Source organism: Sorangium sp. So ce281 (assembly GCF_051527395.1).
Classification (GTDB): domain Bacteria; phylum Myxococcota_A; class Polyangia; order Polyangiales; family Polyangiaceae; genus Sorangium; species Sorangium cellulosum_B.
The window spans coordinates 6342741-6458083 of the sequence record NZ_CP150322.1 but is presented as its reverse complement, the minus strand read 5'-3'; the positions used below and the strand labels follow the sequence as shown (position 1 = coordinate 6458083).

The window sequence follows — 115343 nt, the reverse complement described above, 5'->3', positions numbered from 1 at the left end:
GACGGACGCGACGGACGCGATTGAACGCCGGGACGACGAGCGCCGACCGTCGGCGCCGGGATCATAGTCAGTGTTGGCCAGTGTTGGCGCTTACTCGACAGTGGCGACGGAATTCTGTTGTGCCTTGAGCGCACCCCGGCAATCGCTGCCCTCTCCGTCGCCGCTCAGAGACAGAGACCGGAGTGGCCTGCCGCCGGCGCGAGGCGCTCCGATTTAAGATGATCTCCCATGTATGGTTTCGGTAAGATGGTAGCAGCGCGTTCACGTCCGATGCGCTGCTCGCGCGCGGCATCAGGCGCGATGCGATCGCTGGCGTGACCGTGCCGGGAAGGCGCCCGGCTCGCCGCATGGCGAGCGTTTGTTGGAGGCAAGGCGGGATGAATCAGCAAGCTCGGAGGGTGAAGCAATGAAATTGAACCCCGGACATCTGGCCGCAGCGTCGGTGGCAGTGACGATGGCGTGGGCCGGCCAGGCGGCCGCCCAGTCGGTGATGAGGCAGCCCTATCTGCAGTCGTTGACGCCCAGCTCGGTCTACGTGGTGTGGACGACCGACGTGGGCACGGACAGTCGCGTGCGCTACGGGACCGATCCGGCGAATCTGACGCAGACGGTGGATCTCGGCGCGCTCGCGACCCAGCACGAGGTGCTCATCGGCGGGCTCACGCCGAACACCCGCTACTACTACAGCGTCGGTACATCGAGCGCGGTGCTGGCGGGCGGCTCCTCCTCCTTCTACTTCGAGACGGCGCCGCCCGTGTCCACGCCGAAGAAGTTCCGGGCGTGGATCATCGGCGACACCGGCTACGGCGGCACGGCGCCCTGGGCGACGCGAGACGCGATGCTGAACGCCGTCGGCGCGTACCGCCCCAACCTGTTCCTGCACATGGGGGACATGGCGTACAACTTCGGCACCACGGAGGAGTTCACCAACGGTTTCTTCAATCAGTACGCGGCGATCCTTCGCAACACGGTCGTGTGGCCGACGTTCGGCAACCACGAGGGCCTGAGCTCCGACTCGGCGACGCAGACCGGTCCTTACTACACCGCCTACGTGCTCCCCGCCGCCGGGGAGGCCGGCGGGGTTCCCTCCGGCACGGAGGCTTACTACTCGTACGACTATGCGAACGTCCACTTCGTCGTCCTCGACGGCTATGGCTCCTCGCGTTACTCGACCGGCGCCATGTCGGCCTGGCTCGCCGCCGATCTCGCCGCGACGGAGCAGGACTGGATCGTCGCGTACATGCACTTTCCGATGTACACGAAGGGCACCCACGACTCGGACGAGGACTGGCTGACCATCGAGCACCGGGAGTTCCTCGCGCCCATCCTCGACGAGGGCGGGGTCGACCTGGTGCTCGCGGGCCACTCGCACAACTACGAGCGCTCGTTCCTCGTGGACGGCGCCTACGATACGCCGACCACGGCGGCCGGGCACATCGTTGACGGGCGCGACGGCAAGCCGCTCGGCGACGGCCCCTACGTGAAGCTCCCTGGCAAGGGGAGCCACGAAGGCGCGGTCCACGTCGTCGCCGGCCACGGCACGTACGTGGGCGGCTCCGGAGGCCACCCGCTCATGTACTTCAACGAAGCGCAGAGCGGCTCGTGCCTCCTCGACGTCGAGGACAACCGGCTCACGGTGTCCAACGTTCGTTACGACGGCGTGATCAGCGATCGCTTCGCGATCGTGAAGGGAACGGCCCTCGACGTCGCGGCGCCCGACGGCGGGGAGCGCCTGCCGCCGGGCGGCATCTTCCCGATCCGCTGGGCGACCGTGGGGAACATCCCCACGGTTCGGATCGAGTACACGACCGACGACGGCGCGACCTGGACCACGATCACGAGCAGCGCCGCCAACACGGGCCGCTACAACTGGGTGGTTCCCTCCATCGACACGACGACGGCCCTCGTGCGCATCTCCGACGCCGAGCACCCGCTGCTCTCCGACGAGAGCAACGCCGGCTTCACGATCCAGAGCCTCCCCCGCACGGCGGTCTACTTCGGTGATTACTGGGTTTACGACGACCTGGGCGTCGACCGGGGTACGGCCTGGCAAAACCTCACGTTCGACGACTCCTCGTGGAAGGGGGGCTGGGGGCAGCTCGGCTACGGCGACGGCGGGGAGGGCACGGCCCTCTACCGGGCCACGCCGTCGTATCCCACCGCCTACTTCCGGAAGATCATCCCGATCGACGGGCCGGTCGCGCAGGCGACCATGAAGCTCATCCACGACGACGGCGTCGTCGTCTGGCTCAACGGCACCCAGGTGGCATCGAAGCGCGTGACCGGCACGGCCTACGGTGACTATGCGTCCGCGGAGTCGCGCGACGACGAGCTCACCACGGTGACGCTCTCCCCGAGCTCTTTCGTGGTCGGAAGCAACATCCTCGCCGTGATGGTCAAGCAATCGGCCCCCAGTTCGACCGATCTGTCCTTCGACATGGAGCTGACGCTCACCTATGCGCCGCCTGGCAGCGGGAGCAGCAGCAGCTCGAGCTCGTCGAGCAGCTCGAGCTCGTCCAGCAGCACGAGCGGTTCGAGCACGAGCAGCAGCACGAGCGGTTCGAGCAGCTCGAGCAGCAGCACGAGCGTATCGAGCAGCACGAGCGCATCCAGCACGAGCACAGGCAGCGTCATGATGACCAGCGCGATGAGCGTGGGCAGCAGCGGGTCGGGCGGCGCCGGCGGCGCTGGCTCCGGAGGCACGCCCGTGTGCAGGACCGTGCAGCGCGGCACCTTCGGCACGGTCTGGGACGCGACGCTCTGGTCGGGCTCGCCGACCTACAAGGAAGGGTCGTACCCGTCGATCTACACGGGCGGAGCCGGCACCGGAGGCTTCCGTACTGCGCTCGTCTGGTTCGACCTCTCGTTCATCCCCGCGGGCGCGCCGGTCTATTCGGCCACCTTGACGATCAATCAGGTGTACAAGGAGCCGGCCTCCACCGTTCGTCTCCATGAGGCCCTCGCGCCCTGGGGCGAGACGACCGTGAGCTGGAACAGCTACAACCAGAGCTGGGAGCCGCTCAGCTTCGCGTCGATCCTCGCCGGCAACGGCGCCGGCGACCGGACCGCCGACCTCACCGACCTCGTGCAGGACTGGGTGAGCGGCGTCCTCCCGAATTACGGGTTCGTGATGGAAGAGGACGCGGCGGGGTCGACGCAGTGGCGGGCCAGCGAAGACACCACGGCGTCGCGCCGCCCGCGCCTCGAGGTCTGCTACGCGGAGTGACCGCGCACGGCAACGCCCCGGCGGGCATCGCCGGCCGACCTCGTCGCCCCCTGCGCGTCCCCGATCTCCGCTCCCTCCCTAGCTGGCGCTGAGCGCCGCGCTGGCCAGCTTGGTTGCGGGGCCCAGCCGCACTGTCTACGCTCGTCCGCCGAACAGCGAGCGACCCGCGAGCGCCGCGGCGGGCTGTCGAGGCCCGCCGCTTTCGCGCGGTGGCGCTGAAGGGAGGGGATCGTCCATGTGCGGCATTGCTGGATGGGTGGACTACGAGCGCGATCTGACGCTGGAGCGCGATGTCCTGCAGACGATGACGGCGACGATGAAGCTCCGCGGCCCGGACGACGAAGGGCTATGGCTCGCTCCGCGCGCGGCCCTCGGGCACCGCCGCCTCGCCATCATCGATCTCGACGGGGGCCGCCAGCCGATGATCGCCGACCAGGACGGCGCGCCGGTGGCCGTGCTCATCTACACGGGCGAGGTCTACAATTTCCGCGAGCTGCGGGGCGAGCTCGAGGCCCGGGGCCACCGCTTCAAGACGCGCAGCGACACCGAGGTCGTGCTCCATGCGTATCTCGAGTGGGGCGCGGGCTTCCCCCGGCGGCTCAATGGAATGTTCGCCTTCGCCCTCTGGGACGTCCGCGCAGAGGAGCTCCTGCTCGTCCGGGATCGGCTGGGCATCAAGCCGCTCTTCTACCAGCAGATCGGCTCGGCGGTGCTCTTCGGCTCGGAGCCCAAGGCGATCCTCGCGAACCCGCTCGCGCCGCCGGTCGTGGACGTGGGCGGCCTGCGCGAGCTCCTCGCCTTCGTCAAGACGCCCGGAGCCTCCGTGTTCCGCGACATGCGAGAGGTCCGCCCGGGCCATGTCGTGCACGTGCGGCGGGATGGGATCTCCGAGCGCCGCTACTGGGCGCTCGAGTCCAGGCCGCACGAGGACGACCTGCAGGCCACGATCCGCGCGGTCCGCGGGCTGCTCGAGGACACCGTGGCGCGACAGCTCATCTCCGATGTGCCCCTCTGCTCCCTCCTGTCCGGAGGGCTCGACTCGAGCGCAGTGACCGCCCTCGCGCAGCGGGCGCTCAGGGCGGAGGGCGCCGGCCCGGTGCGCTCCTTCTCCGTCGAGTTCGCGGGGCACGCCGAGCACTTCACGCCGGACGCGCTGCGGAGCACGCCGGACACGCCGTACGTCGCCGAGGTCGCGCGGCACGTCGGGTCGGACCACGCGGGCATCGTGCTCTCCGCGGCCCAGCTGGCCGACCCCGAGATCCGCGCCGCCGTGCTGCGCGCCCGGGATGTCCCGATCGCCTTCGGTGACCTGGATGCTTCGCTGTACCTCCTCTTCCGCGCCATCCGGGAGCGCTCCACGGTGGCGCTCTCCGGCGAGTCGGCCGACGAGATCTTCGGCGGATACCTCTGGTTCCACGATCCGGACACGGTGGCGGCAGAGACGTTCCCCTGGATCGCCATGCGCATGAAGATCCAGGGCGCGAGCGCCGCCGCTCAGCTGCTCTCCCCCGCGCTCCTCGCGCAGATCGACCTTCAAGGCCACGTCGCCGCGCGCTACCGGGAAGCCCTCGCCGAGGTCCCGCGCCTGCCGGGCGAGGAGGGCGCGGAGCGGCGCATGCGGGAGATAGGTTATTTGCACATGACGCGGTTCCTGCCGATCCTGCTCGACCGCAAGGATCGCATGAGCATGGCGACCGGCCTCGAGGTCCGGGTCCCGTTCTGCGACCACCGGCTCGTGGAGTACGTCTTCAACGCGCCGTGGTCGATGAAGACCTTCGATGGGCGCGAGAAGAGCCTGCTGCGCGCCGCGTCCGAGGATCTCCTGCCGCGCTCGGTGCTCGACCGTCGCAAGAGCCCGTATCCGGCGACGCAGGATCCAGCGTATGCCGAGCGGCTCCGAGGCCAGCTCGCGGGGCTCCTCGCCCGGAAGGACGCGCCGGTGCTGCCGCTCCTCGACATGGCTCGCGCCCGCGCCGTCGCCTCGGAGTCCGGAGGAGCGGTCGATGAGCTCGCCCGGTCGAGCATGCAACAGGTCCTCCTGCTCGACGACTGGCTGACCCGTTATCGGATCAGGCTCGCTCTCTGAGCCGCCGCGGCGGGCGCGACCGCGGCCGCGCCCGGCGGGCAGGCTCGCGCCGTCCGTGAAGGGATCGTCGGTGAAGTCCTTCGACGCTTATGGCTCCTCCACCGGCGACAGCTGGACGACCGCGACGCTCGGGGAAAAATCGCTCTCTGGCAATGTCGAGTTCGCGCTCACGTGCAAGGGCAAGAACTCCTCGTCGTCCGGGTACGATCTGAAGGTCGACTACATCGAGCTCGTGCCGGTGGGCGGCGGCGACGCTGGCGGGAGCTCGGGCGGCGGCACCACGACGGCGGGGAACGGCGGCGTCGTCAGCTCGACGATCATCGTGAAGGCGGGCGAGACGTTCGACGGCGGCGGCAAGCGGTACATCGCCGACAAGAACACGCTCGGGGAGGTAGTGCAGTCATTTGAACATGAAGGCGGGAAGAAAACCTGAATGATCTTCCCGCCTTCCCGCCTTCATGTGGACCCTCTCGGGGCAAATGACCGCACCACCCTCGGGGACGGCAGCCAGGCCGAGGACCAGAAGCCGGTGTTCAGACTCGAGGACGGCGCGAAGCTGAAGAACGTGGTCCTCGGCGCGCCGGCGGCCGACGGCATCCACACGTACGGCAACGTCACGCTCGAGAACATCGTCTGGGAGGACATCGGCGAGGACGCCCTGACGGTCAAGAAGTCCGGCACGGTGGTGCTGAACGGCGGCTCCGCGAGGAACGGCGACGACAAGGTGTTCCAGATCAACGCGGCCAGCACGTTCAAGGTGTCGAATTTCACGGCGCAGAACGCGGGCAAGTTCATCCGGCAGAACGGGGGGACGGACTTCAAGGTCGACGTCTTCATCGACCGGTGCGACATCATCGAAGATGAAGGAGTCCATCTTCAGGACGGACAGCAGCAGCAGCGTGACGATGACGAACACCCGCTACAGCGGCATCGGCAAGGCGCTCTTCATGGGCGTGAGCTCCTCGAAGATCACGACGTCCAACAACACGCAATACTGACCCGGCGGTTCTGCACATTTCCGCCAGAGCAGGAGCGTCCTCGCGGGCGCTCCTGGGCGCTCTTGCGCGGTGTCAAGGGTCAAGGGCCCTCCGCTCCGCCTCTACCTCTCTGGCGAGCTGGCGAGAGACCTGGAGCGATGTGTCGCGCCAGGTGCGCTCATGTCAACGTTCACATTTCTCAATCACTCACTGTTTCGGGAAATATACCGCTAAATTGCGGATCTTTGTCGCGAGGGGAGAAGCGACTGTCATCGCGATAGGAACGCCGGTGTGGCATCATGCGCCAATGCGTACCATCATGGATAGGCTCACACGTAGCGCTCGATACCTCGCCTTTGCGGCCATGCCGTTCGCCATCCTGAACTGCTCCAGCGACGATCCCGATGTGTCGGGGGACGGCGGGGGGAGCGCGGCGAGCACCGGCTCCCCGAGCGCCAGCAGCAGCAGCGCCAGTAGCAGCAGCGCCGACAGCTCGAGCTCGAGCGGAGGCGACCCTGCGACCACCACGACGTCGGGGGCAGGAGGCAGCGGAGAGGGTGGCGCGACGGGAGCAGGCGGAAGCGGAGAGGGCGGCTCGGGAGAGGGCGGCGCGCCCTCCGAGGAGTTCGCGCTCGCGAGCACCAATCACGAGGAAGGGGCGAAGTTCGCCGACAAGTACACCTGCCAGACCGCCGGCTTCCAGAACAGCGTCATGCCGGAGCTCCACTGGACCCCGGGGCCTGCGGGCACGAAGAGCTACGCCATCACCTTCATCGATGTCACCCTGGCGCACGCGACGCCGTCGCAGCCCAACGGCTATCACTGGGTTCTGTACAACATTCCTGCCACCACCACCTCGCTGCCCGAGGGGTTCAAGCAGGCGGACGCGACGCAGCTCGGCGCCAAGCAGAACTCGAATTACCTCGGGCCCTGCCCCAATTACGGCACCAGCACCGGCACGAAGACCGACACCTACGAGTTCACGATCTACGCGCTCGCCGAGGAATCGATCACGATCACGGGCACCGGCACGGCTGCAGTGAGGGACGCGGAGACCAAGCTCGAGGCGAAGCACCTCGAGAGCGCGAAGCTCACCGGCACGTCCAACGCGTTCTCGACTCGATGAAGCGGTAGCTGCTTTCTCGGTCCTGAAGCATCCTCTCGAATCTTTCGAGAAGATTCACTGGGAGGCGGGGAGTGAAATCCCATGATTTCCCTGTCTCCCCGCCTCCCTGTTCAAATTTTCTCTTCCCCCAAATGCCAACAAAATGAGGAGATTTGTCAGCTCTACGGCCTGACCCGGGGTCGCAGGTGCGATGTCTCGATGACCGTCGTCGGACGCGCAGCGCCTGCCGACTCGAGCCGCCCGTCAATCAGAGGCGGGCTCCCGGCGGCGGCCCTCCGGACGCTTCGGGGCCTGCTGCGGGGAAGACAGGCTCTCTGCCAGCTTGCCGCTCCCCTGTTCGATCAGCTTCTTCTCGTACCAGGGCCGCGTGGCCTGCGCGCGAGCGAGGTAGGCGAGCGCGATGACGCCGAGGAGCGGCAACGCGGCGTAGGCCACGGAGTGGGCCGTCACGTCGGGGCCTATCGCGCTGGCTGAGTTCCACGAGGGGACATGACGCGCCTTCACCGTCTCGCCCTCGCGGAGGCGCGCGAAGGCGCCGTGGGGCACCTCGTCGGAGAAGGCGGCGCCGTCCGCGCCCCGCATCGTGACCTCGAACCGGATGTGGTCGCCGTCCTCGCGCTCCTGGAGCTGCGTCACGCGGACGTCCACCGTCTCGCCCAGCCAGCGGCGCGCGTGGAAGGCCGCGAACGCCATGTTGAACACGAGCGACGCGACGGCCGCGGCGACGGCCCACCGCTGGTGGAGCGCCGCCCTGCGCGCGAACCGCTCGCCGAGCGGCTCGGACGAGAGGAGCATGCGCCCCCCGGACGGGGGCGCGAGCAGGTATCCCTGCGCCTGCCCGCGGTACCCTTGGGCCTGCGCCTCGGGATCGGGCGCGCGCCGGAGCTCGCCGATCGCGAAGACCCTCTCGCCTGGAATGAGCTCGGCCACGCGGACGCGCCGGGTGAGATCGACCCGGATCAGCCCGTCGAGCGCGTCGACGAGCTGCACGTCCTCGCCCGGCTCGACCCGGATGCGCGCGCCGGACGCGTGGCGGAGATAGAAGGGGTGGACACGGACCTTGCGGCCGGTCTCGGCCCACTGGTGGGTCCAGACCCCGGAGGTCTCGGACTCGGACCCCTCCTGCTCGACCTCGACGCGCACCGCCACGTCCGCGCCTTGCTCCCGCTCGACGATGCCCACGACGACGGCCTCGCCGGGCGCGAGCGCGGCGCCGGGCATGAACGAGGCCTCGGCCTGCGCGGCGGCGCGGCGCTGCCGGCGCGAGAGCCGGAGCGCGAGCGCCGCGAGGGCGAGCAAGCCGCCCGTCGCGACGCCGTCGACCAGGAGCGACGACAGCCCGGCGTCGAGGTGGTATCGGCTCGCGAGCAGCCAGATCCGGGGTTCCATGGCCCGCCATGAGAGCGCAAACCGGCGCACCCGTGCGAAAAACCCGGCGCGCGCCTACCTTCCGGAGGAACGATGCCTGCCACGCCGCCTCCCTTCCGCGTCCACGCGCCTGACACGGCGGGGCCGATCGTCGTCGAGGTCCCGCACGCGAGCCTCGCCGTGGACGAGCTCGCGGCGCGCTTCACGCGCGTGCCGGAGCGCGCCCTCGCGGCCGACGCGGACGTCGCGGCGGACGCGCTCTTCGGCGACGTCGCGCTCGAGGGGGCCGCGCTCGTCGTCGCGACGGTGAGCCGCTTCGTCATCGACCTCAACACGGCCCCGCGCGTGCCCACGCCGTACGAGGACAAGCTCCCCTACGGGCTGCGGGAGGTGCGGCGGCGCTCCGCGAGCGGCGAGCAGTGGCTCGAGAGCCCGCCACCCCGCGCGGAGGTCGAGCGCCGCGTCCGCGACGTGTTCGAGCCGTACCACGCGGCGATCACCGCGCGCCTCGCCGACGCGCGCGCGCGCCACGGCGTCGCGATCCTTGTCTCCGGGCACACGTACCCCGACGTCATGTTCCCGGGCGCGGCCGACGTCGTGCTCGGGACCCGGCGCGGCGAGAGCGCGGTGAGCTGGGCGCGCGACGCGGTCGCCGAGGTCGCGCGCGCGCACGGCCTCTCGCTCGCGCTCGACGATCCCTTCCCGGGCGGCCACGCGCTCGAGCGGCACGCGCGCCGCGACGAAGGGATCCACGCGCTCCAGATCGAGATCGCCCGCAGGCTCTACTGCGACGCGCGCACCCTCGCCCTCCGCCCGGACGACGTCGCGCGCCTTCGCGGCTTCACCCGCAGCGTCATCGCCGCGCTCACGAGTGCAGCCGCGCGATAACGCGGCACGCATACGGTACGGCCGCTGCGCGCACACGGTACGCGGCGCACGCGCGGTGAGGGTGCGGCGCACGCGCGGTGAGGGTGCGGCGCACGCGCGGTGACGGCGCGGCGACGGCGCGGCACACGAGCGCAACGAGCTCGGCAGGCGCGCGCCGTCGAGCCCGCGCCGATCGGCGAACGTCGCACAGGTGCGCGCTCGTCCCACCACCGGATCCGCTGTTCCACAGCACTCTCGTGGCGCATGCGGACGTTGACTCCGCGACGCGATGCACGGAGATTCCGCCCTCAACACCAGGCCAGGGATGGGGAGGCTCTCCATGCGCCCAGACGGTTTCTCGCTCTCGTGCTCCGCGCTCGCCAGCGTCGCTTTCATCGGTTTCCGCGGTACGGAGCACGTCTCGCAGCCGTACGAGTTCGAGCTCTTCTTCTCCGTCCCGACGAGCACCGATGTGCGCAAGGCAGTGGGCGAGCGGGCGACGGTGCGCGCGAGCCGCGGCGACGGGAAGGACCCGCTCGTCGTGCACGGCGTCATCGCGAGCGTTCGCCTCTTGCACCAGAACGCGGATCGGGCGCTGTACCAGGCGCTGCTCGTGCCGAAGCTCTGGTTCCTGCGCCACTTCTGGCGCAGCCACGTCTTCACGAACCAGCCCGTCAAGGAGTTCCTCTCGGCGACGCTCCAGAACGGCGGGCTCGCGGCGAGCGACTTCCGCTTCTCGATCAACGACGGCGACTACCCGGTCGAGGAGTTCGTCGCGCAGTACCGCGAGACGCACCTCGCGTTCTTTCACCGGTGGCTCGAGCGCGAGGGCCTCTATTACTTCTTCGAGCACCCGGAGGACGGGCCCGGCGAGGTGCTCGTCATCGTCGACGACCGCGGGCTGCACGACGACTTCCCGGGCGGCGGGGTCGTGCGCTACGTCCCGCTCTTCGGCGACGACGTGACCGCGCCGCCGGGCCTGCACCAGATCGAGCAGAACGTGCAGTGGCTGCCGAAGACGGTCACCATCGCCGACTACAACTACGCGAACCCGTCCGCGTCGGTGAAGGGCGAGAGCAGCATCACCGCGAACGGGGTGGGCGCGATCCGCGAGTACGGCTTCCGCGTCTTCGTGCAGAGCGACGCCGAGCGCCTCGCGCAGGTGCGCGCGCAGTCGATCGGCTGCCGCGAGGTGACCCTGCGCGGGAGCGGCGACGCGCTCGGGCCGCGGGCCGGGTACCGGTTCTCGCTGGACGATCAGCCCGCCGAAGTCGTCGACCAGTGGCTCGCGCTCGAGGTGCAGCACAGCGCGTCGATCGCCGGGATCACGCCCGAGATCGCGCGGCTGACGGGGCTCTCGGGCAAGGACATCTACGCGATCAAGCTGCTCGCGATCCCGGCCGACGTGCAGTTCCGCGCGCCGCAGGCGACGCCGTGGCCGCGCATCTACGGGTTCGAGAACGCGATCGTCTGCGGCCCCGCCGACAGCCAGTACGCGCAGATCGACGCCGACGGCCGCTACCTCGTGCGCTTCGAGTTCGACACGAGCGGCCTGCCCGACGCGCGCATCTCGACGCGGGTGCGCATGATGCAGCCGCACGGCGGGACGACCGAGGGCTTCCATTTCCCGCTGCGCAAGGGCACCGAGGTGATGATCGCCTTCCTCGGCGGCGACCCGGACCGGCCCTTCATCGCCGGCGTCGTGCCCAACGCGCACCGGCCGAGCGTCGTCGCGGAGCGCAACCTCAGCCAGAACATCATCCGGACCGGGAGCGGCAACCAGCTCGTGCTCGAGGACGAGCAGGGCAAGGAGTTCATCTTCCTCCACACGCCGAACAACCGCACCGGCATCTACATGGGGACGCCGAGCGGCAACCACGGCTCGGTCTACACGGGCGACGGCGACAAGCAGGTCGGCACGTTCCTGTCCCCCGAGAACGCCGACCCGGCCATCGCCGGCAGCAGCCTCGTCGACGTCACGTTCAGCTATCTCGAGACGACCTCGGGAGACGGCGGCTCATGGATCGGCGGCGACTCCTGGGAGAACGTCAGCGGCAACAAGTTCAGCATGGTGGTCTGCAACCTCTGGGCGGGCATCGGCGGGACGTACACGCTCCAGGTCACCGCCGCGGCGGAGGAGACCTACTACGCGACGCGCACGACCACGATCAAGACGGGCCGCGTGGACACCGTGGAAGCCGGCGGCATGAAGCAGACGATCACCGACGGGATGACGCTGACCATCACGAGCGGCGGGATGAAGCACGACGTCCACGGCAAGTTCGAGCAGACGATCGAGCCGGAGGGCTCGTCGACGGTGACCGGGCCGTGGATGCACAAGGTCACGGCCGAGAACTTCGACGACTACAAGAGCTGGAAGACGGAGGTCGCCACCACCTGGAAAGGCCACTTCGGCGGGGACGTCGACCTGAAGTCCGACACGAACTTCCTGATCAAGGCGCCCAACGCGAAGATCACGGCCACCAACCTGAAGTGGGAGGTGCTCGGGCTGACGTTCGACCTCACGCCGAGCAAGCACGAGCTCTACTTCTACAAGGGCGCGACCGGCGTCATCAAGACGGACCACGCCGCGCTCGCCCAGCAGGCCTACTTGCTCAAGCTCGAGACGTCGTTGATCAAGCTCGACTACTTCGCGTTCGACAAGAAGGCCGTCGGCGCGAAGATGGATCAGTTCGGCACCTACCTGAAGCAGCAGGCGATCGCGCTGACCCTCGCGGGGGTCATCGCGTGGAACAGCGCCTTCACGAAGATCTGAGCGCGGATGCGAGTCGTCAAACCCCTCAAGGTCCCGGCGCTCACGCGCGTCGTCGAGGTCGCGCGGCGCCTCAGGTTCCACGTGGGCGCCATGATGGCGTTCCCCCTCGACGCGCCGCGCGCGCTCGTCGATGAGATGTCGTTCTGGCAGGCTGCGACGGCGGCGCTCGGGAGCCTCCCGCTCGACGACGGCATCACGAAGGCGCGCGGCGAGCTGCTCGTCGCGGGCCGGTGCTACGCCCCGGAGGGCCGCCGCGTCGGCGCGTCGTTCGTCCGCGCGCGGCTCGGCTCCGTCGACAAGCGCCTGGCCGTGCTGGGCGATCGGTACTGGAGCGGCCACGGCTTCACGGAGCCGGAGCCGTTCTCGGAGATGCCCATCGACTGGGCGCGCGCGCTCGGCGGGCCGAAGGACGCGGCGAACCCCTACGGGAAGGGGATCGAGGAGATCGAGCGCGGCGGGCAGCGCGCCCGGCCGCTGCCGAACGTGGAGCACTACGGCGCGCTGATCCGCTCGCCCGGCGACCGGCCGGGCCCGGCGTCCTTCCTCGCGATGGACGTGACGTTCGCCCAGCGCCGCGCCCGCGCGGGGACGTACGGCGCGGACTACGCCGAGAAGTGGGCGCCCGGCCTGCCGCCCGACGTCGATCCCGCCTTCTTCAACGTCGCGCCGAGCGATCAATGGCTCGCCGAGCCGCTCCGCGGCGACGAGGCGTTCCTCGTGGAGAACATGCACCCGACGCGCCCGCGCATCGAGGGCGCGCTCCCCGGCCTCGCCGCGCGCGTGCTCGTCACCCGCCGCGACGCGAGCGGGGAGGCGTTCCAGGAGCTGCCCGTCCGCTGCGACACGGTGTGGCTCTTCCCCTCGGCCAACCTCGGCGTCGTGATCTTCCACGGCTCGATGCCCGTGGCCGACGACGACGCTGGGGAGATCGTCGATCTCGTCGTCGCCTGCGAGGAGATCGGCCGCCCCCGGCCGATCGAGCACTACCGCGAGGCGCTCGCCCGGCGGATCGACAAGGACCGGGGCTCGATCGCGTCCCTCAGCGACAGCGATCTCATGCCGCCGCGCGAGTCGGGCGTCGCCGCGAACGTCGCCGGCATCGAGATGGTGCAGTGGCTCAAGAGCGAGAACCTCGCCACGCAGAACCTGCGGCGCGGCGCGGAGCGGGAGCGCGAGCGCCGCCGCGAGGAGCTGCTCGCGGACGGCATCGACCCGGCCCGCTTCGGCCTCGACGCGCCGCTGCCGGAGGAGGAAGCGCCGCCGCCGGTCGACGATCTCGACGCGCTGGTGACGTACCTCGACGCGGCGTCGCGGAAGATGGAGGAGGAGAAGGCGCGGGCCGAGCGCCTGAAGAAGGAGGCCGAGGAGCGCATGAAGGCGCAGGCCGCCGAGATGGACGTGTCCGAGGAGGCGCTCCGGCGCGGCCAGACCGGGGAGGAGCCGCCGGGCGGCCCGCCGCGCTTCTCGGCCAAGGCGCAGCTCCAGCAGTACGCGGAGCTGGCCGAGGCGGCGCGCCTCGGCGGCGTGCCGAACCTCGAGCTGGAGGCGATGCTCGCGGATCCAGGCTTCCCCGAGCAGCTGCTCCGCCTCGAGCAGGCGGCGCGCGAGGGCTACCGCGGCTCGGCGCACCTGAGGTCCGCGGCCCTGCCGATGACCGCCGAGGCCTCGCAGATGGCGCGCGTCGTCATCGACGCGGCGCGCGAGGCGGGCGAGCCGCTCGACGAGCGCGACCTCACCGGCGCCGACTTCCGCGGGGTCGACCTGCGGGGGATGCGCTTCGCGCGCGCGTTCCTCGAGGGGGCCGACCTGCGCGGCTGCGACCTCTCGGGCGCCGTGCTCGAGGGCGCGGTGCTCGCGAAGGCCGACCTCTCTGGCGCGAACCTCACGGGCGCGCGGCTCCGGGGCGCGAACCTGGGCAAGGCGAACCTCGAGGGCGCGGTGTTCGACGACGCCGATCTGACCGAGGCCGTCCTGATGGGCGCGAGGCTCGCCGGGGCGAGCCTGAAGCGAGCGCGGCTCGAGCGCGCCGACGCCCTCCAGGTGAGCTGGGGTGGCGTGGATCTCTCGGGCGCGGATCTCTCGCTCTGCTCGTTCCTCCAGACGAGCTTCGCCGGGGCGAACCTCGCCGGGGCGAACCTCGAGCGGGCGATGCTCCTCGAGTGCTCGCTCGACGGCGCGGATTTCTCGGGCGCTCGGCTGCACAAGACGTCGCTGATGAGCTGTACCGGGGCGAAGGCGCGCTTCGCGGGGGCGCGCTTCTCCGAGGGGGTCGCCGTCCACAAGAGCGGCCTGCCGGAGGCCGACTTCCGCGACGCCGTGCTCGACAAGACCTGCTTCCGGACGACGGACCTGCGCGGCGCGCGGTTCGATCGAGCCCAGATGACGATGACCGATCTCTGCGAGGCGGACGCGACGGGCGCGACCTTCGACCGCGCCGTCATGAAGAACGCGCTCCTCATCCGGACGAACCTCGACCGCGCGTCGCTCCGCGGGTGCAACCTGACGGAGGCGATCCTCTCGAAATCGCGCGTGGCGGGGGCCGACTTCACGGGCGCGCAGCTCTGCCGGGCCGATTTCAGCCGCGCGCGCGGGGACAGCCGGACGACGTTCGCCGAGGCGAGCGTCGAGTTCACCCGGTTCGACCGGCAGGCGGCGCCGGCTCCTGGAGGCGCGACATGAACCGCGACGAGGTGCTCGACAAGGTCCGCCACGGGGACCCGATCCAGGCCGTGGACATCTCCGGGCTCGACCTGACGGGCGCGGATCTCTCGGGCGCGGTGTTCGACCGGGTCCGCATGCCGCGCGCGATGCGGGGCGCGCTCGTCAAGGAGTCGACGTTCTCCGAGTGCGATCTGTCGGGCGTGGACGCGGCGGGCGTGGACCTGCACCTGACGACGTTCTTCCGGAGCCGCCTCGACGGGGCGACGCTCTCGGGGGCGAGGCTCGTCGGCGCGAGCTTCATCGAGTCGACGTTCGAGGGCGCGGCGCTGTCGGGCGCGGAGGCGCCCGTCGCGACCTGGACGACGTGCTCGCTGGAGCGCGCCTCGTTCGAGGGGGCGAACCTCGACCGGGCGAACCTCGTCGAGGTCAAGGCCGGCGGCGCGAACTTCTCTCGCGCGAACCTCGAGAAGGCGACGCTGTACAAGCTCGACCTGCGCACCGCGCTGCTCGACGGCGCGAACCTGACGCTCACGACGCTGGTCGAGGCGGCGCTGGGCGCGCGGGCGTTCCAGGGAACAAAGCTGTTCCGCACGCAGTTCATGCGCGGCAGCGTCGCTGGCTCGAGCTTCGCGGGCTGCGACGCGACGCAGTGCAACTTCACCGGGGTCGACGTGTCCGACTGCGATTTCTCCGATGCGGTCCTGACGCAGGCGCTCTTCGGCGAGGCGAACGCGGCGAAGGCGCGGTTCTCGCGGGCGAAGCTGCAGAACGCGATCTTCGAGCGGGCCGCGCTCGCCGAGGCCGACTTCTCGGGGGCGGAGCTCGTCGAGGCGTACCTCGCCTTCGCGTCGTGCGCCGGCGCGCGCTTCGTCGGCGCGAAGCTCGCGTACGCGGACTTCTCGCACTGCGACCTCTCGGGCGCGGACTTCACGCAGGCAGCGATGTTCCGCACCAAGCTGCACCGCGCTCGCCAGGACGGGGCGAAGGTGCCGGCGGGCGCAGGCTGGCTCGGCGACGACGAGAAGCTCGCCGCGCTCGAGGACTGGAAGCCGCGCCGCGGCGGCGAGCGCGATGGGCAGCGCGCGTGACCGTGCCTGCTGCGCGCGCCGTGCGGAATCACGAAACCGTGCGCATGCACGAGACACGAGACACGAAACACGAAACACGAAACACGAAACACGAAACACGAGTCCGCGTCCGCGACCCGTGAGACCTGGGGCGAGGCCGCGTTCCACGAAAGCCATTGATTCCTGCCGCGAAATCGTTGAAACTAGCGTTGCGGCGCGCACGTCCTGACCGGGCGGATCCAGGCCGAGGAGACCCGAGATGCAGAGCATGGCGGCCCGCGAGCCCCTGACGGTGGCACACGACGACAGCACGCAGGACGACCTCCTGGCCGCGGTGGATCTGCCGGTGATCGAGCGCTCGCCCTCGCCGCGACGCGTGCCGTCGCTGGAGACGGGCGTCGTCCGGGGCACGGCGTCGGGGCTCGTGGTCGAGCTCGGCGGCGGGCCGGTCGCGGCGCGGCGCGCGAAGAGCTGCCTCGTCGCGCCGGACGCGGGGGATCGGGTGCTCTGCGCGGTGGACGGCGAGCAGATCTTCGTCCTCGCGGTGCTGGAGGGCGAGGCGGGCGCGACGACGCGGATCGTCGCCGAGGGCGATATGAAGGTGCAGGCGACGGGGCGGCTCGGGCTCGGCGCCGGCGACCAGATCGAGATCGCCGCGGCCAGGGAGGTGGGGCTGTTCGCGGGCAAGCTGCAGATCCGCGCGCAGGCGGCGGCGGCGGCGATCGAGGAGATCGGGCTCGTCGGCCGGTCGCTCGAGGCGCACCTCCAGAAGGCCGTCATCGTCGCCGAGCGCATGGAGGCGCGCGCGGACCGGCTCGTCCAGCGCGCGAAGCAGGCGTTCCGCTTCATCGAGGCGCTCGAACAGGTGCGCGCGGGCGTCTTCGATCTCCGCGCGGAGGGCCTCGCGGCGATGCGCGGGGAGAACACGATCGTCGCCGCGCGGACGCTCGCGAAGCTCGACGGCGAGCAGGTCAAGATCGGCTGAAGGGGCGCGCCGCGCGGGGCCGCGGGCGCCAGCAACGACGAGGGGTGAAGCGATGCTCGCGAAGACGACCGCAGGGGGGATGTGCCTGGCGTTCCCGGACGTGTGCCTGACCCCGACGCCGGCCCCGGTGCCGATCCCGTACCCGAACATCTCGCTCCATCCGATGAGCGTGCTCTTCGTGCCGAACGTGCTCGTCACGTGCGCGCCGGCGCACAACATGCTGACGGTCGCGCCGCTCACGATGGGGGACAACCCGGGCGTCGCGCTCGGCGTCGCGTCCGGGATGGTGATGGGCCCGTCGCGCAACGTGACCGCGGCCTTCACGGTGATCGTCGGCTGCGCGCCCATGACGCGCCTGACGAGCATCTCGATCCAGAACAGCACGAACGCGCCGGGCATGGCCATCGTACCGAGCGTCACCACCGTCCTCGTGCTCGCGCCGTGAGGGGCGCGAGCAAGGGGTCCGCCACGGGTTCAGGGACGGCGCCGGAGAAGAGCTCGCTGACCGAGGCGCTCGCGAAGCTCGACGCGGCGATGCGCAGGCCGACGGGCAGCAGCGCCGATCCGGATCGGCGCCGCGTGGCGGCCCGGCTCGCGGATCTCGCTCGATGCGAGGACGACGAGCTCACGGCGTTCGCCGGGCGGCACCTGCCCGGCCGCGCGGCGGACGAGGCGGCGCTGCGCGCCGCGCGAGAGATGCTCCTGGCGATCGGCCGCGTCCTCGGTCCGGAGGGCGAGAGCGCCGAGGCGCTGGTCGTGCTCAAGGAAGCGCACGAGGCGCTCGACGAGCGGCTGGCGGAGGCGAAGCGGGCCGCGGCGCAGCGCGTGGAGGACGAGGCGGCGGCGCAGCGCGCGGCGGAGGAGGCCGCCGCGACGACGGGCGCGCCGGCGCTGGTCGAGGCGCAGGGGCCGCTGTCTCGCCCGGGCGGAGGGCTGCCCTTCGTGCCGCCGACCGCGGCGAAGCGTGAAGTGGAGGAGGTCACCGCGACGACGAGCGCGCCGGCGCTGGTCGAGGCGCAGGGGCCGCTGTCTCGCCTGGGCGGGGGGCTGCCCTTCGTGCCGGCGGCGGCGCCGATGCCCGCGCCGATGGCGGTGCTGGGGTCAACGGCGGTGCCTGGGCAGGCGCCGCTCGGTGTGCCTGCGCAGGCGCCGTTCAGTGTGCCCGCGCCTGCGCCGCTCGGTGTGCCCGCGCCTGCGCCGTTCGGTGTGCCCGCGCCTGCGCCGTTCGGTGTGCCCGCGCCGATCGCAGTACCCGCGCCGGCACCGATGGCAGCACCTGTGGCCGCACCCGCATCTGTGGCCGCGCCCGCACCTGTGGCCGCGCCTGCACCTGTGGCCGCGCCTGCACCTGTGGCCGCGCCTGCACCTGTGGCCGAGCCCGCACCGGTGGCCGCGCCCGCACCGGTGGCCGAGCCCGCACCGGTGGTTGAGCCCGAACCCGCCCCGGCGCCTGCGTCCACACCCGCACCCCAATCCGTCACCCAGCCCGCGATCGTGCCTGTTCCCGCGCCTGCGTCGGTTCCTCGGACGGACCCGCCGGTGAGCGGCGCGGAGTCGAAGCCTCTGAGCAAGACGCTCCCCGAGACGCCGCGGGTCATCGATTCCGCGCTGCCCTTCATCCCGGTGGCCTCCGAGGAGCGCGCTCGGCCGTCCGTCGCTCGTTTGGACTCGGCGCTGCCGTTTCAGCCCGTCGCCAGCCCCGATGGACAGCCGGCGCGCGAGCCTGGTCCGGCGCTCGCGCACCACTCCCAGGCGGTGCCGCTCCACGACGAGCGTCACTCCGTTGCGGCCACGCCGAGCGCGCAGGCCGCTGCCACGGCGAGCTCGCTGCCGATCGCCGCGTCGAGCGCGCAGGCCGCTGCCACGGCGAGCTCGCTGCCGATCGCCGCGTCGAGCGCGCAGGCCGCTGCCACGGCGAGCCCGCCGCCGGTCGCCACGGCGAGCGCGCTGCCGGCCGCCACGCCGAGTGTGCCGCCTGCCTCCATGCCGGCCCCCGTGAGCACGGGCGACCCGCTCAGCGCGCGCCCGCCACCCTCGCTCACGCTCAACCAGTACGCCGGCCTCGTCGTCGCGTGCGAGCTGTACCCCGCCTACGTGGAGAATACGAACGCACGCTACGGGGTGCCGACCCCCGCGGCGCGCGCCGCCCTCGACGCCTTCTGGGCAGGCCGCTTCGCAGCAGATCCCGCGCTTGCCCAGCGGTGGCCCGAACTCTGCGAGGCCGCGCGCAGGTACTTCCTGCAATCGCGCTGAGCGCCGGCGCCGCACGCGCAGCGCCCCGCAGGAACACCTCGTGGAGCAGCCGACGAACCGGAACGCGAAGCCGGCCGAGGCTCGAAACCAGAAAGCGCCGGACGCCAGGAAGAGATCCAGCTCTCGGCGTCGTCGACGCTCTGGCGGATCCTTCCTTCGTTGAACGGTGTGCCGGCGCCGGCGTTCAGCCGGCGGCGCTCGAGCAGGCTCGGATGAGCTCGGCCACGAGCGGCGGCAGCCGACCGGCGAGCGCGGCGCGCTCCGGCTGGAACAGCAGGTGCCGAGGAACGGGCGCCGCTGTTCGCGGGCGAAGCGGAACGCGCGCAGCGCGCCATCCATGCTCCGGTACGGGCTCGCCGGAACGCACCACAGGGCGTCATAACGAGCCACCCGCGAGGTGTCGGCCACCTCCTCGGTCGGCACCCATTCAAAGGAGAGCGGCGCGGACAGCGCCTCTCCCGCCAGCCGCAGCGCCACCGGGATGGCCCGGTGGGCCGTCACGGCGTCGTCGCGGTCACCGATGAGCCCAAGATGAAGTATCGGCTGCATCGCGGCCTCAACGCCGCCAGGTGTACGGCGGTGCGGCCGTCACCTCGGTGACCGTCGAGACGCCCGCCCAGTCGTCGGGGACGAACCCGTAGAACGTGTTGCTCGACTTCGATGTAGCGACGAACTCGACATCCCCGAGCAGCGTTGCTGTTCCGGAGACGGACTGGCGATCGCCGAACCAGCCGAGCGGATAGAAGGTGGTCTGCACGTTCGCCGAGCCGCTCACGTTGAACCCGCGCGCCTGGATGCCCGAGCCGCGTTGCCCGACCAGGCTGAGCGCACCGACACGGCCGCCGGAGATCACGCCGTTGACGAGGGTCGCATGATCCTCGACGCGGACGTCGCCGCTCACCTCTCCGCCGAGGACGGTCGCGTAAGGACCGACGTAGACGCTCGACGGCGTGCCTGCGGGCGCGCAGCCGCCGCCGTTCGCGTGCCTCGTCGTGCCCCGCGGACACGCATCGAGCTGACCGTCCTGAAACCCGGCGGGCCACGCTCCATCGAGCTCCACCATGTACGGATAGCGATAGATCGACGGGTACGCTGGCCCGTCCGAGGGCTTCGTCCAGACCAGCTTCTGGTATTCGGTCGGCGTCGCGACCACGACCAAGTAAACATTCTCGCCGGGGCTGACGCAGAAGTCCATCTCGGCGTCCCCCCCACGCTGCAGAGGGCTGTAGCGCGATGTGGTCAGCTCCGGGTCCGTCGCGACGAGGCCCCAGCGCCAGCCGGAGTCGGCGCCGGCCTGCGTCACGCCCCGGAACACGACGCGCACGCTGGTCGCGTCCGATTTCGGGTGCAGGCGCACGATGTTGTAACCCCAGCGCTGCGGTGCCCAGTGATACGGCGAGACGAAGCGGCGATTCTGCGCCCAGTCGGCGTCGAGCGCCTCGAGCCGCGTGAGACGAAGCCGGCGATCGGTGCGGCCGTTCGACGTCATGTCGGCCTCGATCGAGCCGTATTTCCGTCGATACACGCCCGAGGGATCGCCTCCGTCCGTGGGCGGAGGGTCCTTGTAGTCCCAGGTGATGTTGTGCATCGCCCACTCGCCGAACTCGTCGTTGAGCCGCTCGATGTCCCAGCCACGGCTCAGCATGAGCTTCTGCCATGGATCGCCCTGGCCGCGCGGCGCCTCGTAGGCCCACATGTCGTTGACGGCGCTGTAGCAGTGCTTGTCCTTCAGGAACTCGAAGAACTGCCAGTTGCAATAGCGGTTCCGGGTGTTGCCGTAGTAGAGGTGCGGCATGTTCGGCAGCATGTCCGAGCAGTGCACGTTGTCCCGCCATATCTGGTGCGGCATCCAGTTCGCGTGGCTCTCGAAGATCCAGCAGCCGTCGCCGCCGCAATCGGGGAACGCCTGCGTCGTCGACTGCACGCCGTGCATGAACTCATGGGCGAGCCCCCACGGGTCGCTGGCGGCGTCGGGGCCGATCCACATCCCCATATAATTGACGCCGTTGCGGCTCCACCCGCCGCCCCAGAGCGGGAAGCTGTCGTCGAAATGCACCGCGGCCTTCCACTTGTCCGCTGATTTGCAGTACGGCTCGGGGAAGAAGACGGGGCTGCCGAAGTACGCGCTCCAGATGCTCTCGAGCGTGGCCGCCGCCTCCTCCGCCTGGCTCAGGTTGATGTTCGTCCCCTCGGGCCAGTAGAAGGCGAAGTGCGCCGACTCGTGGCGCAGCGGCGCGCGCGTCTCGCCGCCGTCGCGCGGCGCCCTCCAGGTGCCTGCCGTGCAGCTGGCCCCCGTGGCCTGGCAGCTCGTCGCCCACTCCGTGCTCGTCGTGCCCTGCTCGCAGGCGCCGGGGTTGCCGCCTGCAGCCCCGGTCGATCCGCCGGTTCCCGCCGCCTCGGCCGCCGATTCACCGGCGCTGCCGGCGCCGCTGGCGCCGATGCCCCCGGCGCTGCCGGTGCTGCCGGTGCCGGCTGCGCCTGAGGTCGCCGTCGTGCCGCCGCCGGACCCCGAGCCCGGAGCAGGGTCCTCCGAAGCCTGACTGCACGCCGCGAGGAGCGCGGCGACAACGAGCGCGGAGCCGTTCACGAGAAGCAGCTGAAACGATGTGCGGGTCGCGCGACGAACGCCCGCGGGGGTGCGGAACGTGTGAGTGATGCTCTCACGGACTGCGCGTTTGTGTATTGCGGATGAGTCATAAGCTGGGTCGAGCATGCTGTATTCTCGTTCGGCGCGCGCTCGCCACGCAAAAGAAAACAAAGCCGGGGAAGGCCCAGTCGGCACCGTGGAGGCGACCGGCGCGGCGTGGCTGCAGCTCGTGATGGATGCGAGGGGTGAGACCGACCCGGTGAGACCCGACCCGGGGTGAGACCGACCCGGTGGACCCGGTGAGACCCGACCCAGGTTGGACCCATCCGATCCCATCCACATCCAGACCTGACCCAGGTTGAGACCTGACCCCAGGTTGAGATCTGACCCAGATTGGAACCGCAGACCCGACCCAGGTAGGAGACTCGACGCAGGTCGCCCAAATCTTAACCTAGGTTGGGTTGGGTGAGGTTGGGTTGGATGGATGCGATGTCTGGAGGTGGTAAATATTAACATCCGAGGTGAAAGACGGCATGGCGGTCGCCACCTCTGGCGCAGGAATCGCCACCTGTGGGGCGTGGCAAGTGCTTGAAATGATTGACTGCAATCTTTGGCACAGCGTTTGTTGATATGGACGGGCCATGAGCCACCCCCGCGAGATCTCGCCCGGCGCTACCTATATGATCACCCGTCGCGTCTTGCGTCGGCACCTGCTCTTGCGCCCCGACGCAGCGATCACCCAGCTCTTGGTCTACGCCCTCGCGGTCTCGGCCTGTCGCTTCGGGATCGAGGTACACGCGTTCTGCGCGATGTCAACGCATCTACACCTGGTCGTGACGGACGTGAATGGCGTCCTGCCGCGCTTCTTGCAGTTCTTTCATCGCATTGTGGCGCTCGGGACCAAGGTGCTTCGCGCGTGGGAAGGACCGGTATGGGACCACGAAGCCACGAGCGTTGTGCGCCTCCTGACGCGCGCTGCTGTCGTGGAGAAGATCGCCTACGTGCTCGCGAACCCTGTGGCCGCTGGCCTCGTCCGGCATGCTCGTGAGTGGCCGGGGGCGAAGGTCGATGTGAGAGAGCTCGGCTGCGGCGTGCTACGTGCGGCGCGTCCTGTGGCGTATCTTGACCCGGAAAATCCACAGTGGCCCGAGGAAGTGATGCTGCCTCTCGCGCTGCCACCGGCGGTCGAGCAGGACGGCAGCGATGACTTTCGGTGCTTGGTCGCTGCGGCGCTCGAGGAGCAGGAGGCGCAGGCCCATGCGGCGCTGCAGCGGCAAGGGCGTCGCTTTCTGGGTGCTGAGCGAGTCAGCAAGATCTCCCCGTACGAGCGCGTCACGAGCTTCGAGGCGCTCGGCGAACGCAATCCGACCTTTGCGGTTGGCCGCGAGCCGGGTGTTGTACGGCGAATCGCTGGTGCCGCGGTGCGGGCGTTTCGTGCGTCGTACCGCGCGGCGCTTGAACGGTGGCGCGCCGGGGTGCGCGGTGTGGTGTTCCCGGCGGGGACCTGGTGGATGCGCGTGTTCCACGGCGCCAGCGTGACGGACCTCAGACTCGTGGTGTAGATACCGCGTTGCGCCGTTCTCGGCGATGCGAGAAGCGCGGGAGCGGCTTCGACGCGTTGTTGTCGTGTTGTGGAGAACGTCCGTCTGGAGAAGCCGGAGCGGGCGGAGCGTTTGTCTGGCGCTGCGCGTACGCCTAAGAATGGGGTATGCCGGGGCGAGTGCGCATGCGGCGATTGGAACGGTGACTTTGGATAGGCTCTGACTGACAGGGCGGGACGGTTATGGGCCGATCGGTGAGGCGAAGTGATTGAATCAACCCGGGTCAATCCATGGATTGGGGGCGCGCAGAACCGGGGACCGACAACCCGGGTCGAGTCTCCTCTTGCGTACGCGTTCGGATGGCTGATCCCGGGTGGGTCGTGCGGGTAGGTGGTGCGATGGTTCGATGGCTCAACCTGGGTCGGTCGGGTCGGTCGGGTCGGGTCGGGCCGCAACCTGGGTCGGTCGGGTGGGTGGTCGGGCCGCTGGGCCGCTCTCACCTGTACATACGATCGATCCGCTCTTCGGGGGCGCGCGGGTCGAGCAGCAGGAGCGTCAGGTAGAACGCCCACTCCAGCGGCTTCATCGCGAGATAGACGAGATCTGCCGCCCAAGCGGCGCCGATGTATCGACTCACGGGCAGCCCCATCCGGTCGTAGAGCTGGCGCGCCGCGCGGCCGAAGCGCGGCCAGCGCTCGTGCAGCATATCCTCGAAGGCGTTGGCGATGGCGAGCTGGCGATTGACGAGGATCGGCGTACCGCCCCGCCGTCCGAGCCGGATCGGGCGCACAAGCCAGGCGTGGCCGCGCGCGGCGACGGTGCACAGGTAGTGGCAATCGCCGGGCAGCTTCACGATCGGGAGCTGCGACAGCGTGTACCCGCACGTGCGGGTGAAGACCTGGAGCGCGGCTGCCGGATGGCCCAGCCAGGCCGCGTGCAGGACGGCGTGAACCCCGAGCAGGAGCGGGGAAGCCGCGAGGGCGCGCCACAACGTGGGTCGGTGAATCGCGGGCGGCGGCGGGAGCGGGACTTGTGGCGGCCCCACGCGATAAGCGGGATCGGCAGCGGCCATCGGAGCGGGCGCGCTGGCCTCGGCGCCTCGCCTCAAGAGGCGAGCGCGCAGCTCGGCGGAATAGAAGACGACAGTGAACACCGGCGCGACGCACGGCAGGAGCAGCGGCGGCACGAGCAGGCCGGCCGCCACCCAGGGGCCGAAGTGCACCGCCAGCAGGACGTGGAGCGCAATTCCGACGAGCAGCGCAGCATGGACGACGAGCTCTGCAGGGCCAGGCAGCCCTTCTTTCCGGCGCCGTGACACGACATAGGCGAGCGCGGTGAGGGCGTGCAGCGCGATCAAGCCGTGGACTTCCGGCTCGGCGAGCGGCCGGAACGCCGTGGTGCCGACGTCGCATGCCGGGACAGCGCACGTCTCGGGGGCATCGTGGCTGTATGCCATGCCCCAGGCGGGCAGGAGGAGCAGCGTGAGCACCTCGGCCGCCACCAGGAAGGGGGCGCGCCCCCGGCGCCGTATCGCGCGGTATGTCCACACGGTCAGGCCGATCCAACCGGCCAGCCCGAGCGCTCCAGCGACGAAGATCGCGGCATCGAGTCGGACCAGCAGGCCCGCGCCGAAGAGCAGCGCCGCGAGCGCCGGAACGCCGTAGCCGGTGGCCACCAACGCGGCGAGGGCGCCGTCTGTCAGCGAGAAGGGCTGCTCGGTCGGCGACTGCTGCGGCTCGGGCGGTGACTGCTGCGGCTCCGTCGGTGACTGCTGCGGCTCGGGCGGTGACTGCTGCGGCATGCATCCACCATGCTAACGGCTCCAGTCCCAGGAGATCCATCCTGCCAGGTGGAGCGCGCGTGCTTCACGAGCCGCGTAGCACGTTGGAGTGTGAGCCGTGCTGGCTGCTCGCGCAGGGAACCCCTGTCGCGTCGAACGGATGCTGATAGGATCCATGGGCTCTGGCATGAGCCCGGACCGAAAGCGCCGTCCGCGCCCCCCAACCTCGCCCGATGCGCGGCCGCTCCGGCGGCGGGCGCACGCGATCGCCGAAGATCTCCTCACGTCGGCCATGAGCGACGAGGAGCGGGTGAGGCTCGCGCGCATCGTGCTCAGGTCCGGCTCCCGCGAGGCGATCAACCGGCTCTTCCAGTACTTCCAGCGACGCCAGGCCGAGACCCGGTGGGGACCAGACAACCCCCTGCACGAGATCGCCGGGGCGATGCGCGTCCAGGCGATCAAGGCGCTCAGGGGCCCGCCCGGGCAACACAGCAGGAATCACAGGAGCGCGCTCCTCGTCCTGTGGGTAGCCGGTCGCCCGGGCGATGTTCCGCTCCTCGTGTCGCTCCTGGCAGCGCAGGACCCGGACGGCCTGGATAGCGACATCTTGCCGGTGCTCCAGCACGTCATTTCGGGCTACGAACCCAGCGATCCCCACGTCATCGCCTCGATCGAGCGGTTCATCGAGCGGTCGGCGTCGCTGCGGGACCTCCACGCCGCGTCGCTCGTCCTCCGCGAGTACCGCGTTCCCGAGGCCGAGTCGGCGCTCCAGCGTGCCCTCGCCGCTCCCGATCCGTGGCGGCGCGCCCCCGTGGTGGCGGCCCTCGTCGTCAGGAATCCAGGGCAGCACCGGCGCGCCGGCGAGGCGTTGCTGGCCGCGCTGAAGCTGGAAGCGCGGGCGGCGGAGGCCTGGGACAAGGATTCGGTCCAGAGGGCGCTCGCCGAGGCGCTCGACGGGGCCAGAGAAGCGTTCGAGTCCGGGGAGGAGGCCAGACTTCCCCCGGTTCCCGAGGCGCGGATCGAGGAGCTCGGCCGCCTGCCCGAGGAGGACTGCGCTGCGTTCCTCGACAGGCTTGGGCGCGAGTTCACCGTGGATCAAGCGCTCCTGCTCCCGCGCCTCGAGACCGCGTCCCTGGCCCGGAAAAAGGCGCTGCTTCGCGCCCTCGCGGCCGTGGCGACCGGCGGAACCCCGTTCTTCCATGCGGTGTGGCCTTTCACCTCCGATCCCGACGAGGAGATCGCGGCGCTGGCCATCGCCGCGAGCGGGACCACGCGCTCGGACCGGGCGAGGATGCGGCTGACGGCGAGGCTCAGGGGTGCGATCGTGAGGGACGACGCTGCCGCCGCAAGGCCGCTCCTGAGCGGCCTCCTGCGCGGCTGTCTCTACGACGGCGCGGTGTGGACCGCCGCGCTGTCCCTGCCGTGTGAGATCGCCCGGAGGCTGGCGATCGAAGGGCTCGAGTACGCCACCGTCCTGCGCGGGCCGGCGATCGAGCTGCTGAACGAGGCTGCGAGGCGCGAGAGCAACGAGGAGCTTCGTCGGCGGATGGTCCGGCTTCTCCGGGACCGCTGACCCAGGCGACGGCGGCGGGGGGCGTCTACGGCTATCCCATATCGATATCGCCGTGACGTGGTTGGGTCCCGCGACGGCCCAGGGCCGTGACGTGGTTGGGTCCCGCGACGCGAGGGCCCGCGCGGACGCGGCGCTAGCGCCCCGCAGGGTCGAGCCGGCGCCCCCCGGTCGGAGGCGTCGGCCCGGTGGGCGTCTCCGGCACGAACTCGCCGCCGTGGGTCAGCACGTGCCAGCGCGGACCCCGCGGCTCGGGCGGCCGGGGGCCCAGCCTTGCCTTGACGTCCGGCGCAGGATTTGGACGCACGTGGAACCGCACCTGCCCGTCCCGCATCTCCATCAGCGTCAGGTCCTGGGAGACCTCCACGTCGCGCGCCAGGGTGAGCGCCGGCTGCCCTGGGCGATCCAGCGTCACATCGAGGCGTCTGCCGGCCGAGGCCGCGGGCGAGCTCGCGAGGAGCGCCGCGCCGCCGGGAGCGGGAAGCGCCGCGACGCCGTCCGGCGCCGTGACCCGGCGCCACGCTTGCGGTGCGCCGAGCGGCAGCGGGCTTCGCACGAGCGCCTGCAGCGGCTCGCGATGCCGGGCGCTTGCGGGCGGCGTCGGCTCGAGCAGGAGCAGCGTGCCATCCGGCGCCGCGGCGATCCACTTGAGGGCCTCGGCCGGGGTCGCCTGGCTCCCCTCCGCGTGCCATGCACCTTGCGCGCCCCGCACGAAGAGGGTCGCGCCCCCGCTGCCTCCGCGGCAGAGCAGCACGCCGATGCCGGCCGCGGCGTGCAGCGCGACCGGCTGCGGGCACCCCTCGGGCGCCGCGACGGGCGTCACGGTGCTCGCGATGTGGTCGACGACCGCGAACGTCGGTGACCGCGTGAGGTGCGCGGCGCAGTCGCTGCCGGGCGGTCGCGCGCTCGTCGGTTCGCAGATCCCGTCGCCGAACGTCGCGATCCGTGTGCGTGTCGGCTGCGGCTGCGGCGTGGCGCTGTCGAGCAGGCAGAGCGCGCCTCCGCACGAGACGCCAGCCGCGCCCATGAGTCCGATACCGCCCACGACGCCCCCGTCGTCGCTTTTGCACCGCGGCTCCCGCCCGACCGCGGCGTCGCCGCGCCGGGGCGGCTCGGGTGCTGGCGGGGCGACGGACGAGCGGAACGAGCCGGCCTCGATCGCGCGGATCGCGGGGGAGAGGTGCAGCGCGATGCCCAACGTCGCGATGCCCAACGTGGGTCGGGCGTATAAGGACGTGGTATATAAGGACTTAGCAGCGGTCCTCGTCCACGCCCGGCCATCGCGGCTCAGCACGGCGGGGCAGCTCGCATCGCCGTTCCAGATCCAGGATCCTGCGCGCTCGATCGCGCGCGGCTGGAACGCGGATCGCTTCCAGGTCTGCCCGCGATCCAGCGAGAGGAACGTGTCGGGCGCCGCCGGCTGCTGGCCGCGCGCCGGTGCCTGGACCACGGCCGCGAGCACGCCGTCGGGTCGCACGAGCACCGCGCGCACCGCCTTGCCGGGCGCGACCACGGCCGAGGTGAAGCTGCGGCCCTCGTCGGCGGAGACGCTGACGCGCTCGCCCGCCGCGGCCGCGATGAGGGCGCCGGCGGCGTCCCAGGCCGTCGCGCCAGGCACGCTGCCGCGCGGCTCGAAGCCGTCCGCCCTCAGCGCATCGCGGACGTCGGCGGCGCGGTGGAGCGCGCCCTCCGGCGTGGCCGCATAGAGCGCGTCGATCTGCTGGCCGGCGACGCCAACCCAGGTGAAGCGTGCGGGCAGCTTCAGCGGGCCGACGACGCCGAGCTTCTCGTCGACCGCGAAGGCGCCGCCCGCGGGATCGGCGCCGCCTCCCTTCGCGGCGAAGATCGCGACGTGCTCGCCGAGGGCGATCTCGGTGTGCTCGCGGAACGGGTCCCGACCTGCCCTCGTCCGCTCCTGCTCTCCGAGGGGCGGCTCGACCCAGGTTGCCGGCGGGATCGCGGCGATCGGCAACGTCAGCGGGGCCGAGGGATCCACGGCCGGCGCGCCCGCGGCGCGCGCGGGCGCTTCCAGCGGGGCGGGGGGGATGGCGACCCAAGCCGGCGCGAGCGCCGCGGGGGCCGATCCGGCGGCGGGACCACACGAAGCGACGAGAAGCGGGAGGGGGAGGAGCGCGAGCCGCGAAGCCATCATGCAGGGAGGGTCTCCTGGGCCACCCTTACCAGGCCCCCCGACGGGGATCACCAGGCGGGCGGCCGCGGTGCGCCGCGCTGGCCATCGCCTCGGCCATCTGCTGACCTGGACCCGTGCGCACACCGCGAACGCCGAGCCCCCCTAGCCGGTGCAGCGGACGAGCCGCAGGCGGCGCCCGCTCCTCGCCACGATTCGCCGATGTTCGGCGCGCAGGCGACGTGACGGTCGCGGAAGCCCTACGGGCCGCCGTGGAGCGAAGGCGCTTTGCCATCCTGGTCACGGCAGCGTGCGTCGTGGCGTGCACGCGAGAGCGCTCGTCCGGAGCGCCCGCGCAGACGTCGATCCCCATCCAATCGTCGAGCTCCGCCCCGCAACCCTCCGCGACGCCGCCGCCGGCGCCCGCACCGAGCGCCTCCGTCGCTGCGTCGTCGTGCACGCCGCACGACCGACCCACGAAGCTGTACTGGACGGAGGGGTGTTGCACGCCGGTCGTCGCCAAGGACGTGGTTGCGTGCCTCTCGGAGGCTGAGCGCGCGGCCGTCGGGTATGTGTCGGCCGAGCTCGTGAGCCACTGCGAGTGGGCCGAGCTGCCGACCGACCACGCGAGAGGTCACCTGGACTGCCCGTATACCTCGGCCCTGGGCTTCGGCTATCAGTGCGAGGACAAACACCGGGAGTTCCTGCGCCGCTGGTTCCAGGAAGACATGCCGAGCAGATGTTCGCAGAAGCCGGATACAGCATATCAACAGGAGGTCCTCGTCGAGCTCACGTTCTCCACCGTCGGCACGCGCACGACCGTCGAGTACGAGGCTGCCGGCACGACGGGGCCCGGCGGCAAGTCCTGGGCTTGGACCGAGACGCTCGTGTTCGAGCCCCGGGGAATCGAGCGGATGAAGCTCGTGCGCCGGACGGCCAAGGGAAACCGGCCGAGGGCATATTAGGCTGTACGATTGCCCGATGTCCGGAAATAGCTCGAAGGTGCGAACGCTCCCCCGGTGCCTGTCGCGTCCGAACGAGGGATCCAGTCAATGACGAGCAACCCCGAGGCCGGTGGGGGCCAGGAGTGTCGCGGGATGCCTGGAAACGTCCTCGCGCGAGGCGCGCCGTGACAGCCCTCCTTCTTCCGGGGATCTCCTGAAGATCGCGTCGAGGAGCACGCCGGCGAGGCGGCCGACCTCCGGGACCTCCCTGGCCCGGGGGCGCGGCAGATCCACCGCGACGCTCTCCACGATGCGCCCCTCGTCGAACACCAGCACGCGATCTCCGAGCAGGACCGCCTCCTCCACGTCGTGCGTCACCAGGATGGCCGTGAAGCGGCGCTGCGCCCACAGCGACTCGACAAGGCGCTGCGCCCCGATCCGCGTCAGGGCGTCGAGCGCGCCGAACGGCTCGTCGAGCAGCAGCACCTTCGGGTCGTGGACGAGCGCGCGCGCGAGGGCGACCCGCTGCCGCTGACCTCCCGAGAGCACGCCCGGGTAGTCGTTCAGCCGATCTCCGAGCCCGACCCGGTCGAGCACGTCGCGCGCGCGCGCGTCGCGCCCTCTCGGCCCGCCGATGCACGTGTTCTCCAGCACCGTGCGCCAGGGCAGCAGCCGGGGCTCCTGGAAGACGACGCGCACGGCCTCGCGCGCCGCGACCTCCCGTGAGGCCAGGACGCGCGCCGCGCCGCGCGTCGGCTGCTCGAGGCCGCACAGGACGCGGAGCCGCGTGCTCTTGCCCGAGCCGCTCCCTGCGGATCCACGCTGCGCACCCCGTGGAACGTGTTCAGGTAGACGGGGAACAGCACCGTGATCGCGACGATGAAGAGCTTCGCGGTCTCGCCGAGCCCGAGCCACAGGATCACGAGCGGAACGAGCGCCAGCGCGGGGATCGCCCGGAGCATCTGCAGCGGCCCGTCGATATGATCTGCAGCCGCGACAGGACCTCCCAGAGGATCACGAGGGCCAGCGGGGCCAGCCAGGGCGCGGCGCGCACGCCGATCTCGCGCCCCGCGCCGCCCCCGCCCGGCGCTTCGCCGGCCGTCATCGCGCGCCTCCGATCGCGGCGCCCGGCAGGAGCGCCTCCTCGACGCGGATGTCGCGCGGGATGATCGCGAGCTTGTGGAACGTATCGGCGATGGCTTGCTGCCTTTGCACGATCTCGGGCGTGATCGGCAGGATCTGGAACGCGCGCCGGTGCTCGGACCGCAGGAACGCCTCGTACGCGATCCCCGAAGATCTCGCGAGGAGCTGCGAGGCTTCCTCGCGGTGCCCGTCCTCCCAGGCGCTCAGCGCGCGGTACTCGTCGAACACGATCTGCAAGATCGCCGGCTGCTCTTCCGCGAACTCTCGCCGGACGACATAGAAGAGGCGGTTGTCGACGAGCCCCTCGCCGTCCTGGAGGACACGGGCCCTGGCGAGCTCGGCCGCTGCCAGGAAAGGATCCCAGATCACCCAGGCATCGACATTGCCACCCTCGAACGCGGTCCGCGCGTCGGCGGGCGCCAGGAAGACGACCTGGATGTCGTCCAGCGTCAGCCCGGCGCTCTCGAGGGCCCGAACCAGCAGGTAATGCACGTTGGAGCCGCGGTTGAGGGCGACGCGCTTGCCTTTCAAGGCCGCGAGCGTGCGGATCGGAGAGTCCTCCTTGACGACGATCGCCTCGGCCCTGGGCGCCGGCGCGTCGGTGGCGGCATAGACGAAGGGCACGCCGCCCGCCTGCGCGAACACCGGCGGCGTCTCGCCGACGTGGCCGACGTCCACGGCGCCCGCGCGCATCGCCTCGAGCAGCGGAGGACCGGCCTGAAACTCGACCCACTCGGCGCGGGCGTTCCTCACCTCGAGCGCCTTCGTCAGCGCCTCCGCGCGCTCCTTGAGGAGAAACGGCGTGCCGATCTTCTGGTACCCCAGCCGGACCACCACCACCGCCGCCCGCGTGTCCTCGGCCGCCTGCCCGGCGTTCGCCGCCTTCTCGCCCGTGGCGCCCGCCTCGCCGCCGTCGCGGCCGCACCCGAGCAGCAACAAGCTCGAGAGAGCTGCGCAGCCCAGCAGCGCGGAGCGGACCTTCGTGAACGAGATGTACCTGATCATGAGGGCTCTTTCGCCTCCTCCACAACCCACGTCAGCGTGTGAAATTCTATGTAAGATGCAAAATTGCATCTATGACGGATGCGAGGTGGTGAGCTCGGTCCAGCAGCCCCTGTGCCAGGTCGAGGCGCGGCGCTCCGCCGGGGAGGGCCCCTGGAGGAGCGGTCGATTGCTGATTCAGCAGCAGTCGATCAGCAGTTGATGTTGCTGGGGCAGCAGCGGCGTCGCGGCGGACTGCCCGGCGAGGTTCCTTGGCGCCGCGGGCTCCAGCGCGCGGCGGCGCGCGGTGCGGATCGTGCTCTCGCGCGCCTGACCCGGCGACTCACGGGCGAGGAGCTTCTCCATCGATGAACGTCTTCTGGTTTCTCCCGACGCACGGGGACGGCCGCTACCTTGGCACCGCCGAGGGCGCGCGCCCCGTCACGCTCCCTTATCTTCGTCAGATCGCGCAGGCCGCCGACGACCTCGGCTATCACGGCGTGCTGGTCCCCACCGGGCGATCGTGCGAGGACGCCTGGGCGGTCGCGTCGGCCATGATCCCGCTGACGCAGCGGCTTCGCTTCCTCGTCGCCGTGCGGCCGGGCGTCGTCTCGCCCACGTGGGCCGCCCGCATGGCGTCCACGGTCGATCGCCTGTCGGACGGCCGCCTGCTCGTCAACGTCGTGACCGGCGGCGATCCGGCGGAGTCCGAGGGGGACGGCGTCTTCCTGAAGCACGACGAGCGCTACGTCGTCACCGACGAGTTCCTCGGCATCTGGCGGCGCGTCATGGTCGGTGAGGCGGTCGACTTCACGGGGCAGCACCTGCGCGTGAAGCGCGCGAAGATCCTGTTTCCGCCGCTCCAGGCGCCGCACCCGCCGCTCTACTTCGGGGGGTCGTCGCCCGCGGCGCACGCGCTCGCGGCGCGCCACGTCGACGTTTATCTGACCTGGGGAGAGCCTCCGTCCGCCGTGGCCGAGAAGATCGCGGACGTGCGCCGCCGCGCGGCCGCCGAGCAGCGCGCGGTGCGCTTCGGGATCCGCCTTCACGTCATCGTCCGCGAGACGGCCGAGGCGGCGTGGGCCGCCGCGAACGGCCTGATCCGGCACCTCGACGACAGCACCATCGCCGCGGCGCAGCAGGCCTTCGGGCGCCTCGACTCCGAGGGGCAACGGCGCATGGCGGCGCTGCACAAGGGGCGGCGCGACGCCCTCGAGGTGAGCCCGAACCTCTGGGCCGGCGTCGGCCTCGTGCGCGGCGGCGCCGGGACGGCGCTCGTGGGCGACGCGGAGACGGTCGCGCGCCGCATGCAGGAGTACGCGGAGCTCGGGATCGACACGTTCATCCTGTCCGGGTATCCGCACCTCGAAGAGGCCTATCGGGTCGCCGAGCTGCTCTTCCCGCGGCTCCCCGTCGAGCGGAGGACCGCAGGCGTCAGCCCGAACCTCACGGGGCCGTTCGGCGAGATCATCGCCAACGACATCGTCCCGCACCGATCGCAGAGCTGAGGCGGCCGATCCCGCCGAAGCGGCGGCCGCCGTCGTAGGTTCCGCGGGGGAGAACCTCCACCGGCGATCACCTTGTCAGATAGGCCTCCCAGGTTTCAGGCTCGGCGGCGCCCGGTCGATCCAGATCGAGGCCCACCGCGCCGCCGGTGCCGGGTTCACTGCCGACGCCCTCGTCGTCCTCGCCGGAGCGTGGCTCCAGGCCATACCAGGAGGGTTTCTGGATGCTGAGCTTGAACACCGGGTGGGCGCCGATGAAGCTGCGCGTGGACCTGCGGTAGATCGCCCGGATCACCTCGGCGGCGATCAGATCGGGCTCGTCGACCAGGATCTCGGCTGCCACGTGGGAGACGATGGGCGCGGCCATCGATGTGCCGCTCCTCCTCGCCAGGAAGAACGACCTCCCGCACCGCGCCTCCGCGGCCTCGGCCAGGGTCCTCAGATCGTCATCGCTGGGATTCTCTTTTCTCAGGACGTCGGTCTCCTTCACGGGGCAGATGCCGCTCGGGACCGTGGAGAGCACGTCCTCGCCCAGGGTGAACACCACGTCCAGGCCGCTCAGCGGGATGTTGCTGAACGCCGCCAGGTCGTTGTTTTCGCGCAGCGCGCCCACGCAGAGCACGTTGGAGGCGTCGAGTCCGCAGGGGTAGTGCACGCGCGTGCTGCCGTCCAGCCAGACCTTGGAGTTCCCGGCCGCGACGACGAAGAGCACGCGCGGGTGCCGGAGCACGGTCTTCCGGAGGCGCTTCGCCAAGGTCCTGAGCATCTGCTGTTGGCCGGGAGCGTCGCCGCCCGGCACCTCCCACGACATGTTGATCACGCGCGCCCCGTCCCCCACGGCAGCCTCGATGACGGCGGAGGTCTCCTGGGCCAGTTTGTCGACGGCATCTCCGGACGGCTTCGCGTCCTTCGGGACCCTGTTGCTGGGCATCACCCGATAGGCCAGGAGCCCGATATCGGGCCGATCATAGACCATCAGCCCGGCCACGTGCGTTCCGTGGTTGACCTTCTGGCTCAGCTCCTGCTCGACGTTGCGCGACGGATGGTAGAAGCGGGCCATCTCTGGGAAGGCGTCGATCAGCCGTGAGGCGGTCTTCCACGCGGCCATGGAGGCGGCGCGCGAGCGCTCATCGAGCCGCTCGTCGTAGCGCGAGGTGCGCGCCAGATAGGGAGTCGGCCACGCGTCGTCGCCGATGAGGTCGCGCCCCAGCCCTTCCGGCGTCCCCGCGGCGTCCAGCGAGAAGTGGATGTTCTGCAGGAGCAGAGGATGGTTGTAGTCCACGCCGGTGTCCAGCACGGCGACCAGGACCCTGTGCCGCGCGTTCTGGCCGCCGAAGTCGCGCGGCGCAGGCGTCGGATCGACGACGACGCGATCCTCAGGCGTGGCGATCCGCTGATCGTCGATCCCTGCCTCGCATCCGCTCGCCAGGAGGAGCGCGTTCAGGGCTGCCAGGACGCCGACTTTTTCGGTGAATCGCGAGCGGAGGAATGACGAGGATCCCGGGATTGTCGCGTGGCTCACGGCAGCACCCTCCTTGGCTCGCAGGGCGTACGTAATGCCCTGTCGCACGACGAACAAGGTTGCGCCGAGACGGAGTGTTCGTGCCGATTTTCCCGGGCGCGGGGGCGGTTCGAATGTTTTCAGGTTGTTTCATGAGGTAAAATGCAGGGCGCGAGCGCTTTTTCGCGGAAGTAATGAATTTTCTTGATGGCAGTGTGGGTGGTGGATTGGATGATGAAGAGCGGATGGCGCGGGGGGCGAGCGCGGAGCCGATTGACGCGCGGGAGGTCGAGGCGGCATGAGGGCGCGACGGCCACCTCCGACGATGATGACGAAGACAGAGATGAGATGGCTCCTCCTCCGAAGACGGACGGCAGGCACAGCGCCGACGGAAGGCAGCCGGCGAAAGGGGGGTGGAACGCCGGAGGCGAGCGGCAGGCCGAGGGGAGCCCGCGCCGCATGGGCCGGCCGCGGAAGGAGCCGCAGCGGAGCGATCTCGCGGCGACCCGACCCAGCGGACCCGACCCGAGCGGACCCGACCCAGGTTGAGGCAACCGAGGCGACCCGACCCGGGTTGAGGGCGACCCAGCGGACCCGATCCAGGTTGAGGTGAAAGCGGACCCGACCCAAGCGGACCCGACCCAGGTTGAGGCGGCGGGGGGGGCGACCCGACCCAGGTTGAGGGGGGCGACCCAGGTTGAAGGGGGGCGACCCGACCCAGGTTGGGATCGCCGCCGCCGCCGGCGCCGGGGGGGGCGACCAACCCAGGTTGGGATCGCCGCCGGCCCCGGGGGGCGCTCAGAGCGGGTTGAAAGGCGCAAGCCCAGGGAGGTCCTTCGGCCTGCGCCCTGCGGCGCCGACCGCCGGGACCTCCTTGATCTTCTCGCAAGCACGCCCCGTGCCGTCATCCACCACGGTCCATTCATTCCAGAAGTGACCGTCGACGACGAACAGCTGCGGGTGATCGAACGGCGCCTCCTCGAACCGGACCCGCTCGTCCGTGAGCGTCGCCAGGAACGCCACGAGCGCCTTCTTCTCATCTTCCGTCAGCCCGAGCGGCTGAATGTTCGGCGCGAGGTTCGTCCCGTTGGGCCCGAAGCCGGTGGTGTCGCCGCCCTCCCGTTCTCGCCGGCCGCCGCCACGGTTGTAAAATTCGACGACTTGCCGCAGCGTCAGCGCGCCTCCGTTGTGGAAATAGGGGCCCGTCAGCTCGATGTTCCGGAGCGTCGGGACCTTGAAGGCGCCATCGACCGCATCGCGCTCGAGCGGCGCGATCGGCACCCCTGGTTCGATCTCGAACGACGCCGGGTCGATGCCAAAACCGTCCGGGGCGCCTTCGCCCGCGGCGAGCAGCTTCCCTTGCCGCGCGAACGAGAACGGATGACCGAAGGGGTCGACCCCCCCGGCGCCGATATCCTCCTCGGACGGCCGAACGCCAATGTTGTAGTAGCCCCTGTCGTACAGCGCCGCGCCGCCGTCCCCGACCCGCATCCGCGAGATCAAACCGCCCACCTGCTCCTCGCGCTGCAGGCGGATGGCGGCGCTGGTGAACTCGGGACCATGGTGGCAGTTGATGCACCTGCCCTTGCCCTGGAAGATCGCGAGCCCCGCGCGCTCCTCGTCGCTCAGAGCGGCGCTGTCCCCGTCGGCGAAGCGATCGAACCTGCTGTTGTCGGACACGAGCGTGGCCTCGTAGAGCTGGATGGCGAGGCCCCAGAAGAGCGAGAAGTTCGCCTCCACGAGCGACCGATCGCCGACGCGCTGATCCGACCGCCAGTACGCGTCCACGAAGGCCTCTTCGACGAGCTCCCTGTAGACCGGAGCGAGCCCTTTTCCGCTCGAATCGCGGAGCTCGCCGAGGATGCTGTCCGTCGGGTCCACGATCTGGCCAGCGAGCGGCCTGCGCGGCAAGAGCTTCGCGGCGATGTCAGCGTACGTCCTCCCCTCACACGACATCTCAAAGGGGTTGACCGGCGGGCCTACGGCCTGAGATGCGAGGCTCGAGTTCTCCAGGTCGACCCTCTCGCGGACCAGGACGCCGTCGCGCACGGCGTGGACGGCGGCGTCCGGATCTCGCCTGCCGAACGGGTTCACTCCGTTGAAATGGTTGCTTGCGCGTCCGTCCCAGAAGTTGCGGAAGTTGAACACCGCGTTGATGACGGTGGGCGTCTGCCGCGGCTCGACGCGCCGCACGTTCACCCCTTGCACCTGGAAGACGTCCGGCAGCAGCGTGCAGTCGTCCTTCTCGCTCTCGGGCGCGATGCCGTTGAATCGAGCGTGGAACACCCCCTGTGAAGAGATGACGTCGTCGGCATCCGCGGGGAAGTCGCTGCGGAAAGTCCAGTCGCTTGCCACGAGCGCGTAGTTCGGACCGCCCTTCCCGTCCGACCTCGTGGCTTCGAACCTCGCGCGCCGCTCGGGATCCTGGTTGTTGAGCCCGGGGTTGATCTGGTTTCTCTTGCGGTGGTCGGCGCCCGCGTGGAAATGGCACGTCGCGCACGCCACGCCGTCGCTGCCGACCTGCATGTCCCAGAACAGCGCCTTTCCGAGGGCTACGGCCGTCTCCCTGCTCTTGACGTACCGGGACAGGTCGCGCGGCTCCGGGACGGCGACGCCTCGGAGCGAGCCGACGGGCGGCAGCGGAGCGGCTGGCGCGGGCGTCGCGCCGTCGTCCGGCGGATCCGACGGCGGGTCACCGCTCCCGGGCGTGACCGGCGACGAGGGCCCGCCGTCCCCGAGCGACGAAGACCCGCCGTCCCCGAGCGACGAAGACCCGCCGCCCCCGAGCGACGAAGACGGTCCGGGCCTTGCGCATCCCGAACACGGAGGCTCGCGTCCCTCGGGCCAGCAGCCGGCGGTTGACGATAGACCCATCAGGACGCCGAGTATCCACGCCCCGATCTCGCCCGTGCGCGGGTCTCCAGAACGAGCTCTAACCATCACGAGGAAGCCTCCTTCGCTGCTGCGCGGGTGAATGACAGGCGGCGCGAGCCAGCGTCCTCGCGGGACACCGCGGGTCGCCGGCATGTTCGTCCGTCCTGTGATGAGCGGATGTCGCGAGCGCCGACGCTCGACGGGGTTCCGCCCGGCATCGTTCGAGTAACTTCAAGCCATCCCATCTTCAGAAAGACAGCGCGTGTCCAGGGCGCGCATCGACGTCTCGTCCTGTCTCGTCTCGGCCGGGCGTCTCGGGTCGCGAGCGCGTCGGCTCGCGCGGGGGATTCGAGGGAGAAGACGACCTCTGTCGAGGACCGGACGAAGTGGGATGAAGGGACAGGACATATCCCTTCATCGCGCCGTCACCGCGCCGAGCAGGCGCGGCCGTGTGCGTCGCCGAAACCCTGACTCATCCACCGAGCTCGGGCAATGTCGTCGATGAGGAAGCGCGGGAGTGAACCGATCGAGCGCGGATCGCCTGGTGAACGAGGCGAAGGCGAGAGGGCTAGACTCTGGTCTTCGAGGAGGCCTCGAAGGAACGGAAAGCGCGCCGCGGGAGCTTCGCTGTCTGCGCCCGAGGCGACGTGGCGCCGCGCGACCGACCCGGGCGGAGCGCCCCCGGCCTCGACGGCGCCCCTCGGCGGGCTTCCAGCGTCAAGGCGCCTGGATCTTCTGCTTCACCCACCGCCCCGACTCGGTCAGCTGGCCATCCGACCACGGGCCGCCGGCGCTCGCGCCGGGCCTGAGCGCGGCGCAGGACTCGGCCTTGTCGACGATGGACCAGTTGAGCCAGCTGATGCTGTTGCTGGCCATGAAGTCGAGCCACCGCTGCGCCTCGGCGAGATCCAGCGCGCCGTCTCCGGTGGAGGAGCAGGTGCCCCACTCGGTGACGAACAGCGCGAGGCCCTTGGCCATCGCGGTCGTCTCCTTGGCGCGCAGCCCGTCCTTGTGCGTCGCCGCATAGAAGTGGAGCGTGTAGGCGATGTTGTCGTAGCTCGTGATCGGGCTGTTGGCGGCGACGTCCGCGTCCTGCGACCAGTTCGGCGACCCGACGATCACGAGGTTGTCGGAGCCGGCGCCGCGGATCTCCCGGATCACCTCCTCGGCATACGCCTTCACCTGCGCCCAGGTCTCGGTGTCGGGCTCGTTGAACACCTCGAAGATCACGGCGGGCTCATCGCCGTACTCCGTCGCCATCTCCCGGAAGAAGTGCTTCGCAGCCTCCTTGTTCCGGGGCTGGATCGCGTCGTGATCGTGCCAGTCGATGAGCACGTAGATGCCTCTGGCGATGGCGGCGTCGACGATCGCCTTGACCTTCCGCTTCTCCGCGTCCGGGTTGTTGACGTAGCCGAGCCCCGATGTGTTGGCGGTCATCGCGGCGCGGACGACGGTCACATCCCAGTCGTTCACGAGCGTGTCGACGGCGCGTGAGCGCGCCCCTCGGCGCCTGATGGCGCGAGCGACCGACGGCCCTCGCCACGCGCGCCGGAGGAGCTCGTCCCGCGCGCTCTCCTGCCCGCGCTCTCCGGGAGCGACCGACCCAGGTTGACCGGAGGCAGGCGCGGCGCGGTGTCAGCCGGGACCCGCGGCGGCCTATCGCAGACGGCTGACCGCATCCCGGTAAGCAGCTCCAGCTCCCACCACGTCCCTCGAAGCTCGCCTCGCGGAGGTTCGACAGGAGGGGGGTTCTGTGTCTGAGCGGCGTCCGAGCATCGCGCTGCCGCGCCAGCTCCTCCGATGTCAGGCCTCGGTACCGAAGTACCGATCGCCGAAGTCGCCGATGCCTGGCATCATGTAGGCGTTCTCGTTCAGCCCCTCTTCGATGGATGAGGTGACGATCTTCACATCCGGGTAACGCTCAGTGACGGCGGCAATCCCCTCGAGGACCGTGATCAGGTTGACGAAGATGATGTTCGCCTCCGCGACGCCTTGGTCCAAGAGGACCTGGATGGCGGCGAGCGCCGTCCCTCCGGTGGCCAGCATCGGATCCAGCAGCAGGACGTGGCACCGCCCTATATCGCGGGGGAGAGACGAATAGTAAAGGCGCGGGAGCTTCGTCGTCTTGTCCCTCTGGATGAGGATCTTGCCGATGCGAACCGACCTGCAGACGGCGCGCAGCTCCACCTCCATGCTCTCGCCTGCACGCGCGATGGAAACCCCGCAGAGCTGCGAGGCAAAGCGCCGGCCCTCGTACTTTCTGCCCACGGGCGTCTCTACCTCGCACGGCTCGAAGGGGAGAAGACCCAGGCCTGTTTCAATCAGCAGGCGGATAATCCTCCCCGAGTAGAAGACGAAGTCCTCCCGGCGCGCGCCACGGTCGCGGATGATCGTGTGCAGCGCCCGCAGCTGATTCGTCTGAGGCAGCAGGTGTAAATTGTCAATTTCGAGATGATTCCGGGTCTGCAACTTTCGCGCGGTTGACATGTTCGCGATCCTCCCAACGCTTGAATTCACTCCGTCGGCGGCTCCTCGAAGGACTCGGGCAGCTCCGGGGTCGTGGTGAAGCACGCGGCCGCGGCGCGGTAGATCGAGCGACCACCGGTCCTCTTCCACACCCGATGCAGCACGTACACCAACTTGGGGTTGTGCTCCTCTTCCTCTTCGATCGCTCGCGCGATGATCTGCCCCCAGCCCTCGCCTTCCAGCGGCTGCCCGGCGGAGTCGATCGCGTCCTCGTACGTCGCATGCAGCCTGGCCAGCGTGGACCTCTTCGGAAGGTCCGCGCGAGAGAAGAGGATGCAGAGCATGCCTATCCAGAAGCACTTGACCACATACCTCCCCTGGTCCGCCGGAAGGCGGCGGGCGATCTGCTCCATCGCGTGCAGCGACGTGATGAGATGAAGGAGGACGAAGTCGCCAGGCTCGGCCAGGTACAGCAGGGTCACCACGTGAAAGAGCTGCTCCCAGCTCGTGGAGACGTCCTGGTCGTCAATCCAGGCCGGGGCTTCGTAGATCAGCGGGTGCCCTTCGGCAAGCAGCCTGGCGATCCGATACTGAAGCCCCGAGCGCGAGAGCTCGGGGTGTATCCCCAGAGCCGCGCCGGCTTCCGTGTCGGCGACCAGCGCCTCCACCCAGCGATGAAGCTCGTCGCGATCGTCGTCCCACGCCCCCGCGACGCGGAGCAACGAGTCGACCGCCCGCTCTCCCCTCGCGCCGCCGGCCGGAGCCGTGACCGCCCTCTCCGGATGGCACGAGACGTACGAGAACGCCATGTACGCCAGGCCTTCTATCGCCATCCGGCGGTGGTTCGCGTCGAGCGCCCACCCCAGGTGGATCGTGGCATGCGTGAAGGCGCCGACCCAGCCGGGCAGCAGCGCTAGCAAATAGCGTTTCAGCAGCCCGTCGATGCCCAAGAGCTCCTCTTGCTGGTCCAGGAACTCGCAATACGCAGAGAAGCTGGTTCGCTTCCCGAGGAAGCTATCCCAGTTGGACGCCGAGATGGCATGCTTCGACGCCCTGGGCGCTTCCAGGCCGTACCCGTAGGGCGTCAGCCTCGCGTAATTGTCGTAGTATGCCTGGATCTTCGTCGGCGGCGCTCCGAGCCCGGCCAGCGCGACAACCGCGTGCTTTGCATGGTTCGTGAGGTGGCCGTTGAATTCGATGTGGTAGGTCCGGTCGTCCAGCAGCTCATCGACCAACTGCGAGTTTGTCATCACGATCTGTCCTGGTGACGAGGCGAACGCGCCACCCTGGTCATGTGAACGCCCAGAAGCACGAGGACGACGCCGAGGCATCCGGGCGCCGTGGGGGGCACGCCCTGGCTCTGGTAGTCTATCAACACAGCGGAGATCATCTGTCCGCTGATCACGAGAAGGACGGCGTTCATCGCGCCGAGCCTGGGAAATACGTAGCTGTTCACGGCCACGAAGAACGCCCCGAAGAGCCCGCCGAGGTAGGCCGTGAGCGGCGGAGCGACGGGGGCACCGAACCCCCAGCCGCCCATGACGGAGAGGACCGCCGTCAGGAACAGGAAACCGAGAACGTGATTCCAGAGGGATGCCTTGAAGGGGCCGAGCCGCTCGCTGAGCTGCCCGTTCATCGCGCGGCTCATGCCGATGAGCACGCCGTTGAGGAGCGCGAGCAATATATAGAGGACCATCGCTCAGCCTCGTCCAAAGATGATGAGCCCGCTGCCCACCAAGACGAGCAGCGCCACGAGGAAATCTGCGGCGACGATGCGCCTCTTCGGGGTGCGGAGCAGCCCGAAGTGATCCAGCACGATTCCGAAGAGCACCTGCCCGACGAGCATGAGGGCAATGGTGCCCGAGAGCGTGAGGCCGCTGTTCACCGTGATCGCCGCCAGCACCACGGTGAGCGCGCCCGGGATGCCACCCAGATAGAACCAGAGCGGCGCCTCCCCCTGCTGCTCCTCGTCTCCACCTCGGGGGCGGGACAGCCGCGAGTGGAGCACGACGAGGATGAACGCCGCTGCGGCCCCTAGCCCATGCGCCGCCCAGGACGCGAAGAGCGGTGTGGTGTGTCTCGCCAGGAGGCTGTTGGTGTTGATCATCAACGCGAGGAGGAGCCCCCCCCCGACCGCCAGCAACCAATCTGTGGAACGTCCGCTCATGGGCATCAGCACCGTTCAATTCGACGACAGCGCCGCTCGCAGGCACGTCAGCACGTCTTCGAACGTGTCGGCCATCCAGGTCGGGCCGGACGACGTCAGCTCCTGCACGCCATGCACGCCGTAGGTCACCGCGACGGAGCGCATGCCGGCGGCCCTGGCCATGAGCACGTCGTGCGTCGTATCTCCCACCATCACCGCGCGCCCGGCCGGGACCCCTAATGTCTGCATGATCAGCTGCCCCATCTCGGGATCCGGCTTCGGCCGCGTCACCTCGTCGGCGCCGACGACCAGGTCGAACTGGCCACGAAGCCCCGCCGCCTCCAACAGCGCAGCGGCGCTCGCCGAGAACTTGCTGGTCGCCACGGCCAGGGCCACTCCATCATCGCGCAGCGCCTGCAGGCCCTCCGCGACCCCAGGAAACAACATCGAGCGCGCCTTCGGTAGAATGACCTCGCGGAACGAGACCTGGTACCAGCTGATGGCCTCGGCCACCCGCGCGTCATGCCGCGGGACGTCCATCAGCAGGCTGAACGCCTGCTCGAGCGGGAGCCCAATGGTCGCCCGCGTGGCGGAGGCATCCCGTGCCCGGAGGCCCATCGCCGCGAAGGCCGCCGAGAACGTCTCCACGATCGCGCGGGGGGAGTCGATGAGCGTTCCGTCCAGATCGAAGATGGCTGCGCGGTTCATCGTATCTTCCGCAAGGATGGAGACCATCATGAGCCTTTCCGCCAGCGGTATAGCGCGTGCGCGGCCGCGAGGCGACCGGCCACCTCCGCTGTGCTCACGAGGACTGCCATGTTTGCCTTGGCGGACCTCCCCTCGGTCGCCTCGTCGACGGCGCGCATGAGGTATTTGGTGAGCGCATTGCCGCGGATTCCGTCCCCTTCCGCGGCGGCCGTCGCCCTCGTCAATGCCGCGTCGACCTCTCGGCCGTCGATAGCGTCCTCCGCCCTGACGGGGCTGGTGATCAAGACGGAGCTCTGGTTGCCCAGAGCCCAGTGATTCTCGACGGCGCGGGCGATCGCCTCCTCGTCATCCAGCCTGTGAGGGCTGCGGATCCCGCTGGAAGCGCAGTAGAAGGCCGGGAAGTCGTCGGACCTGTAGGCGATCAAGGGCACGCAGTGCGTCTCTAGGTACTCCATGGTCAAGGCCAGATCGAGAATGCTCTTCGCCCCTGCGCAAACGACCGCGACCTTCGATCGGGTGAGCTGGATCAGATCGGAGGAGATGTCCATCGTCCGCTCCGCGCCGCGGTGCACGCCTCCGATGCCCGCCGAGGCGAAGAACGGGATGCTCGCCAGCTCCGCCGCGACCAGCGAGGACGCGACGGTCGTGGCGCCCATCCCGCCCGTCGCCAGGATGACGGACATATCTCGGCTGCTGACCTTGGGGATGCCCGGCGTCGCGCCGAAGCGCTCCATGTCCGCCGCCGTCATGCCGATCATGAGCCGACCGCCGTCGATGCCGATTGTCGCCGGAACGGCGCCGGCGGCCCGGACGGCTTGCTCCACCCTCCTGGCGGTGGCGACGTTCTCCGGATAGCGCAAGCCGTGCGTGATGACGTTGGACTCCAGCGCCACCACCGGCGCGCCGTCCCGGATGGCGTCAGAGACCTCCTCGCTGAGCGAGAGCGGTACGTTGGTGTGTCGATTGCGGCTCATTGTGATCGCTATGCTCGCAGCAGAGAGGTCAATATTGGGGGGCTTTGCACAGCAGCTCCTTGCGCTTCACGATCTGCGGCAGGTAGACCTTCTCGTTCCAGTCTGCCCTCTCGACCGGCTCGAGCGCGATCGAGATCGCGTCCTCGTGGCACCGGAACGCGCTCCTTACCGCGTCGGTGATCGCCGCGACCAGATCGGCCTGCTGCTGCTCGCTGAGTGAGACGGGGAAGTGCTTGATGTTGACGTGGGGCATGCGGATGTCCTCCATGGCTTCGGTGTTGTGTTCGGGCTTCGCGTCGGCGCGAAGTTGGCGGTGAATCTGCTCGATCAGCTCGTCGATGCCCGGCTCTTTGAGCAGGCCATAATGGTCGGCGTCGAGATCGATGAAGGTCGAGGCGCTCGTCGAGCAGCTATCATGTCCCTCGATGCCCTCGATGCTCTCGATGAACGACCGGTCGTCTCCCCGCGCCCTGAAGATCGTCACGGGCGCGCGGATGCGCCGCTCCACGAGCTCGCAGATGGTGTACTTGAACTCATAGGTTTGATGCACGATCCGGATGACCCGCTTCACCAGCTCCGGATCGAGGCCCGTGAATCTCCTGGCGATGAACGACGCGAAGCTCTCCTCGTCTCTGGCGACCTCAAGGCACTCGGCGAGCGCGGGGTCGGTGATGCTGCCGGCGAATACCGAGAAGAGGATCGTCGCATATTCCTTGTTGTCGTAGGTGGGCTCGCTGCCCCACGTCGAGGCGCTCTTCGCCCGAACCTTCGGCGACCCTGGGGCGATCAAGAACAGGTGCTCCACCCGCTCGCCAGCACGCTCGAGCTGATGAGTCGCTTCGAAGGCGACACGAGCGCCGAACGAATACCCCCACAGCGTGTAGGGCCCAGCGGGCTGAAGTCGCCGGATGACCTTGATGTCCTCTGCGGCCATCTGCTGGAGGGTGGGGTAAGGGATCTCGCCCTCGTTGATCCCGTGAGCCTGCACGCCGTACAGGGGTCGATCGGCGCCCATCTTGCGCGCGAGCAGCCTCAGGTTCATGGTGTAACCGCCGAGGCCCGGCCAGCAGTAGACGGGGTTCCCCGCGCCTCTCGTTTGCAGCCGCACGAGCCGTGATGCTGGCTCGACGCCCGCGCCGTCGACCACGAGCGCGAGCTTCTCGATGGTCGGCGACCCGAACAGGACTTGCAGCGGCAGGGAGGTCTGGAACGCCCTGTTGATCTTGCTCACCAGTCCGACGGCGATGAGCGAATTGCCTCCGGACTCGAAGAAATCATCTCGCACAGAGACCTCGTCCTGCTTCATCTCCTTGAGCCAGAGCTGCTTGATGCGCGCCTCGGTCTCCGTTCGAGGCGCCACGAAGGGCCGATCGGCGAGCTCCACCTTGACGCGGTCCAGCGCCTTGAGGTCGATCTTCCCGTTGGCTGTGAGCGGCAGCCTGTCCAGCACGATGACCTTGTTCGGAACCATGTAGTCGGGCAGGAAGCTCCCCAGGTCGTCCCGGATCATCTCCGCGGGCCCCTTCATGTGAACGACGTCCTCCTTCATCCCTTCGCTGAGCACCTGCTCCTCGCTGATGCGCCCGCCGACGAAGAAGTAGGAGGGGCCCGGGGCCCTGCCGCAGGCTTTCAAGATGCTGTCCATGCGCTTGGCCGAGGGCAGATCGTCCCCGGTCTTGGAGCTGTACCCCGAGGACATGAACCCGAGGTTGATGTCGTTCGCCTGCAGGTGCTGGAGCTTCCTCCCGAGGTCGATGTACCTCATCCAGCCCTTGGAGGTCCTGCTGATGACCGTGATGCCGAGGCTCGCCCTCTCGTAGACCTGCTGGTTGATGGCGATGACATGCCGCTTCAAGATCAGCTCGTCCGATAGCTTCTCGAGGGCGCCATCTCGGTACTGGTACTGACCCGCGGCAAGGTCAGCGACCTTGCCGGGGTGCACCTGGACGAAGATCTCGACCGCGTCGTCGGGGCGCGGCTCCGCGCGCGGGACGAGCTCGAACGTGCCGATGTAGTGGTCCTCATCCGCGGAGTCCAGGCGGCTCATCGTCGCGGGGGCATGGTCGAGCTCCTTGATGTCCAGCCCATAACGGGGCAGGATCTCCTCGAACAGACCCACCATGTGTCCCGCTTCAATCTCCAGGACTTCTTGAATGTTGTTCTTGTAGGTGGACTCGATGGCCCGCCTCTTTCCGACGAAATGCACCCTCGCCTGCGCCGCCGTGGAGGCGAGCTTCTCTCGTAGGAGGAACAGCTGGTGGTGAACAGGATGGTGGTAATAAACTCCGGACTTCAGGCCGCATAGATTGTCCAGCTCGAAGTACATCTGCGTCGCGTACAGCGCTCCTGGCGACGCGTAGCCGTACTTCGGCAGCAGGCGCTCCGCGCTCAGGAACTGCCCGAAGTACCGCAGAATCTCCCCGAGCTCCGCGAAGCTCAGCGCCTCCAGGCTTCGGGCGTGGGCGCCCGCGAGCCTCTGGCCGGCCCGCCGGCCGAGCAGGCGCAGGATGTCGGCCTTCGTGACGCCCTCGCCGTCGAAGAATCGATAGGTCTTGCGCGCGAACACCTGCTGTCTCTGCTCCCGGGTCGGCGTTCGGCCGGGCAGGTCGAAGACCGCCTTGCCGCGGATCTCCCGGGGGTCCCGGCATCCCGAGTTCGACAGCTGCGCCTTGACCTGGAGCTTGCTCTCCTTCGACGCGTGGTGGGCGCCGTGATGGCCCTGGTCCATCAGGGCTGCTTCTCTCGGGTTCAGCTCGACGAAGGCGATCAGGTTCTGGAAGCCGGTGCGGGGATCGTTCTTGACCGTGACCGCCGCGTGCTTGACCCAGTCGTGCAGCTCGATGGCCAGCCTTATCTCGTCGAGCTCGACCCGGAACCCGCGCAGCTTGATCTGGTTGTCGGCCCGGCCAGCGAACTGGACGGTGCCGTCGGCGTTCCAGTACGCGAGATCGCCGGTCCTGTAGAGCTTCGCGCGCCGGCCATCCGCCTGGAACGGGTCGTCGATGAACCGCTCGGCGGTCAGGTCGGGCCGGTTCAGGTACCCTCGTGCGAGCTGGGCTCCGCCGATGTAGAGCTCGCCGATCTCGCCCAAGACCACGGGCGACCGGCGCTCGTCGAGGATATGGTACTGCGTATCGTGCACGGGAGCGCCGATGGAGATCGTGCTGGGGCCGTCGTGAACCGTGCGGCGATCGACCGTGAACGCGGACGAGTTGATGGTGCATTCGGTCGGGCCGTACAGGTTGACCAGCTCGCACCCGGGCAGCACCTCGAGGCACCGGAGCGCGAGGCTCCTGGACAGGGCTTCTCCGCCGCTGAAGACCTGCGTGAGCGAGTCGCAGCGGTGGAGCGCTTCGGTGTCCAGGAGGGCCTGGAGCAGGGTCGGAACACACTGTAGCGTCGTCACGCGGTGCCTGATGATGGTTTCGATCAGCCGCTCCGGGTCCCGGTACACGCCAGGGCTGCCCACGACGACGGTGCTGCCGCAGGCGGGCGCCAGGATCTCCCACTGGGCCGCGTCGAAGCTCATGGGCGTCTTCTGCAGGACGACCCGCCTCCGATCCAGCCCATGGGCCGTCCGGAGCCAGCCCATCTGGTTGACGATGCTCCGATGCTCGATCATCACGCCCTTCGGCTTCCCGGTGCTGCCGGAGGTGTAGATGACGTAGGCCAGGTTGTGTGAGCGCAGGCCGGAGCCCAGGTCGCGGTTCTCGGCGCTCGCGTCCGAGCGGCCGTGGGCCGCGGCGTCTCTCAGGGTGACGATCTTCGTGCCTCGCGGGGCGAGCTCGGTCAGCCTGGCCTTGAGGTCCTCTTGAGAGAAGATGACCTTGGTGCAGCTGTCCTCGATCATGTAGCGCAGTCGGTCCTCGGGGTACTCCGGCGAGAGCGGCAGGTAAGCGCTGCCAGAGAGGACGATCCCCCATGCGCCCACCATCAGGTCGATCGACGGCTCCACGAACAGACCGACGCAGTCGTCGAGCGCCACGCCGAGGCGCCGCAGGTACATCGCCACATCCGAGCTGCGCGCCGCGAGCTCGCGGTAGGTCAGGATCTCGTCCTCACGGACGACGGCAGCGCTGTCCGGCTGCGCCCGGACCTGCTCCCTGAGCAGGTCAGTGATGCACGACCCTGCGAAGGAGGCTGCTTCCATGGCGGCGTGTCGCGCTGGCTGCTCCCGCGCGTCAGCGACGGCGCGGGGCGAACGGATCATGGGTTGTTTCACAATCATCCTCTTGACGTGATGTCGCTGGCCTCTGGATGAGCACCACGGATCATGCGCGCACGTCCCCCTCGGCATGCCGTCGGGAGCGCCGCAGGCGATCGTCGCGATACCCCGCCGCGAACGTGCCCCAGCAGACTGCGTGCCATGCCGTCGCGGCGTGCTGCGGCAGCGGAGGCGTCGCAGGGACGACCGAGATTACGTCCGGCTTCTCGCGCCCTCACGATCTCGACCCGTCAGCGAGGCGACCGCCCGGCCGCGTGTTCGGGCAGCGCATTGCGTGAGCGCGCTGCGTGGTCGGGCAACCCGTTGCGCAAGTACGCCTGGCGCGCCTGGGCGGCGCGTGTCGCCGCTGCGCCGCGTGCTGCACGACCGTGCAGATCGCGAGGGCCGCTCCTCTCTCGGAGTATGAGGAATCGAGCGAGAGACAGGCGTCCCGGCGGTGCGGCTTCTACCGGGTCCAGGTGGGCGCGAAGGAGGACTTCCTCCGGATCATGGCAGCTGGCGCCTCTGCGGGACCCAGCGCTTGCCGGGCCGCTGGCCTTCCACGGGTGCCAATCTTTGCCTGAATGGCAAGGGGTGCCGGCAAGCGTTGCATGCGGCGCCCTCGGCTCCAGCCTCGGCCGTCGCGATCATGCCAGAGGAGCACCGGCAAAGGAGCGCGGCCCTCGGCCCCTGCCGGCGCGAGGGGCCGGCGGCCCCTCGCTACGCGCGGCGGACGATGTCTTGCAGCGCGCTCTCCAGCCGGCGCTCGATGGCGGGGTCGTCGAGCGTCGGCGTGATCTCCTCGGGCACGACGCGCGCGCGCATGATGACCCGCGCATAGATGAACGCGTCGCGCGCGTTCGGAGGGTCCTTGTCGCCGAGACAGGAGCGGAGCAGCTGGTACGCTCGGCCTTTCACCACGCCTCCGCTGTCCGCGCGCGCTCGACGGTGGTGATGATCCGGCGCACCGCGGCGGTCGCGGTCTCGTGCGCCGCGAACGCGTCCCGCACGACGTGCGTTGCCCTCGCGGCGGCGCCCTCGTCGAGCGTGCCCCCGAGCACGCTCTCGGCGAGCCGGACGAGCGGGCTGATCTCGACCATGTCCCGCGTGAGGGACCGCGTCGCCTGGGCGAGCTCGGACGCGGCCTCGGCCGGAGCGGAGCGCGAGAGGGCCATGGCGTCGTCGGCGAGCTCGGCCGCGATCGCGAACATGTCCCGGTAGCAGTCGACCGCCGCGCGCAGATCGTCCTGGCTCGGCGCGACCTGCGGCGACTCCGGCAGCGTCGCCGCCGCGCGCTGCGCCTCGGTGATCACGGGCGCGATGGCCATGAGCGCGCCCTCCAGCGCACGCGCGGTCTGCCCGAACCGGGCGAGTCGCTCCCTCGCGGTGCGGTTCGGCGGCGGCGTGTCGCTCTCCAGCGCCTCGAGCCGCGCGCCGGCCTCGGCGGCGAGCCGATGGAGGCCCTCGACGACGCCCGGCTCGAAGCTGCGCGGGACGAGGTCGATCACGCAGAGCGAGCCGACCACATGCCGGCGCACCCGCACCGGCACACCCGCGTACGCGCGGATGCCGTAACGCTCCACCAGCTCCTTGGGCACGCGCTCGTCGTGAACGGCGTCCTCGACCACGAGCGGCTGCTCGTGGCGCACCACGAGCTGGCAGAACGAGCTGCTCCGTGAGGTCGCGCAGCTGACGCCCAGGTCGGGCGGCAGGCCGCGGTGCGCGCGGAACAGCTGGATGTGTCGGACCACCAGGCTCACGAGCGCCATCGGCGTCCGGGCGAGCTCGGCCGCCCGCTCGACGCAGGCGTCCAGGATGGCGTCCGCGTCGTCGCGCAGCAGCACGTGGTGCAGCTCGGCGAGGCGCGCGGGATCGTTCAAATCGGCCATGGGGGTGCTCTTGCCGGGGCGACAGGGCGGGCTCAACCGCGAGCGCCGCCATGCCTGCGCCCGGCCCACGACCTTACCGCAACCCGGCGCCTCGAGGTGCCCCCGCGAGCGTTTTCCCTGGGGCGTGTTCCTGAATGAATGAATGAGTGATCCCGCCGAGACGCTCCCCGGACGTCCAAGGCGACCACCGCGGCGTCGGGTCGTATCAGGGCGATGTCCGCGCGCAGCGTGATCGCGCCTCGTGTTACTCGCGCGCGAGCGGCAGCGCCCAGGGCCCTCCGGCGCCGGCGCGAGAGATCACCTGGGGCAACGCGTCGCTCGCCCGCTCGGGCGCGTAGTCGTAGGGGGGCGTGAAGACGGCATCGGCCGGCTCCCCGTCGCCGCCCAGGTGAACGCCGCTCTCGTCGCGGTAGAGGTTCGAGCCAGGGACGGCCAGGAGGAGTCCCCGGCCCGTCCCGTCGCTGCAGTCCGAGCGCCGCGTCGCTGCCTCGGCGTTCTCGAACACGCTCGCCTCGAGCAGCAGCTGCCCCTCACAGGCGGCGCCGACCGCCCAGTCCGAGATGTTCGAGAACACATTGTTGAAGAGGTGGGCGCGCGCTCGGGATCCGGTGGCGAGGGGGGCGCGCGTCCTCACTTCATCGAAGCGACAGTGGTGCATCGTCACCTCGGCGTCGGTGATCGTGCAGGCCCAGCGCTCGCGGCCGCCGCACTCGGCCTCGTTGCTGCCGTCGAAGTGGCCGTAGGAGAAGGTGACCCCGCTCGTGCCCGCGTGGACGTCGGCGAAGGCGTCGCTGATCCGTTGGACGGTCGCGTGATCGATCCAGACCCTGGAGGCTTGCGTCAGCGTGAACGCATCGCCCGCTTCGTGCACGTTCGAGTTCAGATCGTAGAGGGCGAGGTTGCGGATGATCACGTTCTCGCTCTGGTTGAGATCCATGTTCACGCCCGGCAGCGCCGCGCCGCGCCCGAGCCCGACGAGGGTCTTGTTGGAACCGAACGGGACGATGCGATGGTTCCGCGTCGCCCCGACGAGCGGACGCTCGCAGGTCGCGTCCCCGGTGAGGACCTCATAGAACGTCTTCTCGGGCTCCTCCGAGCAGGCGCTGGGACAGACCTCGATGTTTTGGACCTCCGATCCCTGGCGGCGGAAGTCGTGAACGCCTTCGGCGAGCAAGAGCACAGCCGGCTCGTCCGAGCGGGCGAGGCTCTCGAGCTCGGTCCAGCTCGAGACGAGCACGGGCTTCGCCCCCGCGCCCCCCGTTGTGCCCTCGCCAAAGCCGATCGGCTCGATCCGTATCACTTTTCGGAGGGCGATGGGCCCCCTCGTCCCGAGCGCGGGCCCGATCCAGCGAGCCGCCGTGCTCGAGGGGAAAACCGCCTCGGGATCACAGCCCGGCAGATCTCCAGCGCTCCCCAGCTCGCGCGCCGCCGTCCAGCCGCTGTCGTCGTAGCCGGGCGCGGTCCAGTCCCCTTCCGGCGCGGCGCTCAGCTTCCAGTCGCTGCCGCTCTCATGGCTGCGCTCGAGCTCGTCGAGGTGGACGAGCGCCGCGGGGGTCCCCGCTGCGGCATGAACGCTCACGGCGATCACGTTCTCTCCCGGAAGCAAGGAGAGGGGCACGAAGATCGGAGCGCGCGCCGACTCGCTCGCGGCGATGAGATCCCCGTTGACGTAGACGCGGAAGGTATCGCGCGCCGTGATGGAGAGACCGGGGCCCTCGAGCGCCCCGTAGCTCGCGCTGACGAGCAGCGAACTCGCGAGCTCCTCTCCCTCTCCGAAGGCGGCCCCCGGAGGGAGCTCCGCCGCGGGCGGCTCGCCGTCGCAGGCGAGCTCCGTGAGGGGGGGAGAGCTGCCGCCGACACCCGCGTTCCCCCGAGGTCGGGTGGCCGTCTGGATGAGCTGATCCTCGCAGGAGAGCCCCCAGGCCAAGGCCGAGAGCGCGGCGACTCGGAGGAGCCAGGTGCGGCAGGAGAGGCGCATGGCGAACAGGGCAAAGCTGCGGGGCGACGCCCGGGAGCGCAACCCAAATGCTCCGAGTCACCTGCTCCGATCTAGCGTCCTGGCGGCGGGCGAATTTTTCTGGAGGCTCGGGACGCCCCCAAGTAACTAGGAGAGAGTGGCTCAACCCACGCGCTCCGCCCCGCCGCCCGGATCCACCTTGGCCCGCTTCCCCGCCGACAAGCGGTCGGACGCGAGCCTGGTCGCAGGCGCCGCCGCCGGAGAGCGGGAGGCCCTCGCCGTCATCTGGGACAGGTATTCGGGTCTCGTGCGAGGTGTGCTGTATGGCGCCCTCGGTCCCGACACGAGCCTCGAAGACCTGGTCCAGGAGGTCTTCCTGGGCCTGATCCAGGGGGCCGCGCGCATCCAGGACGGGGGGGCCCTCCGTGGCTATCTGGCGTCCGTGGCGGCGCGGCAGGCAGCGCTCGAGATACGGAAGCGCAAGATACGCCGCTGGGTGGGCCTTTCCCCGAGCGGAGAGCTCCCCGAGCGCGCCCTCGAGCGCGTCGACTTCGAGCATCGCGAGGTGCTCAGCGCCCTCCACCGCGTGCTCGACAAGCTGAGCACGCGCCGGCGCATGGCCTTCGTGCTGCGCCACGTGCAAGGCCTCGACATGCTCGAGACGGCCGCGGCGCTCGGCGTGTCCGAGTCGACGGTGCGCCGTGAGCTCGAGAGCGCGCGCGCGTTCTTGCTCAAGGCGCGCGAGCCAGCCCTCCAGGAGTTCCTGTCCCGGTGTGAAGGATTTCGGCCATGAGCGAACCCGAACGACAGCTCGATCCCGTCGCGGCCCTCCTGCAGAGAGCCGCTCAGCTGAGCGAGCCGGAGCGCCGCGAGGCGCGCGCCGCCTTCCTGCGCCGTGTCGACGAGGAGCAGGCGCGCTCGAGGAACGCGCGGGTGGTCGTTCGCTGGGTGGCTCCGCTCGCCCTCGCCGCGAGCGTGCTGATGGGCGTTTTCTTCTTCTGGCGAACGGAGCGAGGTCTCGATTACGTCGTCGAGGGCGCGGTGAACGAGAGCGGCTATGTGCGCGTACCGGTCGATCACCCGGCCGCCATCACCTTCTCCGATCAGACGCGGATCCGGGCCGCTGCAGGGACGCGGCTTCGTATCGACGAGCCCAGGAACGAGCGTGGCGCCCGCATCTCGGTCGAACGCGGCCGGGTCGAAGCCGAGGTCACGCACACCGGGCACAGCGATTGGCGCTTCGTCGCGGGTCCCTTCGTCGTCCGCGTGGTGGGCACGCGCTTCGAGCTCCTCTGGGACGCTGACCGCGAGCGGCTCGAGGTGATCCTGCGCGAGGGGGCGGTCGAGGTGGAGGGCTACTCCGGCTCTGGCGCCGTGAGCGTGCGCGCGGGGCAGCGCTTCGTGGGGGACGCTCAGGCGAGGACCCTGCACGTCAGCGACACGACGGCTCAAGCCCCCGACACGGCGGCGCAGGGCCCCGACACGGCGGCGCAAGGCTCCGAGCCCGCGCCTCCCGCGGCGCAGGGACAGCTCGCCGAGGTCGCGGCACCGCCGCCGGAGCCCGCTGTTCCCCCGGCGCCGAGCTCTGCTGAAACCCCGGCGGCCCTGGTCGCCCCGCCGAGCGCCAAACCACCCTGGAGCAAGCTCGTTTCCCAGGGCGAGTTCCGGCGTGTCGTCCAGGAGGCCGCGGCGCGGGGCACGCAGAGCTGTCTCACCTCCTGTGATGCCGCCGACTTGAACGCCCTGGCCGACGCCGCTCGCTACGTGGGGCAGAACGAGCTCGCCGAGCAGGCCCTGCTCGCCCTGCGCTCGCGCTACGCATCGACCGCGGGGAGCCGCGCGGCCTTCTTGCTCGGGCGCCTTCACGAGAGCCGCGGCGCCGCCGCGCGCGCCAGGACCTGGTACGAGACGGCCCTTCGCGAGGCGCCGGGCGGCGCCTTCGCCGCCGAAGCGCTCGCGGGGAAGATGCGCACGATCCAGAGCCTCGAAGGACCGGCCGCCGCGCGCGTGGTGGCGCAAGAGTACCTGCGCCTCTATCCGATCGGGGTCCACGCCAAGACGGCTCGACAGCTCGCCGCTCAGCCCTGATCCATGGTCCGGCGGGCGCGAACGCTCCTCGTCCTGCTCCTGCTGCTCGTCTGCCCTCGAGCGGCGTGGGCGCAGCGCGTGCTCGTCGTCCGGCCGGACCCGCGCGATGCAACGCTCTTCGAGGCCTTCGGGCGGCTCTCTGCCGAGCTGGCGCTCCAGTCCTTCGAGGTCATCGTGCTCGGGAGCGCCGCGCGATCGCCCGGGGCCGAGGAGCTCGAGCGCGAGGCGCAGGAGAGCGAGGCCTTCGCGGCTGTTGCGCTGCGGCGCGACGGGAGCGGCACGGCCGCCGAGGTGTGCATCGTGGACCGCGTGACCGGCAAGACGACCACGCGCAAGCTCCTCATCGATCCCTCCAGCGACGGCCCGATGCTCCTCGCGGTGCGCGCCGTCGATCTCCTGCGCGCAAGCCTCCTCGAGCTGGGCCCGGGCCAGGCTCCCGCTCGGGACGTGCTCGGCGTCGAGGCCCGGCCGCCCGCCCCCGAGGTGCTCCGCTTTTCCCGGGAGCCGCCTCGCTTTCACGTGCGCACGGGAGGGCTCGTCCTCTTCACGCCTCCGGTGGGGGGCGGCGTCGGCGCGCAGATCGAGGCGCACACCCGCCTCGACGAGCGCTTCCGTCTCGGCCTGCTCCTCGGCGGTCCCCTCTTTGGCGCCGAGTTCCGTGCAGCAGGCGGCGCCGCCCGGGTGCGCCAGGAGCTCGCGCTCCTCCGGGCCAGCTGGAACCTCGGGCAAACGGCTGCCGGTCTTCACTGGGAATGGGGGCCGCTCCTTGGCGTCGGCGCCTACCACCTCCAGGCCACCGGCCATGTCGAGCCGCCGCTCGTGGGGCGCAGCGAGGAGTTCTTCAGCTTCGCCGCGGACGCGGGGCTGAGCGTCCAGTACTTCTTTCATCCGAGCGTGGGCCTCGGTCTCGAGCTCACCTGTCTGACGCTCCTGCCGCGCCCCATCATCGCCGTCGATGAAGCGCGCTCCGCTCCGCTCATCGCTCAGGCCCTCGGCGCGCTCAGCCTGGGGGTCTCGTTCTGAGGGAGCATGGCGAGGCGCGCGCGTCCACGAGGCGTCACGGGACGAGGGCGTTGATGTACTCCTCGAGGTTCGTCCAGCCGTCGCCGTTGCGGTCGCCATTGCGATCCTCGGGGTCGTGAGGATCGAGCGAGGCGGAGACCTCCCACGCATCGGGCATCCCGTCCTGATCCGTGTCCGTGGGCGCAGAGCCCCCCGGGATCTCTCCAACGGTGTTGGGGAGACCGAGGCTCTTCTCGTCGCTGATCGTGGCGCCCTCGGCCCCGAGGGACGCGAGCTCTTCCATGACGAAGTCGTCGACCGCGTCACGCCAGAGAGACGCCCCGGCGTGCTCCATCACGTGGTCGAAGGCGTCCTCTGCGCTCATCGCGGGCACCTCGGGAACCTCGACGCTCGGCGCCGTCTCCCAGGTCACCGAGCCGAAGTCTCCCTGGCCGAGCAGGCGGCCGTTCAGGACACCGTCCTTGTTGCTGTCGTACCAGTTGTCGACGGCATAGAGGTGGTACTCGGGCGTGGGGCTGTCCAGGGTGCCACCCTTCGTCTCCGGGCCGGGGATCAGCGTGTTGCCGACCATCGCCCCGTCCGAGCGCCCGCTCGTGTCGCCCAGGATGTACCCCGAGGTGACCCAGTTGTAGACGACGTTGTTGACGAACTGCAGCGTCCCGCGGGCCTTGGGGTTACGGGAATTGTTGTCGATGTACAAGGACCGGATGATCGATGTGCCGGTCGTGTTGACGATGCCGCCCGTGCTGTGGGTCTGGAGCCCCTGAGCGACGATCGAATCTTGAAGCGTGATGTTGTAGAGCTCCGCCCCGCTCTCCCGGTTCAGATCGAAGGTGCCGTCGCGCCCCCAGCTGAGGGAGCAATGGTCCCAGATCACATCGTGCCCGTTGGCCATGGTGACGGTGTCCTTGCCGGAGTCGCCGATCTTGCCCATGCGAAACCGCACGTAGCGAACGATCGTGTTCGACGCGCCGGAGAAGGACGTGCCGTTCCCGTAGAGGGTGATGCCGCCGCCGGGCGCTGTTTGTCCGGCGATCGTCTGGTTGTTCTTGAACACCAGGCGGGAGTCGAGCTTGATGACGCCGCCGACGTCGAAGACCACGGTGCGATTCGGCTGGCTGATGGCATCTCGCAGGGAGCCGGGCCCCGCATCGTTCAGGTTGGTGACATGGTAGACGTCGCCGCCGCGGGCGCCGGTGGCCAGCCGCCCGAATCCCTCGGCGCCGGGGAAGGCCCCGAACTCGACGGTGCCCGACCCGCCCGTCCCGGCGCCGCCGCCCGCACCCGCGCTCGGTGCGCCGCCGCCCGCGCCCGGGCTCGGTGCACCGCCGCCCGCGCCCGGGCCTGGCGCGCCGCCGGCCCCTCCAGCTCCCGTCGTCACCCCGGATGCGGCGTCGCTGCCCGATGCCTCTCCGCCCGGCGTCGCTCCGCCCGCGCCAGCAGGATCCATCGAGGGAGCTCCGCCGCTCCCGGAGCCGTCGTGCGGTGTCCCAGAACAGGCCCACGCGGCCGCACCCAGAACAAGAAGTGACAGCCAAGAGATGCTCGCCCGGCCTGGCGGGCATCGCGCCCAGGTCTTCATGCGCCCGGAGTTGATCGAGCCCCTGCTCACCTTTCAGAAATCGTCACCCGCGGCGCGGGATGGCGTGCTGGGTCGCACGCGACGCCGCGAACGTCCTGGCAGTGTTGCCACCGGGCTCAGCGGAGGCGGGCGCGCCGAGCTCAGCGCTGCTGGCTCATCGCAAACGCGATGCCGCTCTGGAGCGAGCCCATCGTGACGACGCTGCCCAGATCGACGCCGAGCGCCACGAGGATCTGCGCGACCTCCGGGCGGATACCGGTGAGGACCATCTGCGCGCCGAGCAGGCGTACGGCCTTCGCCGTCCGGATGAGCGCGTCGGCGACCTGTGAGTCCACGTTCGATACGCCCGTGATGTCGAGGATCACCACCTTGGACTGCTCGGCGCTGACGCCCTGGAGCAGCCGCTCGAGGACCGCCGCGGCGCGGCTCGAGTCCATCACGCCGATGAGCGGCATGATGACGGCCCGATCGCTGATGCGAAGCAGGGGGGTCGACAGCTCGCGGAGGGTAGCGGCCTGGACCCGGATCACCTCGTCCTTCAGGCGGACGCGCTCCTCCTCGGCCCGCTTGCGCTCGGTGAGGTCCGCCGTCACGGTCGCCAGCGCCATGGGCTCCCCTGTCTCCGGGTCCCTGATCAGGAAGGAGTTGTAAAGGACCGGAACCGCGGCCCCGGTCTTGAAGTGCCTGAACCTGAACTCCCCGACCCAGCGGCCGTGCTCCATCGTCGCGGGCATGATGTGCCGCTCGATATAAGGGAGGTCGTCGGGGAAGAAGAAGCTGCCAATCGTCACGCGCGGCAGCTCGCTCGCCTCGAGGCCGACGAGCCGCAGCCCCGCCTCGTTGAGGTACTGGGCGACGCCGTCCAACGAGGCGATGCCGATGAAATCCGAGCTGTTCTCCGCCACAGCGGCGAGCCGCTTCTGCGCCGCCTCGATCTTGAGGAGCTGCGCCTCGCGCTCGTGCAGCGCCTGGATCTCCCGCCTGTGCTCGGCCAGCTCGCGCTCGCGCTGGGCCAGCGCCTGCTCCAGGCGGACGACGCGCTCCCGCAGCGCCGATGCGTCGCTCGGATCGAGTCGGCCATCCATGCTCATGGCGCTTCCCTCATGCTCGCTTGTTGTCTCACGCTCGCCCCTGCGCGGCGCACAGCACCACAAAACGTGTTCCTGCGAGCCGCCGTGTCCCCGAGGCGCGATGAACTATAAGCGAGAGAACGGTCCTCGATCTACTGGAAAGCCAGGCTGGGACGTCCTCATCGCAGTTGTCGGCTTGCCTACGCAGCGCCGTTGTCCTCCTTGTTGAACCATGAGCCCACAGCAAGCCAGGAGAACTCATCCGCAGCCCCGGAGATGCGGCGCAGGTCCCACCCGCCGTACGGTGTTTGGTGACCGGACGGCCCGGTCCACCTTGGAGAGGATGGTAGGGGACACCATGGGCACACTGAGCACTTCCAAACGAATCCTGGTCACCGGCGCGTCGCGCGGGATCGGACGCGCGGCCGCGCTCGCGCTCGGCAAGCAGGGACACACGGTGGTGCTCGCTGCGCGCGACGAGCACGCGCTGAGGTCGCTCGCCCGCGAGATCGCTGGCGCGGGCGGGCGGGCCGAGGTCGTCCCGATGGATGTCACGGACGACGGGAGCGTCGAGCGCGGGATCGCGCGGCTCCTCGAGGCGGGGCCGTGCGACGTCGTGATCAACAACGCAGGTTCCTGCGACCAGACGGATTTCATGGCGCAGGACATGAGCACGCGACGCGCCGAGATGGATCTCAATTACTGGGGTGCGGTGCGGGTGACGCGCGCGCTGCTGCCGGCGATGCTGGTGCGCCGCTCGGGCGTCATCGTGAACGTCTCGTCGTTGCTCGGGGTCATCGCGTCGCCGACGGCGGCCAATTATTCGGCGACGAAGGCGGCGCTCGGCGCGTGGTCGCATGCGCTCCGAGGCGAGGTGGGCCGCTTCGGCATCAAGGTCGTCGTGTTCGTGGCGCCCCACACCGACACGGCGTGCGGCCGTGGCACCCGCTTCGACGGCGTGGTGAGCTTGCCTGTCGAGTACACGGCGAAGGAGCTGCTCCGCGCCGTCGATCGGGCGCCCCGGCAATTCGCGGGGAGCCCCGTCTATCGGCTTCTCTTGCGGCTCGCCGGGCTCTTTCCGGCCTTCCTCGAGGCGCGGGTCGCCGCGTCGGCGCGGGCTCATCTGCTGCCTGGCTACGGGCCGTAGGAGCGAGCGCGGAGGATCTGCGTAACGAGAGAGCCCCGAAGAGCCCGCTCGCGCTGGTCACCGCGCTACCGCAGGATCTCCTCGAGGAGCGCGTTCTTCACGCCGCGGCGATCCTCGCCGAACGACGAGACGCCCAGGCCGTAGTACTGGTTCATGATGGTGAACCACAGATCGCGGAGCTGGCGATCGCTGCCGAGGGCGCCGTAGGCGATGTGCGCGTCGTTCAAGAAGACGCCGTCGCCGCCGAGGAGCACGATGGGCAGGTCGTACCCGTCGTGGTCGTGCGACCGCATCTCGCTCATGTGCACCATGACGCAGTGATCGAGCACCGTGCCGTCGCCCTCGGGGATCGCGTCGAGCCGCTGCGCGAGCTGCGCGCTCTTCTGGTTGAGCCAGCAGTTGATCGCCGCGTAGTCGAGGTTGCTCTGCGCGATGATCTTGTACTGGCCGTTCTGGGTCGCGCGGTCGAGGTTGCCGGCGGCGTGCTGGGAGGAGTGGTAGTGCAGGCTGGCCTCTCTCCTGTACGCGAGCCCCACCTTGGCGCGGACGTCCTCCGGGATGCACCGGTACTCGAACTCGGAGCGCATGTCGTCGTGCATGTGGGTGATCACGCGCGTCACGTCGCATTGAATGGCCATGACGATGAGGTCGATCATGACCTTCGCGTGATCTTCGTGCTTGTACGGACCGGCTCCCGTGTTGTCGTTCTCGTTGAGCCCCTCCGCCTGGCCCGGCGGCTCGGGGACCACGCCGGGCTGGCTGATCGGGCTGCAGCCCAGGCCCGTCTGCGGGGTCATCGTCGACTGGACGCGGGTCGCGTTCTTCTCGATCTCGCGCAGCGAGTCCAGGTATTGCTGGACGATCTTGCGATCGTCGGAGCCGACCCGGTTCATGAGCGAGTTCGCGTCCGCCAGCACGCCGTCGATGACACTCTTCTCCATCGCGGCGCGGCGCTCCGCCTCGATCCTGGCCTCCTCGTCGCTCTGCCCTGGCACGGACCCCGCCGCGCCCGCGCCGACGAGCGCGTCGAACACCGCCTTCGGGTTGACCGAGCGCTTCAGCGGCTCGCGCGGGCTCTTCCAGGAGAGGACCTGATTGTAGGCGTAGCTGCGCTGGTCGAAGAAGCCGGGCTTGACGCCGAGCCCCGTCTGCAGCGACGGGATGCGGGTCGCCTGCTCCGGGCCTGCCTTCTGGACGATGAGCTGGTCGACCGAGACGCCGTTGCCCACCCACTCGCCGAGGTCCTGGCGCGCCTCCCTCCCCAGCTGATCGGCGTCCACGCAGGTCGAGAGCGCCGCGCCGAGGCGCGAGTGGGAAGGCTCGATGTAGGGGTGCTGCTCCGTGCTCCACGTGTAGTTGCCGAGGCGGCTTATCATGAGCATTTTCGATTTCACCGGCGCGAAGTGCTCGAGCACCCTCGGCAGCTTGAAATCGGCGCCCTTCAGCGTCTTTCCGAACGCCGGGGCCGTCTCCCACCAGTGATGGGGCGCCCCGTTCGGGAAGGTGCAGAGCAAGAAGCGCTTCGGGGTGCCGGGCTCCCCGCCGCGCGCGCTGCGCGGCGCGAGGCTCTCGAGAAACGGCAACGCCAGGCAGACGCCCGCGCCGCGCAACAAATTTCTGCGTGTCATCAAGCGTTTCATGTGCGCATCGCTCCTTCGTGCCTCGTCTTGTGCAGAAACAACGCGTGCGGCCTCACTGCGCCTTGTCCTTCGCTCGAAGGCGGAACGCCTCGCTGGTCACCACCTGCTTCGCCAGATCCGCGATCGTGCCGCCGCCCCAGCGCGCGGCGATCTCCTTGATCCTGGTCCTGTCCCCGGCGCTCGGGCGCCGGCGCAGGGCATAGCTGAAGAGCTGCTCGGAGGGGCACGTCCCCGTCCGGGCGGCCTCCATGAGCGCCGGCACGAGGCCGGAGATGTCCTCGAACGCCGCGCCCTCGTACACCCCCGTCGCGTCGATCGGGTCGCCGTTCGGGTACTGGGTCCGGTAGGCGCCGATCGGATCGAAGTTCTCCAGGCTCAGCCCGATCGGGTCGAGCACGTCGTGGCAGCCCGCGCAGTCGGGCGACGCACGGTGCTTCTCGAGCTCCTTGCGCACGTTGGTGACGCCGCCCGCCTCCCCGTCCGCGGCGCCGAGCTCCGGGATATCCACGTTGGCGGGCGGCACCATGGGCGCGCAGAAGAGCTGCTCCAAGATCGTCTTCGCGCGGGACGTGGGAGAGGTCCGGTCGGCGCGGGACGACAGCGTCAGGAACGCTGGGAGCGTGAGGAACCCCTCGCGCACGCCCTCCGGGTCGTTCGCATAGAGCGGCTCGATCAGCCGGCTCTCCGGGTGGGGCGCCGTGAGGAACTCGGACCACGGCCGCCCGCCGGTCGTGAAGCTGGCGAAGTACTCGTTGACCTGGTCGAGCATCGCGCCCTTCAGCTCATCGTCCCAGTTCGGGAACTGGCTCGTGTCGGCGTTGTGGCTGGGGAGCGTGCGGGTCCCGAGCCACTGCCCGTAGAAGTTCTGGAAGAAGGCGGCGCTCTTCGGGTCGGCCAGCATGCGGTCCACCTGCTGCTCGAGCTCGCCCTCGGTGGCCAGCTGATCGTCCTCCGCCGCGTCGAAGAGCTCGTCGTCCGGGAGCGAGCTCCAGAGCAGGTACGAGAGGCGCGACGCGACCTCGTAGCCGTTGAGGGCGCCCGGCGATCTCGCCGAGTCGGGGCCCAGCTCGATCCGGAGGAGGAAATGCGGCGACGTGAGCACGGTCCGGACGACGTGCTGCGCCGCCTCGACGGGGGACATCTCGAGGGTGGTCCGCGCGTCGTCGTACTGCGCCGCGTACCGGTCGACCTCCGCCGCGTCGAGCGGGCGCCGGAACGCGCGCAGCCCGAAGCGCTCGATGATCTCGCGCGCACACCCGTCGTCCGCGCCCTCCGCCAGGTCGCACACGAGGATCTTGGCGCGCTGCGCCTCGTCCGAGAACGCGTCCTCGGCGAGCGTCCTGGCGGCGTCGTAATACCCCTGCACCAGGACCAGCGAGAGGTTCGAGAGCGCATTTACGTTTGCGTCGAAGCCCTTCGCGCCGAAGGCCGGGAAACCGTCCGCGGGCCGCAGGCTCGTTCCCAGGAGGTGGGCGACGGTGGAGTTGTACTCCGACGCTGTCATGTGGTGGAGAGGCATCCTGTCTACAGCGATGGCGGCACCCTGGTCCGGGGTCTGCCCCGGAGTCTGCTCCGGAGGGCCATCGTCCCCGAGGGCGCCAGTGCACGAGATGCTCAGGAGGCATCCCCCGGCAGCGATCCAGGGACTCGCGAACACTCGGTCCAATCTGAAGGTCATTGTCGGCTCCCTCGTATGGAATCGGCAGGTCTGTCTTGTGACCGGAGCACACCGTTTTCGTGATCAAATCGACCGGGTGCGGGCATGGCCGTGAAGATCGCGGTGGGTCGTATGAATCCAGGGTCGGCGGCGAGCGGCGTCGGGCGAGCGCCTGCTCGACCTGCGCTCGGCCAGCGCGCTCCCTCCGCGGCCGCGCGCATCCGCCGCCTGTCCTCGCCGGCCAGCTCGTCCGCGTCGCAAAGGGCGCTCAGGAGCGCCCGCGCGCCGGCCCCCCTCTCACCCATGGCGGCCTCCTCGGATCCTGGCGTGGTGGCGGTGCACCGCGTCGGAGAACGCCTGTCGAGCGGCCCTCAGCCGCGCATACACGGTGTTGATGTTCACCCCGATCCCCTGCGCGATCTCCGACGCCGGAAGCTCTTCGAGCTCGGCGAGGAGGAGCACCACGCGCTTCTCCTCGTCGAGCGACGCCAGGAGGTCGTGCACCACGCGCGCGGCCTCCGCCCTCTTCATGGCCTCGTAGGGGCTGAGGTCGCTCGGCCCCGCGACCTGCTCGGGATCCACGATCTCTCCTGTCCCGCGGTGGGCCGGGCTCTGGCGGCGCTGCGACCTCCGGTGCGCCTGCACGACGTTGACCACGATCCCGAAGACCCACGTCTTCAGCGACGAGTGGCCCCGGAACTCCGGGAGCCGCCGGTGCACGACGGCGAACACCTCCTGACACACGTCCTCGTGCGCGGAGGCGTCCACGACGAGGCGGCGCACGGTCCGAAAGACCAAGGGAAAGAGCTGCGCGTACACCTCGACGAAGGCGAGCGGCGCGGCCTGCGCGCCGGCCGCGGAGACCGCGTCGGTGGGCGGAGGCGTCGACGGAGCGAGGCTCGCTCGTCCGAATCCACGGCTCCGAGCTCGCCCTTCGAGAGGAGTTGCAATCCGCATGGAACATCTCACCCGTTCCTGGCTCGACCTCTCAAGAGTGCGGCATGAATGGCCCCTTCAGGGGGCCGGGTTTCAACATGACAGCGCCGTGCGTCAGGGGCGGGGCGAGGGAGACATTTCTGACAAAGCGATGCTATATCAACAGATGAACCGCAGCTGTAATCGCTGCTGTACAAAGGTTGCTTCTGGCCAGGACTGCGATTCCAGCCGCGGGCAATTTGATTGAGCTCACCGTTGCTCGCTTCCGCGACGACCGAGCGAATCGATGCCGATGTCCATCGGGACATCAATGTCTCGGCGCGCGTGGCGACCCCTCCAGCAGGGAAGCGAAAGGATACCCGCTGACGCAGATTGTGAACGCTCACATGCGCAGTGTCAACTCCTATCGGCGGGACCGCGGGTGTCCTCGAGCGCGGGGGAGGGCACGGCCGGCGGGGCTCGTCCGGAGCGCCGGTCCGAGGGGCGAAGCGCGGCGTGCATTGCTATCGGAACGAGGCAGCCGTGCTGGACCTGTTCGCGACGATGCGCGAGAAAAGGGGTGGGAGCTCCCGGCTCGTACAGCGGTCCCGCCGTGGACGGCGACACGCTCCTCGCCGGGGCGGCGAGCTCGTGGGCTCACCCGCGGGACGGGGGGCGCGGGCCGCAATATACTCGGCGCGGAGCCATGCGCGCCCTCGTCCTGAGAGCCCCGAAGAGCCCGCTCGTGCTGGAGGATCGGCCCGCTCCGCGGCCTGGGCCCGGCGAGGTGCTGCTCCGCGTGCGCGCCTGCGCCGTGTGCCGCACCGATCTGCACGTCGTCGACGGCGAGCTGCCGGACGCCAGGCTGCCGCTCGTGCCCGGGCACCAGATCGTGGGCGAGGTCCTCGAGGAGGTGCCGGCGCCCGGCGACGGGCCGCGGTTCGCGAGCGGCGCGCGCGTTGGCGTGCCCTGGCTCGGCTGGACCTGCGGCGAGTGCGCGTATTGCCGCGCAGGACGGGAAAACCTGTGCGATCGGGCGCGCTTTACCGGGTACCAGATCGACGGCGGGTATGCGGAGCTCGCCGTCGCGGACGCGCGCTTCTGCTTCCCGATCCCCGACGGCTTCCCGGACCTCTCGGCCGCGCCGCTGCTCTGCGCCGGGCTCATCGGGTACAGGACGCTGCGCATGGCGGGGGACGCGGAGCGGATTGGCATCTACGGGTTCGGCGCCGCCGCCCACCTCGTGGCGCAGGTCGCCCGCTTCGAGGGCCGGCGCGTCTTCGGGTTCGTCCGGCCGGGAGACGACGCGGCGCGCGCGTTCGCGCTGTCGATGGGGGCCGAGTGGGCGGGCGCTTCCTCGGAGGCGCCCCCCGAGGAGCTCGACGCGGCGCTGATCTTCGCCCCGGCCGGCGAGCTGGTGCCGGCCGCGCTGCGCGCCGTACGCAAGGGCGGCGCCGTGGTCTGCGGGGGGATCCACATGAGCGACATCCCCTCGTTCCCTTATTCGATCCTGTGGGGCGAGCGGGTGCTGCGGTCGGTGGCGAACCTGACGCGCAGGGACGGCGAGGAGTTCCTCGCGCTCGCGCCGCGGGTGCCGGTGCGGACGGAGGTGAACGTCTATCCGCTGGCGGCGGCCAACGAGGCGCTCGACGATCTGCGGAACGGCCGCATGTCCGGGGCAGCGGTGCTCGTCGCGCCGTGATCGCTCAGCGCCGGCCGGCCAGCGCGCGGAGGCAGACCTCGATGCCGGCGCGGAGGTTGCCGTGTGTGGTGACGCCGGAGAGGTCGACCCCGATGCCGCACATGGATTGGGCGACGGCGGGCCCGATGCCGGTGAGGACGCCGCTCGCGCCGAGCAGGCGGATCGCGCGGACGATGCGGACGAGGTGGTCGGCCGTCGCGGCGTCGACGCTCTCGATGCCGGTGACGTCGATGATGGCGAAGCGAGCGCCTGTGCGCACGACCTCGTCGAGCAGCTTGCTGGTGACGTCGGCCGCGCGGGCGTCGTCGAGCGCGCCGATGAGGGGCGCGGCGAGCACGCCCTCGGCGACCTGGAGGATGGGCGTGGACAGCGCGCGGATGAGCGCCTGCTGGCGCTGGATGACCGCGAGCTGACCGGCGATGGCCTGCTTCTGCCGCTCGAGCTCGGCGATGGTCGCCGTCATGCGCTCCTCGTGCTCCCGCTGCGCCGTGATGTCCGTTCCAATGGCGAGGATGTGCGTCGTGCCGTCCTGCTCGACGAGAGGCACCTTGACGACGGACATCCACCGCGCGTTGCTGTTCGGGCGCGCGACGGGTTGAACCCTCGAGACCGGCTGCATGCGCTCGAGCACCTCCCGGTCCATCTCGCCGATGACGGAGAGCTCGGCGTGGGAGCGCGGCAGATCGTCAACGGTCTTTCCCACCGCGCCCTCCACCGTGGTGTCGTACAGCTCGGCGTAGCTCTTGCTGACGAGCTTCATCTTGCCGTTCCGATCCTTGACCGTGACGACGATCGGGATGGTGTCGAGCACGAGGCGGATGAACTGCCGCTCGCGCTCGAGGGCGAGCTCTGCCTCCTTGATCGCGGTGGTGTCCATCCGCAGGCCGACGACGCTGCCGTCGGGGAGGCGGCCGCTCTTGAGGGTGATCCAGCGGTCCCCGAACCGCCGCACGAAGACGTCCCCGGGGCGGCGATGCTCCGCGAGGCGAGCGGCGACCCACTCCTCTTCGCCGAGGCCGCTGTGGAGGTGGATCCCGCGCCGGCAGCCCTCGCGGACGACATCTTCGAACGTATTGCCCACCTGAATGGCGGCGGCACATTCGGGGTAGAGCGATTTGTACGCCGTGTTGAAGAAGCGGAGCCGCTCCTCGGTATCGTAGATGACGAAGCCGACGTCGAGCGCCTCGACGGCGGCGCGCAGGCGCGCTCCTTGATCGCACGCCGCCCGCTCGGCCCGTCGTTGCTCGGTCACGTCGCGCAGCGCGAGGAGCACGGCGGCGCACGCGCCCGCGGGGTCGACGAGCGGGCTGAGGCTGCCTTCGGCGAGGACGGCGCGCTCGTTCGCGAGGTGGAGGGTGAAGTCGGGCGGAAGGGCGCGCGGGGCGCGATCGCGGAGCACCTGCTCGAGCAGCGCGCCGAGGGGCGCATCGGGCCGCAGGACCTCATCGACGGGCCTCCCCCGCGCCGTCGCCCCGGGAGTGGACGAGAGGCGCTCGGCGGCGGGGTTCAGGGCCAGGATCCGACCGCTTCCATCGAGCAAGAGCAGCGGGTCGACGCTGCAGGTGAAGGCGAGCGAGCAGAGATCAGCAGGAGCGTCGCTAGGCATCGGGGGGGGAGCGTAGAGCAAGAGCTCCTCCGGGTGTCGGCCGCGGTGACCCCATCACGCATCCACAGGCAGCGGAGCCGCTGGTCGAGCTCAACCCGGGCGCGGTTCCGTGAACCCGCCGGACGACGGCCGCTGCCGGCGCTGCGCCGCCCGGACCGCCGCGCGCCGCGGCGCACCGGCAGGCGTCCCGGCATTGCCCTCCCATGCACTCACACACTGTGTGATTCGTCCCTCTGTTCCTCTCCTCGTCGCTGAGCGCGTCAGGTGACTTGCGCTGTTTTCCTCGCCATGAAGGCCATCGGCCAGCGCGGGACGTTGGCCGCGAGTCGGCGCAAGAGCGAGAGCGGATTGAGAGAGCACCGCCCCTCGCTCTCGACGAAGATGCGCGTCAACGATCCTGCAGCCACCGCGCCCGCCTCCGCCCCGACCCCCATCGCGGCAGCAAAAATCCTGTCGCCTGACGACGGCTCGCCTCGAGGCATAGGCGGGTATGCCTATGCCCCGCTCCGGAGGGCTCGGGTACGAAGTCGTCGCAGTCACCTCGGGTCCGTCACGCTCCACCGGCTACGTTCAATCACCGCATCGATCCGGCTGCGGCCAGCTGCAACCATCCCGGGCAACGGGAACGAAACGGGAGGTTTCCCCATGGGCGCATCGCCCCCTCACGCGCCGCGCGGCGCCGTCACGCTGTCGCTGTGCTTCTTGATCGCGCTGCTGGAAGGGTTCGACATCCAGGCCATCGGCGTGGCCGCCCCCCTGCTGATCCCCGCCCTGGGCCTGACACCCGGGCAGGCGGGCGTCGTGTTCGGGGCCGGCATGGTCGGGCTGGTCTGCGGCGCGCTGGCCGGCGGCTGGATGGCGGACCGCATGGGCCGCAAGCCGCTGCTGATGACGTCCGTCGGCGTGTTCGGCCTGTTCACGATGGCCACCGTGGTGGCGGGAGGACCGGTGTCGCTGGGCCTTTACCGGCTCCTGGCCGGGACAGGGCTGGGGGCGGCGATGCCCACCCTGGTGGCCATCGCCCTGGAAATCGCCCCGCCCGATCGGCGGACCCGCACCACCACCTTGATGTTCAGCGGCATGCCGGCCGGCGGCGCGCTGGCGGCGCTGTTCGCGGCCGGCTTCCTGGCGCGGTTCGGCTGGCACAGCATCTTCGTGGCCGGCGGCGTGCTGCCGCTGGTGCTGCTGCCGATCATGGCGCGGCTGATGCCCGACAGCCGCACGGCAGCGGCCGGCGGCGCCCAGCGGCCGGCCGGGGGGCAGGCGCTGTTCGGCGGTGGCCGGCTGCTGGTCACGCTGCTCGCCTGGTTCACCTTCGGCATGACGCTGCTCGTGCTGTATCTGCTGCTCAACTGGCTGCCGTCGCTGGTGGCGGCCAAGGGCCTGGGCGGAAAGGGGGGGGCTGGCGCCGCCTTCGCGTTCAATGTCGGCAGCGTCATCGGCTGCGGGGTCATCGGATTGCTGGTGGACCGGTTCGGTCCGCGCCTTCCCATCATCGCGGCCTATCCCGCCCTGGCCCTGTCGCTGTTCGGGCTGGCGGGGGCCAACAGCCTGCTTCCGGTGCTGGTGCTGGCCGGCCTGGCGGGCTTCTTCTTGCTGGGCGCGCAATATTCGCTCTATGGCATCATCCCGCTCTATTACCCGGCGCGGGCGCGCGGGCTGGCCACCGGCGCCTCCATCGCCGCCGGCCGGCTGGGCTCCATCGGCGGACCGCTGGTGGCGGGCCACCTGCTGGGCCAGGGCTGGGGCCCCGCGGGCGTGGCCATGGCCATGGTGCCAGTGGTCCTGTCGGCCGGGGTGGCCGCGGCGGTGATGACCGTTCGTGGACGTTATGCCGGTGATTGAGGAAAGGGCGGGGGCGATCGGCGCCCGGCCGCGCGCCGGGCGTCCTCCGGGCGGCGGGGCCTCCGGCCTGCGCGGTCCCGAGGGGCGCCGCCCGCTGGATCGTTCGAGAGGACTGGCTGCTGCTGGCGCTGGCGGTGCCGTTCGTCGCGCGCTTCGCCCGCTTGGCGGCGGCTTCAATGAGGTGCGGCGTCGGGCCGCATGTCTTCGGGAGGACTCATGCAGGTAATCGTCGCGGGCGCCGGGATCGGCGGCCTGGCCGCAGCTCTGGCGCTACACGCCTCGGGCCATGAGGTGACGGTGTTCGAGGCCGTGCCCACCATCCTGCCGCTCGGGGTCGGCATCAACCTCCTGCCCCACGCCGGAGAGGTGCTGGACGAGCTGGGCCTTATCGAGGTCTTGATGGCCCACGGGGTGGCGACCCGCGAGCTTGTCTATTTCAACCGCTTCGGCCAGCGCATCTGGGGCGAGCCGCGCGGCCGCTTCGCGGGTCACGCCGCGCCGCAGATCTCCCTGCACCGCGGCGCTCTGCAAGGCGTGCTGTTCGACGCCGCCGTCCAGCGGCTGGGCACAGACCGGGTGATCTGCGACCGGCGCCTCCTGGCCCACGAAGAGGGCGAGGGCCGCATCGTGGCGCGCTTCCTCAACCGCGAGGGCGTGGCCTGGACGGTTTCAGCCGATCTCCTGATCTGCGCCGACGGCATCCATTCGGCGGCGCGCGCCGGCCTCTATCCGGACGAGGGGCCGCCGGTCTATGGCGGCCGCATCCTGTGGCGGGCGACCAGCCTGGCGATGCCCTTCCTCACCGGCGCCAGCATGATCATGGCCGGGCATCAGGACCAGAAGTTCGTCGCTTATCCCATCTCCCCGCCGGGGCCGGACGGCCGACAGACGATCAACTGGATCGCCGAGCTCGCCATAGCCGAGAGCCTGCGACGGGAGGACTGGAACCGGCGGGGCGAGCCCGCCGACTTCCTGCCCAGGTTCGAGGCCTGGCGCTTCGACTGGCTGGATGTGCCCGGCCTGATCCGGAACGCCGAGGCCATCTACGAGTTCCCGCTGGTCGACCGCGATCCGCTGCCGCGCTGGAGCCATGGGCGCATGACGCTGCTGGGGGACGCCGCCCATCCGATGTATCCCATCGGCTCAAACGGGGCGAGCCAGGCCATCCTGGACGCCCGCGCCCTGGTCCGCGCGCTCGCCGCCCACGCCGATCCCGTGGAAGCGCTGGCCGCTTACGAGGCGGAGCGCCTGCCGGCCACCGCCGCCATCGTCGCGGCCAATCGCGGCAACGGTCCGGAGCAGTGCATGCAGATCACCCAGGACCGCGCGCCCGACGGATTCGAGCGTATCGAGGACGTCTTCGCCCCGGGCGAGCTGGAGGCCATCGCCGCCCGCTACAAGGTGCTGACCGGGCTGAAGCGCGCCTCGGAGCCCCGCGCGTGAGCCCTCCCCTCATCCCTTTGATGACGCTCGAGGTGGCGGTGGACCGGCCGGTCACCGTCAATCCTGGCTCGCCCGGCCGGCGCTTCATCCCGATTGTCGGCGGCACGGTGTCCGGCGGCCTCGAGGGGCGGGTGCTGCCGGGCGGCGACTGGCAGACGATCTGGGCCGACGGGCGGATGGACATCTCCGCCCACTACATCCTCGACATCGCCGGCCACGGGACAGTGGAGATCCTCTCCGAAGGCGTCCGCGCCGGGCCGCCGGAGGTGCTGGCGGCGCTCGGGCGCGGCGAGGCCGTGGACCCCGGGCTCTACTACTTCCGCACCGCCATCCGTATGCGCACCTCGGCGCCAGGGCTCCTGCGGCTGAACGCCGTGCTGGCCCTGTCCGTGGGCGAGCGGCTCGCCGACCGGGTGCGGCTCACGGTGTACGAGATCGGCTAGGGGGCGCGAGCGCGGCGGAGAGCTTCAAGGCCTCGGATGGCCTGACACGGAGAACGCATGAGCACACAGACGAGAGCGGCGAGACGCCGGGGCGAGGTCGGCGCAGGGTTCTTGGCCGTCATCCTCGGCATCACTTCCTTCCATAGCTCGGCACGGGCACAACCGCCGCCCGAGGCGCAGCCGGCGCCCACGGGCGAAAGTCCGACGATCGCGGCCCCCGCGGGAGACGCGAGCGCGGCGCCAGCGCCGGCCGCGGAAGCCCACGCCGGCGCGCCGGCGCCGCAGAGCGCTGCCGGGCCCGCTCCAGCTTCGACGGCACCACCGGCCGACAAGGAGCCATGGAAGAAGCCGGTCAGCGTCGCGGCCTGGGCCCGCGTCGGAGGTCGCTTACAGAACCCCGGCGCGCGCGAGAAGATGGACCGGCTGCTCGGGGACGGAGAGCTGGATCTGATGGTTTCAGGCGAAATCAACCGGTTCATCGGCCTGCAGGGCGCGATCGTCGCTCAGTTCGGGCCGACCCCGACCGGGGGCAACATCACGGGCAGCGCGGCCATCCGTGACGTCATCGTCAAGTTCCAGTTCCATGATCTTCTGAACGTCTGGCTCGGTCGAATGATCGTGCCGTCGGATCGCTCCGCCTTCTCCGGGCCGTGGTCGATGGGGCCGTGGAACTATCCCGGATTCTTCGAGCCCTATGCGCCGCCGATCGGGCCGAGGCAGGGACCTTTCGGGCGCAACGACGGGGTGACCACCTGGGGCAAGGCGGCGGGCGGGCTGTTCAAGTATTACGTGGGGGCTTTCAACCTGCATGACTCTTCGGTAAGCCCGCTTTACACGGCGAGGCTCAACCTGAGCTTGCTCGATCCAGAGCCCGCCTATTACCAGAAGGCCACGTACCTCGGGGAGAAGAGCATCCTCGCGCTCGGCGTGGCGGGTGAGGTGCAGAAGGAAGGTTCGGTCGAATCGCTGCCGCCCCCTGCGACGGGCGAGCCCGCGGGCATCCCGCGCAAGGACACCTACGGCGAGGTCAACGCCGACCTCCTGTTCGAGAAGAACCTCGGCGCGGCGGGCACCCTCACGCTCGAGGGCGCGTTCTACAAGTACTTCGGCGACTTCGAGCGGTTCGACTATTCTTATTTTGCGCTCGCGAGCTACCTCACGCCGAGCAACGTCGGCGTCGGGAAGCTGCAGCCTCTGGTCCGACTGCAACAAGCGAAGCCGAAGAACGCCGACGCCTATCTGCTCATCGATGCCCAGATGGGCTACATCATCGAGGGGCACGCGGCGCGTGTCGCGCTCGGCTATCAAAGAAGCGATCTGTCGGGGGCGAAGGGGAACGCCCTGTTCCTCGGCGTCCAGCTGCAAAAGTGATCCCCAGGGCGATGGAGTTTCGCGCCCTCGATCCGCGGCATAGGCGCGTATGCCTATGCCGCGAGCCAGACGGATCGGGTACGAAATCGTTGCAATCACCTCCATGGCGCGCCGCGCGGGATCGGGGGGCGTCGTGAAACCATCCAATCCGGTGTTCATGCGGATCCGTTCGACCGGTTACTCGGTGCACAGCGCCCAAACGAGGACGAGCCCTGGCAGGCGCGACGGGGTTCCTGCTTGTCCGGCGGAGACGAAGCGACTGCCGGGGCGCCACGGGGAGCTCGCACCCGCATGAAGCTCGCCTCTCTCCGCGGCCCCGGCCGCGACGGCACGCTCGTCGTCGTCCGCCGCGACGGCCTCGCCTACGCACCCGCCGGCGCCGCCCTTCCCACGCTCCAGGCCGCGCTCGACGACTGGGAGCGCGCCGAGCCCGCGCTCCGCCGCATCGCCGACGATGTCGAGCGGGGGGATTCGGCGGTGACCCCGCTCGTCATGGAAGAGCTCGCCGCGCCGCTTCCGCGCGCCTACGAGTGGGTCGACGGCTCGGCGTACATCCACCACATCGAGCTGGTGCGCAAGGCGCGCGGCGCCGAGCCCCCCGAGACGCTGACGACCGATCCGCTGGTGTACCAGGGCGGCTCCGGCGTCCTCCTCGGCCCGACCGACGACATCGTCCTGCGCGACGAGGCCTGGGGCCTCGACTTCGAGGCCGAGGTCTGCGTCGTCCTCGGCGATACCCCGCAGGGCACGCGCCGCGAAGAGGCCCACCGGCACATCCGCCTCTTCCTGCTGGCCAACGACGTGACGCTGCGCAACCTCGTGCCCGCCGAGCTCGCGAAGGGGTTCGGGTTCTTCTGCTCCAAGCCCGCCACCGCGTTCTCGCCGTTCGCGATCACGCCCGACGAGCTCGGGGACGCGCTCCGCGACGGGCGCGTCCACCTGCGGCTCCGCTCGACCTACAACGGCGCGCTCATCGGTGATCCCGAGGCCGGCCCGGAGATGCATTTCTCGTTCTTCGAGCTCGTCGAGCACATCGCCAGGACCCGCGCCTTCGCGGCGGGGACGCTCCTCGGCAGCGGCACCGTCTCGAACCGGGATCCGGCGCGCGGCGTGTCGTGCCTGGCCGAGAAGCGCATGCTCGAGATCCTCGCGCGCGGCGCGGCCACGACGCCTTTCATGAAGCCAGGAGACACGATCATGATCGAGATGCTGAATCGCGTGGGAGAGAGCCTGTTCGGGCGCATCGCGCAGCGGGTGGTACCCGGATGAGCGCCAAGGTGGAGTCGATTGGCATCAAGCGGGTGGAGGCGCTGCACTACTACGTGCGCGACCTGGAGCGGAGCCGCAGGTTCTACACGGAGAAGCTCGATTTCCAGGAGATCGCCGCGAGCTCGCCGGATCTCACGGCGGCGGCGGCGCAGCAGTCGGTCGTCTTCCAGGCCGGCGAGTGCGTCATCGTCTGCTCGCAGCCGATCGGCGAGGGCGGGCGGGCGTGGCGCTACCTGCGCAAGCACCCCGACGGCGTGGGCACGGTCATCTTCGAGGTGGAGGACATCGACCGCGCCTTCCGGCTGCTCGACGGCCGCGGGGGCACGCCGATCGACGAGATCCAGCGTGCGACGGACGAGGGCGGCACCTTCGCCTCGTTCTCGATCACGACGCCGTTCGGCGACACCACCTTCCGCTTCGTGGAGCGGCGCGGATACCGGGCGCTGTTCCCCGGCTGCGTGGCCTACGACGCGCCGCGCGGCGGCGAGAACCGCTTCGGGATCGCCCGGTTCGATCACATCACCTCGAACTTCCAGACGATGGCGCCCGCCCTTCTCTGGATGGAGCACGTGCTCGGGCTCGAGCCGTTCTGGCAGATCGCGTTCCACACGAACGACGTGGCGAAGGACACGGACCACGGCTCGGGCCTGCGCTCGGCGGTGATGTGGGACCCGGCCTCGGGCGTGAAGTTCGCGAACAACGAGCCCTACCGGCCGCACTTCAAGAGCTCGCAGATCAACGTCTTCAACGAGGAGCACCGCGGCGACGGGGTGCAGCACGCGGCGCTCGCCGTGGAGGACATCCTCGCCGCCGTGCGCGCGATGCGCGGCCGGGGCGTGGAGTTCATGCCGACCCCGGCCGCCTATTACGACATGCTGCCCGAGCGCCTGCAGCGGCTCGGCATCGGGCAGATCGACGAGGACGTGGCGGCGCTGCGGGAGCTCGAGGTGCTCGTCGACGGCGACGGCGCGAGGTCCTACCTGCTCCAGATCTTCCTCAAGGAATCGTCGGGCACGCACCGCGATCCCGACGCCGGGCCGTTCTTCTTCGAGCTCATCCAGCGCAAGGGCGACCGCGGCTTCGGCGCCGGCAATTTCCGGGCGCTGTTCGAGAGCATCGAGCGGCAGCAGAAGGCGGGGGGGCACGGCTGATGCTCGATCGCGTCGTCGCCGGGATCGTCCCGCCCAAGCACCACATCGCCCTGCGGAGCGAGGCGGGGGAGCTCCGCTACGAGGAGTGCCTGACGCGGGCGGGCTTCGACGGCCCCTACACGATCGCTTACCACGAGCGCCGGCCGCACGAGCACCGGATCGCGCAGGCCGCGCACGGCTTCACGCTGCCGGTCGCCGCGCCGGCGCGCCCGCTGGCGAAGCGGCACTACCGGTCGCAGGATCTGCCGCGGCGGGGCGGGCCCGCCGTCGACTGCCGCGTGCCGCTGCTCTTCAACGACGACGTGGTGATCGGGCTCGTCCAGCCGGACGCGGCCGACCCGGTGTACTTCGCGAACGCGGACGCCGACGAGCTGTTCTTCATCTTCCACGGGGGCGGCGTCCTGCGCACGATGCTCGGCGATCTCCGCTTCGAGCAGGACGACTACGTGGTCATCCCGAAGGGGCTCTTCTACCGCTTCCTGCCGGACGCCGCGCCCCAGCGGTGGCTCTCGATCGAGGCCGCGGACATCCACCTCCCGCGCAGGTGGCGCAACGAGGTCGGCCAGCTGCGGATGGACGCGCCGTACTCGCACCGTGATTTCCGGCGGCCCACGTTCGTCGGCCCCCTCGACGAGGGCCTCCGCGCGCTCGTCGTGAAGCGCGGCGGCGCCTTCCACGGCTTCGCCACAGGGCGCTCGCCGCTCGACGTCGTCGGCTGGGACGGGGCGGTGTACCCGTTCGCGTTCCCGATCCTGCGCTTCCAGGCGCGCGTCGGGCTCGTGCACCTGCCTCCGGACTGGCACGGGACGTTCGCCGCGCGCGGCGCCCTCGTCTGCAGCTTCGTGCCGCGCCCGACCGACTTCCACCCGGAGGCGATCCCGTGCCCGTACCCCCACGCGTCGGTCGATTGCGACGAATTTCTGTTCTATTGCCGCGGCAACTTCACCTCGCGCCGCGGCGTCGGCCCCGGCAGCATCTCGCACCATCCGGCCGGCGTCCCGCACGGGCCGCACCCCGGCGCGTACGAGGCGAGCCTCGGGGCCCGCGAGACGAGCGAGCTCGCGGTCATGCTCGACACGACCCGCCCGCTCTCGGCCACCGCGGCCGCGCTCGCCGTGGAGGACCCGGGCTACCAGGACAGCTTCATCGCGGGCCCATGATCGAGGTCAGGCGCTCGGCCGACGATCTTCTCGCTGGATTCAAGCGCCCGCCGTGCGTCGTGAATCGACCGGGGACAGGCGACAGCGCGCTACTCGAGATGCCACACCACGATGGCGATCGTCAGCGAGCCCAGCACGCCCGTGACGTAGATCGCGGCGGCGTGCTCCGGGAAGACCGCGGCGGCCGCCGCGCACGCCGCGCAGAGCGCGGCGGCTAGCCAGCTCGCCCTCGGCAGGCTCGGCGCGGCGGTCGCGTGGACGGCCGCGAAGAGGAGCAGGTTCGTCGCGAGCGCGCGCTCTACCGGCTCGTCCGTGATCACGGCGAGCGCACGGTGAAGGAGCATCGCGACGAGGAGCACCTTCACCACGTGGCCGATCCGCCGGTTCACCGCGCTCTTCGAGAGCGGGCGGCGGAAGACCCGGAGCAGCGTGAGCCCCGCGAGCGCCGTGACGCAGCCCATGGCGAAGAGGTCCACGGGGCGGACCACCGGGACGACGCGGCCGATACCCACCGTCGCCATCACGACGCCGAGGGCGCCGATCAGGAGGCCGAAGCGGATGCGCTCGCGCCTGGAGACCGTGAGATCGAGCTCGGAGCTCCGCGCCAGCTCGTCGGCGAGGACGCTCAGCAGATCGTCGAGCCTCGGCCACCGCTCCTCGGGCCGCGCGCGGAGCCCGCGCGCGAGCGCGCCCCGGACCCGCGCGGGCACCTTCGAGCCGGCCGGCGCCGGCCTCAGGAGATCGCGCCGCGCCCCGTCGAGCCGCGCTCGGACGTCCTCGCCCTCGAACGGCGGCTCCCCGTAGAGCGCCTCGTAGAGCGTCGCGCAGAAGCTCCACTGATCGCTCCTCGCCGTCGCCGGCCTCCGCTCGGCCTGCTCGGGCGCCATGTACGCCGGCGTCCCCATGAACGCGCTCCCGGCCGTGAGCGGCGCGCGGAGCGCGTCCTCCCCGGGGATCTCGGCTTCGGGGCCCCCGCCGGAGAGAGGCCGGTCCTCCTCGACGTGGAGGCGCGCGAGCCCGAAATCGGCGATGCGCGCCCGGCCCTCCTTGCCGATCAGGATGTTGTCCGGCTTGACGTCGCGGTGGACGAGCCCCTCCTGGTGCGCCGCCGCGAGGCCGCGGCCCGCCTGGATCCCCGCGGCGAGCGCGGCTTCCCACGCGCGGGGCTGCTTGTCGCGCAGGTCGCGGAGCGTCCGGCCGTCGACGAATTCCATCGCCACGAACACGCCCCGCTCGTGCTCGCCGATCTCGTAGATGGGGACGACGTTCGGGTGCGAGAGCCTGGCCATCACCTGCGCCTCGCGCACGAGGCGGGCCCGATCCTCGGGATCGAACCTCCCCGGCGCGATGAGCTTGAGGGCGACGCGGCGGTCGAGCTCCGCGTCGTAGGCCGCGTAGACGACGCCCATCCCGCCCTGGCCGGCCCTGGCGAGCACCGTGAACCGCCCGACGCGCGCGCCGGGGCTCAGCGGTTCGTCGCGTTCGTCGCGTTCGTCGCGGCCGGGGAGGGCGGCGGCGGCGCCCTTCAAGAACCCGTCCGGCTGGGCGCCGTCGCTCCGGAGCAGGCTCCACACCTCCCGGAGGAGCTCCGGGCGGCCCGCGCACCGCGCCTCCAGGAACGCCCGGCGGTGCTCGTGGCGCTCATCGAGCGCCGCCTCGAAGAGCGCCTCTACCTCGCGCGGATCAAGGGGCGGGCTCATCTCCGCCGTGGAGCGCCCGGTAGAGCCACGCCTTGGCGAAGCGCCAGTCGCGCTCGACCGTGCGCGTCGTCACGCCCGAGAGCTCGGCGATCTCGTCCTCGGTCAGGCCCGCGAAGTAGCGCAGCATCACGATCTCGGCCTTGCGCGGGTGCTCCTGGCTCATCTTGCGCAGGGCCTCGTCGAGGGCGAGGAGGTCCTCGACGGGGAGATCGAGCGAGAGGGGCAGCTCGTGGAGGTCCTCCTCGGGGGCGCGCACCTGATCGCCGCCCCGCTTCCGGGCGGCCTTGTGGCGCGCGTAGTCGACGAGGAGATCGCGCATGGCCTGGGACGCGGCGCCGAAGAAATGGGCGCGGCTCTGGAAGCGGGCCTCGCCGTCGCGGAAGAGCTTCTCGTACGCCTCGTGGACGAGCGCGGTGGGGCCGAGGGTCTGCCCGGCGCGGAGGTGGCGGACGCGGGCCAGGGCGATCGTCTTGAGCTCGGCATAGACGGCGCGGAGGAGGGCGTCCGCGGCGTCCCTCTGGCCCGCCTGGGCGGCGTGCAGGAGGCCCGTGATGGCCTCGCCGGCGCTCGGTCCGGGGGCGCGTCGGTCGCTCGCGTTCATGGGGGTGCGCCTCGATCGGGCCGGAGCGTACACCAAGTCGCCGCGCCGACGAGCCCGGCGGCGCGCTCCATCTCACGTCGCCTTGCGCTTGCCCGACCGCGCCTTCTGCTGCGCCGGCGCCCTCTGCTTCGTCCGCTCGGGCTCCGCCGCCTGCTCGGGCCGCGTGGCCAGGGCCACGACGCGGCCGAGCTCCTCGCGGAGCGCGTCGGCCCTGCACTCGCCGAGCTGCTCGCGGACGTGCCTCTGCGTCCGTTCCCACAGCGGGAACGCCGCCTCGATCGCGCGCTCTCCCTGGCGCGTCAGCGAGATGATGCGGACGCGCGCGTCGCCGGGCGCCCGCGCCACGCGGAGCAGGCCCGCCTTCTCGAGCGGCACGAGGTTCCTCGTGAGCGTCGTGCGATCCATGACGAGCCCGTCCGCGAGCGCGCTGAGCTGCACGCCCGCGTCGCCGCACGTCGCGACCGCGGCGAGCAGCGTGAGCTGCGTCGCCTGGAGCCCCGCAGCGCGCAGGCTGTCGTCGTAGAGCCGCGTCAGCGCGCGCGACGCCCGGCGGACGCGCACGAGGGCGCACTGGCTCGCGATGATCCGAGCGGCGCAGGCAAAATCGGTCACCAGTGTATCTACACTATTTCGACTGGGTCCGTCAAATCACGGTCGGGATCACTGCTTGACATCCGTTCAGGTGTAGCTACACCTATCTCGTCCTCGACGACGTGGATCCGCCTCGTCCGAACGACGCCTGCTCGGCGTCGGCGGTCCGGGCGGCCCCGGCGCGCGCTGGCCGATCCATCGATCGATCGGTCATCCGTCGCCAGGGCCATGCCGGCGCCGAGGCGAGCACCGCGGCATCTCCCGCGCGGCCGGGGGCCATGGGCCTTCGGCGCGCTCCGAGCATTTACGTGTAGGTACACTTATTCGAACGGCCCGAGCGGCGCGGCGGTGAGGAGCGCACGAACCATCGGCTGGCACGCGGTGCCAGGCGTGCGTCGACGCCGCGCGCGGGCTGCGTGGAGAGGATCTATGGGCGAGTTCTTCGTCGTTCCGTACTGCGTGAAGTTCGAGGACAGCATGGCCTATGGCAGCCATCACTACCTCACGAACTTCCGCTTCCAGTGCATCGCGCGCGAGACGCTCTACTTCGCCGAGGCCGCGGACGGCACGCTCCCGCACGAGGAGGACCGCGCCGCGATCCGGCTGCTCACCACCGAGGGGTACAGCCGGAACCTCGCGCCGGTGCGCGTGGGCGAGCGCGTCGCGATCTTCATGAGCCTCGGCGCCGTGACGCGCTCGAGCGCGTACGGCTACTTCCGCACGGTCCGCTTCGACGGCGAGCCCGTCGCGTGCGGCTACCAGCGCATCGTCGCCGTCGCCTCGGCGAGCGACGAGCTCGCGCCGCTGCCCAGGTCGGTGACGGCGCACGTCGGGGCCCTCGACGAGCGCGCGCCGCACCAGCGCTTCGTCGAGCTCTGCCTGCGCGGCGGCTCGGCGCTGCGCGAGCTCTTCCCCGAGCGCCTGCTCCGGCACGCCGCCGAGGTCGCGCGGGGGCCGCTCCACGAGGCGCGCCCGCACAGGGCGCGGTGGGACGCGGAGGCCGCGCCGGCCGCGGCGGGCGGGGAGGCCGCGCAGAGGCGCTCCGGGGAGGCCGCGCGGGAGGGCGGCGGCGTCGCCGGCAAGATCGCGCTGCTCCTGCCGGGCCAAGGCTCGTTCGACCTCCGGCTCCTGCGAGCGCTCCACGCGCGCTTTGACGCCGCGCGCGAGGCCGTCGCCGCGGCCGAGCCCGCGGCGCGCGAGCTGCTCGGCGCCTCGCTCGCGGCGCTCGTGACCGCCGGCGAGGCGGAGGCGCGGACCGCCCTCGAGGCGTGCGTCGATCTCGATCAGCTCGGGATCCTCGTCCAGGGCCACGTCGCCGTCGCGCTGCTCCGGTCCGCCGGGCTCGAGCCGGACGTCGTGGCGGGGCACAGCCTGGGGGAGATCGCCGCGCTGGCCGCGGGCGGCGCGTTTCCCCTCGCGACGGCCGCCGAGGTCGTGTGCCGCCGGGTGCTCGCCCTCCGCGGCGCGCCGCCCGGCCGCATGCTCGCCGCCCACACCGGCGCGGAGCGCCTGCGCGACGAGGTGCATGCGCTCGGCCGGGACGACGTGTTCGTCGCGGTGGTCAACGCGGCCGATCAGGCGGTCGCGTCGGGCACGGCGGACGGCATCGCCGCGCTCGAGCGGCGGCTCGCGGGCGCCGGCGTTCGCGCGACGGTGCTCGCGAGCCGCTACGCCTTCCACTCGCCGCTGCTCGCGCCGGCGGTCGGTCCGTTCGCGAGCGCCCTCGGGCGCGCCGGCGCGGCGCGGCCCGCGCTCGCCACGTACTCGCCGATCGATCGCGTCCACTACGGCGACGGCCCGCTCGCGCCCGCGCGCCTGCTCCCGATGCACCTCGTGACGCCGCTCGACTTCGAGGCGGCCGTGCGCGACCTCCACGCGGCGGGGGTCCGCACCTTCGTCGAGTGCGGCGGCGGCGGCGCCCTGACCGCGCTCGCGCGGCGGAGCGCGCCGCCCGGGCCCGATCTGCGCGTGATCTCGGCGTTCCGCGCCGGAGAGGACGTCGTGGCCGAGCACCGGCGCGTGATCGACGCGCTGCGCGCCGCGGGGCGCGCGCTCACGGCGGTCGCGCCGCTCCCGGAGGAGGAGCCGGACGGCCGCCGCCCGCGCGAGGCCGCGACCCCCGCCGCCGCCGCGAGCTCCGCGGGCACCGCCGCCGCCGCGAGCCCGCGCGACGACGCCGCCGCCGCGGCGGGGGCGACGCCGATCGCGATCGTGGGCATGGGCGCGGTGCTGCCGGGGGCCGGCGGCGTCGACGCCTACCTCGCGCAGCTGCATGCGGGCACGTGCGGGATCGCCGACACTGGCGAGCGACACCCGGAGCTCGCGACCGACTTCCTGAACCGCGGCCGCGCCGCCGACAAGACGTACAGCCTGCTGGTCGGCACGGTCGACGCCCTCGGCCCGTACGCCGAGCAGACCGGTTACGACACGCGCGCGCTCGAGCGGCTGCCCAAGACGGCCCGCATGCTGGCGTGCGCGCTCGCCGAGGCCCGATCGCACGCGGCCGCGCTCCGCGGCGGCGCGCCCCTGCGGATCGTGTGCCTCCTCGGGTCCACGGCCGACGGCTCGATCGAGCACGACGAGGCCACGCTGCTGCTCGGCGTCGAGCGCGCGCTCGACCGCGCCGCCGCGGGCGAGGCGGCCCGCGCCGCCGTGGCGGACGCGCTGGCGGCCGAGCTCGGGCTCGACGCCGGGCGGCGCGCGGCGTGCCGCGGCCACCTCGAGCCGCTCGCGCGCGTCGTGCGCGACGTGGTGGGGGAGGGCGCGCGCACCGTCGTCGTCGACGCGGCCTGCGCGTCGTCGATGCACGCGGTGCATCTGGGCGCCGCGATGCTCCGCCGCGGCCTCGCCGACGTCGTGATCGCCGGCGGCGCGTACCAGCCCGGCCCGACGAACGCGTGCCAGTTCTCGCAGTTCGGCGGGCTCTCGGCGACCGGCAGCCGCCCCTTCGACGCGTCCGCGGACGGCGTCGTGTTCGGGGAGGGCGCCGCGGTCGTCGTGCTCGAGCGGCTCGACGACGCCCGATCGCGGGGCGATCGCGTCGACGCCGTGCTCCTGGGCAGCGGCCTTTCGAGCGACGGCCCGAGCCCGTCGGTCACGGTGCCGCAGCGCCGCGGGCAGGCCCTGGCGATGCGGCGCGCCCACGCGCGGGCCGGCGTCGAGGCGCGGAGCGTCCAGTACGTCGAGGCGCACGCCACGGCGACGCCCGTCGGCGACGCCACCGAGTTCCAGGCGCTCGCCGAGGTGTTCGCGAGCGACGCCGGCGACGCGGGCGCCCCGCGCATCGCCCTGGGCAGCGTCAAGTCGCTGCTCGGCCACACGGGCTGGACCGCGGGCGTCGCGTCGCTCATCAAGGTCGTGCTCGCGATCCGCGAGCGCACGCTCTTCGCGCAGCACGGGTTCCAGGCGCCGAGCGCGCGCATCGATCTGGCGCGCTCGCCGTTCGCCATCCCGACGGCGGCCGCCCCCTGGATCGCCGAGGGCGGCGCCCCGCTGCGCGCCGCGCTCGACAGCTTCGGCTTCGGCGGCACCAACGCCCACCTCGTCGTCGAGGAGCACCGCCCCGACCGCCACCCCCCGCGCGTGCACCCGCGCGTCGGCGCCCGCGCCCTGTGCGTCGTCGGGCTCGGGGCCGTGTTCCCGGCCGCAGGCGGCGCGCCCGCGGGCGCCCCGTCGGACGTCCTCGCGTTCGACGAGGGCGCGCTCCGGCTGCCGGCCCGCGCGCCGGTCCTCCCGGACGCCCTCGAGGCGATGGACCCGACGCAGCTGCTCGCGGCGATGGCCGCGGAGGAGGCGCTCTCGGCGCTGCCCGCGCGCGAGCTCTGCGAGCGCATCGGCGTCGTCGTCGGCCACGAGGGCAAGACGCGCCGCGGCGCGCGCGCCAACGAGCGCATCTTCGCCGACCGCGTGGCGCGGGCGCTCCGGGCGCGCGGCGTCAGCCCCGCGCTGGCCTCCGCGACGGCCGACGCGCTCCGCGCGGGATCGCCCGCGACGGGGCCGTACACGCAGCCGGGCAACATGCCCAACGTCATCTCCGGGCGCGTCGCCAACGTCTTCGGCCTGCGCGGGCCGAACTTCGTCGTCGACACCTCGGCGACCTCGCTGCTCGACGCGCTCGCGGCCGCCGATCTCGTGCTCGACGAGGACTGCGACGTCGTGCTCGCGGGGGCCGTCAACGCCTTCAGCGACGACGTCGCGCGGGGCGCGTCCGCCACCTGTGACCCGCGGCCGATTGGCGAGGCGGCGCTGCTCGTCGCGCTGTGCACCGAGGACACCGCCGCGCGCCACGCCTGGCCGGTGCTCGCTCGCCTGCACCTCGTCGCCGGCGCGGCGGAGGGCGCCGCCGGCGCGGCGGGGCGCGGCCCCTCGGCCCGCGAGCTCGCGGTCGGCGGATCGAGCGCGCGGCTGCGCGGGGCCGAGGGCGCCGTCGAGCTCCACGCGGCGATCCGCGGCGCGCGCGCGCACGGCGCCGCGCTGGTGCGCTGGCCGTCCGATCCCCGCGCCGTCCAGGTCACGCCCCCCGAGGCCGCGTCGGTCGCGCCGGCGCGGGCGGCCTCGGGCTTCGCGACGGGCACGCCGATCCACGGCTTCGTCCCCGAGATCGCCCCCGCGCCGGCGACGGGGCCGGCGGCGCGCGTGCCGTCCCGCGTCCTCTACGTCTGCACCGACGCGGCGCTCGCCATGGAGGTGCGGCGCGCCGCCCGCTCCGACGAGGAGCGCGCGCGCGTCCTCGCGCTCGCCGTCGAGGAGGCGTCCGGCACGGCGGAGGGCGGGACCCCGCGCGACCTCGCGGCGCCTGGGGCCGAGGCGTCCGGCGGTGCGCCCGCGCTCGACGCCCGCGACGAGGCGCGGCTCGGCGCGTCGTTCGCGGCCCTGGCCCCCGAGGACGTCGACGCGGTCGTCGTGCTCACCCGCGCCACGGACGCGCGCGCGTTCGTCGACGGCGCGCCGGGCTCGTACAGGCCGGCGCTGCGCGCGCTCTTCGGCGCCGCGCGCCGCTATTACGGCGCCATCGCGCGCGGCGAGGTGGCCTTCGCGGCCGTCGTCGCCTCCGCCGTGGACCTCCACGGGCGGCTCGCGCCGGTGAGCGGTGCGGTCGGCGGCTTCGTGAAGTCCCTGGCGCGCGAGCTCCCGGGCGGCGACGTGCGCGTCGTCCACACCGACGCGCGCGACGCCGCGGCCGCGCTCGGCGCGCTCTCCGAGGAGTGGCGCCACGCCCGGCCCGCCGTGCCCGAGGAGGTGGTCGATCTCGGCGGCGCGCGGCACGCCGTGCAGCTCGCTCGCGCCTCCGCGAGGCCGCGCGCGCGCGCCGTACCGCAGCTCGGCGCCGCTTCGGTCGTGCTCGTGACGGGCGGCGCGCGCGGCATCACGGCGGAGCTCGTCGAGGGCCTGCTCGACCGCTTCGGCTGCCGCGCCGTGCTCCTCGGCCGCTCGCGGCTGGAGGACGCTCCGGCCCGCGCGCTCGCGATGACCGACGCGGCGTTCGACGCGTACGAGCGGGACTTCTATGCCGAGGCCCTGCGCGAGAGCCCGGGCCTGCGGATGGGCGTCCTGCGCGACCGCTACGCGCGCCTCCGCGCGGCGCGCGAGGCGCACCGGGTCCTGGCCCAGCTGCGCGCCGGGGGCGCCGGTCGCCGCGTCGTCGACTACCACGCCGTCGACGTGACCCGCGGCGAGGACGTCGACCGCGCCGTCGCGGCGGTCGCGGCGGCGTACGGCCGGGTCGATCTGGTCGTGCACGGCGCAGGCATCCAGGTGTCGAGCCGGCTCACGTCGAAGCCGCTCGATCTGTTCGAGCGGATCGTCGACACGAAGCTCGCCGGCCTCGCCCACCTCCGCCGCGCCCTCGCGCGCCACCTGCCCGACGCGCGCCCGCATGTCCACCTCGTCACCTCGGCGTTCAGCGTGCTCGGCAACGACGGGCAGCCGGACTACGGCGCGGCGAACGAGGCGATGAACCGCGCCGCGGCGTACTTCGCCGCCGAGGCGGGCGCGGGCCCGTGGTCGAGCATCGCGTGGCTCGGCTGGAACGGCGTCGGCATGACCGCCGGGTCCGAGTACAGCGCGCTCGGCGCGGCGCGCGGGCTCCGGGGCGTCGAGCCGGAGGAGGGGAGGCGGATCTTCCTCGACCTCGTCGCCGAGCCGCCCGCCGGCGCGGCCCAGGTCCTGCTCACCGACGGCGAGATCGAGCGCTTCGCCCCCCGCATCGTCGCGGCGGACGCGGCGGACGCGGTGGTCGCGGCGGACGGCGCGTCCGGGAGCGCGTGGACGCTCGATCCACGCGTCGATCCGTGGCTCTCCGACCACCGGGCGCGCTCGAGCGCCGTCGCGGCCGGGGCGTTCCTCGTCGACCTGGCCGTCCGGCACGCGCTCGCGACGTCGGGCGGCGGTGCCCTCGTCCGCGAGGTGCGCGACGTGCGCTTCCTCGAGTTCCTGCGCCTCGCCGACGACGCGCCGCGCGACGTGCGCGCGGTGACGATCCGCCGCGAGTGGCTCCCCGGCGGCCGCGTCGCGTGCGCCGTCGAGGTGCGCGGCGACTTCGTGCACCGGTCGGGCGTGACCCTCCGCGCCGGCGTCGTCTTCGCGACCTGCGTGGTCGAGCTCGGCCCGAGCCACGTCCGCCGTGACGGCTTCGCGCCGCGGCACGCCGGGCGGGTCGACGGGCCCCTGATCCGCGACCCGTACGCGAGCCCTGGCTCGCCGGTCCGGCACGCGGGCTGGTTCGATCACCTCGGCACCTTCGTGCACGGGGCCGCGCTCAAGGAGGCCCGGTTCCGCCTCACGACCGACGGCGCCCTCGCGCGGCAGCGCGGGGCCGCCACGCCGTTCCTCCTGCTCGACGCGCTCCTGTCGCTGGGCACCCTGCGCCGCGACGAGGCGGGCGCGTTCCCGGTGTGCGCCGCGGGCGGCGTCGACCGGATCCGCTTCGGGACGGCGGCCAACGACCTCGCGCTCCGTGACGCGGGCGTCCCCGTCCGGCTCGTCGCCGCGGTCCCGACCGCGGCGGGCGACCGCGTCCTCGGCGCGTGGGCGCAGGCGCTCGACCCCTCGGGCGGCGTGCTTCTGGAGGTCGAGGGGCTCGAGGGGCGCGTCATGGGGCGCGTGGCCGCGGACGTCCGCCCGGCGGCGCAGGCGACGCTGACGCTGGGGGCGCCGTGACGCCGCCGCTCGCGATCGCGGTCGCGCGGGCGGACGCCGAGGCCGCGGCGCGCCTCGAGCCCTACCTGACGGCCGGCGAGCGCCGCGCGTGCGCCGCGCTGCGCGTCGCGGCCCGGCGGGCGCAGTCCGCGTGCGCGCGCGTCGCGGCGAAGTGGCTGCGCCTCGAGCTCGCCGCCGGCCGCGGCGCGCCGCTGGTCGCGCTGGACGCGGCCTCGCTCGAGGCGCACCCGCGCGCCGACTACCTCGCCTGCGCGGTGACGGGGCCGTGCGGCCGTCGCCCGCGCTTCGAGGACGGCGCCTTCGCGCTGTCGCTCTCGCACGCGGGCGAGCTCGCGGCGGCCGCGGTCACCACGGCGCGCGCGGTCGGCGTCGACGTCGAGCGGGTCGAGGCGCGCGCGGCGAGCTTCGCCGACGAGCACTTCACCCCGCGCGAGCGCGAGGGCCTCGCGCGGGGCGCCGCGGCGGGCGCCTCGCGCGCCGCCCTCGAGACGTTGCTCTGGAGCGCCAAGGAGGCGCTCTACAAGACGGGGGCGCTCGCGCTGCCGGCGCGGTTCTCGTTCCGGGACATCGACGTCGCGTTCCCGCCGGGGGGCGCGCGCCTGGCGCAGCCCTCGGTCCGCTCCTTCGCGCTGGGCGCGCGGGGCGGGCAGTTCTTCGGCCGGGCCGTGCTGACCGGTGCGTTCGCGCTCGTCGCGGCCGTCCCGGTCCCCCCGGCCGCGGCTCTCGGATGAATGGCACTCACCAACCAAGAGGTTTCGACGATGCAATCTCATGATCTCCTCGACCACGTCCGCTCCGTCTTCGTGCGCATGACGCGCTACCCCGACGAGGTCGTCGTCGCCGACGCCGATCTGGAGCAGGACCTCGGCATCGACTCCGTGAAGCGCGGCGAGATCCTCGCGTCGCTGCGCGCCGATTTCGGTCTCCCGAACGCCCTCAAGGCGGCGCCCGACGAGCTGCGCACGGTGGCCCGCGTCAGCGAGTTCCTGTCGCGAACGATCGCGGCCAGCGCGGAGGCCGGAGAGCTCGCCAAGGGCCATGTGGAGACCGGCAACTACGCCAACGGCCATGTCGAGGCCGGAGCGCACACCAATGGTCATGTCGAGGCCAGAGGGCATTCCAATGGTCATATGGAGGCGGGAAGGTACGCCAAGGGTCATGTGGAGACCGGAAACCACGCCAATGGCCACGTGGAGACCGGAAACCACGCCAATGGCCACGTGGAGGCCGGACGGCACGCCAATGGCCACGCCGGCGACGCGCTCCATGTCGTGGTCCAGGCGCTCGCGGACGCGACCCGCCACCCGGTCGATCTGCTCGTCCCCGACGCGCGGCTCGAGGAGGACCTCGGGGTCGACCGCCGCCGGCGCGACGAGCTCCGCGCGCTCCTCTGGCAGCGCGGCGCCCAGCCGGCCGTGCTCGAGGCGGCGCTCGACGAGGCCCGCACGGTCGGCGATCTCGCGCGCCTCGTCGACTCCGCGCCGCCCGCGCAGGTCCCCGCGGCGCGCGCGCCCGCGGCCCCCGCGGCGCAGCGGGCGCTCCCTGCCCCCGGGGTGGCGCTCGCGGGAAAGACGGTCCTCGTGACCGGATCGAGCCGCGGGCTGGGCCGCGCCATCGCCGCGAAGCTCGGGCGCGCCGGCGCCCGGGTCGTCGTCAACAGCTTCCATTCGCGGGACGACGGCGAGGCGGTCGCCGACGAGATCCGCGGCGCCGGCGGCGACGCGGTGCACGTCTGGGGCTCGGTCGCCAACCCCGCGCACATCGACAGGCTCTTCGACGCGATCGCGCGCGAGGTCGGCGAGCTGCACCACTTCGTCAGCAACGCGTCGAACGGCCGCTTCGGCCCCCTCGAGCAGACGACCCCGGAGCACTGGGAGCTGGCCTTTCGCACGAACGTCATCGGTTATCACCTCTGCGCCATGCGCGCGGCGCGCCTGATGGAGCGCAACGGCGGCGGGCGCATCGTCGCGCTCTCGTCGAACGGCTCGTCGAGGTACCTCGAGCACTTCGGCGCCATGGGCGCCGTGAAGGCCGCGGTGGAGTCGCTCACGCGCGCGCTCGCCGTCGAGCTCGCCCCGCGCAACGTGCAGGTCAACTGCGTCTCCGCCGGGCCGATCTATGGCCACGTGACGAGCAACTACCCGGATCACGAGCGGATCCTCCCGTACTGGGAGTCGCGCACGCCGGGCGGCCGGCTCTGCACCGAGGATGACGTCGCCGAGGCCGTCCTGCTGCTGCTCTCGGACGGGGCGCGGAGGATCAACGGCGCGACGCTCACCGTCGACGGCGGGGGCTCGCTGTGCATCTGACGGCGGCGATGACGATGACCGGCGCCGGGGTGCGCTCGGCGCGGGTCCGCGCGGAACAGCTCACGCCAGCTTCCCTGGAGCTCGCGAAGAAGGAGGAATCATGAGTGCCACGCTCGATCGGCAGCCCCCGGGCCCCGGCCCGCTCGCCAGCCTGCGGTACCTGGCGAATTTCAGGACCGGTAACATGCGTCATTACGAGGACCTCTTCGCGCGCTACGGCGACGTCGTGCGCCTGCGGGCGCCCGGGGCCGAGGACTTCGTCATGGCGTTTCACCCGAACGACATCGCGCACGTCCTTCGCACGAACGCCCGGAACTACCCCAAGGGGAAGCGCTACCACGAGCTCGCCCCCGTGCTGGGCTGGGGCCTCGTGAACAGCGAGGGCGAGCTCTGGCGGCGCCAGCGCAGGCACGTGCAGCCCCAGTTCAACCACGCCAACACGCTCAAGTTCGTCCCGATCATCGTCGAGCACATGGAGGCTGTGCTGCGGCGCTGGGACGCCCAGCCGGGCGAGTTCGAGCGGGACATCAACGACGACATGATGGATGTGACGTTCGGTATCGCGGGCGAGGCGTTCTTCGGCGCCGCGCTGGAGGCCCACACGGACACCGTCCGCGAGGCGTTCAAGTATGCGCTCTCGATCGCGCTCAAGCGGATGTATTCGCTGGTCAACCCGCCCCTGTCCTGGCCGCTGCCCAGCCACCTGCGCTTCCGCCGGGCCATGGACCGCGTGCACACGGTGATCGACGGCATCATCGACGGCTACCAGCGCGGCGCGGGCGGCGAGGACAACGTGCTCGTCCGCCTCATGAACTCGGTCGACCCCGAGACCGGCGCCAAGATGGACCGCGCGCAGCTGCGGGACGAGATCAAGACCATCCTGATGGTCGGGCACGAGACCTCGAGCGTCACCGCCTCGTGGGCGCTCTACCAGGTCGCGCAGCACCCCGAGGTGTGCGCCCGCCTCACCGACGAGATCGATCGCGTCCTCGGCGGCCGCTCTCCGACGGCCAGGGACATCGAGTCGATGCCCTACCTCACCATGGTCTTCAACGAGTGCCTCCGGCTCCTGCCTTCCGTGCCGTTCATCCTCCGCAGCCCGCTGGAGGACGACGTCATCGGCGGTTACCAGGTCGCCACGGGGTCGACGGTGGCCATCGTTCCGTGGGTCACGCACCGGCACCCGGAGTTCTGGAGCGATCCGCTGGAGTTCAAGCCCGAGCGCTTCGCGAACCACCGGCGGAGCGCGGACGACAAGCTCGCCTTCATCCCCTTCGGCGCCGGCCAGCGGATCTGCCTGGGCGAGTTCATGGGGCAGCTCGAGGGCAAGATCATGGTCGCGATGGCGCTGCAGCGTTACCGGCTCCGGCTGGTCCCCGGCTTCGACCCGCGTTGCCGCGGCTTCATCTCGCTGCAGCCGGTGAACGGGATGCGCATGATCCTGAAGCGGCGGGAGCCGTCGAGCGCCGTACGCGCGGCGCCGGCGGGGCGGGAGGAGCCCACGGCGGCGGAGCCCGTGGTGACGGAGCCCGTGGCGGCCGCCATGAGCGCTCACGGCTGCCCGTACAGCGCCCGGGCCTGAGGGCCTGGGCTCGGCGCACCTGGCCGGCGGCGCGACGGCCCGGCCTCTCCTCCCGGCCGGAGCCCCCGCCATCATTTTTTTTCGGCCCATGTCAGACCCCGACGAGCCGCGGCGAAGCAACAGGCAGGCAGGCGGACGGCTCGGGATGAACCCCTGAGCGCTAGATCCTGACGCGCGCTTCCCACGTTTCCCACCCAAGCTCCGGCCTCGTTGTCTGTATCATCGCCTCATGAGGCACCGCGGGGGACGGGGCTCGAGGGGATGGCCATCACGGCGGCTCGGGCCGACAGGAACGCTGGCCGTCGCCGTCCCGCTCCTCTGTGCCTCGCTGTGGCCGTCGGTGGCCCGCGCCGACAGCTACGAGCGGTGCGTCCGCGAGGCGGCGACCCAGGCCGAGATCGACGCCTGTGCCCCCAAGGACGAGCCCCTCGAGGTGAGGGTGCGGGCGAAGCCGCCGGCCCGGAGCGCCTCCGACGTCGAGGCGGACGCGCAGGTCCTCGCCGCGGCGCCGCACGGCTCGGGCGCCGACGTGCTGCGGGTCCTCCCGGGCGTCTTCATGAGCGATCGCGGCCTGCCCGGTCGCGCGCCGCACCTCTCGCTGCGCGGCTTCGACGGCACCTCGGGTCAAGACGTCGAGATCTTCGCCGGCAACATCCCGATGAACCAGGTCTCGCACATCCGTGCTCCTGGATATGCCGACATGCGGCTCATCATGCCGGAGGTGGTCCGTTCTGTCCGGATCGCCAGCGGCCCTCACGATCCGAGGCAAGGCGATTTCGGCGTCGCCGGCTCGCTCCGCATGGATCTCGGCCTGGAGGCGCCGGGCTTCTGGTTGAAGGGGGGAGTCGGCTCGTTCGGGACGAGGCGTGTCCTCATCGCGTTTGCGCCCGAGCACGACGAGATGATGGACACGTTCGCGGCCTTCGACACCGACGCCATGGATGGCCCGGGCGGCGTGCGCGGCGGCGAGCGCAGCTCCTTCGTCGGGCAGCTCGGCGGGGGCGAAAACCGGGTCCAGTTCCGCGCGACGGTGGCCATCGGCTCGGCGCGCTTCGACTTTCCCGGCTACCTGCCGCAGGGCCCCGTGGAGCGGGGCGCCGACCCCTACGCGGCGCAGCGGCCGCTCGGCCGCGACAGGACATCGCAGGCGCTCGTCGGCTCCGATGTCCTCTGGAGCCTCGGCGAGGGCACGATGGGCATCGGCGGCTTCGCGGGCAAGACCAAGACGACGTTTCACCAGAACCTCACCGGGTACGCGCTCGACCAGCTCGCGGGCGAGCCGATCGTCCGGAGCGACGACAGCGAGATGGTGAACGACGCCTCGACCTTCGGCCTCACGGTGCTTTACCGCCACGGCGTCGAGATCACCTCGAAGCGCGATTCCATCGAGATGGGCGCCTACGCGCGCGTGGACACGGTCGACCAGACCGACACGCGCCTGTTCGAGGACGGCACGAGGAACGCCGCGCTCGTCGACGCGACGATCGACGCCACGAACGTGGCCGCGTATGCCGATCTCTCGCTCTACCCGATCAAGCGCGTGGTCGTCCGCGGCGGCGCGCGCCTCGACTCGCTCTCGTACGGCGTGCGGGATCGCACGAGCAACGCCGGGCTCGAGCGCACCGCGCAGGGCTTCGTCGTGTCGAGCAAGGCCATGGCCGACATCGCGGTCCGCGGCGGCGTGCACCTCGTGGCGAGCTACGGCGAGGGGTTCCGTTCCCCGCAGGCGCGCGACCTCGACGAGGGCGAGCGCGTGCCGTTCACCAAGGTGCGCAGCGTCGAGGCGGGCGTCCGGCTCAAGGAGGGCAAGACCTTCCAGGGCTCGGCCGTGGGGTTCGGCTCGTGGCTCGGCAACGACCGCGTGTTCGACGCGGCGTCCCGGCAGCACGTCGAGGCCCCGCCGTCGGTGCGCGCCGGCGCGCAGGTCGTGATGAGCGCGCGCTCCGGCCCGTTCGGCGCGCACCTGAGCGGGACGTACACCCATGCTCGCTTCACCGGCTCCGACGCGCGCTTCGCGGAAGGCGACCCGGTGCCCTATGCGCCGGCGTTCGTCCTGCGCGACGACGTGTTCGCCTCGGGGGTCGTCGGCAAGCTCTCCGGCAAGGAGGTGACGGTCCGCGTGGGCGCCGGCGTCGAGGGCATGGCAGGTCGCTCCCTCCCGGGCGGGCGGGACGGCAAGGACGCTGTCAGCCTCGATGCCGTCGCGGCGGTCGGCTGGCGCGGCGTGGAGCTCGCCCTGAACGGCACGAACCTCCTGGGCCTGCAGTATTACGACGCGCAGTACGTCTACGCCTCGAGCTTCGTGAAGGAAAGCGCGCCCCCGCTGCCGTCGCCGCACGTGCTCGTCGCGGCGCCGGCTGCGTGGATGCTGACGCTCCAGATCCACCTCCGTGGCAAGGAGCGCACGCCGGAGCCGCCCTATTAGCAGCCCTTTTCAGCGGAGAAATTGAACAGGGAGGTGGGGAATCAGGGAGTATTTGAAAATTTCCCTCCCCGTCTCCTCGCCTCCCTGTGAATTTTCCGAAGAATTTAAGGGGATCCCTTAGGCTGTCCCCTGTCCGGACGTCACCCGATCTCGCGGTAGTCGAACCAGTCGAAGTCCGCGTGGAGGCGTGTGCCGGCCAGGTCCTGGCACGCCATCCCGACGAAATTGCCCGTGAACGCGCAGGGTATCGCGTGCTCGTCCGACAGGATCGACGCGTCGTGCTCCCACCCCACCGTGTGGTAGGTGACGCCATCCCGGGAGTAGAAGAACGATATCCGCTCGTCCTTGATCTCGAGCCGCAGGAAGATGTCCTCCACCCCGTCCAGCACGTACTCCTTCTCGACCGGGAACGTCAGGTTCCCCCGCTCGCACTTCATGACCGACAGGGCCTTCTCGGCGTGGTCCGCCCGCGAGACGTAGAGATAGTAGAACGACTCCGTGCTGTAGAACGCAACGATGCCCGCCATCTGCTGAAAGTGCTGAGGGGCGAACTGCATGCACGTCGTCGCTTGCACGTGTTTGGCCTGCTGGCGCCGCGCGACGAGGCTCTGCTCGAAGTTCGAGGTGATGCTCTCGCGCCCGATCAGGCGCAGGTACCCGGGTCGGGCGGCGAGGCTGCTCACGTCTGCCGGCCGCACGCGCGGCGACTGCCACTCGATGCCCAGCGCGGGCGTATCGAAGTCGTCGCGCTCGGGTGTCTTCGGCCATTCGTGGCGAGCCAGGTTCGGCCCCTCGTAAACGTCCAGCGGAACCTGCCCGCCCGAAGTCAGCCGCGGCCACCCCTCGACCCAGGTGATCCCCTGGAGCGCCGTCTCGCGTCCCAGCGTCGACCGGCCATTCTTCAGCGGGCGACGGCACAGGTGCGCGAACACCCACGAGCCGTCCTTGTTCTCCACGAAGCTCCCGTGACCGGCGCTCTGGAGCCGCAGCTCGGGGTGGGACGCGGTGGAGATGAGCGGATTGTTGGGCATGACCTCGTAAGGGCCGTGAATCGAGCGAGAGCGGGCCACCGTCGCGGCGTGCGTGATGAACGTGCCGCCCTCCGCGGTGAGCAGGTAGTAGTAGCCATCTCGCTTGTAGAGGTGCGGCCCCTCCACGAGCCCGAGCGCCGTGCCCCGGAAGATGTTCTCCACCGGACCGACGAGCTTCTTCTCCTTCGGGCTGTACTCCTGGAGCAAGATCCCACCGAACGGGTTGTTGCCCGGCCGGTGGTCCCACACCATGTTCACAAGCCACTTGCGGCCGTCGTCGTCGTGGAACAGCGAAGGATCGAACCCCGAGCTGTTCAGGTAGATGGGCTCCGACCACGGACCGGTGATGGAAGGCGCGGTGACCAGGTAGTTGTGGACGTCCTTGAACGACCCCACCCAGCGTCGCGAATTCGTGTAGATGAGGTGAAACAAGCCGTCCGCGTAGGTCAGGCACGGCGCCCAGATCCCGCCGGAGTTGGGGTTGCCGCGCATGTCCAGCTGCGAGTACCGCTCCAGCGGCCGCGCGACCACCCGCCAGTTGGCGAGGTCTTTCGAGTGGGAGATCTGGACGCCCGGGAACCACTCGAACGTCGAGGTCGCGATGTAATAATCGTCCCCCACGCGAACGATCGACGGATCGGGGTTGAACCCTCTCAGTGCCGGATTTTCCACCTTGCTCATTCACTCACCTTGATTGTCTCGTTGTGTTCCAGCGCAGCCAGTCCTGCTTCCAGCGCTCGACGGACACGCCCGGCACCGCAGGCGCACCCTGCCCAGGTCCCACCGCTCGCGCGCTGGATGAGGCACCGGAGGTGCGTGTCCACAGGCAGCTCGGGATGCGGCGTGGGGGGAGAAGGCATCATAAGGGAGCGTGGCCTCTGCAACGTCGCCCCTGCTGGTTCCCGCGTCTGCCGTCTGTGGCCGCGCTGCCGGACCCGCCGGAGGAGCTCCGCCGTCGGCGCGCGAGGGTAGCACCGCGCGCGCGCGCGTCCAGGCGCTTCGTCTCGCCGCGCGGGCGCCTCCGGCGGGCCTCCGGCGGGCCTCCGGCGGGGCTGAGCGACCGCGCGCCCGCTCACTCCGCTGCCGCCGCGAGCTGCGCCGCATCCGCCGGCCGCGCGCGGTTCCACGCGGACGCCACGGCGGCGAGCGACGCCATGTCGGCGTCCCCGTGCGTCCCCGCCCCGAAGCAGCGCTTGCGCCCGACCGAGAGGGCCACATACGCCGCCGTCTCGTCGCCGGCGCTCCTCGGGAGCGCGTGCGCCGCGTGCTCGTCCACCGCGATCGCGATCCCCGCGTGGCGCGAGAGCGCGCTCGCGAGCGCCTCGACGGGGCTGCCGCCGGCGGCGCTCAGCACGTGGGCGGCGCCCCGGATCTGCACCTGGAACTCGTGTCGTTCGTCCGCGCCCTGGCCGACGCGCCTGTGCCGGGTGACGCGGAGCGGCCCTGCGCGGTTCACGTACTCCCGCTCGAAGATCGCCAGGATCTCGGCCTTCTGCACCTCGCCCTCGGTCCGCTCCGCCGTGCGCTGCACGGCCTGGCTCACCTCGATGGCGAGCTCCCTCGGCAGCGCGTAGCCGTGGTCGTGCTCGAGCACGTAGGCCACGCCGCCCTTGCCCGACTGGCTGTTCACGCGGATCACCGCCTCGTAGCTGCGCCCGACGTCCTGCGGATCGATGGGCAGGTACGGCACCTCCCAGAGCGGGCTCCCGCCCTCGCGCAGCGCCTTGAACCCCTTCTTGATCGCGTCCTGGTGCGACCCGGAGAAGGCCGTGTACACGAGCTCGCCGACGTACGGGTGGCGCGGGTGGACCGGCAGGCGGTTGCAGTGCTCGACCGTCTCCTTGATCGACTGGACGTCATGGATCTCGAGCTCGGGATCCACGCCCTGGGACATCAGGTTGAGCGCCAGCGTCACGACGTCGACGTTGCCCGTGCGCTCGCCGTTTCCGAACAGCGTGCCCTCGACGCGATCGGCGCCCGCCATCACGGCGAGCTCCGCCGCGGCCACGGCGGTGCCGCGGTCGTTGTGCGGGTGCACGCTCAGCACGATGCTGTCGCGCTGCTTCAGGTTCCTGTGCATCCACTCGATCTGATCCGCGTACACGTTGGGCGTCGACATCTCCACGGTGGCGGGCAGGTTCAGGATGATCTTCCGTGAGGGGGTGGGCTCCCAGACGTCCATCACGGCCTCGCAGATCTCCTTCGCGAAATCGAGCTCGGTGCCGGTGAAGCTCTCGGGCGAGTACTCCAGCGCGACCTCGGTCCCGGGCAGCCGCGCCGCGAGCTCCTTCACGAGCCGGGCCCCGCGCACGGCGATCTCGGCGATGCCCGCGCGGTCCAGGCCGAACACCACGCGCCGCTGGAGCGTCGAGGTGGAGTTGTAGAGGTGGACGATGGCGCGGCGCGCCCCGCGGATGGCCTCGAAGGTGCGCTCGATCAGCCCGGCGCGCGCCTGGGTGAGCACCTGGATCGTCACGTCGTCCGGGATGAGCCCCTGGTCGATGATCCAGCGCACGAAGTCGAAGTCGGGCTGCGACGCGCTGGGGAAGCCCACCTCGATCTCCTTGAACCCCATGCGCAGGAGCTCGTGCCACATGCGGAGCTTCCGCTCGAGGCCCATGGGCTCGATCAGGGCCTGGTTGCCGTCGCGCAGGTCCACGCTGCACCAGCGCGGCGCCCTCTCGATCACGCGGCCGGGCCAGCGGCGATCGGGCAGATGGATGGGCTGAAAGGGCTTGTACTTGTGGACAGGCATCGTGGACATGAAAGGACTCCCTGAAAGCTAGCGATGGGAGTCGTCACGACACGACGACGATGCGGGGGACCCCCATCGGGACCAAGAGAACCGAGGGGGCGGTACTGCGAGGAGTGACGTCGTCAGCAGCGCGCGCAGAGGCCCCCGGGCCGTAGGCCTAGGCAGGGGCGTAGGGAGCGCGCGCGAGGGACGGACATCGAGGTGCAGCCTAGCGAACATCCGCGCGCCTGTCCAGCGCTGCGATACGAGGGGAGAGCGGGTGACCGCCGCTCTAGGGCTTGTCGAACTCGGGGATGAGCTTGCCGATCCGGCGAATGCTGCCCATGACCTGCTCGTGCGACAGGCGCCCGACCTGCTGGAAGCTCAGCAGGCGATCGATGCCGAGGTCCTCGTAGAATTTGATCTTGTGCCGGCACGTCTCCGGGCTGCCGACGATGAGCGAGTTCTGCTCCTTCAGGGCGTCGAACACCTCCTCGTTCGGGACGTCTTCGTTCTGCATGATGCGGGCGAGGACGGCGTTGGCCTTGGTCTCGGCCGGCGTCTTCCCCGCGCGGTCGCGCAGGAGCTGGCCCACGAGGCCGCCGCCCGCCGGGTCCTTGGCCAGCGCCTGCTCCTCGGCGTGGGTCCGGAGGAAGTGCTCCTTCGCCTCGAAGAACGTGAAGGATCCGTTCGTGTACCACGCGGCCGCGGAGGCGGCGCCGTTCTCCATGGCCTGCTGGTCCGTCTCGGCGCAGTGAGCGAACGTGAAGAACCCGACCTGGTTGTTGATGAACGCGCCGACGGGCCGCTCGCACCGGCGGATGGCCTCGCGGTAGATGCCGATCCACTCCTTCACCTGGTCGGGCGGCGCCCACAGCGTGACGCCGAGCGCGCCGACCCCGTTGCGCCCGGCCTGCTCGAACGAGGCCAGGCTCGAGCAGGCCTGCCAGAGGGGCGGGTGGGGCTTCTGGTACGGCTTCGGGATGATGGGAACGTTGTTGATCTCGGCGTCCTCGCTCTTCCAGGAGAACCGCTCCTGCGTCCACATCTTCGGGATCATCTCGAACGCCTGCTGCATCTGATCGCGCGTCCGGTCCGGTGGGATGTTGAACGCGCGCCACTCCGGGATGGTCGAGCGGGCCAGGCCGAGCTCCAGGCGCCCGCCGCTCAGGTGATCGAGCATGGCCGCGCGCTCGGCGACGCGGATGGGGTGGTTGAACCGGAACGGCGACAGCACCGAGGAGTGCCCGAGCCGCATCGACGTCGTGTGCTGCGAGATCGCCGCGAGCATCACCTCCGGCGCCGACGAGTAGCTGAACTCCTCGGCCGTATGGTGCTCGACCTGCCACCAGCAGCCGTACCCGAGCCGATCGGCGAGCTTCGCCTGCTCGAGGGTGTTCATGATGATCCTGTGCTCGTGGTCCTCCGACCACGGACGGGGACTCTGCATCTCTGTGAACAGGTCGATCTTCATTACTTCCTCCCTCGCGAGTGCCGCGCGCCAAGCATCGATCCGTCGTGTACAAAACGGCAATGTGTGGTTTGCCGCACATCGAAGTACATGTCGATGGATCGCCGGCGTCGGGCGCTCGGAGGCTGTGATGTGCGTGTGGACCGTCGCGGGAGACCTCCCGTGGAGCGAGGGCTGTCCGGGGGGCCGGCGGTCCCGGGCCCGGGGCGCTCCCGAGAGCGCGGGCGACTGCCACGTCTTCGCCACAACCTCTCCGCGTTTGTTCCTCGTCGGGCGCGCGGGTGCGCCTCACCCGGGGGGTACGCCCAGGGAGGTCTGCGGCGGTCGTGACCAGGCCGCGCAGCGCTCACCCCGATGGAGGTCCTCGTGCAGGCGCAAGCTACCTGTCTCCCCCTGACATCATCGCCCGAAGCCGGCACCGACGCCGGCGCAAACGAGCCCGCGGCGCGTCCAGACGACGCTCCCGCGGCCCCCGCGCCCGGCCCTGCCGTAGAGCCCACCGCAGGCGGCGGACACCGCAGCTGGACGGCCGCCCTCCTCGCGGAGCGGCCCTCGGCCTCGCTCCGCGAGGCGCTGTCCCGCGTCGGCGTCGGCGTCGGCCTCGCGGCGCTGTATGGCCTCTCGCTCGGCGCGCGGCAGGGCGGCGTGTCGTTCGTCCGCCACGCGGCCGGCGTCCCCGCGGCCATGATCGCCGTTGCGTGCGTCGGCGTGCCGGCGCTCACGATCGTGCTGACGCTCTTCGACGCGCCGCTCGACCCGCCGCGCGCGCTCTCTGCGACGGCGCGCGCCGCCGCCGCGACGGGCCTCGTGCTGGGCGGCCTCGCGCCCGCCTCGGCGCTCTTCGTCGTGACGAGCGGGGCGGACGCGACAGCGGCCCTCATGGGGCTGCTCGGCCTCGCGGTGGGCGGCGCCGTCGGCATCGGCATCCTGCTGCGCGACCTCGGCGCGGTGCTCCAGCGCAAAGGCGATCTCGCCGGCGTATCCGGGACGACCGCGGCGCTCGTCGTGTTCGCGGTGTTCGCCGCGGTGCTCGCGCTGCGCGTCTGGTGGGGGATGCTCCCGATCCTGAAGGGGGGTGCCCTGTGAGCGCCTCCGTCGTGAGCCGTCTCCTCCGGGCGCCCTCCGAGGTGGCCGCGAGCTGCCGTGACGACAGGGACATCCGCGCCATCGCGCTCGCGTCGCTCGGCGCCATCGCCCTCGGCTCGGCCGTGTTCGGCGGCGTGATCGGGAGCTTCCGCGGCGGCGAGCAGATCGTCTATGCGGCCGTCAAGGTGCCGCTGGCGATGCTGATCACGCTCGCGCTCTCGGTCCCGGCGCTCCACGCGTTCTCGGCCGTGCTCGGGCGCCCGTGGCCCATGCGGTCCGTCATCGCGCTCGCCCTCGCGTCGGCGGGCCGCTCGTCGCTGGTGCTGCTCGCGTTCGCGCCCGTGCTCTGGCTGGCCATCGACGTGGGGCTCGGCTACCACGCGTCGTCGGTCGCCGCCTGGCTCGCCTACGCCGTCGCGGGCCTCGCGGCGCTCGGTGTGCTCGTGCGGGGCATCGGGGCGGGCCGGGGTCGCTGGCTCACCGCGGCCGCCTTCATGGCCGTCTTCTTCGCCGTCGGCGGACAGGCCGCGTGGATCCTCCGGCCCTACCTCGGGCGGCCGAGCGAGAGGGACGTCCCGTTCCTGCGCGCCCGCGAGGGGAGCTTCTCCGACGCGTTCGTGAAGAGCTTCCGCTCCTCGCTCGGGATCTACGACCGGGATCTGCGCTCGCGCGACGGCGTGGCGGAGGAGGCGCGATGAGCCTCCGCGATCTCGCGGTGCTGTACCTGATCGCCGGGCTCGCGTGCGCCGTCGCGGTGTACCGCGCCTCGCCCGAGGGGCGCCGCCGCGCCGCCCTGTCCGCGGCGCTCTGCGTGCCGCTCTGGCCCATCTGGGCGCCCGTCGCGCTCACGGCGGGCCGCGGGGAGGGCGGCGGGCGCGCGGGCGGCGCCGCGGGCGACGCCGCCGCGCGCGTCCAGGGCGCGCTGCGCGAGGGGGTCAGCGCCTGCGCTGGCACCTCGTTCGAGGCGCTCCTGTCGCGCGACGCGGCCTCGCGGATCGAGGCCGAGGTGGCGCGCGCCGCCGCCCGCCACGCCGAGCTCGACGCGCTGCTGCGCCAGAGCGGCTTCGACGAGGGCGCCGCCGCGGCGCGCGTCGCGGAGATCGAGCGGGGCGGCGGCGGCGCGGGCGCGCGGTCGCTGGCGACGGCGCACCTCCACCTCGAGAACATCCGGCGCCTGCGGGCGATGCGCGACCGCGACGCCCGCGCCCTCGAGGAGCTCGCGGATCTCGTCCAGGCGCTGCGCACGCAGCTCGTGCTGGCGCGCTTCGCCGGATCCTCGGTCGAGGGCGTCGGTGGTATCGTGTCCGAGGTCTGGGCGCGCGTGGAGGGCCTCGGCGCGGCGATCGACGCGCACGGCGCCGGAGCAGAGGGACCGATCGCGACGTGAGCAAGCACATCCTGGTCGTCGATGATGAGGCGCGCATCCGCGAGGTGCTGCTCTACGCCCTGCAAAAGGAGGGGTACGCCGTGACGGCGGTGGCCGACGGGCGCGCCGCCGTCGAGGCGGCGGGGGCGGGCAGGGTGGACCTCGTGGTGCTGGACGTGATGCTCCCCGAGCTCGACGGCCTCGAGGTGTGCCGGCGGCTGCGCGCCGGGAGCAGGACGCCGATCCTGTTCCTGTCGGCACGCGCCGACGAGGTCGACCGGATCGTCGGCCTGGAGCTCGGCGGCGACGACTACCTCACGAAGCCGTTCTCGCCGCGGGAGCTCGTGGCGCGGGTGCGCGCGCTGCTCCGGCGGACCGAGGCGCCCCCGCCCGCGCCCGCGCCGGCGCCCACCGGCGCGCGCGCCGCGGTCCTCCGCCACGGCCCGGTCGAGGTCGACACCGAGCGTCACGAGGCGCGGTACCTCGGCCAGCCGGTGTCGCTCACGGCGACGGAGCTCGGCGTGCTCGGCGCGCTGCTCGAGCGGCCCGGGGTGGTGCTCTCGCGCGGGCAGCTCATGCAGCGCGCCTACCGCTACGACAACCTGATCACGGAGCGCACCATCGACACGCATGTTCGCCGGATCCGCGCGAAGTTTCGCGTGGTCGGCGGCGACCCGATCGCGACCGTCCACGGCGTCGGCTACAAGCTGCAGGGGGCGTAGCCGGGCCGCGATGCCTGGCCGCACGATGCGCACGATGCGCACGATGATCGAGCGCCTGCGCCGGGAGCTCGGCCGGATCCGCGTCCGGCTGCTGGTCGTGAACCTGGTGGTGCTGCTCGTGCCGGTGGCGGGGCTCGAGTTCGCGCGCCTCTACGAGCGGCAGCTGCTCGGCTCGCTGGAGCGCGACATGGCGAACCAGGCGGTCCTTGTCGCGGCGATGCTCGCGTCGGATCTCGACCGGGGGCTCGAGCTTGGCGCGCTCGATCACCGCCACGTCTTGACCCAGGCCGCGAGGCACACGCGCACGCGCGTCCGGATCCTCGACAGGGCGGGCGTGGTCGTCGTGGACTCGCACGAGAGCGGCCCGCCCGAGGGGCCCGAGCCGGCGGTTCCACGTCTTCTCTCGACGAGCGGCCGTGGATCGGGCTCGTCGGGCCTCGCGGATTTCGCCAGCGGGGTGCGCCACTTCGGCGAGAACGCGCGCGAGAGCTGGCCCGAGGTCGGGGACCGCCCGGAGGTGCGCGAGGCGCTCGCCGGGCGCCGCGGCGCATGGACGCGCGTGCGGGAGCGGCAGCCGGCGGTCTTCCTGTTCCTGGCCGAGCCGATCCGGCGGGGCGGCGAGGTGGTCGGCGCGGTCTACGTGGTGCGCTCGACGCAGCCGGTGCTGGTCGAGCTGCACCGGATCCGCTCGGGGCTCATCCGGGTGCTCGTGGTCGCGAGCCTGTTCACGGGCCTCGTCACGCTGGCGCTCGCGTGGTCGATCTCGAGGCCGCTCGGCAAGCTGTCGCGCGCGGCGAAGCGCATCGCGGCCGGCGAGCGCGACGTCGTGGTGCCCGTGTCCGGGAGCGGCGAGATCCGCGAGCTCGGCGCGTCGTTCGCCGCGATGAACGAGCGGCTGGGGGCGCGCCTGCGGTACATCTCGGATTTTGCGGCCGACGTGGCGCACGAGTTCAAGTCGCCGCTGACGTCGATCCGGGGCGCCGCCGAGCTGCTCGACGAGGGGGCGGCGGACGATCTCGAGGCGCGGCGGCGCTTTTTGCGGAACATCGAGCTCGACGTGGCGCGGCTCGACCGGCTCGTGTCGAGGCTGCTGGAGCTGAGCCGGATCGAGGCCTCGAGCGAGGCGATGACGGTGCTCGATCTGGAGGCGCTCGTGGCGCGCGTGGTGGAGCGGCGCGCGAGCCCGGGGCAACCGGTGGAGCTGCGGTACGAGATGCGGACACGGCTGCTCCGGGCGCGGCAGACGGACCTGGAGACGGCGCTCTCGAACCTCGTCGACAACGCGGTGAAGTTCTCGCCGCCGGGAGAGGCGGTGGTGGTGACCGTCGAGGGCGGGGAGGGGCGGGGAGGGGAGAGGACGGCGAGGATCGCGGTGCGCGACCGGGGGCCGGGGGTGCTGCCGCAGCACCTGCCGAGGATCTTCGACAGGTTCTTCACGACCGACGAGGGCCGCGACGGGACAGGGCTGGGGCTGGCGATCGTGAAGAGCGTCGTCGAGGCGCACGGCGGGGCGGTGACCGTGGAGAGCGCGCCGGGGGAGGGGGCGAGCTTCGTGGTGGAGCTGCCGGTGCGGCAGTGAGGAGCGTGGCGAAGGGGTGCACGGCAAGCTCTAGTAACCACGCGGGACGGAGTCGCTGATGGAGACCTCGCCCGGGAAAGATGCGCTGGCGCGCTCGCTCCACGAGTGGCGCCTTGCAGATCGGTCGTTCGGAGAGGCCGAGTCCGAGCCGGCGCGCGTCGAGGCGATGCTTCGGCAGCTCCGGGCGAGGGAGATCGCGGAGCGGACCTGCTGGGCCGAGAGGGGGATCCCCTTCAGCTTGCGGACGAGAGCGCTGGAGTCCGGGCTGTGGAGCATGGAGGAGGCGATCGAGCGGATTCGCCGCGTGGATTTCGTGAGCCGTCATGCATACGTCTTCCAGCATCTCGGGGTGTTTCCCGACACCTCGCTTTGCGCCGTGCTCGCGCTCGCGCTGCAGCCTCAGCCCGGCGATGGAGCGGGGTGGTTCATCAACGAGGCGCTGGTGGCTGCGATCGCGGTGCGCCTCGCGCGCACCGGGCGGCACGACGCTGCGCTCGACGCGATCCGCGCTCTGAGCGCGCGCCGCGGCGAGGCGCTGCGCTCGTGCGCGCCGTATCTCTCCAAGGCGTCGATTGCGCGCGCCATCTCGGAGCTCGAGGCGTGGCTCCCCGGGGCGGAGCCGGTTGTGGCGTTCCTCGTGGGGTGCGATTTCCTGCCGCTCGTGCCGGCACGAGATCGCGAGCGGGCGCGCGGCGAGATCGCCCGGCTGCGCGCGGCGCTGGAGGCCGAGGAGGCGGAAGACGGGTCGTTCTACGGGTTCTCGGCGCGCAAACGCGCTGCAGAATCGTTCGCGGTCGCGGGGATGCTCGAGGCGTCGGAGGCCGAGTGCCAGGGGCTCGACAACGTCGATGATCTGCTGTCCGTGGCGCGCAAGCATCCGGGCGAGTCGCGCGCGCGGATCGCGCGGATCGCGCTGGAGCACGCTCGAACGAGCCGGTACCTGGCCGCGGCGCTCGCGGACACGGTGGCGGTGTGCCTGGCGCTCGCGGACGAGGCGATCGCGTGCGCGCGTGGTGAGGCCAACCCGGTCACTGCGGCGAACGCCCTCCTGCGCATCGCGGCGCACCTCGGAGAGCCGCGCGCGTCTGAGCTGTTTCACGAGGCGTTTCGCCGGATCGAGCCGCTCGGCGACGCCGCTTCGGACGCGCTCGAGTGGGTCGCGGACTGGGCCGCGGATCAGGGACCGTCGCTCACCGAGCGCGAGCGCGCCCGAGCAGCGGCTCCGCCGGTGGGCCAGCGAGGCGGCGTCGCTGTCCGAGGCCGAGCGCACGGCCCTCGGGCCGGAGAACGACGCCGCCGTGCGCGCCGTTCTCGCGCAGCCGGACGCGAAGGACGGCGTGCTCTGCGACACGATGGCGAGCCTGCCCGACGCCGCGCTCCGGGCGATCTGGTCGGCGCGCGCACGCGCCGACGCGTGGCGACGCACCATCGACATCAGCGATCCCGCCCTGTTCGCCTACCTGCCGTCGGAGCACTACCTCCACGCTGACGCCGTCCTCCAGCTCATCCTGCGGCTCGGCGGCGCCTCGGCGCTCTGCGACTTCGGGCGCATGCTCGTCGGCCTTCAACACGAGTCCGCTGCTTGATGCCCCCGATCCGGAGGTCAGGTCAGCGCGCGGGTGGCTCACGCACGCTCATGATCAGATCGATCGAGCTCTGTACCTGCGCCAGCCGCTCCGTAGGGGACAGGCTGAGCATCCAGCGGATGAGGGAGCGGTCCACCCCGTTCTCGTCGTAGGGGCCGTCGTCCCGCTCCTCGGCGGGAGGGTCCAGAGGCTTGGGCATGCTCCGAGTCTAACATGCGGGGCCGGCAAGCTGCGGGCGCCCGGCTTCGAATCGACCTCGCCCGGGGTATCCAGCCGGCGTCTCTGGGCCCGCGTCGTCACCCTGTTGAGTTGGTCGGGTCTGCGAGCACCTTCCGGATCTGCGGCTCGAAAGCCGCCCAGAAGCCTCGTACCGATGCGACGATCTGTGTGCGGCAGGGCGCGAGGTCGTTCCAGTACTCTCCTGTCGCGCGCTCATAGCGGTAGGCGGGCCACCAAGCGGAGGCGGCGAGCCTGTATGTCTTGATGATGCCTGCCTCTACGAATGCTGCACGAAGCTTCTTCGACAGCTCCTTGCCGCCGTCGAGGCCAGCATCGACCCACACCCCCGTGTACGCGCAGCCAGGAGAGGTCGTGAAATTCAAACGGCTCGATTTGTTCCATTGTTTACCCTCCTCTCGGCGCGCCGATGGACTCGGCCACCCGTTCACGTCACCGTGGTCGACGGATGCCGCCGCGCCAGCTCGTCCCTCACCGCGCCCACGCCAGCGCGAGCAGCTCTGCCCGCTTTCAGCACCGTCTCGACCGCCGTCTCCGTCTTGTCCGGCGGGTAGCCGTGCTTCCCAGGGAGCTCGAAGCGGGTCACCACGGCCAGGAGCTCGTTCCGTTCGTGATGGCCCACAACCGCCCGGGCGGTGATCCCGCGCCATCCGCCGAGGATGTGCTGCTGACCCAGGAGGTCGAGCACGCCGCGTACCTGAACGACGTCCCCCTTCGAGACCACGTCATCGTGACGCCTGCCGGGCGCTTCTCCTCCGTCCTCCGGGCCGGTTCACCCCGCTGAACCACGGTTCCCGGCGAAGCGGCGCAGTTGCGAGATCAGTGCCAACCCCGCTATCCCCGCAACATCCCTCGACCTTCTCACCCATCCTTCCCCCGCCATCGCCCCCGGACAGCAGGAATTCGACACCGCACCTTCTTCTCCAAATCGCCCTCCCGTCGAAATATCCCTGGACAACCCTCTTCATTTCATCGATAGAGCACGATGGCCCGTCTGGCATTCCAGCGTAATCCCGCGCTCCTGCCGCGGACGAGGGTGATCTCATGAGCAAATACACCGCATCGGAAGTGATCCAGCTCCCCCGCTTCACGGCCGTGGGGGCGATGGCGCTCGGCGAGCAGCTGCTCACGGCGGCGAAGCCGGCCAAGAAGCAGCTCGCGAAGGGCGTCGCGCGGGGGCTCGCCGCGCTGGCCGCGCGCCACGACGACCTCGCGTCGGCGCTGCGCGATCAGGTGTCGCTTTCGGAGGGAGGGGAGGCGAGTGAGGACGCGGTCCAGTGCGATCGCGTCCTCGACAATTGCTGGAGCGGTCTCCACGATTTCCTGACGGCGTTCACCAAGCTGCCGCCCGGCGCGCCCGAGGTCGCCGAGGCGAGCGCGCTGAAGGCGGCGCTCTTCACCGGAGGGCTCAAGTTCCTCCAGCTCACGTATGTCCTGGAGTGGTCCGAGAGCGAGCTCCGGATCCAGCGCATCCGCAAGAGCGGCCTCGACGGGCGCATCGAGGCGCTCGGTGGCAAGCGCTTCCTCTCCGCCCTGGAGGCCGCGCACGCCGCGTACGGCAAGGCGCTCGGCGTCACCGCGCCCGCGGCCACGGCCGCGGCGGCGCCGCCCAGCGTGCGCGACGCGCTCGCCGCGTTCACCGAGGCGCTGCGCGCCTACGTGATCAAGGTGATGGGCTCCGTCGAGCCCGACGAGCCGGAGACGCAGGAACTCGCCGACAGGCTGCTCGCGCCGCTCGCGGGCTGGAGCGTCGGGTCGAGCGGCCGCGGCGCGCCCCGGAAGAACGACAAGCCCGAGGGCGACACCGCGGCGCCCGCCCCGCCCGGCGTTCCCCTCCAGCCCGGCGTGCCGACGGCCGCGCCCGTGGCCGCCGATAGCTGATCCCGGCTGCCTGACGCGCACCGCCGGCGCCGCGATCTTCTCCCGCCTCGTCCCCTCCTCGTGACCCGTCCCGGGGCCAAGGCCCCGTAGATCCCTCCGTACACTCCGGACGGCGTGGCCGTCGCCGCCGCCCGCCGGTGCCCATCCCCCCGTCCTCCGGCCCATCCCGGAGCGACCAGCGCCACACCCTGTGCCGTCTCGGCCTCGATCTGTGCCAGATCAGGGGGGTCAGACACTGGCTCAACCGCAGTGCATTGCGACACACCGGGGTCCGGACCCCTCCGAGGCGCTCCAGAGAGCGTCTCACCAGGGTCAAGTTGTGTCAAATATCGCTGTCCATCTCGTTTTTCTGTGCCATCGACCCCCGGATCCGCAGCGTATTGTGCCAGATGGAGGGGTCCGGACCCCTCCGGACCGCAATGAAGAGCGCCTGCCGGGGTGCCGGACCCCCTTCGGACCGCAATGCAGAGAGCCCGCGGGGGCGCCAGACCCCTCCGGATCGCAGCGCAGAACGGCCGCTGGCCGACCGCCCATCACCTCGGGCGTTTGAGGTCTGACCCAGGTTGAGGCCCCGACCCAAGGTGGAGCACCCCCACCGGCCGCCGCCCACCGGGGTTGAGGTTCCGTCGCCTCGGGCATCGAGGCCCGACCCAGGTTGAGGCACCGTCACCGTCACCGCCCATCGCCTCGGGCATCGAGGCCCGACCCAGGTTGAGGCACCGTCACGGCCGCCCACCGAGGTTGAGGTTCCGCCGCCACGGCCGCCCACCGAGGTTGAGGTTCCGAGGTTGAGGTTCCGGCTCCCGGTCGCCCGCCTTCACCAGCCGTACCGCCTCCGCCTTGAACTCGGGCGTGACCGCCCCTCCGCCTTTTCCGTCCCATCCCCACCTTCCGGTGCCATCAGGGGGGCCGCGGAAGCGGGGGAGCACCAGACCGAGCGAGCTTCAAGGCCCGCGCTTCTTCCGGGCGCGCTCCTTGACCACCGCAGCCACTATCTCGCCCACGCGCTCCGTTTCATCATCCACGAGCTTTTCCAGTCTGCGCTGAAACCAGAGGCCAAACGGACCATCTAGAGGAAGCGGCAGCCCGATGTCTCCGGGCTCCTGACTCAGCCATGTGATCGCCAGCCCGCATTTCTCTAGCGCATGTCGCGCATACTGCATGGCACTTTGGATTGCCTGAATGGCGTCGACCCCTTCGACATACTGGATGTCCGGATCCAGCCCATCAAGAAAAACAGGGCACGTCCACGAGCCGCTGGGCGAGGCAGGTTGTATTGGTTCGCCGATCTTCAGAACGATCTCGCGGCCTGGTTCACCTTCGACGTTATACCGACGAACGGCTATGACCTTGTATTTTTGTCGAGCCACCCACGCAGGATAGCTAAAATTCGTAGATGCACCAATTGATCCACTTGATGGGCCTGTCGAAGCGATGCGACCAGCAACATGCCCGTTGGTCACTTTCCGTGAGCGAGCGACAGAATGCCTCCTTGACCGCCACCCGGTCCGCGGCGATGGCGATGCACAGGGTAAGCTCGAACGTATCTCGCGGCTTCGCCTCGTCCGCTCCCTCGCTTGCCGTAGCAGCGCTCGGTTCCTCGCTCGTCTCGTCGGCCGCGTCCTCATCCAACTCACCTACGCAGGATGAGAGCGAGAGCAAGGCAAAACTGGCGATCAAATGCCTGCCGCACATGGCTGCTCCCGCTTGCGACATTTACGCCAGCCGAGGTGTGCCGCTGATGCTCCTTGAAAACACCACGGATGCCGAGTGCCGGCGCGTACGTTGGTAGCGGAACGCCCCTCCGGGTGGGTCGTCAACCGAGCGGTCGACGAGCGATCCTATGGCAAGAGGACGGCGCCGCGCCCGGCGTACCGAGCGGCGCCGCCCGCCCGACAACGAGCGCGCGCCGCGCTGCCTTGCCCACCCCCTCGCCTCGCCGAGCGCGCGCGGCGCTCCCCTCGACCGCACCGCCCACGCATCGATGTCTCGCCGGACATTGCCAGGTCGCGATCGCTTCGCTATCTTCTCGCTCGCCGAAAGAGGTAGGCCGGTTCAGGCGAGCCCCGGCCACTCCCATGACGGGAGCCCATGTCCCCTCCACCACGGAGTGAGGTCCCACGGCACCAGGACGCACGTGCGTCCTCCGTGGAGGCTCCCATGCAGCTCAATCACATCGATCTCCAGGTCCCCGACGTCCTCGAAGCGGCCGCGTTCTTCGAGCGGCACTTCCAGTTCGAGGTCCACGGCAACCGGCGCTCGCCGGCGATCGCCATCCTCACGGGGCCCGGCGACTTCACGCTCGTCCTGCAGCGCCGGGGCGAGGCGGACGGCCCTTATCCGGACGGCTTCCACATCGGCTTCATCGTCGGCGACGTGGCCACCGTGTACGACAAGCACGCGGCGATCGTCGCGGCGGGCGTCGACTGCGGCTCCGTGAGCGAGAACGGCCGCGGCGTGATGTTCTATTTCAAGGCGCCCGGCGACATCCTCATCGAGGTGAGCTGCCGGCGCCGCCCGCTCCCGGCGGCGCGCGCCGGCGGTTGACAGCGGCGCGCCGGCGATTGACGGCGACGCGCCGCCGGGACGCGCGGTGACCGACGCAGGGAGAGCCCGCGATCTCGAGGCCATTCCGCCGCTTCCACTGCCGGCCCGCCGAGGTCGAGGTTCCGGGGCTCCCGCCCCACGTGTTCGGGCCGGCTACTGCAGCTTGACGAACTTCGCGACCGATGGGACGCCCTGCGTCGAGACGACGAAGAGCATGTAGTAGCCAGGCGGCGCGACCTTGCCGTTCGGCGGAGCCGTGAGCGTCAGGGTGCTGCCCGACTGCCCGGTGATCGCGAGCTTGACGGCGCGCTGGCTCTGGTCGAATCCGTGCGTGACCGAGCCGGGAGACATGAGCATTGCGCTGCCGATGCCCGTGGCGGCCACCGCCGAGGACAACGTCACCGAGATGGACTGGCCGTACGACGCGGTCGAGGCCACCGACTGGATCACCGGGCGCGCGTTGCCGCTCAGGAGATAGGGGGGCGTGAAGATCTCGACCCGCCGCTCGGGCCATTTGTAGGGGAGCTCGTTGAAGGCGTGATCCCGGCCCGCCGTGAGCACGCGCGCGTCGGGCAAGAGCAACGCCGTCGAGTGATAGAGCCGAGCCACGCGCATCGGACACATCTTGGTCCAGGTGTTATTGCTCGGGTTGTAGATCTCGGGCGTCATGACCGGCGTCGTCGCGTGGTCGGACGAGCCTCGCGCGCTGCCTCCCACGACGAACACCTTGCCGTCCGGGAGCAGCACGGCGGTGTTCAGCACGCGCGCGTAGTTCATTGACGCCTTGTAGCTCCACGCCGGCGACGCCGCGCCGAGGTCGAGGAGCTCCGTGGTGGCCGTGGCGGGGATCGCGGTGTCGTTCGGGTCGCTCGTCGCCGCGTTCGAGACGGCCCCGCCCCCGCCGATGACCATGACGCGCGCGCGGTGATTGTCGGTCGGCGAGAGCGGCAAGAGCACCGCGCTCCCGTAACCGGGGTACGTGCGGGAGTTGGCGTACTGCGTCGTGTACTGCGTCGCGCTCCAGGTGTTGTTGCTCGTCGTCAGCAGCCGCGAGCCTCGGCCCGAGTGAACGAACACCTTGCCGTCCGGCAGCTGGAAGACGAACGGGTAGAGCTGTATCGGGCGCCCGTCGCTCGTGAACGGCTCCGGCACATCGCTCCGCGCGGAGAGGGTGCCCGCGGTGTTCAGCGTCTGCCAGCTGCTGTTCACCGGCTTGGTGCTCGAGATTCGCCCCGTCTTCGTCGTGCCGGAGATGGCCAGCACCGAGCCGCCGTCGAGGCGCGTGAGCGTGGGGTACCAGCGCCCGAGGGTCATGTCCGTGAGCGAGGCCCACGTCGAGGTCGAGGGGTCGAACCGGTGCGAGCCCTTGACGTGGGCATCCCCATGGCCCCCCGCGACCCAGAGGCGGCCGTCGCTCAGAAACGCGTGGCCAGAGCAGAAGGCGTGCGGCTGCGTCCCGCTCGGCAAGGTCGCCTGCCCCGTCGCCGGATCGAACACCTCGGAGTACCCCTGGTCCGAGTCATCCGTGAACCCGAAGAGCAGCACCTTGCCCGTCCGCAGGAGCGCCGCGTGGATGCCGATCGCCCCCGCGTAGAGCGGGTCGCTCCACTGCCCTTTCGTCGCGGGATCGCAGCACGGCTCACCTCCGAAGACCGAGCCCGCCCACACGGTGTTCCCGGAGGCGTCCTGGCCGTGCCTCACCCAGCCGCCGTTGTAATAGAAGGACGCCAGCGACCCATCGGCGCTCCGCCGACCGACGACCTCCAGGTTGTCGTAATCGCTCCAGATCACGCCCGCGGCCGAGTACGAGTTGATCGGATCGACCCACGTGGCCGACGTCTTCCAGGGGTACGCGCTGTCGTCGTTGTCGCGGTAGTAGTGCCGCAAGCCGCCGGTCGAGAGGGGCACGACGAGCTCGAAGTTCCCCTTGGTGCCGCCCTTTCCCTGGACAAACTGGTGCACACCGGTCGCGGAGATCGCCTGGTTGTTGTCCACGCGGATCTCGTTCGGCGTCGTCCAGGTGCGGTCGTCCCTGCGATACATGGAGTAGAGCGTCGATCCGGAGCGCGCGATCACCTCCAGGCGGTTCGTGCCGAAGTTGCTCTCGACCAGGCTCACCGCGGAGTACGTTCGGCCCGTCGCGAACGTGGTCCCCGAGCTCCATGGATGGGACGCGACCGAGTTGTCGCGCCAGTAGTGGGCGAGGCCGCCGCTGGCGAGCGGCACCACGACCTCGAAATTGCCGGGCGATAGCTTGGCCTGGACGATCCCAGGCTGCCCGGTGACGCCCGTCGCGACCGTCGTTCCGCTCGACCAGGCCTTCGTGGACTGATTGCGGTAGTAGTGCACAAGGCTGCTGCCCTGCACGGCGATGACCTCGAGGTTTCCGCCGCTCGAGTTCTCGATCATGCTGATCCCGTTCACGTCCGCCGAGCCCACCTTCTTCGGGCCGAACCAGGTCGGGGTCGACACGAGCGAGGTGGTCGCGTTGTTCCGGTAGTAAGCCGAGAACCCGCCACCCGTGTGCGGCACCACGAGCTCGAAGTTGGGGACCGTCCCGGTGCCGTCCGAGCCCTGAACGAACCCGATTCCGAACGTCGGGCTGCAGGTGCACGCGGCTCCGCTGCACACGAGCTCATCGCTCTCGGTATCCAGACTGAGCTCGTCCCCGTTCGTCCACTCGGCGCAAGCCGCACCACCCAGCGCCAAGCTGCCGAGCGCCAGCAGCATTCTCGGCGCACAACTCCACCCACCGAGCAACCGCATCATCTTGCTTTTCATGTTCTCCTCAAGGATTCAAAGGGGAAGAACCTCGGATGAGCTCGAGACCCAGGGCAAGCTGCATCTCGCGCCGCGGACCATCGCGGTACATCGGAGCGTGGCTGCACAGCTCGTCGTGAGCAGCGCAGGAACGATGAGCCGTCTCCCCCACGTGTTCGTAAAGCTCACCTCATCACGGGGCTGTTACGTCGGGCATCGTTCACACATAGAATGCCTTGTCAGGGGCCGCCGAGCACTGAATTTTTTGTATTTTCGTTCTGACGCAAGTTTGCTTTGGTCCCGAAATTTTCTCGGACGACGTGTTATGGGGGTCGATGCCCAACAGGCGTTGGGAGTCGGGTGGCCTGCGGCTCCCTGAGGCTGTCGAGGGCGATCCGGCCCGCCGCGGGCATCGCCGCCTGCTGGAGGCGGAGCTCCCGACCGGGGTCGAGGCCCCCATCAACTGAATCGGTTCAGTTTTTCTGCGCCTCCGTGGTATGGCCGGTCGTGGTTTCCACCGCGCGGCCTGACGATCGACGCTCCGGGCCGCGCAATCACCCGGCCCGCTCGTGCAGCGGCAAGGAGCCAACATGCGACAATCTTCGTTCTTGAGCCTCGGTTCGTCAGGCACTCTCGCTCTCCTCCTCGCGGCGCTCGGATGCGACGCGTCGGGCGGCTCGTCCTCTGGCGCCGGCGGTCAGGGCGCCGGCGGTCAGGGCGCGGCGAGCAGCGCGAGCGGCTCCGGCGGCGCCGGCGGTCAGGGCGCGACGGGCAGCGCGAGCGGCTCCGGCGGCGCGGCGGGCACCGGCGGCGCCGGCGAAGGGGGCGGGGGCGCGGCAGGCGCTGGCGGCGCTGGCGAAGGAGGCGGTGGCGCGCCGCCGGCGCCGCTCTGGGACTGGAGCGGCATCGTCGGCACGGGACAGAGCCTCTCGGTCGGCGCGGAGGGCACGCCGCCCCGCACCACCACGCAGCGCTTTCACAACCTCAAGCTGTCCCTCGGGAACGCGAGCGTGCCCCCCTTCGACGCGGCGAGCGCGGCCCTCTCCCTGGTGCCGCTCGTCGAGCCGATCCGCGCGTTCGCGACGACCTACCCCAGCGCTTACCCGAAGAACATCTATGGCGAGACGCCGCACACGGCCATGGCCGACCAGATCTCGTCCCTCGCGGAGGCCGCCGCGGGCGGCGACCACGTCACGGTGCACACCGTCGTCGGGGAGAGCGGGCAGCCGATGAGCGTCCTCCGGAAGGGCGCCACCCAGACGGCCTCGGGCGACACGTCGATGGGCCGCGCCTACGCGGCGACGCTGTTCGAGGCGGAGGCCATCGCGCGGCTCGCCAGGGCGGCCGGCAAGACGTACGGCGTCGGCGCCATCGTGATCACGCACGGTGAGGCCGACGCCGGCAGCGCGACCTACGGGGATGAACTGGTCAAGCTGTGGTCCGACTACAACCAGGATCTCCTCCGGATCACCGGCCAGTCGCGGAGCATCCCCCTGCTCGTGTCCCAGCAGAACTCGGTGCACACCGACGCCGGCACGCGGTCGACGTCGACGCAGGCGCAGTGGCGCGTGGGCGTGGATCACCCGGGTGATATCGTCTGCTCGGGTCCGAAGTACCAGTACCCGTATGCGAACGATCACATCCACCTGAACGCGAGCGGGTACCAGCAGCTCGGCGAGAAATTCGGCCAGATCTACTTCGAGAAGGTCGTCCTCGGGAACGACTGGCAGCCGCTCCAGCCGACGCGCGTCGAGCGCAGCGGCAACGTCGTCACCGTGCACTTCCATGTCCCGGTGCCCCCGCTCGCCTGGGACAGCGCGCTGCCGTCTCCCCACCAGAGCGCGTTCACGGAGTGGGCGCAGGGCCGCGGCTTCGAGCTCTGGAGCGGCAACACCCGGATCCAGATCAGCGGCGTGGAGATCTCCGGCGATTCGGTGCAGATCACCGCGCGGAGCCTCCCCGCGTCCGGCGTGATGGTCGGCTATGCGATGACGACCGACGGGACGTCGATGACGGGCGGCACGATCCGCTGGGGTCAGCTGCGCGACTCCGATCCGTTCGTCGGCTCGACGACGGGCAAGGCCCAGCCGAACTACAGCGTGGCGTTCGAGATGAACGTCCCCTGACGGGCGGCTCCGGCGCGGCGTTCCGATCGAGAGCCTGCGGGCGGCGGTCCGCAGGCGATCTCCGCGCGCTTGACAAGACAGACCTGTCTGTCTATATCCGCGTCGTGCGGGACGCCAGGCGCCACATCCTCGAGGTCGCGGAGCGCCTCTTCTACGCCGAGGGGTATCGCGCCGTCGGCGTCGATCGGTTGATCGCCGAGGCGGACGTCGCCAAGGCCACCTTCTACCGCCACTTCCCGACGAAGGACGACCTGCTCGTGGCGGTGCTGGACGCGCGCGACCTGCGCTTTCGCGAGTGGCTGGCCGCGCGCGTCGAGGCGCTCGCGGACGATCCGCGGGACCGGCCGCTCGCGGTCTTCGACGCGCTCGCCGAGCTGTTCGCCGCGGACGACTTTCGCGGCTGCGCGTTCCTCAACACGATGGTCGAGGTCGCGAGCCGGAGCCACCCCGCGCACGAGGCCGCGCAGCGCCACAAGCAGCGGCTCATCGACTATTTCGAGCGGCTGTTGCGCGAGGCCGGCGTGCCTTCGGCCAGCGCGCTGGCGCCGCAGATCCTGCTGCTGATCGACGGCGCGATCGTGACCGCCGTCCGCGAGGGGGGACCGGGCGCCGCCGCGCGCGCGCGGTCCCTCGCCGAGAACCTCATCGCAACAGCGCGGCCAGGAAGGCGACGACGATGAACCGGATCACGGGTGTCCCGAGCAGGTGGAATGGATGTGCCGAGCAGCTCCCGCAGCCCGCCGTGGCGGAGCCCGGCGCAGGCGCGCCCTCGCCGGGTCGCCCGCGCAGGCCGCGGGCGCCCGTGGGCTCGGTGGTCGGCGCGCTGCTCGCGCTCTCCCTGACGGCCTGTGCTTCGCCGGACCGCGGCGGAGCCAGCGCGCCGCCGGCCGGCGCGGCCGCCGCGATCGCGCCGCCGGCCGGCGAAGCCGCCGCGGCCGAGGCCTCGAGTGGGCGCCTCCAGTGGCGCGGCGGCCCGACGGCGATCCTCGAGCGCGACGGCCTCCGGCTGCTCACCGATCCCGTCCTTGGCCCGCGCGGCCCAGCGGTGTTCGTGCTCCCCAAGCACCCGTCGACCGGCGTCGAGAACGCGCCGGTCGCCCGCTATACCGATCCTCCCGCGGAGCCGCTCGGGCACCTCGACGTCATCCTCCTCAGCCACAACCATGCTGACCATTTCGACGCCGTCGCGAGGGAGACGCTCCCGAAGGACGTCACCTTCGTCCTCCCTCCCGACGCGGTCGAGGCGGCGCGCGCCGCCGGATTCACGAAGCTGACGCCGCTCGATTGGGACAGCGAGGTCGTCCTCCCGACCCGCGCCGGCCGCCTGCGGATCCTCGCCGTCCCGGCGAACCACGCCCACGACGCGGCGCTCGACGCCACGCTCGGCAAGGGCAACGGCTATGTGCTCCGCTGGGAGGGCGCGACGCCCTATTCGGTCTACTGGACCGGTGATTCGGTCTTCACCGAGCCGATGCGCGCGGTGGCGGCCCGCTTCGCGCCCATCGATCTCTGGCTCCCGCACCTCGGCGCGGTCGGCGTCGACGGCGCGCGCGGCCTCCGCACGATGGACGCGGAGGAGGCGGTCGCCGCCGCCGCGCTGCTCCGCGCCCGCCACGTGATCCCCATCCACCACACCACGTTCGCCCATTACCGCGAGCCCGTGACGGCGTTCACCCAGCGCGCCGCCTCGAAGAACCTGCCCGCGCAGGTCCACGTCCCGACGGACGGCGCGTGGATGCCCCTGCCGCGCTGAGCCTGCCACGGCGCCCCCGCCGCGCCGGCGCTGCGGCGTTCAGACCAGCCACTTCAGGAGAAAGAGGCCCACGGTGGCGGCGAAGCCGATGATCCAGACCGCGGTCCGGGCAGCGGCCTTGTCGCCGATGTACATGACCAGATAGAGAGCGCGCGCGGCGACGTGGGTGACCGCGAGGATGGCGCTCCAGCGAGCGTCGGCGCCCGCGAGGTGGGCCGTGAAGACGGCGGCGGCGAAGGGCGCAAACCCCTCGAAGGCGTTCTGGTGGGCGGCGAGGGCGCGGCGCCCGACGCCGGTGAGCTTGGCCTGCTGGTCGCGCGGGTTGCGGTTGTCCAGGCCCTCGGGCTGCTGTGCCTGTGCCCTGGCGACGAACAGGCGGGCCACGTAGATCAAGAGAAGTGAAATGAAGACGCACGTCAACGGAATGGTCATCGGATCCCTCTCGAGCGCACAGGCTCCTCGGAGCGCGGAGCGACTCTAACGAGCTCCCGCCGCCGGCGCGAGCGCCAAGCGTCGTGGCCGCTCCCACGGCGCCTGCGCCGGAGCGGGCAGGGCGGTCCCGCGCGGGGCAACGCGCTCGAGCGACGGGCGCGCGCCGATGGCAGGATGGGAGCGGCCGGTCCGCGGTACGGCCCTGGGGATCTGCGCGTGAAAAGGGGTTGCCGGGGATGGGAGATTCGAGGAAGGTTCGTTCAG

84 protein-coding genes and 3 pseudogenes are annotated in these 115343 nt (G+C 70.9%); 47 read left to right on the top strand and 40 right to left on the bottom strand.

Features of this window, described 5'->3' with window-relative positions:
* Positions 1-406 precede the first annotated feature (406 nt).
* The 5 genes and pseudogenes from WMF27_RS24535 to WMF27_RS24515 all read left to right on the top strand — a co-directional run bounded on the left by WMF27_RS24535 (position 407) and on the right by WMF27_RS24515 (position 7415).
* Entirely contained in the window at positions 407-3226 is a 2820-nt protein-coding gene (locus WMF27_RS24535; protein ID WP_437766457.1) for a DNRLRE domain-containing protein, read from the top strand.
* A 235-nt stretch (positions 3227-3461) separates the two neighbouring features.
* On the top strand, positions 3462-5312 hold the full coding sequence (gene asnB, locus WMF27_RS24530; RefSeq protein WP_437766458.1) for an asparagine synthase (glutamine-hydrolyzing): 1851 nt from the start codon (positions 3462-3464) through the stop codon (positions 5310-5312).
* 70 nt (positions 5313-5382) lie between these two features.
* Positions 5383-5745, top strand: a complete 363-nt coding sequence (locus tag WMF27_RS24525) for a hypothetical protein (RefSeq protein ID WP_437766459.1) — start codon at positions 5383-5385, stop codon at positions 5743-5745.
* A gap of 60 nt (positions 5746-5805) precedes the next feature.
* A pseudogene (locus WMF27_RS24520) lies at positions 5806-6310 on the top strand (pectate lyase); the annotation flags it as partial.
* Positions 6311-6653: 343 nt separating this feature from the next.
* Entirely contained in the window at positions 6654-7415 is a 762-nt protein-coding gene (locus WMF27_RS24515) for a YbhB/YbcL family Raf kinase inhibitor-like protein (protein ID WP_437766460.1), read from the top strand.
* A 243-nt stretch (positions 7416-7658) separates the two neighbouring features.
* On the opposite strand, the gene WMF27_RS24510 is transcribed toward WMF27_RS24515, so the two are convergent.
* On the bottom strand, positions 7659-8804 hold the full coding sequence (locus tag WMF27_RS24510; protein WP_437766461.1) for a hypothetical protein: 1146 nt from the start codon (positions 8802-8804) through the stop codon (positions 7659-7661).
* A 72-nt stretch (positions 8805-8876) separates the two neighbouring features.
* Between WMF27_RS24510 and WMF27_RS24505 the strand changes: the two genes are divergently transcribed.
* The 7 genes from WMF27_RS24505 (at position 8877) to WMF27_RS24475 (ending at position 19392) form a co-directional block, all read left to right on the top strand.
* Positions 8877-9671 carry an N-formylglutamate amidohydrolase gene (locus WMF27_RS24505; RefSeq protein ID WP_437766462.1) on the top strand — a complete coding sequence of 265 codons (795 nt, stop codon included), beginning with the start codon at positions 8877-8879 and terminating at the stop codon, positions 9669-9671.
* A 319-nt stretch (positions 9672-9990) separates the two neighbouring features.
* Positions 9991-12426, top strand: a complete 2436-nt coding sequence (locus WMF27_RS24500) for a type VI secretion system Vgr family protein (protein ID WP_437766463.1) — start codon at positions 9991-9993, stop codon at positions 12424-12426.
* A 6-nt stretch (positions 12427-12432) separates the two neighbouring features.
* Positions 12433-15105 carry a DUF2169 domain-containing protein gene (locus WMF27_RS24495; protein WP_437943025.1) on the top strand — a complete coding sequence of 891 codons (2673 nt, stop codon included), beginning with the start codon at positions 12433-12435 and terminating at the stop codon, positions 15103-15105.
* A complete protein-coding gene (locus WMF27_RS24490) occupies positions 15102-16175 on the top strand; it encodes a pentapeptide repeat-containing protein (protein WP_437943024.1) in 1074 nt (357 codons plus the stop codon). Before WMF27_RS24495 ends, WMF27_RS24490 begins: the two co-directional genes overlap by 4 nt.
* Positions 16176-16413: 238 nt before the next feature.
* Entirely contained in the window at positions 16414-17139 is a 726-nt protein-coding gene (locus WMF27_RS24485; RefSeq protein WP_437766466.1) for a DUF3540 domain-containing protein, read from the top strand.
* A gap of 52 nt (positions 17140-17191) precedes the next feature.
* Positions 17192-17584 carry a DUF4150 domain-containing protein gene (locus WMF27_RS24480; protein WP_012237562.1) on the top strand — a complete coding sequence of 131 codons (393 nt, stop codon included), beginning with the start codon at positions 17192-17194 and terminating at the stop codon, positions 17582-17584.
* On the top strand, positions 17581-19392 hold the full coding sequence (locus WMF27_RS24475) for a hypothetical protein (protein ID WP_437766467.1): 1812 nt from the start codon (positions 17581-17583) through the stop codon (positions 19390-19392). Before WMF27_RS24480 ends, WMF27_RS24475 begins: the two co-directional genes overlap by 4 nt.
* 269 nt (positions 19393-19661) lie before the next feature.
* On the opposite strand, the pseudogene WMF27_RS24470 reads toward WMF27_RS24475, so the two are convergent.
* Positions 19662-19941 (bottom strand): annotated as a pseudogene (locus WMF27_RS24470) (hypothetical protein); the annotation flags it as partial.
* A 7-nt stretch (positions 19942-19948) separates the two neighbouring features.
* Positions 19949-22105 (bottom strand): DUF6055 domain-containing protein, encoded by a 2157-nt coding sequence (locus WMF27_RS24465; protein ID WP_437766468.1) that lies wholly within the window; start codon positions 22103-22105, stop codon positions 19949-19951.
* A 515-nt stretch (positions 22106-22620) separates the two neighbouring features.
* On the opposite strand from WMF27_RS24465, the gene WMF27_RS24460 reads away from it, so the two are divergent.
* Positions 22621-23541, top strand: a complete 921-nt coding sequence (locus WMF27_RS24460) for a transposase (RefSeq protein WP_437766469.1) — start codon at positions 22621-22623, stop codon at positions 23539-23541.
* Between the two features lie 475 nt (positions 23542-24016).
* Here the strand turns inward: WMF27_RS24460 and WMF27_RS24455 are convergent, their stop codons facing one another.
* On the bottom strand, positions 24017-25321 hold the full coding sequence (locus WMF27_RS24455; RefSeq protein WP_437766470.1) for a DUF6688 family protein: 1305 nt from the start codon (positions 25319-25321) through the stop codon (positions 24017-24019).
* 166 nt (positions 25322-25487) lie between these two features.
* Here WMF27_RS24455 and WMF27_RS24450 point away from each other — a divergent pair, with 166 nt between their 5' ends.
* Positions 25488-26873: a hypothetical protein gene (locus WMF27_RS24450; RefSeq protein ID WP_437766471.1), complete on the top strand. Its 1386-nt coding sequence runs from the start codon at positions 25488-25490 to the stop codon at positions 26871-26873.
* 133 nt (positions 26874-27006) lie between these two features.
* Here WMF27_RS24450 and WMF27_RS24445 read toward each other — a convergent pair whose 3' ends face one another.
* Positions 27007-29022, bottom strand: a complete 2016-nt coding sequence (locus WMF27_RS24445; RefSeq protein ID WP_437766472.1) for a hypothetical protein — start codon at positions 29020-29022, stop codon at positions 27007-27009.
* Between the two features lie 248 nt (positions 29023-29270).
* On the opposite strand from WMF27_RS24445, the gene WMF27_RS24440 reads away from it, so the two are divergent.
* Complete coding sequence (locus WMF27_RS24440; protein ID WP_437943023.1) at positions 29271-29963, top strand: hypothetical protein; 693 nt, start codon at positions 29271-29273, stop codon at positions 29961-29963.
* Between the two features lie 84 nt (positions 29964-30047).
* Here the strand turns inward: WMF27_RS24440 and WMF27_RS24435 are convergent, their stop codons facing one another.
* The 5 genes and pseudogenes from WMF27_RS24435 to WMF27_RS24415 form a co-directional block, all read right to left on the bottom strand.
* Positions 30048-30716, bottom strand: a complete 669-nt coding sequence (locus tag WMF27_RS24435) for an ABC transporter ATP-binding protein (protein ID WP_437944540.1) — start codon at positions 30714-30716, stop codon at positions 30048-30050.
* 35 nt (positions 30717-30751) lie between these two features.
* Positions 30752-30919: pseudogene (locus WMF27_RS24430) on the bottom strand (ABC transporter permease); the annotation flags it as partial.
* Positions 30862-31047, bottom strand: a complete 186-nt coding sequence (locus WMF27_RS24425) for a hypothetical protein (protein WP_437766474.1) — start codon at positions 31045-31047, stop codon at positions 30862-30864. The pseudogene WMF27_RS24430 and the gene WMF27_RS24425, both read right to left, overlap by 58 nt.
* Positions 31044-32090, bottom strand: coding sequence for an aliphatic sulfonate ABC transporter substrate-binding protein (locus WMF27_RS24420; RefSeq protein WP_437943022.1), 1047 nt, complete (start codon positions 32088-32090; stop codon positions 31044-31046). The genes WMF27_RS24425 and WMF27_RS24420 overlap by 4 nt, the downstream gene beginning before the upstream one ends.
* 174 nt (positions 32091-32264) lie before the next feature.
* Positions 32265-32432 (bottom strand): hypothetical protein, encoded by a 168-nt coding sequence (locus WMF27_RS24415; RefSeq protein WP_437943021.1) that lies wholly within the window; start codon positions 32430-32432, stop codon positions 32265-32267.
* Positions 32433-32434: 2 nt separating this feature from the next.
* On the opposite strand from WMF27_RS24415, the gene ssuD reads away from it, so the two are divergent.
* Positions 32435-33574 (top strand): FMNH2-dependent alkanesulfonate monooxygenase, encoded by a 1140-nt coding sequence (ssuD, locus tag WMF27_RS24410; RefSeq protein ID WP_437766477.1) that lies wholly within the window; start codon positions 32435-32437, stop codon positions 33572-33574.
* A 67-nt stretch (positions 33575-33641) separates the two neighbouring features.
* Here ssuD and WMF27_RS24405 read toward each other — a convergent pair whose 3' ends face one another.
* The 13 genes from WMF27_RS24405 to WMF27_RS24345 form a co-directional block, all read right to left on the bottom strand.
* Positions 33642-35093, bottom strand: coding sequence for a S8 family serine peptidase (locus WMF27_RS24405; protein ID WP_437766478.1), 1452 nt, complete (start codon positions 35091-35093; stop codon positions 33642-33644).
* A gap of 777 nt (positions 35094-35870) precedes the next feature.
* Positions 35871-37598 carry a cytochrome-c peroxidase gene (locus tag WMF27_RS24400; protein ID WP_437943020.1) on the bottom strand — a complete coding sequence of 576 codons (1728 nt, stop codon included), beginning with the start codon at positions 37596-37598 and terminating at the stop codon, positions 35871-35873.
* A 1065-nt stretch (positions 37599-38663) separates the two neighbouring features.
* On the bottom strand, positions 38664-39461 hold the full coding sequence (locus WMF27_RS24395; protein WP_437769811.1) for a glycoside hydrolase family 5 protein: 798 nt from the start codon (positions 39459-39461) through the stop codon (positions 38664-38666).
* A gap of 288 nt (positions 39462-39749) precedes the next feature.
* Positions 39750-40433 (bottom strand): uracil phosphoribosyltransferase, encoded by a 684-nt coding sequence (gene upp, locus WMF27_RS24390; RefSeq protein ID WP_437766480.1) that lies wholly within the window; start codon positions 40431-40433, stop codon positions 39750-39752.
* A 26-nt stretch (positions 40434-40459) separates the two neighbouring features.
* On the bottom strand, positions 40460-41662 hold the full coding sequence (locus WMF27_RS24385; RefSeq protein WP_437766481.1) for a questin oxidase family protein: 1203 nt from the start codon (positions 41660-41662) through the stop codon (positions 40460-40462).
* Entirely contained in the window at positions 41662-42108 is a 447-nt protein-coding gene (locus WMF27_RS24380; protein ID WP_437766482.1) for a DMT family transporter, read from the bottom strand. The genes WMF27_RS24385 and WMF27_RS24380 overlap by 1 nt, the downstream gene beginning before the upstream one ends.
* 3 nt (positions 42109-42111) lie before the next feature.
* The gene (locus WMF27_RS24375; RefSeq protein WP_437766483.1) at positions 42112-42585 is read right to left on the bottom strand and encodes a DMT family transporter; all 474 of its coding nucleotides are present in this window, start codon (positions 42583-42585) and stop codon (positions 42112-42114) included.
* 9 nt (positions 42586-42594) lie between these two features.
* Entirely contained in the window at positions 42595-43266 is a 672-nt protein-coding gene (locus WMF27_RS24370) for an HAD family hydrolase (RefSeq protein WP_437769812.1), read from the bottom strand.
* Positions 43267-43292: 26 nt separating this feature from the next.
* Positions 43293-44240, bottom strand: a complete 948-nt coding sequence (locus tag WMF27_RS24365; RefSeq protein ID WP_437766484.1) for a pseudouridine-5'-phosphate glycosidase — start codon at positions 44238-44240, stop codon at positions 43293-43295.
* A 28-nt stretch (positions 44241-44268) separates the two neighbouring features.
* Complete coding sequence (locus tag WMF27_RS24360; RefSeq protein WP_437766485.1) at positions 44269-48390, bottom strand: amino acid adenylation domain-containing protein; 4122 nt, start codon at positions 48388-48390, stop codon at positions 44269-44271.
* Positions 48391-49164: 774 nt separating this feature from the next.
* A complete protein-coding gene (locus WMF27_RS24355) occupies positions 49165-49362 on the bottom strand; it encodes a hypothetical protein (RefSeq protein ID WP_157906899.1) in 198 nt (65 codons plus the stop codon).
* Positions 49359-50333, bottom strand: a complete 975-nt coding sequence (locus WMF27_RS24350) for a GAF domain-containing protein (protein WP_437766486.1) — start codon at positions 50331-50333, stop codon at positions 49359-49361. The genes WMF27_RS24355 and WMF27_RS24350 overlap by 4 nt, the downstream gene beginning before the upstream one ends.
* A gap of 244 nt (positions 50334-50577) precedes the next feature.
* A complete protein-coding gene (locus WMF27_RS24345) occupies positions 50578-52311 on the bottom strand; it encodes a pectate lyase family protein (RefSeq protein WP_437766487.1) in 1734 nt (577 codons plus the stop codon).
* Positions 52312-52447: 136 nt separating this feature from the next.
* Between WMF27_RS24345 and WMF27_RS24340 the strand changes: the two genes are divergently transcribed.
* Genes WMF27_RS24340 through WMF27_RS24330 form a run of 3 tightly spaced genes read left to right on the top strand, consistent with a single transcriptional unit; the run spans position 52448 to position 55401 of the window.
* Positions 52448-53083, top strand: a complete 636-nt coding sequence (locus tag WMF27_RS24340; protein WP_437943019.1) for an RNA polymerase sigma factor — start codon at positions 52448-52450, stop codon at positions 53081-53083.
* Entirely contained in the window at positions 53080-54378 is a 1299-nt protein-coding gene (locus tag WMF27_RS24335; RefSeq protein WP_437766489.1) for a FecR domain-containing protein, read from the top strand. The genes WMF27_RS24340 and WMF27_RS24335 overlap by 4 nt, the downstream gene beginning before the upstream one ends.
* Positions 54379-54381: 3 nt before the next feature.
* Positions 54382-55401, top strand: a complete 1020-nt coding sequence (locus tag WMF27_RS24330) for a hypothetical protein (protein WP_437766490.1) — start codon at positions 54382-54384, stop codon at positions 55399-55401.
* Between the two features lie 34 nt (positions 55402-55435).
* On the opposite strand, the gene WMF27_RS24325 is transcribed toward WMF27_RS24330, so the two are convergent.
* On the bottom strand, positions 55436-56851 hold the full coding sequence (locus tag WMF27_RS24325; RefSeq protein WP_437766491.1) for a pectate lyase family protein: 1416 nt from the start codon (positions 56849-56851) through the stop codon (positions 55436-55438).
* A 272-nt stretch (positions 56852-57123) separates the two neighbouring features.
* Complete coding sequence (locus tag WMF27_RS24320) at positions 57124-58074, bottom strand: STAS domain-containing protein (RefSeq protein ID WP_437766492.1); 951 nt, start codon at positions 58072-58074, stop codon at positions 57124-57126.
* Between the two features lie 337 nt (positions 58075-58411).
* On the opposite strand from WMF27_RS24320, the gene WMF27_RS24315 reads away from it, so the two are divergent.
* Positions 58412-59200, top strand: coding sequence for an SDR family NAD(P)-dependent oxidoreductase (locus WMF27_RS24315; protein WP_437943018.1), 789 nt, complete (start codon positions 58412-58414; stop codon positions 59198-59200).
* Between the two features lie 65 nt (positions 59201-59265).
* Here WMF27_RS24315 and WMF27_RS24310 read toward each other — a convergent pair whose 3' ends face one another.
* From WMF27_RS24310 to WMF27_RS24300, 3 genes are all read right to left on the bottom strand, one after another.
* Positions 59266-60828: a DUF1552 domain-containing protein gene (locus WMF27_RS24310; protein WP_437943017.1), complete on the bottom strand. Its 1563-nt coding sequence runs from the start codon at positions 60826-60828 to the stop codon at positions 59266-59268.
* A 64-nt stretch (positions 60829-60892) separates the two neighbouring features.
* Positions 60893-62344: a DUF1592 domain-containing protein gene (locus WMF27_RS24305; RefSeq protein ID WP_437943016.1), complete on the bottom strand. Its 1452-nt coding sequence runs from the start codon at positions 62342-62344 to the stop codon at positions 60893-60895.
* 450 nt (positions 62345-62794) lie between these two features.
* The gene (locus WMF27_RS24300; RefSeq protein WP_437766496.1) at positions 62795-63454 is read right to left on the bottom strand and encodes an RNA polymerase sigma factor; all 660 of its coding nucleotides are present in this window, start codon (positions 63452-63454) and stop codon (positions 62795-62797) included.
* A gap of 664 nt (positions 63455-64118) precedes the next feature.
* Between WMF27_RS24300 and WMF27_RS24295 the strand changes: the two genes are divergently transcribed.
* Positions 64119-65114 (top strand): zinc-dependent alcohol dehydrogenase family protein, encoded by a 996-nt coding sequence (locus WMF27_RS24295; RefSeq protein ID WP_437943015.1) that lies wholly within the window; start codon positions 64119-64121, stop codon positions 65112-65114.
* Between the two features lie 4 nt (positions 65115-65118).
* On the opposite strand, the gene WMF27_RS24290 is transcribed toward WMF27_RS24295, so the two are convergent.
* On the bottom strand, positions 65119-66720 hold the full coding sequence (locus WMF27_RS24290; RefSeq protein ID WP_437943014.1) for a PAS domain-containing protein: 1602 nt from the start codon (positions 66718-66720) through the stop codon (positions 65119-65121).
* A 645-nt stretch (positions 66721-67365) separates the two neighbouring features.
* Here WMF27_RS24290 and WMF27_RS24285 point away from each other — a divergent pair.
* From WMF27_RS24285 to WMF27_RS24255, 7 genes are all read left to right on the top strand, one after another.
* Positions 67366-68565 carry an MFS transporter gene (locus WMF27_RS24285; protein WP_437943013.1) on the top strand — a complete coding sequence of 400 codons (1200 nt, stop codon included), beginning with the start codon at positions 67366-67368 and terminating at the stop codon, positions 68563-68565.
* 216 nt (positions 68566-68781) lie between these two features.
* Positions 68782-70008 (top strand): flavin-dependent oxidoreductase, encoded by a 1227-nt coding sequence (locus WMF27_RS24280; protein WP_437766500.1) that lies wholly within the window; start codon positions 68782-68784, stop codon positions 70006-70008.
* Positions 70005-70451: a DUF3237 domain-containing protein gene (locus tag WMF27_RS24275; protein WP_437943012.1), complete on the top strand. Its 447-nt coding sequence runs from the start codon at positions 70005-70007 to the stop codon at positions 70449-70451. Before WMF27_RS24280 ends, WMF27_RS24275 begins: the two co-directional genes overlap by 4 nt.
* Before the next feature lie 57 nt (positions 70452-70508).
* Entirely contained in the window at positions 70509-71822 is a 1314-nt protein-coding gene (locus WMF27_RS24270) for a hypothetical protein (protein ID WP_437943011.1), read from the top strand.
* Positions 71823-72113: 291 nt separating this feature from the next.
* Positions 72114-73091 carry a fumarylacetoacetate hydrolase family protein gene (locus tag WMF27_RS24265; protein WP_437943010.1) on the top strand — a complete coding sequence of 326 codons (978 nt, stop codon included), beginning with the start codon at positions 72114-72116 and terminating at the stop codon, positions 73089-73091.
* Positions 73088-74242, top strand: a complete 1155-nt coding sequence (locus WMF27_RS24260; RefSeq protein WP_437943009.1) for a 4-hydroxyphenylpyruvate dioxygenase family protein — start codon at positions 73088-73090, stop codon at positions 74240-74242. The genes WMF27_RS24265 and WMF27_RS24260 overlap by 4 nt, the downstream gene beginning before the upstream one ends.
* Positions 74242-75402, top strand: a complete 1161-nt coding sequence (locus tag WMF27_RS24255; protein WP_437943008.1) for a homogentisate 1,2-dioxygenase — start codon at positions 74242-74244, stop codon at positions 75400-75402. The genes WMF27_RS24260 and WMF27_RS24255 overlap by 1 nt, the downstream gene beginning before the upstream one ends.
* 89 nt (positions 75403-75491) lie before the next feature.
* Here WMF27_RS24255 and WMF27_RS24250 read toward each other — a convergent pair whose 3' ends face one another.
* The 3 genes from WMF27_RS24250 to WMF27_RS24240 form a co-directional block, all read right to left on the bottom strand.
* Positions 75492-77102 carry a serine/threonine-protein kinase gene (locus WMF27_RS24250; protein ID WP_437943007.1) on the bottom strand — a complete coding sequence of 537 codons (1611 nt, stop codon included), beginning with the start codon at positions 77100-77102 and terminating at the stop codon, positions 75492-75494.
* Positions 77086-77703 carry an ECF-type sigma factor gene (locus WMF27_RS24245; RefSeq protein WP_437766507.1) on the bottom strand — a complete coding sequence of 206 codons (618 nt, stop codon included), beginning with the start codon at positions 77701-77703 and terminating at the stop codon, positions 77086-77088. The genes WMF27_RS24250 and WMF27_RS24245 overlap by 17 nt, the downstream gene beginning before the upstream one ends.
* Positions 77704-77775: 72 nt before the next feature.
* Entirely contained in the window at positions 77776-78315 is a 540-nt protein-coding gene (locus WMF27_RS24240) for a MarR family winged helix-turn-helix transcriptional regulator (protein ID WP_437766508.1), read from the bottom strand.
* 408 nt (positions 78316-78723) lie between these two features.
* Between WMF27_RS24240 and WMF27_RS24235 the strand changes: the two genes are divergently transcribed.
* The 5 genes from WMF27_RS24235 to WMF27_RS24215 all read left to right on the top strand — a co-directional run bounded on the left by WMF27_RS24235 (position 78724) and on the right by WMF27_RS24215 (position 91768).
* Complete coding sequence (locus WMF27_RS24235) at positions 78724-85452, top strand: SDR family NAD(P)-dependent oxidoreductase (RefSeq protein ID WP_437943006.1); 6729 nt, start codon at positions 78724-78726, stop codon at positions 85450-85452.
* Positions 85449-86183: a 4'-phosphopantetheinyl transferase family protein gene (locus WMF27_RS24230; RefSeq protein WP_437766510.1), complete on the top strand. Its 735-nt coding sequence runs from the start codon at positions 85449-85451 to the stop codon at positions 86181-86183. Before WMF27_RS24235 ends, WMF27_RS24230 begins: the two co-directional genes overlap by 4 nt.
* 30 nt (positions 86184-86213) lie before the next feature.
* Entirely contained in the window at positions 86214-87761 is a 1548-nt protein-coding gene (locus WMF27_RS24225; protein ID WP_437766511.1) for an SDR family oxidoreductase, read from the top strand.
* Positions 87762-87861: 100 nt separating this feature from the next.
* Positions 87862-89343: a cytochrome P450 gene (locus WMF27_RS24220; protein WP_437766512.1), complete on the top strand. Its 1482-nt coding sequence runs from the start codon at positions 87862-87864 to the stop codon at positions 89341-89343.
* 340 nt (positions 89344-89683) lie between these two features.
* Positions 89684-91768 (top strand): TonB-dependent receptor, encoded by a 2085-nt coding sequence (locus WMF27_RS24215; protein ID WP_437766513.1) that lies wholly within the window; start codon positions 89684-89686, stop codon positions 91766-91768.
* Positions 91769-91908: 140 nt separating this feature from the next.
* Here WMF27_RS24215 and WMF27_RS24210 read toward each other — a convergent pair whose 3' ends face one another.
* The 3 genes from WMF27_RS24210 to WMF27_RS24200 all read right to left on the bottom strand — a co-directional run bounded on the left by WMF27_RS24210 (position 91909) and on the right by WMF27_RS24200 (position 97007).
* The gene (locus tag WMF27_RS24210; protein WP_437766514.1) at positions 91909-93480 is read right to left on the bottom strand and encodes a glycoside hydrolase family 43 protein; all 1572 of its coding nucleotides are present in this window, start codon (positions 93478-93480) and stop codon (positions 91909-91911) included.
* A gap of 391 nt (positions 93481-93871) precedes the next feature.
* The gene (gene leuA / locus WMF27_RS24205) at positions 93872-95563 is read right to left on the bottom strand and encodes a 2-isopropylmalate synthase (protein ID WP_437766515.1); all 1692 of its coding nucleotides are present in this window, start codon (positions 95561-95563) and stop codon (positions 93872-93874) included.
* Between the two features lie 262 nt (positions 95564-95825).
* Entirely contained in the window at positions 95826-97007 is a 1182-nt protein-coding gene (locus tag WMF27_RS24200; RefSeq protein WP_437766516.1) for an LLM class flavin-dependent oxidoreductase, read from the bottom strand.
* Between the two features lie 363 nt (positions 97008-97370).
* Between WMF27_RS24200 and WMF27_RS24195 the strand changes: the two genes are divergently transcribed.
* Genes WMF27_RS24195 through WMF27_RS24170 form a run of 6 tightly spaced genes read left to right on the top strand, consistent with a single transcriptional unit; the run spans position 97371 to position 103246 of the window.
* Complete coding sequence (locus tag WMF27_RS24195; RefSeq protein ID WP_437766517.1) at positions 97371-98090, top strand: hypothetical protein; 720 nt, start codon at positions 97371-97373, stop codon at positions 98088-98090.
* Positions 98087-98788, top strand: a complete 702-nt coding sequence (locus tag WMF27_RS24190; RefSeq protein ID WP_437766518.1) for a hypothetical protein — start codon at positions 98087-98089, stop codon at positions 98786-98788. Before WMF27_RS24195 ends, WMF27_RS24190 begins: the two co-directional genes overlap by 4 nt.
* A complete protein-coding gene (locus WMF27_RS24185; RefSeq protein WP_437766519.1) occupies positions 98785-99477 on the top strand; it encodes a hypothetical protein in 693 nt (230 codons plus the stop codon). The genes WMF27_RS24190 and WMF27_RS24185 overlap by 4 nt, the downstream gene beginning before the upstream one ends.
* The gene (locus WMF27_RS24180) at positions 99474-100178 is read left to right on the top strand and encodes a response regulator (RefSeq protein ID WP_437766520.1); all 705 of its coding nucleotides are present in this window, start codon (positions 99474-99476) and stop codon (positions 100176-100178) included. The genes WMF27_RS24185 and WMF27_RS24180 overlap by 4 nt, the downstream gene beginning before the upstream one ends.
* Positions 100179-100212: 34 nt before the next feature.
* Positions 100213-101757 (top strand): ATP-binding protein, encoded by a 1545-nt coding sequence (locus tag WMF27_RS24175; protein WP_437766521.1) that lies wholly within the window; start codon positions 100213-100215, stop codon positions 101755-101757.
* A gap of 58 nt (positions 101758-101815) precedes the next feature.
* A complete protein-coding gene (locus WMF27_RS24170) occupies positions 101816-103246 on the top strand; it encodes a hypothetical protein (protein ID WP_437766522.1) in 1431 nt (476 codons plus the stop codon).
* A 119-nt stretch (positions 103247-103365) separates the two neighbouring features.
* On the opposite strand, the gene WMF27_RS24165 is transcribed toward WMF27_RS24170, so the two are convergent.
* Complete coding sequence (locus tag WMF27_RS24165) at positions 103366-103542, bottom strand: hypothetical protein (RefSeq protein WP_437766523.1); 177 nt, start codon at positions 103540-103542, stop codon at positions 103366-103368.
* A 97-nt stretch (positions 103543-103639) separates the two neighbouring features.
* On the bottom strand, positions 103640-103945 hold the full coding sequence (locus WMF27_RS24160) for a hypothetical protein (RefSeq protein WP_437766524.1): 306 nt from the start codon (positions 103943-103945) through the stop codon (positions 103640-103642).
* A gap of 44 nt (positions 103946-103989) precedes the next feature.
* Between WMF27_RS24160 and WMF27_RS24155 the strand changes: the two genes are divergently transcribed.
* Positions 103990-104364, top strand: a complete 375-nt coding sequence (locus WMF27_RS24155; protein WP_437943005.1) for a JAB domain-containing protein — start codon at positions 103990-103992, stop codon at positions 104362-104364.
* 260 nt (positions 104365-104624) lie between these two features.
* Positions 104625-105461: a hypothetical protein gene (locus WMF27_RS24150; protein ID WP_437766526.1), complete on the top strand. Its 837-nt coding sequence runs from the start codon at positions 104625-104627 to the stop codon at positions 105459-105461.
* Between the two features lie 944 nt (positions 105462-106405).
* Here WMF27_RS24150 and WMF27_RS24145 read toward each other — a convergent pair.
* Positions 106406-106831, bottom strand: a complete 426-nt coding sequence (locus tag WMF27_RS24145; protein WP_437766527.1) for a DUF6968 family protein — start codon at positions 106829-106831, stop codon at positions 106406-106408.
* Between the two features lie 26 nt (positions 106832-106857).
* On the opposite strand from WMF27_RS24145, the gene WMF27_RS24140 reads away from it, so the two are divergent.
* Both WMF27_RS24140 and WMF27_RS24135 read left to right on the top strand, forming a co-directional pair.
* Positions 106858-107253: a hypothetical protein gene (locus WMF27_RS24140; RefSeq protein WP_437766528.1), complete on the top strand. Its 396-nt coding sequence runs from the start codon at positions 106858-106860 to the stop codon at positions 107251-107253.
* A gap of 368 nt (positions 107254-107621) precedes the next feature.
* Entirely contained in the window at positions 107622-108008 is a 387-nt protein-coding gene (locus WMF27_RS24135; protein ID WP_437766529.1) for a VOC family protein, read from the top strand.
* Positions 108009-108161: 153 nt separating this feature from the next.
* Here WMF27_RS24135 and WMF27_RS24130 read toward each other — a convergent pair whose 3' ends face one another.
* Complete coding sequence (locus tag WMF27_RS24130; protein WP_437766530.1) at positions 108162-110789, bottom strand: galactose oxidase-like domain-containing protein; 2628 nt, start codon at positions 110787-110789, stop codon at positions 108162-108164.
* Positions 110790-111103: 314 nt separating this feature from the next.
* On the opposite strand from WMF27_RS24130, the gene WMF27_RS24125 reads away from it, so the two are divergent.
* From WMF27_RS24125 to WMF27_RS24110, 4 genes are all read left to right on the top strand, one after another.
* A complete protein-coding gene (locus WMF27_RS24125) occupies positions 111104-111235 on the top strand; it encodes a hypothetical protein (protein ID WP_437766531.1) in 132 nt (43 codons plus the stop codon).
* Between the two features lie 123 nt (positions 111236-111358).
* Positions 111359-112894: a dockerin gene (locus tag WMF27_RS24120; protein WP_437766532.1), complete on the top strand. Its 1536-nt coding sequence runs from the start codon at positions 111359-111361 to the stop codon at positions 112892-112894.
* A 104-nt stretch (positions 112895-112998) separates the two neighbouring features.
* Positions 112999-113574 (top strand): TetR/AcrR family transcriptional regulator, encoded by a 576-nt coding sequence (locus WMF27_RS24115; RefSeq protein ID WP_437766533.1) that lies wholly within the window; start codon positions 112999-113001, stop codon positions 113572-113574.
* Positions 113571-114647, top strand: coding sequence for an MBL fold metallo-hydrolase (locus WMF27_RS24110; protein WP_437766534.1), 1077 nt, complete (start codon positions 113571-113573; stop codon positions 114645-114647). The genes WMF27_RS24115 and WMF27_RS24110 overlap by 4 nt, the downstream gene beginning before the upstream one ends.
* 39 nt (positions 114648-114686) lie before the next feature.
* Here the strand turns inward: WMF27_RS24110 and WMF27_RS24105 are convergent, their stop codons facing one another.
* Positions 114687-115079 (bottom strand): MAPEG family protein, encoded by a 393-nt coding sequence (locus tag WMF27_RS24105; protein WP_437766535.1) that lies wholly within the window; start codon positions 115077-115079, stop codon positions 114687-114689.
* Between the last annotated feature and the right edge of the window lie 264 nt (positions 115080-115343).

Bases quoted from the DNA above. Each gene is read 5' to 3' on its own strand.
- WMF27_RS24220 (WP_437766512.1), top strand. From the start codon at position 87,862: ATGAGTGCCACGCTCGATCGGCAGCCCCCGGGCCCCGGCCCGCTCGCC.
- WMF27_RS24380 (WP_437766482.1), bottom strand. From the start codon at position 42,108: ATGGTCCTCTATATATTGCTCGCGCTCCTCAACGGCGTGCTCATCGGC.
- WMF27_RS24460 (WP_437766469.1), top strand. From the start codon at position 22,621: ATGAGCCACCCCCGCGAGATCTCGCCCGGCGCTACCTATATGATCACC.
- WMF27_RS24265 (WP_437943010.1), top strand. From the start codon at position 72,114: ATGAAGCTCGCCTCTCTCCGCGGCCCCGGCCGCGACGGCACGCTCGTC.
- WMF27_RS24110 (WP_437766534.1), top strand. From the start codon at position 113,571: ATGAACCGGATCACGGGTGTCCCGAGCAGGTGGAATGGATGTGCCGAG.
- WMF27_RS24510 (WP_437766461.1), bottom strand. From the start codon at position 8,804: ATGGAACCCCGGATCTGGCTGCTCGCGAGCCGATACCACCTCGACGCC.
- WMF27_RS24360 (WP_437766485.1), bottom strand. From the start codon at position 48,390: ATGGAAGCAGCCTCCTTCGCAGGGTCGTGCATCACTGACCTGCTCAGG.
- WMF27_RS24330 (WP_437766490.1), top strand. From the start codon at position 54,382: ATGGTCCGGCGGGCGCGAACGCTCCTCGTCCTGCTCCTGCTGCTCGTC.
- WMF27_RS24465 (WP_437766468.1), bottom strand. From the start codon at position 22,105: ATGCTCGACCCAGCTTATGACTCATCCGCAATACACAAACGCGCAGTC.
- WMF27_RS24415 (WP_437943021.1), bottom strand. From the start codon at position 32,432: ATGGAGAAGCTCCTCGCCCGTGAGTCGCCGGGTCAGGCGCGCGAGAGC.
- WMF27_RS24155 (WP_437943005.1), top strand. From the start codon at position 103,990: ATGGACTCGGCCACCCGTTCACGTCACCGTGGTCGACGGATGCCGCCG.
- WMF27_RS24280 (WP_437766500.1), top strand. From the start codon at position 68,782: ATGCAGGTAATCGTCGCGGGCGCCGGGATCGGCGGCCTGGCCGCAGCT.
- WMF27_RS24315 (WP_437943018.1), top strand. From the start codon at position 58,412: ATGGGCACACTGAGCACTTCCAAACGAATCCTGGTCACCGGCGCGTCG.
- WMF27_RS24200 (WP_437766516.1), bottom strand. From the start codon at position 97,007: ATGAAGATCGACCTGTTCACAGAGATGCAGAGTCCCCGTCCGTGGTCG.
- WMF27_RS24305 (WP_437943016.1), bottom strand. From the start codon at position 62,344: ATGACAGCGTCGGAGTACAACTCCACCGTCGCCCACCTCCTGGGAACG.
- WMF27_RS24290 (WP_437943014.1), bottom strand. From the start codon at position 66,720: ATGCCTAGCGACGCTCCTGCTGATCTCTGCTCGCTCGCCTTCACCTGC.
- WMF27_RS24250 (WP_437943007.1), bottom strand. From the start codon at position 77,102: ATGAGCCCGCCCCTTGATCCGCGCGAGGTAGAGGCGCTCTTCGAGGCG.
- WMF27_RS24260 (WP_437943009.1), top strand. From the start codon at position 73,088: ATGAGCGCCAAGGTGGAGTCGATTGGCATCAAGCGGGTGGAGGCGCTG.
- WMF27_RS24425 (WP_437766474.1), bottom strand. From the start codon at position 31,047: ATGACGGCCGGCGAAGCGCCGGGCGGGGGCGGCGCGGGGCGCGAGATC.
- WMF27_RS24385 (WP_437766481.1), bottom strand. From the start codon at position 41,662: ATGACAAACTCGCAGTTGGTCGATGAGCTGCTGGACGACCGGACCTAC.
- WMF27_RS24375 (WP_437766483.1), bottom strand. From the start codon at position 42,585: ATGCCCATGAGCGGACGTTCCACAGATTGGTTGCTGGCGGTCGGGGGG.
- WMF27_RS24515 (WP_437766460.1), top strand. From the start codon at position 6,654: ATGCCGTTCGCCATCCTGAACTGCTCCAGCGACGATCCCGATGTGTCG.
- WMF27_RS24310 (WP_437943017.1), bottom strand. From the start codon at position 60,828: ATGACACGCAGAAATTTGTTGCGCGGCGCGGGCGTCTGCCTGGCGTTG.
- WMF27_RS24335 (WP_437766489.1), top strand. From the start codon at position 53,080: ATGAGCGAACCCGAACGACAGCTCGATCCCGTCGCGGCCCTCCTGCAG.
- WMF27_RS24135 (WP_437766529.1), top strand. From the start codon at position 107,622: ATGCAGCTCAATCACATCGATCTCCAGGTCCCCGACGTCCTCGAAGCG.
- WMF27_RS24140 (WP_437766528.1), top strand. From the start codon at position 106,858: ATGCACCAATTGATCCACTTGATGGGCCTGTCGAAGCGATGCGACCAG.
- WMF27_RS24235 (WP_437943006.1), top strand. From the start codon at position 78,724: ATGGGCGAGTTCTTCGTCGTTCCGTACTGCGTGAAGTTCGAGGACAGC.
- WMF27_RS24255 (WP_437943008.1), top strand. From the start codon at position 74,242: ATGCTCGATCGCGTCGTCGCCGGGATCGTCCCGCCCAAGCACCACATC.
- WMF27_RS24320 (WP_437766492.1), bottom strand. From the start codon at position 58,074: ATGAGCATGGATGGCCGACTCGATCCGAGCGACGCATCGGCGCTGCGG.
- WMF27_RS24270 (WP_437943011.1), top strand. From the start codon at position 70,509: ATGAGCACACAGACGAGAGCGGCGAGACGCCGGGGCGAGGTCGGCGCA.
- WMF27_RS24345 (WP_437766487.1), bottom strand. From the start codon at position 52,311: ATGCGCCTCTCCTGCCGCACCTGGCTCCTCCGAGTCGCCGCGCTCTCG.
- WMF27_RS24150 (WP_437766526.1), top strand. From the start codon at position 104,625: ATGAGCAAATACACCGCATCGGAAGTGATCCAGCTCCCCCGCTTCACG.
- ssuD (WP_437766477.1), top strand. From the start codon at position 32,435: ATGAACGTCTTCTGGTTTCTCCCGACGCACGGGGACGGCCGCTACCTT.
- WMF27_RS24420 (WP_437943022.1), bottom strand. From the start codon at position 32,090: ATGATCAGGTACATCTCGTTCACGAAGGTCCGCTCCGCGCTGCTGGGC.
- WMF27_RS24485 (WP_437766466.1), top strand. From the start codon at position 16,414: ATGCAGAGCATGGCGGCCCGCGAGCCCCTGACGGTGGCACACGACGAC.
- WMF27_RS24495 (WP_437943025.1), top strand. From the start codon at position 12,433: ATGCGAGTCGTCAAACCCCTCAAGGTCCCGGCGCTCACGCGCGTCGTC.
- WMF27_RS24170 (WP_437766522.1), top strand. From the start codon at position 101,816: ATGGAGACCTCGCCCGGGAAAGATGCGCTGGCGCGCTCGCTCCACGAG.
- WMF27_RS24175 (WP_437766521.1), top strand. From the start codon at position 100,213: ATGCGCACGATGATCGAGCGCCTGCGCCGGGAGCTCGGCCGGATCCGC.
- WMF27_RS24210 (WP_437766514.1), bottom strand. From the start codon at position 93,480: ATGAGCAAGGTGGAAAATCCGGCACTGAGAGGGTTCAACCCCGATCCG.
- WMF27_RS24245 (WP_437766507.1), bottom strand. From the start codon at position 77,703: ATGAACGCGAGCGACCGACGCGCCCCCGGACCGAGCGCCGGCGAGGCC.
- WMF27_RS24365 (WP_437766484.1), bottom strand. From the start codon at position 44,240: ATGAGCCGCAATCGACACACCAACGTACCGCTCTCGCTCAGCGAGGAG.
- WMF27_RS24535 (WP_437766457.1), top strand. From the start codon at position 407: ATGAAATTGAACCCCGGACATCTGGCCGCAGCGTCGGTGGCAGTGACG.
- WMF27_RS24185 (WP_437766519.1), top strand. From the start codon at position 98,785: ATGAGCCTCCGCGATCTCGCGGTGCTGTACCTGATCGCCGGGCTCGCG.
- leuA (WP_437766515.1), bottom strand. From the start codon at position 95,563: ATGTCCACGATGCCTGTCCACAAGTACAAGCCCTTTCAGCCCATCCAT.
- WMF27_RS24445 (WP_437766472.1), bottom strand. From the start codon at position 29,022: ATGATGGCTTCGCGGCTCGCGCTCCTCCCCCTCCCGCTTCTCGTCGCT.
- WMF27_RS24125 (WP_437766531.1), top strand. From the start codon at position 111,104: ATGCCCAACAGGCGTTGGGAGTCGGGTGGCCTGCGGCTCCCTGAGGCT.
- WMF27_RS24455 (WP_437766470.1), bottom strand. From the start codon at position 25,321: ATGCCGCAGCAGTCACCGCCCGAGCCGCAGCAGTCACCGACGGAGCCG.
- WMF27_RS24505 (WP_437766462.1), top strand. From the start codon at position 8,877: ATGCCTGCCACGCCGCCTCCCTTCCGCGTCCACGCGCCTGACACGGCG.
- WMF27_RS24295 (WP_437943015.1), top strand. From the start codon at position 64,119: ATGCGCGCCCTCGTCCTGAGAGCCCCGAAGAGCCCGCTCGTGCTGGAG.
- WMF27_RS24285 (WP_437943013.1), top strand. From the start codon at position 67,366: ATGGGCGCATCGCCCCCTCACGCGCCGCGCGGCGCCGTCACGCTGTCG.
- WMF27_RS24325 (WP_437766491.1), bottom strand. From the start codon at position 56,851: ATGGATCCTGCTGGCGCGGGCGGAGCGACGCCGGGCGGAGAGGCATCG.
- WMF27_RS24350 (WP_437766486.1), bottom strand. From the start codon at position 50,333: ATGGCCGATTTGAACGATCCCGCGCGCCTCGCCGAGCTGCACCACGTG.
- WMF27_RS24450 (WP_437766471.1), top strand. From the start codon at position 25,488: ATGAGCCCGGACCGAAAGCGCCGTCCGCGCCCCCCAACCTCGCCCGAT.
- WMF27_RS24165 (WP_437766523.1), bottom strand. From the start codon at position 103,542: ATGCCCAAGCCTCTGGACCCTCCCGCCGAGGAGCGGGACGACGGCCCC.
- WMF27_RS24120 (WP_437766532.1), top strand. From the start codon at position 111,359: ATGCGACAATCTTCGTTCTTGAGCCTCGGTTCGTCAGGCACTCTCGCT.
- WMF27_RS24400 (WP_437943020.1), bottom strand. From the start codon at position 37,598: ATGCAGGTCGGCAGCGACGGCGTGGCGTGCGCGACGTGCCATTTCCAC.
- asnB (WP_437766458.1), top strand. From the start codon at position 3,462: ATGTGCGGCATTGCTGGATGGGTGGACTACGAGCGCGATCTGACGCTG.
- WMF27_RS24300 (WP_437766496.1), bottom strand. From the start codon at position 63,454: ATGCGGATTGCAACTCCTCTCGAAGGGCGAGCTCGGAGCCGTGGATTC.
- WMF27_RS24225 (WP_437766511.1), top strand. From the start codon at position 86,214: ATGCAATCTCATGATCTCCTCGACCACGTCCGCTCCGTCTTCGTGCGC.
- WMF27_RS24370 (WP_437769812.1), bottom strand. From the start codon at position 43,266: ATGAACCGCGCAGCCATCTTCGATCTGGACGGAACGCTCATCGACTCC.
- WMF27_RS24490 (WP_437943024.1), top strand. From the start codon at position 15,102: ATGAACCGCGACGAGGTGCTCGACAAGGTCCGCCACGGGGACCCGATC.
- WMF27_RS24500 (WP_437766463.1), top strand. From the start codon at position 9,991: ATGCGCCCAGACGGTTTCTCGCTCTCGTGCTCCGCGCTCGCCAGCGTC.
- WMF27_RS24105 (WP_437766535.1), bottom strand. From the start codon at position 115,079: ATGACCATTCCGTTGACGTGCGTCTTCATTTCACTTCTCTTGATCTAC.
- WMF27_RS24480 (WP_012237562.1), top strand. From the start codon at position 17,192: ATGCTCGCGAAGACGACCGCAGGGGGGATGTGCCTGGCGTTCCCGGAC.
- upp (WP_437766480.1), bottom strand. From the start codon at position 40,433: ATGTCAACCGCGCGAAAGTTGCAGACCCGGAATCATCTCGAAATTGAC.
- WMF27_RS24130 (WP_437766530.1), bottom strand. From the start codon at position 110,789: ATGAAAAGCAAGATGATGCGGTTGCTCGGTGGGTGGAGTTGTGCGCCG.